The organism is Bradyrhizobium sp. CB3481 (assembly GCF_029714305.1).
In the GTDB taxonomy this organism is placed as follows: domain Bacteria; phylum Pseudomonadota; class Alphaproteobacteria; order Rhizobiales; family Xanthobacteraceae; genus Bradyrhizobium.
Genome location: NZ_CP121647.1, coordinates 1,012,501 through 1,127,528 on the forward strand (window position 1 = coordinate 1,012,501; position 115,028 = coordinate 1,127,528).

A 115,028-nucleotide genomic window follows, 5' to 3' on the forward strand; every position below is an offset into this window, starting at 1 on the left:
GAAGCAATCTGCCCCGGCCCAGGCCGTGCCACCGCCCGCCCAGCAGGAAGCCCCCGCCCTCAAGCAGATCGCGCTGACCGAGAAGCAGATCCAGGGCGTGCTAGCGGCGCAGAAGGACGTCGACGCCATCACCGACAAGATTCCAGACAACGCCAAGCCGGATCCGAAAGTCGACGCGCAGCTCGACGCCGTCGCCAAGAAGAACGGCTTTGCCAGCTACGACGAATACAACGCCGTCGTCGACAATATCAGTCTGGTGCTCGGCGGCTTCGATCCCGCGACGAAGAAGTTCGTTGGCGCCGAGGCCGTGCTCAAGGCGCAGATTGCCCAGATCCAGGCCGACAAGAAGATGTCGGCCAAGGACAAGAAGGAAGCGCTTGCCGACCTCAATGAGGCGCTGAAGTCGCCGCCGCCGGCGATCGAGAACAAGGGCAATATCGATCTCGTCGCGAAATATTACGATAAGCTCGCCGAAGCGCTCGGCGAGAGCGAGGAATAGAACTCGCGAACGTATCCCTCAACGAAGAAGCCCCGGAGAAAATCTCCGGGGCTTCTTTTCTTGTCGTCGAGCGCCTCGCCTCAGGTGCGCGTGCGCATCCGCATCATGAAGCTGTCGTAGCTCAGCTCAGCGACCTGATTCCACGCCAGCGATTCATTCCGGAATGCCGACAGGCTCGTATACATCTTGTTGAAGTGCGGATTGCTCTTGGAGAGATCTGCGTAGATGCCGTTGGCGGCATTGTAGCAGGCCTCAAGCACCTCCTGCGGGAACGGCCGCAGGATCGCGCCGGCGGCGAGCAGTCGCTTCAGCGCCGGCGGATTGACGTAGTCGTATTTGCCGGTGACCCAGGTGAACGTATCGTAGGACGCGGTCTCGATCGCGGCCTGATAGTGCTTCGGCAGGGCGTTGAACTTCTCGATGTTCATGATGTTGTGGCCCTGGCCGGTGCCTTCCCACCAGCCCGGATAGTAGTAGTACTTCGCGACCTTCACGAAGCCGAGCTTTTCATCGTCATAGGGGCCGACCCACTCGGCGGCGTCGATGGTGCCTTTCTCGAGCGCCGGATAGATGTCGCCGCCCGCGATCTGCTGCGGCACGCCGCCGACCTTGGCAATGATGGTGCCGGCGAAACCGCCGACGCGGAATTTCAATCCCTTGAAATCCTCCATCGACTTGATCTCTTTCCGGAACCAGCCGCCCATCTGGGCGCCGGTCGAACCGGTCGGCACGCCGACGCAGTTATATTCCTTCAGAAGGTCGTTGAGCATGTCCATGCCGCCGCCGAAGCGCAGCCAGGAAATGTGCGAGCGCGTGTTGAGGCCGAACGGCAGCGATGTGCCGAAGGTGAAGGCCGGGTTCTTGCCCCAGTAATAATAGAGCGCGGTGTTGCCCATCTCGACGGTGCCGTTCGAGACCGCGTCGAGCACCTGCAGGCCGGGCACGATTTCGCCGGCGGCGAAGGCCTGGATCTGGAATTTGTTGTCGGTGATTTCGGCGACGCGCTTGGCGAAATATTCGCAGCCGCCATACAGCGTATCGAGTGCTTTCGGCCAGCTCGCCGTATATCGCCACTTTATCTCGGGATTGGATTGCGCAATCGCTGGCGCGGCGACCGCACTCGCGGCGAGACCGACGCCGCCAACTTTCAAGAAATCACGACGTTTCATTGGTATGTTTCCCCTCTATTATTTGCCGGCTGACCAACGGATGACGATCTCCTGTCGTCTTCTCTGTTACCGGTGGGCGGCAGCGGGCTGTTGTTTAGGAATGTCGGCCCTGAAACCAAGGCTCTTGGTTTTCGATGCAATCAATTTCCCGGCTTTGTGGACCTGCCGGCAGGATGACGAATTAGTGATTGATAATCAAGGCTTCTGGTTCGGCCGCACTGCGAAGGTTTGCCTGAATACTGAGCGTCGTCCGACGAAAGGCTAAGACGGGAGCAATAGCCGGGCGCGGCGGAAATGCCGCATTGCAGTAATTCCGCCGCACGAGCGCGTTCACGATCGCTCTCCCGCCATATAATTTGAGCGTGCCAGCACAAGGCGATCGAAATTCAAACCACAGCATCTGAATGATGGCGCATTGTGCCATCATCGTCGTCCGGAGAAGGCCGCTTCCATCGCGCGGCGCGTCCTGATCGTCTCGTTATCGGCATCAACCTCGACGTCGCTCCAGCGCACCACCGCGCCGTGGGCGACGTCGTTCTTCAGCTTGACGCGATGGGCAAGGCCGATCGGCAGCGCGCCGGCCGCAAGGCTCTTCGCCGCGGGCATCAGCTTGCCCCACACGGTATAGCCGCCTTCGCCGTCGAGCATCTCGCCGGCGCGCAGATTGCGCTTGGCGACGGCCGGGACATCGCCGCGAAAATCTTGCGGCTGTCCGGTCGGCTCGCTGCGCAGCGCGGCCGACAGGATCGAGATATTCAACTCGAGGCCGATCAGGTGATACGGCTTGTACATCGCCGCATAACGGCCCGAAGCATCGGTTTTCAGCCCATACTGTTTGAAGCAATCGGCCGCGTAATCATTCGGCGCTTCCAGCACGACATAGACGCCCCAGCGCAAATCCCTGAACACGGGTCGGCCATCGCGCTCCAGCGAGGAGACGACCTCCGCAAGGCCTGCCTTTTCCAGCACGCCGCCCTTGTCGCGCGGCCGCATCACATGCGGCAGATCGTCGACGCCGCACGGCGGAAACGATAGGCCATCCGACGGCACGTCGAGTCCGCATGCGTTGGCAATCGCTGCCATTTCAATCGCGGATTTGGTGCCGTCCAGAAACGAATTGAACATCTGCGGGTTCATGCCGGCCGATTGCGCTTCTCCAGCTGTCAAACCGTAATGGCTCCAGACGCCGTCCGGCGTCACGTCGTGATAGGCGGGCAGGTATTTTGTGCCCTTGCCGGCGGCGACGACACGAAAGCCGGTGGCGCGCGCCCAGTCGACCATCTCGGCGGTGAGCGCCGGCTGGTCGCCATAGGCCAGCGAATAGACCACGCCGGCCTTGCGCGCTTCTTGCGCCAATAGCGGGCCGGCCAGCACGTCGGCCTCGACATTGACCATGACGACATGCTTGCCGGCCGCAATCGCCGCGCGCGCATGCTTGATGCCGACCGCGGGATTGCCGGTGGCTTCGACAACGACATCCATCGCGCCGCCGGCTATCGCCCGCGCGCCGTCGTCGGTGAAGGCGGTTCGCGCGATCAGCGCCTGGTCCCAGCCGACGGTTCGGCAGGCTTCGCGCGCACGATCGCGGTCGAGGTCGACGATGACGGATACTTCCAGTCCCGGCGTATGCGGCACCTGCGACAGGAACATCGAGCCGAACTTGCCGGCGCCGATCAGCGCGACGCGAACCGGTTTGCCGGCCACATGGCGGGCGGAGAGGAGGCGGTGAAGGTTCATGGAAGTGATCCAGTTATCGTGTCCCGGACGCGGTACAGCGTGAAACGCTGCTCCGCAGAGCCGGGACCCATGAGAGGTGCGAGTGGAGTGGGCCCCGGCTCTGCAGCGCGCCGCTTCGCGCCGCGCAGCGTCCGGGGCACGAGAAACTTACTCCGCCGCCTCGCGGTGCGCCCGCGCCAGCCGCAGCAGCGCATCATCGTCCACCGGCTCGATCGGAGTGAAATCGCGATGGGCGATGTATTCCGGTCGCGTCGGGGTGCGGATGTAGTTCGAGACCGCATTTAGCGTCAGATACACGATCTTGCGCGGGTAGGGCGTGATGTTGCCGCTCGATCCGTGCACGAGGTTGCCGTGGAACATCAGCATGCCGCCGGCCTTGCCGGTCGGCGCGACGATGCCGCCTTCCTTGACGAGGCGCGTGACGGTCTCCTCATCCAGTGTCCACAGCGGGTAGGAGGTGGTTTCCAGATCGTGCGAGGCCTTGAGGTCGCCGGCGTGCTGGCTCTTCGGCACCAGCATCAGGGGACCGTTGATTGGCATCACCTCGTCCAGGAAGATCGCGATGTTCATCGCGCGCGGCAGCGGCATGCCGTCATCGCGCTTCCAGGTGCCGTAATCCTGATGCCATTGCCAGACGTCACCGGTGAAGGCGGCCTTGGCGTTGATCTTGAACTGATGCATGTAGAGCTTTTCGCCAAAAATCTGCTCGATCGGCTCGATCATGCGCGGATGCGCGCCGAGAACGCCGAACGCCTCGTTATAGAGATGGGCGGCAAAGGCGGTGCGCGGCGCGCCGCTCTTCTCGCGCCACACCTCGGGGCGATCAGCGTCGTAGATGCTGACGGCCTCGCGTGCCAGATAATCCACCTCTTCCTGGCTGAACAGCTCGGGCAGGAACAGCCAGCCTTCGCGATTGAAGAATTCGATCTGCTGTGGCGTCAGTTTCATGGCGTTCTCTCCTGTTGATTTTTTGTTTTCTCTCCCCTCGTGGTGAGGAGCGCGCCTTCGCGCGTCTCGAACCATGAGGCCCGGGCCCATCCTTCGAGACGCCGCTTCGCGGCTCCTCAGGATGAGGACTTGCTAGTCGCTACGCCGCCCTATCAACCGCTCTCAATCTCTCCTCAGTCATGCGTCCCGCCGTCTGCGCATGCGCCAGCGCCGCGGCTTCCGCGGCTCCCGCGTTGCCGGCAAGGATCTCCGTCGCGATCTTTTCGTGCTCGCTCCACGCGCGTTCGCGGTAATCGAGCTCGGCGAGCACCGTCGCCATCGAGCGGCGCATGTGCGGCCATTGCGGCGCAATCATTTCCTCGATCGCGGGATTGCCGGCGAGCCGATAGATCGCGCTGTGAAAATCGACGTCGAGCGCGATCAGCCGCGCCAGCGGCGTGTCCTTGCGGATAGTCCGCCCCGCGTCCAGCGCCGCCTCGAGCTGCGTGCGTCCTTTTGCATCGGTCCTGACGCGCCCTGCCGCGAGCCTGGCCGCCAGCGCATCAATGGCGCCGCGCACTTCGTAGAGCTGGCGGATGCGCTCGGGATCGAGCCGGGTGACCTCAAAACCGCGGCGGCCGCTTTCGGCGACCAGCCCCTGCCGGTGCAGCAGATGCAGCGCATGGGACACCGGCTGGCGCGAGACGCCGAGCCGTTCCGCAAGTTCGTTCTGCCGGATGCGGTGACCGGGGGGCAGCGTCCGGTCCGTGATCGCCTCGAGGATCCGGGCATAGACCTGGTCGATCAGGTTCGGGAGCGGATCCAGGGGGATCATGCCGGCCATCCTATTTGGAATACGGAATTCCGAATTCGAAGTTAGCGAGCACCCTGGCTTGAGTCAAGCCTATCGGCAGGGTGGTGCCGCGCGCTAAACACACCAGGCTCGGCCGATTGCCGGACGGTCGCTTTTGTTGCTCTGTTTCCCGATCATGGCCATCACACTTGAAAATCTGTCCATGCTGCGTCCGACCATCCGCAAGCGGATTATCGGCATCGCGCTGGGCTTGATTTTCCTGATGGCGATCACGTCGGTTTTGTCGACGGTGATGACGCGAAAGATCGCCCATCAGCTCGACGAGCTCAGCTCCAAATATGTCGAGGCTTACGGCCACTTGGCGCGGATGAACGTCCGGTCGCTGGAGCAGGCGCTGGCGCTGCGCCGTATGGTGATCGCCAAGATGCAGACGCCGCCCGACGAGGCCGGCTTTGTCGAGCGGCAGAAGCTCTATGAGGCGAAGGGGGACGAGGTCGAGAAGGAGGCGCAAGCGGCCCGCGCCTTGATCAACGCGATCATCGACGACACCTCCACCGTCTCGGACAATGCCCGGCTGGGCCGGATTGACGATCAGATCGAAAACGTCAGCACCGATCTTCGCCGCTACCTGGCCGAGGAATATCAGCGTCTGTTGTCCGTGGTGGCGGCTGGCCAGTTTGCTGAAGCCCGGGCCAGCCTTGCGCGATCCGACACGCTGCGCGATCAATTCACGCAAAAGGTGGAAAACATCCGCAAGGAGATGATGGCGCAGGTCCGCAGCGATGCCGAAGCGACGATGCGCGACCAAAAGACCGCCATCGCGATTTCCGTGGTGCTGACGGTGCTGGCGTCCATCCTGGGACTGTTGTTTGCGATGTTCGTCTCTATCGGCATCACGCGGCCCGTGCGACGGCTTCTGGAAGGCACGCGGGCGGTGGAGGCCGGCAAGCTCGACGGGTCGATCGACGTCACGACGCGCGACGAAATCGGCCAGCTCACCGCCGCCTTCAACAAGATGGTCGAGCAGTTGCGCCACAAGGAGCGGCTGCGCGAGACGTTTGGGCGCTATGTCGATCCCCGCGTCGTGGAAGGACTGATCGACCCGAAGTCGTTGGCCGCTAGTAGCGGCGAGCGGCGCGTGATGACAGTGCTGTTCTGCGACATGAAAGGTTTTACCAGCCTCAGCGAGGGCATGACGCCGCAGGGCCTGGTCAAGGTGATGAACCACTATCTCTCGACGATGTCGGGGCCGATCCGCGGCCATCGCGGCATCATCGACAAATATATCGGCGACGCCATCATGGCCTATTGGGGCCCTCCCTTCACCGAAGACAGCGAGCAGGCACGCCTGGCGTGTCTTGCCGCCGTCGAGATGGCGGATCGCGGCACGGCGCTGCGCACCGAGTTGCCCGAACTGATCGGCGTGCGCACCGTGCCGAGCGATTGCGAGGTGCGCATCGGCATTGCGACGGGCGAGGTGCTGGTCGGCAGCATCGGCTCGGAATTCATGATGAGCTACACGGTGATGGGCGACGCGGTGAATCTCGCCTCACGCCTGGAGAACGCCAACAAGATCTACGGCAGCCATTCGCTGGCCTCAGAAGCGGCGATCATGGCGGCCGGCGATGCGGTCGAAGCGCGCGAGGTCGATCGTGTGATCGTGGTCGGCCAGACCCATCCCGAAACGGTGTTCGAGATCATCGGCCGCACCGGCGAGTTGACCGAGCAGCAGCTTGAGCTGCAGGCGCGGTATGCCGAAGGCCTTGCCGCCTACCGGGCACGGCGCTGGGACGATGCGCATCGGGCCTTCCTGGCGGCGCTTGAAGCCGTTCCCGGCGATGGTCCGTCGAAGGCGATGGCCGAACGGGTCGAGAATTTCAGGGCCAATCCGCCGCCCGCCGATTGGGATGGCGCCTGGCGCCTCGATCAGAAGTAGCTGGCTGCGCTTACACCGCGAGGAACGCCAGCACGATTTCACAGTATTTCTGCGGCGCTTGCACGAACATCGTGTGTGTGGTGCCCGCGATCATCTCGACGCGCGATCCGTTCACGTTAGCCGCCAGCGCATGCAGTACCTTTGGCGGTGAGCCCTTGGTGTTGGCGCCGCCGATGAACAGCGTGGGCGTCCTGATTGCTTCCGCATCTGCCTTGGAGAAGGGCGGGCGGTGGTCGCGCATCTGCCCGATCACCGTCGTGGCGTTGTCGCGGAGGAGCTGCTTGGGCATCGCGGGCAGGCGCTTCCAGGCGCCCGGTCCTTCCAGTGCATCATGGAAAACCGCCAGGCCACCGTCGATGTCGCCCTTGGCGATCAACTCTGCGGATGCTGCGATCATGCCGGCCAGCGGCGAGGGGCCAGGCTCGTAGCTGGGATCGAGCGTAGCATCTAGTTCTCCGCCGGGCTCGGCCAGGATCAGCTTGCGCAGCAAATCCGGCCGCCGCTGTGCGACGCGAAAGCAGATGTGGCCTCCGCGGGAATGGCCCATTAAATCGACCGGTCCGGTATCCAGCTTCTCAATGAAGCCGATCACGTCGTCGATGTGCTGCGCGATCGAATAGGTGTCACCGACCCCGTCCCAGTGCTCGGGGAAGAAATGCCGCAGCGACGGTGCGATCACGCGGTGTCGGCGGGTCAGCGGCCCCAGCACCGAGGACCAGATCCGGAAATCGCACAGCGAGCCATGCACGCAGATCAGGGGCGGGCCGCCATCGGCGCTCTTCCCGATATCGAGATAGGCCATGTCATAGCCGTTGACGTGAAAGGTTTGCATGGCGATCTCGTGCGGGATGAAAGGGTGGGCCATTGAACGGCGCCGGAGAGGGCCCCAGATCAGCGGAAGTTGTTCATGCCGTCAAGTTCCCCCGGGATTCGGGTGGATAGCAATAATCTCCAAGCCTAGATTTAGGCTCAAGAGGAAGCTGGGTGGCAGTGAACAGGAGATGATGGAGCCAGCCATGACCGTGCAGCATTTTGCGATATTCGATACCGCGATCGGCCGCTGCGGCGTCGTGTGGGGCGAGCGCGGCATTACCTCGGTGCAATTGCCGATGGGCGACGAGAAGAAGACCCGTACCCGCCTGCAGCAGCGCCATGGCGATCTGATCGAGGCAGAGCCGCCCGCGAAGGTGCAGGCTGCGATCGATGGAATGGTCGAGCTGCTCGCGGGCAAGCCGAACGACCTCACTGAGGTCGTGCTCGACCTCGACGATGTTCCTGAATTCAACCGCGGCGTCTACGACATCGCGCGCACCATTCCGCCGGGCAAAACCATGACCTATGGCGATATCGCCAAGAAGCTCGGTGGCGTCGAGCTGTCGCGCGACGTCGGCCAGGCGCTGGGCCGCAACCCCTGTCCGATCGTGGTGCCGTGTCACCGCGTGCTGGCGGCGGGCAACAAGCCGGGCGGCTTCTCCGCCAATGGCGGCGTGGTAACGAAGCTGAAGATGCTGGCGATCGAAGGCGCGATCGTGAACCACACGCCGAGCCTGTTCGATTGATGGCGTCGGTTCTGATGCATCAGAACCGACGCTTCTTGTTTTGACGCGTTTTCTTCATGCGAACCGGTATCCACTTCGCTCGAAAACGCTATGGGCTTACTTGCCCTTGAAATTGGGCGTGCGCTTTTCGTTGAAGGCCAGCACGCCCTCGCGGCGATCTTCCGTCGGCACCATGCGGTTATAGGCCTCGATCTCGAGCGCGAGGCCGTCGCGCAGCGATAGTTGCAGGCCGCGATGGATCGAGAGCTTCGCTTGACGGACGGAGATCGGCGCGTTGCGGGCGATGCGCGCGGCGGTCGCCAGCGCCGCGGGCAGTAATTCCGGCAGCGGGAATACCTCGTTCACAAGGCCCCATTCGCGCGCTTCCGTTGATGTGAACGGCTTGCCGGTCAGGATCAACTCCTTGGCGCGGCGTTCGCCGACCGCGCGGGGCAGGGTCTGCGTGCCGCCACCGCCCGGCATGATGCCGAGCGTGACCTCGTTCAGTGCGAAGCGCGCGCTTTCGGCGGCGTAGAGGAAATCGCAACAGCCAGCGATCTCGCAGCCGCCGCCATAGGCCGCGCCATTGACGGCGCCGATGATCGGGACCGGGCAATCGATCAGCGACCGCACCATGCGCTCGAAGATGACATGCTGGCGCGTCCACGCCTCGTCGCTCATGCCGCGCCGTTCCTTCAGGTCGCCGCCGGCACAGAACGCCTTGTCGCCGGTGCCGGTCAGCACGATGCAGCGCAGGCTTTGCGGATCGAGCGCGGTATCTTCGAAATACCGCACGAGATCGCGCCCCATCTGGGTGTTGAGCGCGTTGGAAGCGTCAGGCCGATTGAGCCGGACGACCATCACGTGCTGATCGACCGGTTCGAGCGACAGCGTCTCGAACGTGTTCATATCGCCTCGCAGGAGAAGCCGTTACCCTTGCGCCGGATCTTTCCAACTGAGGGTGAGGGGAAATGCGCGGTGCAGCACAGCGTGTCGGTGTCGCAGTAGCGCTCCAGGAAGCTGCGCCGCGTCTTCGCCGCCTGCGCCTGATCCACGTCGAACTTCACCGACATCTCCGGATAACGCGTCTGCAGCGGCGAATGCATCAGATCGCCGGAGAACACGGCGTCATCCTTAGCCCGGCCGAAGGTAAAGGCGGCGTGGCCCGGCGTATGTCCCGGGGTCGGCAGGATGCGGGTGTGGTCGCCGATCGAAAAATCGCTGCCCACGATCTCGGCCTGCTTCGCCTCGACGATCGGCAGCACGCTGTCGCCAAACGGCGGCACCGGCGTTTTGGCGTGTGTCTCGGTCCAGTAGTCGAACTCGGTCTTTTCAAACACGTAGCGCGCTTTTGGAAAAGTCGGTACCCAGCGGCCGTTGTCGAGCCGCGTATTCCAGCCGACATGATCGACATGCAGATGCGTGCACATGACGTAGTCGATATCGCCGACTGAAATCCCTGCGGCGCCCAATGCGCGCGCGTAGGTATCGTCGGTCTTCATGTTCCATTTCGGCCGCTGCGGGCGCGGTTTGTCGTTGCCGATGCAGCTATCGATCAGGATGGTGTGATGCGGCGTCTTCACCACATAGGACTGGAAGCACAGGATCAGCACGTCCTTGTCGTCGAGTGCGCCGGCCTTCTGCATCCAGGCGCGGTTTTCGGCAAGCACTTCCGGCGTCAGGCTCGGCAACATTTCCAGCGCCGGCAGGAAGGTGGTCTCCTGCTCGATGATACGATGAATGGTGAGGTCGCCGACGGTGAATTTGAGGCTCATGTTGTTTCCCGGCTGAATGAAGCGCGGCAGTCAGGCCGAGGCGCCGCAATGCTACCCTCGCGCATGCTGCCGTCTCCGTTGTTGCCTTACGCCGGCGGCGGTACCGAGATTTTCACCGACGGACGTTCCATCATCTTCTGATGGAATGCGTCGAGTTTTGGGAAGGCCTTGCGCCAGCCGCAATCGGCAAAACGGAAATCGGCATAGCCGAGCACGCAAACAAGGCCGATCTGGGCGATATTGAACGGGCCGGACAATACGTCGGGCTTGTTCTCGAACCGCGCCATGCCGGTCCAGGCACGATTCCAGTGATCGTCCGACCACGCCTTCCAGCGCAGCGGCTCCGGCCGCACCATGCCCTCGTAGCGGCACAGCAGCATGGAATCCAGCATGCCTTGCAACAGCGAGTGGTCGCTCTTTACTTTCCAGCGCTCGGGACCGGAGGTCGGGATCAGCTTGCCGCCGCCGGCGAGCTCATCGAGATATTCGACGATGACGTAAGAATCCAGAATCACATCGCCATTGTCGAGGATCAGCACCGGCAGCTTCTTCAGCGGCGTGATCTTGGAATATTCCTCGTTGGGCTGCGCCGGCGCGACGGTCGCGGGCGTGAGCTCGATCTTGTCGATCAAGCCGGTCTCGATCGCGGCGATGCGGACTTTTCGGGCGAACGGCGAGGCGGGGGAGAAGGTCAGTTTCATGTTGTCCTCGGAGGCTTCTTCTTGTTTTGTAAGGTCATGACAACCACTCAGACGTCATCATCCGCGAAAGCGGATGATCCAGTACGCCGCGGCGGTTCGGTTTCTCACGAAGGCCGCGGCGTACTGGATACCCGCCTTCGCGGGTATGACAGCTAGGCCGCGATGATTTCCTGGCGCTGCTCGCCGAGGCCGTCGATGCCGAGCGTGACCACGTCGCCGACATTGAGGAACGTCGGCGGCTTCATGCCGAGACCGACGCCGGGCGGGGTGCCCGTCGTGACGATGTCGCCGGGCAGCAGCGTCATGAACTGCGAGACATAGGAAATGCACTTCGCCATCGAGAAGATCATGGTCGAGGTGTTGCCGGTCTGGCGGCGCTGGCCGTTGACGTCGAGCCACATGCCGAGCTTCTGCACGTCAGCGATTTCGTCCTTGGTCACCAGCCACGGGCCGACCGGGCCGAACGTGTCGTGCGACTTGCCTTTGGTCCACTGGCCGCCGCGCTCCTGCTGAAAGTTGCGTTCGGAGACGTCGTTGCAGACGCAATAGCCGGCGATATGATTCAGCGCATCGGCTTCCGAGACATATTTGGCGCGGGTCCCGATGATGGCGGCGATCTCGACTTCCCAGTCGAGCTTGGTCGAGCCGCGCGGCTTTTCGACGGCGTCGTTCGGGCCCGACAGCGAGGTGTTGGCCTTGATGAAGAAGATCGGCTCGCTCGGAATCGGCGATCCCGTCTCCTTGGCGTGGTCGCTGTAGTTCAGGCCGATCGCGACGAATTTCGAGATGCCGGTGACCGGCGCGCCGAAGCGCTGCTTGCCATCGACGGCGGGAAGCTTGGAGGTATCCAGAGCGGCCAGCTTGGCCAGGGAGGCCGGCGAATAGGCCTCGCCGTCGAGGTCCTTCAGTTGGGCCGAAAGGTCGCGCAACTGGCCGGATTTATCGATCAGGCCGGGCTTTTCCGCACCCTTGGCGCCGTAACGAACGAGCTTCATTTTATCACTCCCTGCGGGGTTATCAGACTTGTTGGTGGTATACCTCGGCACGCTTATTGGAACAGCGGGGCAGGAAATTCAACTGCCGAAAGCGCAGGGTAGGTGGGCGAGGACGCGAAGCGCCGTGCCAAGCCCCGGCGCTACATGCCAAACCCTCATCCTGAGGAGGCCGCGCAGCGGCCGCTCGAAGGATGAAGGCACGTCTGTGGCCTCATGGTTCGAGACGCGCGAAGACGCGCTCCTCACCATGAGGGACGACCCTTTACCCCAGCGCGACGAACCTGAACGCGTCGCCATCGCGCCTGATATGGCCGGCGCTGAAGTGCCCGCCGATCACCAGCGTCGGCGTATCGGCAAAGCGCGAAAATAGCTCGCGGCGGGTCTTGGCCGATTGCCTGGGATCGGAATCCGCGGTCGATGACCAATCCAGATGGACCATCTGGCAGGGGTGATGGGCCGCGTCCCCCGCCAGCAGGGCTTCCTCGCCGCCGGACCTGATATGGACGCTCATATGGCCCGGGCTGTGGCCGGGGGTCGGGATCAAGGTGATTTCGTCCGCGAGCCTTTCATCGCTGGCGACGAGATCGGCCTTGCCGGCATCGGCGATCGGCTGCACGGAATCGGCGAACACGGCGCGCCGATCCGGCGCATCGCTATGGTCGCGCCAGTATTCGTATTCGGTCCTGCCGAACACGTAACGGGCATTGGCAAAGGTCGGCACCCATTTGCCGCCGACGAGCTTCGTGTTCCAGCCGACATGATCGACATGCAGGTGCGTGCACAGCACAGTGTCGATGCTATCGGGCGGGAAGCCGGCCGCCGTCAGCTTTTCCAGGAACGGATCGCTCCGGTTGTTCCAAGTCGGCACGTTGCGGCCCTGCTTGTCGTTGCCCAGGCCGGTGTCGACGATGATCCGGCGCGAGGTCGTTTCGACGACGAGCGAATGGATCGACATTTTCAGCCGGCCTTCCGCGGTTGCAAAGTGCGGAATGAGCCAGGGCAGCTTCTGGATTTCTTCATTGGTCGCGAGCGGCAGGATGAAGCGCGTGCTGCCGACGGTCTCGGTTTCCACGATCTGCGTGATCTTGACCCTGCCCACGGTCCACTGCATCGGCGCTTCCCTCGCTTCTGTTCGTTCCAACAAGGATGCGGGTTTCCGTGTTCCGGCGCAATGGATCATCTGCTGGTGTTCGGCGTTATCGCATGGCCCGTATGAGGAACATGCGATGCCAGAACTTATGATTTCACCCGAAAAGGTCGGCTTTCTGATCGAGAAGGCCCGGCAGTTCGACGTCAAGGAAGCGGCATCCGATCCGGACTCCGGATCCAACGCCAGCGATGACGACATGATCGATGTGCTCGCGGATGACGGGCGCGATCCCGTCGCGCGCGAGATCGCCGGCTTTATCGGTGCGCTGAGCGAGGACGAGCAGATCGACCTCGTCGCGCTGATGCGGCTCGGCCGCGGCGACGGAACCATCGAGGAATGGAAGGATCTGCGGCAGCAGGCCGCGGAAGGGCGCAGCGGTCCTCCCACGCGCTATCTCCTCGGCGAGCCGATGCTTGGCGATCTTCTGGCCGAAGGGCTCGACGAGTTTGGCCTCTCGTGGACGGAGGCGCGGACCACGCCGGTCCAGTGATTATCGGGCGCAGTCCACGATCACGGTGCCGAGCTTGTCGCCTTTCTCCACCGCCAGATGCGCCTGCGCGGTATCGGAAAGCGCGAACTGCCCTGCGACGTTGTGGATGCGCGGGCCGGCCGCCAGCCATTTCGTGATGTCCGTCTGTGCTGCCGCCAACAGCGGACGGGGTAGCGCGAACAGCACCAGCGCGCGTATCGCGATGCATTTTTCCATCAGCTCGCGCGCCGGGACGACCGGCGTGCGGTTGCCATTGGTGGCGTAGAACGCGATGGTCGAGTTCATCCCCATCAGCCTCATCGTGGTCTCGATATTGCCCCCGAAATCGACATCGACGACACGATCGACGCCGCGCTGAGCGGTGAAGGCCATGGCCTTCGCGACGACGTCCTCCGTCTTGTAGTTGACGACGAGGTCGGCGCCGGCGAGCCGCGCCTGTTCGCCCTTGGCGGCCGAACTCACGGTTGCAATCACCTTGGCGCCGCCCCATTTGGCGAGCTGCACCGCATAGTGCCCGACAGCGCCGGCGCCGCCGGTGACGAGCACGGTCTGCCCGACGATCGGCCCGTCGCAATAAAGACAGCACCACGCCGTCATGGCGGGAATGCCGAGCGTCGCGCCTTCGGCGAACGACAGATTGTCCGGCAGCGGCGTCACCAGATGTTCGGCAAGCGCGATATATTCGGCCGCGGTGCCGAAGGCGCGGCCGTTGCGCTGGCCGTTGAACAGCCAGACCCGCTGGCCGAGCTTCAGCCGCGTGACGCCGTCGCCGACCTGGTCGATGATCCCGGCGCCGTCGCTGTTTGGAATAACGCGCGGATATTCCATTGGCCGGTAGCCGCCGCCGCGGCGGCCGACATCGGCGGGATTGACGCCAGACGCCTCCAGCCGCACCCGCACCTCGCCGGGGCCGGCGACCGGCGTTGGCATCTCGCCATGGACCAGCACTTCGGGCGCTGGCCCCGTTCGTTCGTACCAGACCGCTTTCATTTGGGCGCTCCTTAGAGCGTGCCCGGGAAGGCGCCGCCGTCGAGCAGGATGTTCTGGCCGGTGATGAAGCCGGCCTTGGCGCCGCACAGGAAGGCGCAGGCATAGCCGAACTCGTCCGGATCGCCGAAGCGACCGGCCGGATTTTGCTTGGCGCGCTCGGCGAACACCTGGTCCGCGGTGATACCGCGCTTCTCGGCTTCGGCTTTCCCCACGCCGCGCAGGCGGTCGGTGTCGAACGGCCCCGGCAGTAGCGCATTGATGGTGACGTTGCTGATCACGGTCTTGCGCGACAGGCCAGCGATAAAACCGGTGAGGCCGGCGCGGGCGCCGTTGGAAAGCCCGAGGATGTCGATCGGCGCCTTCACCGCGGCGGAGGTGATGTTGACGATGCGGCCGAATTTTCGCGCCATCATGCCGTCCACCGTCGCTTTGATCAGCTCGATCGGCGTCAGCATGTTGGCGTCGATCGCCTTGATCCAGTCGTCGCGGGTCCAGTTGCGGAAATCGCCGGGCGGCGGGCCACCGGCATTGTTCACCAGAATGTCCGGCTCGGGGCAGGCCTTCAGCACGGCCTCACGGCCGGCTGGCGTAGTGATGTCGCCTGCCACTTCCGTGACGGTCACGCCGGGATTGGCCTTGCGGATTTCATCGGCGGTCTTTTTCAGCGCCTCCGCGCCGCGTGCGGTCAGCGTGACATGCACGCCTTCATTGGCCAGCGCGATGGCGCAGGCGCGCCCGAGGCCCTTGCTCGATGCACAGACGATGGCATGGCGGCCTTTGATCCCAAGATCCACTGTTTCTCTCCCGTTATGTCAGACGATTTTTGAAAGGTGATGCGAGCACTCTAGCCAAGTCGGACGGCCGTGATAAGGGAGCGGCTACCGCCGAAACGCATATCTGGGAAGCCACACCGATTATATGTGCCGGTCTTTCTTCAGGCGGTCGATCGCAGCTATGAGATCGGGCGGTAAGGACCTGACACCCAATTGCCCCGCGGTCGATAGCAGCGGTCGCAACCGCGAACCGGCCATAAACGCCGGCTGCTGGTTTGCCGGCAGAAGCTGGTCGAACATCAGCACAAGCGTGATCGCGATCAGGCCGACGCGCACAGCGCCAAGCACGGCGCCGCCAACGCGGTCCATCACACTGGCTTCCGGCCCGATCGCGTCGTCGAGGACCGTGCGCGCTATCTTTCCGAGCACCATGCCAACGATGATAAAGGCTCCGAAGAACAGCAGCGGATTCTGCACAAACGGCAAAGCAAGCCTATCGCCGATCTGCGGCGATAATTGCGCCACCAATCCCACGGCAATCGGCATCGCGATGAGATAGGCAAGAATCGTGATGGCACTGCGCAATAGCCCGGTACTGAAACCGGTGACCACGGCAATCGTCAGGCCGGCATAGACGACGGCGTCGAAACTGTTCATTGGAAGCATCCCACCGGGATCATGATACCGATGCTTCGTCAATGAATAGGATCGGCGATCGCTAAAATCGTCTGTATCAAGCTAGCCGGCCTGTATGCCCATCAACGTCATTGCGACCCGTTGGCTCCTCGCAATGACGGAGAAGACAGCCCTAATCAACCCGCCCGCAGCTCCGCCTTGATCATATCCGCGGCCTTTTCCCCGATCATGATCGTCGGCGCGTTGGTGTTGCCGCCGATCAGCGTCGGCATGATCGAGGCATCGACCACGCGGAGCCCCTCGACGCCGTACACTTTCAGCTTCGGATCGACCACGGCCATCGGATCATTGACGCCCATCTTCGCGGTGCCGACCGGGTGATAGACGGTGTCGACACGCGCGCGCAGCAGGCTCCTTATATCGTCATCGCTGTGCACGCCTTCGGTGAACATCTCCTTCTTCTGCAACGCGCGCAGCGCCGGTGTCTCCATCAGCCGCCGCGTGGTCTTGAAGCCCGCGACCATGGTTTCAAGATCATTCTCCTCGCCGAAGAAATTCGGATCGATCAAAGGCGGGGCATGCGGATCGGCACTTGCCAGCGCAACGCTACCGCGGCTCTTCGGCCGCAGCAGGCAGACATGGCAGGAAAAGCCGGTGCCGCGATGGCGCTTGCGGCCGTGATCGTCCGCCATCGCCATGCCGAAATGCAGTTGGATGTCGGGAATCTCGAGATCGGGCCGCGTCTTCAGGAAGCCGCCGCATTCGGCGAAGTTCGATGTCATCGGTCCCCTGCGCTCGCGGCGATATTGGCGGATCGCCCGCAAGAGGCGCGGCAGGGCTTTCAGCGAAATGCCGTTGAAGTGGGGATTGTCCGACATGTAGCCGAACACGAAATCCGGATGATCCTGCAGGTTCTGCCCGACCCCGGGCGCATGGTGCACGGCGGCGATGCCGTGCTTGGCGAGCGCGGCGCTGTCGCCGATGCCGGAGAGCATCAGGAGCTGCGGGGTCTGGAACGCACCGGCAGCGAGGATCACCTCGCGCCGGGCGCGAATCTGCCTGAGCTCCTTGCCTTGCCGGTACTCGACGCCGACCGCGCGCTTGCCGTCGAACAGGATGCGGGTGGCGTGGGCGTGGGTCTCGACGCGCAAATTGGCACGGCCATCCATATGCGGGTGGATGTAGGCGCGGGCGGCGCTGCAGCGTTCGCCATTCTTCTGCGTCAGTTGATAGATGCCTAGGCCTTCGTGATCGTCGGCGTTGAAATCCTCGCGCAGGCGAAACTGCGCCTCCTGCGCCGCCTGCAGGAAGATCTGCTGCACCGGATTGCCGGTGCGCGACTTGTTGACGGCGAGCGGGCCGTCCTTGCCGTGATACTCGCCATCGAAATCGGAATTGTTCTCGGCGCGCTTGAAATAGGGCAGCACGTCGGCGAATGACCAGCCGGTGTTGCCGAGCGCGGCCCATTGATCGTAATCGGTGCGGTGGCCGCGGATATAGACCATCGCATTGATGGCGGAGGAGCCGCCGAGCCCCTTGCCGCGCGGCTGATAGCCGATGCGGCCGTTGAGGCCGTTTTGCGGCACGGTGTTGAAGGCCCAGTTGTTGACATTGCCGGCGACCATCAGCACGAGTGCGAAAGGCGTCGTGACCACCCAATTGTCGTTCCGCCCGCCAGCGTCGAGCAGCGCCACGGACGTCTTCGGATCTTCCGACAGCCGCCCCGCCACCGTGCAGCCGCCGGAGCCGCCGCCGACAACCACGAAATCGAAAATATCCGCCACTGGCGTCCCCCTGCTTTTTGTTCTGCTGCGCCGTTCCGGCAGCTCTTTGGGACGCAAAACTCCGCTTTTGCGGCGTTTCTGGCAAGAGCGGTTCCAGGGGGCGGTTTTGACGCTGCAACCCCTCGTTTTTGCTGTCATAAAATCTGCAAAAGCGGATCATTGCCCCTTTCCAAAGCGAGGGGACGTTGATACATACCCCTCGCACCCGATGGCTTTGCCCGGGTCGCCTTCTCAGGAAGCCTCCGGACGGGATCGATCGGCGCGAAGACGCGTTGGCCGGTTTCACGCCGGTCCGGTTTTTCGAAGGCGTTGCAACGGTTTAACGCGGGGTGGAGCAGCCCGGTAGCTCGTCAGGCTCATAACCTGAAGGTCATAGGTTCAAATCCTATCCCCGCAACCAACAATACCGAAACTCCCGTAGCTGACGCTGCGGGAGTTTTCGTTTCTGGTGGACTTTCAGCGGCTCTGACGGGCCATCCCGCGCAAGATCGTATCGAAGCCGTACAGCGTCGCATGCTTGTACGGCATCGGCGAATTCTCGGTGGCGGGCAGCGAGCCGGCGCGCGGGGTATCTACCCAAGGCGTCCGGGACCATTTCCCGTAGTCGAACGTTAGTGTCTTGAGAGAACGGCCACTGGCGAAGCCGTTTCGGGGGGCGACGCACTAGCTGGAGACGATCATGCCAGAGCGAAGAACAGTGCAGAAGGCGAGGCGAGACAAACGCGCGGGCAAATCACCAACCACTCAGGCGGGCGAGTTTGTGCATGAGGAAATTCGCAAGGTCCGCCGCGGCCAGCATGGCGCGAGATCGCCACAGCAGGCGATTGCAATCGGCCTGTCCAAGGCGCGGCGTGCGGGCGTTCGGCTCCGTCCGCCAGCAAAAGGCAAGGCCAAGGCAAGAACCCGCAAGAGCGCCGAATACGCCTATGAGGCGGGCCAGGGCAAGCGAAAGACCCGACGCCGGCCGCGCGTTTCACGTGCTGTATCGCGGGCCCTCAAGCGTGAACCACGCAGCACGGTGTCGCGTGCAGCGCTGTCGAAACAAGCACGAAGCGCCGCCTCGCGTCGCTCGGCCTCGGCCCGCTCAGCGACGGCTCGCAAGGCCGCGAAGACCAAAAGCCCGGCGCAGCGCTCTGCGGCCGCCAAAAAGGCCGCCCGGACCAGAGCGCGTCGTCGGCGATAGCGCGGCAAGTTCGAGCTCGCGGACGTCGCGCGCTCGGCGCCTTGCAGTCAGGTTCGTAGGGCGTCGTGGCACTTCCTTGAAGGCCTTACGTACAAGATCATTTTTGCAGCTATCACAATGGCGAGAAGAACACGGTCACGGAAAAGCAACGTCGTCAGGACCCGGCTCCCGAGGCAGTCTCAGAATGCACAAAGGAATTACGAGCGCTACGTGGAGTTGGCTCGCGCCGAAGCGCTGAAGGGCGATCTGATCGCAGCGGAAAACTATCTTCAGCACGCCGAGCATTATTTGCGGTCGATGCACGATGAGGCGCATGGCGGGCGGCATTCGTCGCAGCAGGCAATTTCGCCCAAGCACGGGCTAAGACACAGGCCGCCAGGAGCGGCGTAGGCCCGCGCATGGACCGCGATGTCCTGGTCGGCAATCGGCGCGGTCGGAACCAATGTCGCTCGCGTGGAGTTTTTCGTTGTGAGCGGCTGTTAATGCGAACGAATTCGCAAGCCGTTTGCCCCACAAGGGGCGGCTCATTACGAGGAGCCTGGCCGTGATCAAGGATATTGTCGTCAACTTGGCGACCGGCAGCTCGCGCGATCCTGCAACAGCGTACGCGATATCCGTCGCCAGGATGTTCGACGCCCAGGTTGCAGGCGTCGCAATGTGCTATTCCTCGGTGATTTTGGCCGCCGGCATGGAGGCCGTTCCGGCCGACTTTGTCGAGTCGCTGCGCGAAGAGAGCGCCAGGGTGGCAAACGAGGCTATCGGAAGATTCAAGCAGTCGGCGGCGCAGGCTGGTTTTTCCGCCGAAGCGCAGATGGTCGAGACCAGTGTTGAAGGAAGCCAAAGGACATTTGGCCACATTGCGCGGACATTCGACCTTGCAATCGTTGCACAGACCGACCCTGAAACGACGAACGCCACGGGCCTTGACGCCGAAGCAGCGATGTTTGAATCCGGACGGCCTGTCATCGTCGTACCCAGCATCCAAAAGGACGGCATCAAGCTCGGCTGCATTGTCGTCTGCTGGGATGGAAGCCGCACCGCCGCGCGGGCGCTCGCGGACGCCATGCCGTTTCTGCAGCGCGCGAAGTCGATCGAGGTAATCAACGTAGGCGATGGCCGTCGGGAAGCCGAACAATCGCTTGCGGCCGCCGGCAGGCACCTGGCGCGCCACGGCTTGAATGCCAGCACCAAAGCTCTTGTCGCCGATAGGACCGGTGTCGCAAACGTAATCCTGTCGCACGCGGCAGATCGGTCGGCCGACCTTATCGTAATGGGCGGCTACGGCCATTCGCGGCTACGCGAGTTCATCCTCGGGGGCGTGACGCGTGGCATTCTCGACACGATGACCGTTCCGGTGTTGATGTCGCACTGAGGGCCGAACGGCATTCGCGTTATCACGTTTTGGCAGGTGTAGACACCGATGGCCGAGACCAGAACCGCCAACAAGCGACTCGATCAGCGCCGGGTCGCGCCCGAAGGGCTCTTCCGGCGACCGCGGCTGTACCTGGTTGGCGAGGCACCTGGCGCCGAAGAAGCTGAGCAGCGCCGGCCGTTTGTCGGGCCGGCGGGCTCCGCGTTGCGCAAGCTGCTCGAGCAGGCTGGGATCGACCTCAGGCAGTTGCGGTTGGCCAACGCGATTCCGTTTCGGCCGATCGAATACACGAACGAATCCAGGCTGCGCAATCGGGCACCAACGATCGAGGAAATCGATCGTTACGGTGCCGCGGTGCTGATGGACATCCGCCGCTCCAAGCCGTGCGTCGTCGTTGCGCTCGGCAGCACGGCTGCACGGCTATTCAGGGCATCGCGTTCGATTCGAGCGTCGCGCAAGGCACGGCTCCAATTTGACGGCCGTCCCCTGCAAATCACATTTCACCCCGCTTACGTCCGCCGCTTCGGCGGGGCGAACGGCGACGGTTGGCGTAAGATGGTCGCTGACCTGCGCCGAGCCTGGAAAGCTTCGGCAATGCACTCAAATGGTGCGCAAAGCAGGCAGCCCGAGGGTTCGAAAGCTGTTTAGCTGCGTTCGATTGCATCCCGGCTTGAGGCCGTCGAGCCGAGGACTATTTGTTGTTGCACCGAGTGCAGGCCAGCGACATCTGGATCGTGCCTGTTGATCGCGACCTAGTGCACGGTGCGACGCTGCGAAGTTCCCGCACCGGAACTTGGCAGGCGATCATTCAGCGTATGAAGCACGGGAAAAATCGACGGCTAACACGCTGCGATCTTAAGCTGAACGTTAATCCCTCGCGCTATCCGTCGAACGGGAACGGAGGCGCAGCGTGGCAAATCTCTTCGACGTACAAGGCTTCGGCGCATTGTCCGAATGGAACGGACAATTTTCCAGCGCCTCGGCCAAGCAGGCATTTCAATCGATTGCATCGCTCGGTTCGAATTCTATCGAGCTGACGGCGCGGATCTGGACCGAGAGTGGAACTTCCAACGCGGTCTTTGCCGAACCGAGCAAGACCGAGAGTGACGCCAGCCTGCTGGCGGGCTTTCAAGCCGCGCATGATGCAGGCCTGTCCGTGCTCTTCAAGGCGGCGCTCTCGGCATTGAATGGTACCAGGGTGTCGAGCCTGACGCCATCGGATGTCGCGGCCTTCTTCGCCTCCTACAAGGCGGAGATCGTCCATCTCGCCGCTGTCGCACAGGCTGCGGGCGTCGAGACGTTCGCGATCGGCAACGAGATGAGCAGCCTGTCCGGCGCGGCGTATCGCTCCTATTGGGTCGATCTCATCGCTGGTGTCCGCGAGGTCTATCATGGCGAACTGACCTATGCTGCAGCGACCGACGAAGCCATCCATGTCAGCTTCTGGGACCAGCTCGATACCATCGGCGTCAACACCTATCCGCCGCTAACGGCCAGCACCACGCCGACCGTGCAGGACCTGGTCGAGGCCTGGACCTCCGTTCCGTTCAATCCCTATTACGCGGCGGCATTCGACTACAAATCGCCGGTCGACTTTCTTCATTCGCTCGCGCTTCGATACGACAAGCCGCTGTTGATGACGGAGGTCGGCTATCGCAGCGTCGACGGCACCACGATCGCGCCGGGGTCGTGGACCGGCAGCGGCACGGCTGACGTGATGGAGCAGGCGGATGCTTATAATGCCTTCTTCCAGGTCTGGTCCGCCCATGGCGGCAGCTGGCTGAAGGGCGCCGAGCTCTGGCAGTGGGATCTCAGCAACAAATATTCGAGCACCGGCTATTCGGTGATGGGAAAACCGGCCGAGACAATCGTCTCGCAGTATTTCCACGGCGGCGGCCTCGTGCCCGATCTCGCCATGACGGGATCGCCGGTTGCCGACATCATTGATCTCGGCCGGGGCAACGACACCGTCAGCGCTGGTCTCGGCGATGACATCGTTCGCGGCGGCGCCGGCGACGACGTGATTGTGGGCGGGCCGGCAGTTGCCGGAAAATTGGCCGTCACGACCGTCACCTTGGTCGGCTATGGCTCGGTGGTTGGAGGCGTCGGCGCGCAGGCGCAGGTTATCGTCAACGGCAAGCCGGTATCCGGATTGCTGGAATTCAAGCCGGCGACCGACCCCTCGGGCTACCAGACCTTCACGGTGAGCTTCGCAAACCCTGAAATCATCAGCAGCATCGATATCTCGCTGGCGAACGCTACGCCGGGCCGGGCGCTCCACATCAAGGATTTTCTGATCAACGGCGTTGCCGTCGCCCCCGGCGATGCCGCCAATGCAAGCTCACCGGGCACGTTCGATCTTTACGTCCGCAACATTCACGTCGATACCGCCAATCATCAGGACTGGTTCCTTGGCGCATCGACGGACAATGATGTGATCGATGGCGGTGCGGGCAACGATCTCATCACCGGCGGCATTGGCGACGATATCATCGATGGCGGGGAGGGGATCGACACGGCCATCTTCACCAGCAATGTCCGCGACTATGACATTGCGAACGTCGATGGCCGGATCATGGTGCATGACCGAACCGCCGGACGTGACGGCAGCGACCATTTCGCGAATCTGGAGTTTCTGCGGTTTGCGGATGTCACAATCGACACCCGCGATCTGGCAGTCCGGTCCAGCGGCATGCCTCGGGCACTGGCGATCGACGATGCCGGCAAGGCCCCCGACCAATCGCTTCGCCATGACGACGGGCCGGCTCTCTCTTCGTTTGCGATCGCCAACGCAGCCGCCGAGCCGTTGGCGACCGGCGCCGGCCGCGATGCATTTATATTCCGCGAGATACCCGGGCACGGCGCGGCGAGTGATCTCAGGATCGAATCCACGATCACTGCCGACGACGCGCATCCGCCTGGTCATATCGCAGCACATGAGGCCGTCATCGACCCTGGTCATGATGCGTCTATCGTCGTCAGCTTCCTGACGTCAGATCATCTGCTCTTCACCTGACGTGCAAGAGGCGCCCGACATCGGCGCTGGCTGGGCGGCGCGGACCCGGCCGGCTGGAACGCATGCCGAGAAATCCTGAAATTTGTTCGAAACAGTATGGCTGGTTCGGGCGTTGGGTCTTCGTGTGCCTTCAGGGGGGCATCCGGCGGCAACTGCCCGCGACGTCCAAATTACCACCAGCCGAATTGTTCCACCCCGCATCGTTGCGCTGTCACCGCATCCGAAATAGCATCAATCGCGAACCGGAAGGGGCAGGGCAGAAATGACATACGAGGTCCTTCTTTGCAGCTTTCTGCCGTCGATCATTCGGTAGCGAATACGGAACCTGCGCATTGGAAAAAGTGTCTTCGCTGTCCCCGCTGTTCGTCCCCGCTGCGGAACGCGTGGTCGCGGCCATCCTGCTCCAATCGCACTTGCGATTACAGCAAGACAGGGTTCCCAATGGCCGGCACGCAGCCAGTTCTGATCGATTTCGCTGCCAGCATTTTTGAGCGTGGATTATATGAGTCCGAGAACGGCTCGGCGTTGCAGCGGGATATCGGCCGCCGTTCCCTTGGCTCGCGGCTGCATCGCCTTACCTTCGGCGGCAATCCGGTGGCGGTTTCCAACTGCGCGAAATTCATCGACCGGCTGAAACGCGAGTCGCGGCGGCCGGTCGTGCTGGTGATCGGTGGCGGAACGATCGGGCTGGGCGCGGAAGAACTTTATCGCGACGATTCCATCGAGCTGGTCGGTACGGATGTCTACGCCTCGCCGCACACCGTGCTGGTTGCCGATGCCCACCGGCTGCCGTTCGAAGACGGCGTGTTCGACGGCGTTTGGGTGCAGGCGGTGCTGGAACACGTGCTCGAGCCGGCAGCAGTCGTTGCCGAATTGCATCGGGTGCTCCGGCTGGAAGGTCTGGTCTATGCCGAGACGCCGTTCATGCAGCAGGTGCACGAACAGGCCTATGACTTCTCGCGCTTCACGCAGAGCGGCCACCGATGGCTGTTCAGGCGATTTTCCGAGATTGAGGCGGGGGCGGTCGGCGGCGCCGGGGTGGCGCTGGCGTGGTCGATCCGCTATTTCTCGCGCGCGCTCGGCGCGGGCAACAAGCTGTCGCGCCTGATCGTGCTGCCGTTCTTCTGGATCAGGTATCTCGATGTGCTCGGCCGCGGCCGGGCTGCCGCGGATGCCGCCAGCGGTTTCTTCTTCCTCGGTCGCCGTTCCGAGCAGGCAATGGACCCGCACGCCATGCCCGAATATTACAATCGGCAAAAGTAAAGGCCTGCGCGGCGCGGACTTTACGAGAGTCCCTTGATCTTCTTGCACGGTGTCGATGACGTCGACGACATCTGCGCGACATTGGCAACCGAGCGGATGGTGAGCTTCTCCTTGCGGGTGATGAAGCGCAGCACGCCATGCGGATGGGCATCACAGAACTGAGCGAGCGTGGAGGCCGTCGCCGAAACGCTGTCCTGCTTGGGGACCACGGCGATGCCGCCATCCCGCAGCATATAGGCCTCCTTCACATTGGGCATCGCCGATGCCGCGACACAGGTCTTGAACAAGTCGTTATAGGCCTGCGGCGTTAGGGATTGATCGCCGCCGGGGGTACCGAGAAGATATTCCCGGCTCTTGCGGCAGTTCTCGCTATCGGCGTGCGCGGCGCCAGTCGCGAGCGCCAGCAGCACTACGGTCATGGCTACCAGCTTCATGCTGACAGTCCGGCGGTGCGATCCGTGGCCGCCCGCCTGCCGGCATAGGCCAGACCATAGGTTGTCGCCGCGCATCGCTCCCACGAAAGCGCGCGGGCATGCGCGGCGGCGCCCGCGCCAAGGATGGCGCGCAAGCCGCGATCCAAAGCCAGTTCGGTGATTGCTTCCGAAATACTCTCCGCCGACGGCGGCACCAGAATGCCGGTCTCGTCGGCGAGCACGGCATCCGGTACACCGCCGACCTCGCTCGCGACGCTCGGCAATGCAGCGGCTCCGGCCTCGAGATAGACGAGCCCGAATCCCTCGACGCGGCCGGTCGTATCGGGCAGTCCCGTCAGGCAGAAGAAATCCGAAGCCGTATAGAGATCGCGAATCTCTTCGTTGGTTTGCGCCCCCAGAAAACGGATGTCGCAGGCCATCTGGGCGGCAGAGGATCGCAGTTCGGCGACGTAGTCGGCTTCGCCGTCGGGACCGATCACCAGCCAGGTGATGCGACTGCGCACATTGTCCGGAAGTTTCGAAAGGGCGGCGAGCGTCAGATGATGGCCTTTGCGACGCGTGATCCGCGCCACGGTGATCATCACCACACGATCCTCGGGCAGACGATGACCCAAGCGAACCTCGCGGCGTTTCCTTTTCCCCCCGAACCAAAACTCCGATACGCCGAGATTGATCGCGTTGATCCGGCCCGGGCTGACAGCGAACCGTTCGCGGAACAGCGCCTCGGTAAACCGGCTGTTGGCGACGACTTCCGTCCGCGGCCCGAACACGCCGGCGCCGCGGATCGCCAAACGTTTCAGCGGCGTCTGCGTTTCGTTGATCTCGGTGCCATGCACCGTCATCAGGACACGCGCCGGCGTCCGCCATCTCGATAGCGCGAGGGGAACGAAGAATGGCCAGTCGGCGGCGTGGACCACATCGTAATTGCGCCCGCGCACGCTGCGGCGGGCCAGCAGGATCTTGCGCGGAAGGTCGCGCATGGAATGGAGGCCGCCGGGAAACCGGATGACCTCGAAGGGCAGGGACCTGTCGGACGCTTCGGTCTGCCGGGCGTAGTCGGGCGCCATCACAGTGACCTCCGCGCCGAGCCGGCTCGCGGCCGCGGCAATTTCGCGGGCATAAGTCCCTATACCTCCCATCGCGGGAGCGAACTCGCTGGTCAACAGCAGGATGTTCAAGCCGGCGCCCTCAATAGGTCGGCGCCGCGGCGGCAAGGCCGCGCGCATCCTGAATCTCCTGATGGTAGCGATAGACCCGCGCAAGCTGCGTGCCCGGGGTGAAGTCCCTGATTGTCTCGGCAACGCGCACCGGATTCATCGTGCCCATCTCGATGCCGTCCCTGACGTCGATGAACCGCTGCACCAGCGCCTCCACCATCTCGTCGCGGCTGCCGTCGCGCGCCACCAGATAGCCGCTGACACCGGGGCGGATGACGGGTTCAAGCTGCGGCAGATGCATGGCCACAACAGGCCGTCCGACCGCCAGCGTCTCGAGCACGCAGCGCGGCATGCCTTCGAACTCGGACGTCAGGATGCCGGCATGTGCGCTCGCCAGCGTCTCCGCCATGCCCGCGGCATCCTTGAAGCCGTGGCGCACGGTGATGTCCTCGATCGCTGCAAACTCCTCGAACCGAAGCGGATCGCTGGTGCCGATGTAGTGAAACCGCACCTCGCCGTTCAATCGTTGCCGCAGCCGATCAATGGTGCGGAACATCAGTGGCGGGTCCTTGAACTCGTCGAGCCTGCCCGCGAACACGATCTGGAACGGTGAAGACTGGAGCGGCCAAACTTGAGGCTTGAAGATGTCGGTGTTGACCCAGGTCCACAGCGTATCGATCTTGTCCCTGCGGCGCGGATAGGTTTGCTGCAGGCGTTCGGTGATGAATGGATTGACGCAAAGGAATTTCTCGCTCATCGCCACCGCAAAGCGCTCGCCGGTGTTGTGGACGAATGCGTATTTCCGTAGCAGCGAGTCCATCTGCAGTTTCGGCGCGCCCTCACCGTGCAGCATCTGCACGAAGGGCAGCCCCAGGATCGCCGGCAGCCATGAGAACTCGACGCGCCGCAGATCGACGGAACAGCGCCGGGCGCGGATCAATTTTGCGATCGTGCCGAAATGGCGAAGCAGCGCCATGAAGAACTGTCCGGTCAGCGACGAGCGGATGGTGCGTGCCGCTTCGCGCGCCTGCTGGTCCGAATAGTGGAGGATTGGCAGGAAATCGAAGCCGCGGCCGCGGAATGTCAACCGGTGAAGCTGCCCGAGCTCCAGCTCGCCCGTCGAGTCGACGCCGATAAAGAGAATATCGGTGTCAACAGGATGGAAGGTGATGAAGTCGCGAATGTAGGTTTCGAGACCGCCGACCTTCTCGCCACGCGGATCAAAGGGATGGATCAGGCAGATCTGATAGCGCGGCTTGATCCGGTTGGCGTTTCGCGCCCGCAGCGCGAGGGTCAAGGTTGATGTCATGTCGCTTTCCTCATGCGTGCCTGGACGATTTGCGGAATGGTTCGTGCAACGAGACGCGGAACGGCCGTCATGCACTTGACGTAGCGGGGGCCGAGCCGGCGCGGTTCGCGCAGCATGCGCCATGCCCACTCCAGCCCTGTCTTGCGCGCCATCGACGGGGCGCGGCTCTGCGTGCCCGCGATGAAATCGAGCGCGGCGCCGATGCACAGCATGCCGGTTCCATTCAGTTCGTCGAGGCACCGTGCCGCGAACAGCTCCTGCCGCGGTGCGCCGAGCGCGACGAAACAGAGTCTGGCACCCGAGTCGCGAATGCACTCGATCGCGGTGTCGGCTTCGCTGGAATAGGGGTCAAATCCAGGTCCAGGCGCAAAGCGTCCTGCAATTTGCAATCCCTTGAATCGTTCCGACAAACGATGCGCCGTCACTTGCAGCGTGCGATCGTTCGAGCCCAACAGAAAAACGGAGAGTCCCTTCTTTCGCGCTTCCGCGCAGACCGGTTCGACCAGATCGGCGCCGGTCGTTCGCTCGATTCGCGTGCCCATAAGTCTGCTCAGCACAACGATTGGGAACCCGTCCGCTGTGACAAATCGGGCACGACGATAAGCGGCGCGAAAATTGGCGTGTTGCTGAAATTGAACGACGTGATCGAGATTGAGCGTGCAGACGCTGAAGTTGTCGCCATGTTGCGCGGCTGACACGATCGACGAGACCGCTTCCGGAAGCGAGGGAACATTGATGGCGATGCCATCGACAGTGAGGCTTGGCTGCAACTGCGGCGGCGGTTCCGACACGTCGACCTCCTTGCTGGTAATGTGAGCGCGAGACTGCGTTGCGCGGGACCAATCGATATGCCCGTTGCTTGCGACGGGAACTGCATCGTGAATTTCTCGACCGGCATTCGTCACGAAATCGAACTAATGCGACGCAACGATGGCGACGTCGCGTTGCGAATGGCGAGACATAACGACGATGCGTTCACATCATGGAGATCAGCTATGCAGGAGTGGTCGAGGCGAAATGCGCTCGCCGTCATCGCAGGCGCAAGCGTTGCGTCGTACGACAGCAAAGTGTTCGCGGCACAGCCAACGCAGAGCCCCGCCCAGAGTCTCGGCGCTATCGCAGCGAAGAATGGAATTGTGTTCGGCGCGGCGGCAGGTCCTGTCATCGACAAGGATCATGCCTATCGCGAGCTCTATCAGACGCAGACCCGCATCGTGACGACAGACATTGCAATGAAGATGGGAACCATCGCGCCGCAGCCCGGGCCGAAGCGCTTTGAGAGTGCGGATCGCCTGCTGCAATTTTGTGCAGCCAACAGGATTCCGATGCGCGGTCATTGCCTGATCTGGAACGAATGGGTTCCGCAATGGATCAAGAGTCTGAGCGGCGCCGAGCGCGAGAGATTTTTCGACTCCTACGTCGAGGAAGTGGCGGCGCGCTATGTCGGCAAGCTGCATTCATGGGATGTCGTCAACGAACCGTTCTGGCCGGGGCACAAGGCGCCCGGCGGCTACCGACTTGGCCCATGGTACGACACGTTCGGCACCGGTTATGTGCGTCGCGCCTTCGAGCGGGTGGCCTCGGTCGATCGCACGACAAAACTGGTTCTCAACGAAGCGCAGAGCGAGCGCGACGATGAGGTCGGCCTCGCCGTTCGCCGCGGCTTGCTGCAACTGGTCGACGAATTGAAGCAAGCCGGCGTGCCGCTGCATGCCGTCGGGCTGCAGAGCCACCTGCAGCCGCGCTATCCGCATGACCCCGGACGCTTCGCCGAATTCCTGCATGCGCTCGCAGGACGCGGCGTCGATATCTACCTGACGGAATTCGATGTGCGCGACGATACGTTTCCCGATGACATCGCGGCGCGCGATGCCATGATCGCGGAGACGGCCGAGAAATATCTGAACAACGCGCTGCGTGTTCCCGCGGTTAAGATGGTGATCGCCTGGGAACTGGCTGACAACTACTCCTTCTATACCGATGCGGCGAAGAAGAAGGACCCGCTGGCGCAACGGCTGCCGCGGCCGCTGCCGTTCGATTCATCGATGCAGAAGAAGCCGCTGTGGTTCGCGATGGCGCGCGCATTCGAGAACAACAGGAAGTCATAGGCGCGAGATGGTGCCATGCGCGCTCACGCCCCCGAATGCTGGGGGCGGGGGCGGAGCATCCGCAGCAGTGTTGGCGCATAGAGCACGGCGAGCGCCGCAAAATAGGCGGCGGCGCCCGCCGCGACATGGACCGCCAGAACAGGAATCGTCGCTGCCGTCGGAAACATCCGCAGCAGCGCCGACATTGCGATCGTCGCGAGCGCGATGCGGATGAGATGGCCGACCGGCAGGCGCAGGCCGAAGCGCGTGAACCCGATTGAAAAACTGACGCCGGCCGCGGCAAGCGCTGCCAGCACGGTGGCGCCGGCGACGCCGGGCAGCCCCCAGCGGGGCAGGAATAGCGCGCTCAACACCACGGTGGTTGTCGCGTCGATCGCCGCAACGGCCATCATCCAGCGCGTGCGGTTCTGCAGCAGGAAGACCTGGTCGCCGAAATGAGCGCGCAGATTGCGGATCGCGCCGGCAAGCGTTGAGAGCGGCAGGATGGCAAGCGTGACCGCCTGAAACGGCGCGGCGATCAGGAGGTGGACGATCTCCGTCCGCAGCATGACAATGCCGGCGAGGCTTGGCGCCAGGATGGCGACAAGCAGCGCGCTGTTATTGGCGAGCTGCCGCATGCCGGCCTGCTGGCCGCCATGCTCCATGCTCTTGACCGCCAGTGGAAATGCCGCCGCCGTCACCAGCATGGCCGCAACCGCTGCGGCGCGCTGGCCGAGGCCGTAACCGACCGCGAACAGGCCGGCGGCGGCAACACCTGACAATTCGTTGACGATGAAGCGCGACGCATTGAGCCCGACCCAGCCGAGCGCGCCACCGACGATCAATGGAAGACCATAGCGCAGCGCGTGGACCACGATCTCCCGGTCGACCGGCCAAAGCCGGTAGCCGTAGCGGATCGTCGGAAGCACGATCAACACGGCGACGAATTGCGCCATGGCATAACCGGCGAGCGGCCATTCGGCTGACTGGCCGAATACCCAGATCAAGGCGAGACCGGCGATGAACCCGACGGATGGGCCAAAAATCTGCTGGATCGTGTAGACCGCGATCTGCTGCTGCGCGCGGGCGCGCTCGCCGATATAGAGGTTGAGCGAGCGGGTGATCACATAGGCAACAGTGGCAAGCAGAAGGCCGGTCCTGGCGCCCGGCGCGATGACCAGAAGCAGAATGCCGATGACGGCAGCGCTTTGCAGCATGACCGAGGCCAGCAACACCGCATTTTCGGTACGATAGAAGCGCGGCGCGTCGCTGGCCTCCTGATAGCGGCCGAGGAAACGCAGCGCATATTGCGACCACCAGGCCAGGAAGCCGATCTGCAGCAGTTCATGCGTCGCGGTGATCAGCGTGATGACGCCGAGCGTGTGTTCGTCGACGACATGCGTCCATACGATCATCGCCAGCAGCTGGAACAGCGGTCCGACGAACTGCGCGGGCAGATAGAGCAGGGTGTGTTTCAGGAGCATTTTTCTAAGCCCCCAGCATGCGGCAAAGCCGGGTAGAGGCTAGTTGCCGGACTGCGAGCAACGCGGCGCCGCTGCCAAGGACGGTCAATCCGAGGGCCAGTACAAAATTGGCGGCGCCGCCAAGCTGGTGCAGCGAGGCGTGATCGCGCAGCGCCATGATGATGAAGATGTGCCAGAGATAGATGAAGTAGCTACCCGAGCCGATCCATCCGAGCAGCGGTGAACTCGGCCGGAACGCGAACAGCGTGATGCAAAACAGCGCCGCATAGCAAAAAAACGCGGTCGAATCGTAGGTCGCGGCATCGCCAAGACCAAAAATGCGGACGCTCGCATAGAGGATATAGGCTACCAGCATCGTGCCGGGGAGCGCGCGGCGGATGTTTTGATCGGTCAGGTCCGCGAACATCGCGGTCAGCGCGCCGAGCGCGGCGAATGCGAACCAGAACGGAATATCGCGCATGCGGACTTCGTCGAGCAGGTCGTCAGAGGCGCCGAGCCGCGACAGGGCGGGATCGAGATAGCTGCCGGCCAGCAGGCCGCCGCCGATCGCCAGAACCAGCAGCGCCGCGACACGTTTTCTTGAATCTGGCTGGTCAGTTCTACCTGCTGCAAAGACGAGCCAAAGACCCAGCGTGCAGCAGACATAAACGAAGACGTAATAATAGACGAAGACGTATCCGAGCGCGAAGCGGGCCAGTGTCGTGCTGAAGCGATGATCCATCGCCGGATTATGCAGCGCCATATAGACATAGGCTGCGGCGAAGGCGATCGCATAGGGGATCAAGGCCGCCTTGAGACGTTTGGTGAGCGGCACACGGCCGGATAGGGCTGTCAGATATCCCGATACGAACAGGAACACGGGCACGCATGGCCGCAGCGCCGCGTCGAGCGATTTCATCCAGACAGCATCGAGCGGCTGCGGCAGCGAATGGATTCCGATCACCATCAGGATTGCGATGCCGCGCATCGTGTCGATCGCGCTGTCGCGGCTTCTAGCCCGCGCATGCGCGACGGCTATGGGCGGCGTGTCGGCTGAAAGGCGTTCGACGACCGTCATCACCGGCTCTCCTGCCGCGAGATTGCCGGCCTGATGGCGCGGCGATCGTAGGCCTCGGTCAGATATCGCCGCAGCGGCGTCTCGAAGGTGCGCAGCGAGATGACGCTTGCGGAGGCAAGGACAATGATTGCAACCGGTGCCAGGATCAGGCGCTCATCCGGCGACAGGGAAAGCAGGCGAGAACCGAGGGTGATGACGACGGTCGCCACCGGAATATGCAGCATGTAGCAGGAATAGGTCAGCGGCGACCAGCGGTCGAAACCGAGCTTCGACAGCACGGTTTTGCGGCCTGCGCAGTCCGCCTGCACGGCGAGCAGGGCGATGAGATAGATCACGAGCAGCGCGGTCATTGTCGGCAATAGTGAGCCGAACAGGATGAACCCTGGCAGCGCTACGGCCAGCGCGCCGGGAATGGCAGGCCAGCGCGCGATCTGGGTGCGGAACAGATAGCAGGCCATGCCGAGGCTGAACGCCGGCAGTGCCCGGAAGCCGCCGCCCTGATTGATCCAGTCGGCCCAGGGTGTCGTTCCCGCAGCCCATGCCCAAAGCGAGTTGGCGAGTGCGGTGATGATCACCAGCGCGACGATCGCCTCCTTGCGGCGCTGCGCGAGCAGCGCAAGCGCCGGAAACAGCAGATAGCAGAACATCTCCGCCGACAGCGACCAGCTCGGGAAGTTGAATGTCAGGCGCTCGCCGATGAAGGCGTGGAGCAGCAGCAGTTGCGCTGGCAGGTCGGAAAGCGGGTAGCGGGCGGGATTGTCGGTCCGCGCGGCGCCGAAGTGAAGCGCGCCTGCAAGCGCAACATAAAAGGCCAGCGTGGCGAGATGCAGCGGATAGATGCGGGCAAGGCGTCGCCAGAGAAAACGGCCGATCGACGCGGCATCGTTGACGCGGTCGCAATACTGCCGGGCGATGACGAAGCCGGAGACGACAAAGAACAGATCGACGAACAGGTTGAAATGCCAGGTGCGCGCGACCATGAAGCGGCCGACCGGCATATCCTTGAAGTAATCGGAATAGTGAAGGATCACCACCGCGCCGGCGGCGATGATCCTCAAACCATCCTGGTGCCTGGTGCCATCGGTGTCATGCAAGGCGGCGGTACTCCGGGCGCGCGCTTTCGCGCACCTGAGCAAGGCGGGCGATCAGGTCAATGACGTTCTCGCGGTCGCTGCGCGCCAGATCGTTCCAGCGCGTCAGGTTGCGCTCGGCCAGCGTCACATAGCGGGCGCGCCAGCTCTCGTCCGACAGCGCGGCAGCGATACGCGCCGCCGCAGAAGCGGAATCGGCGGTATCGATATGGATGCCGGATTCGCCGAGCACCTCGCGGAAGATGGCGGCATCGGGGGCGATGATCGGAAGGCCAGCATACTGAGCCTCAAGCAGTGGAAGCCCGAGGCCTTCGTCGTGGGAGGTGCAGATGAAGAGGTCGGCGCCATCGAGCAGCTGATTGACCCGGTCGGCCGGCTGGTAGCCGTGCAGTGTAACGCCCGGTTGCCCCTCGAGGGCTTGCCAATCGTCGCCCCAGCCCGGCCTTCCGACGATGTCGAGCGTCGCATCCGGAAACCCCCGCATGCGCAGCGCGGCGAGGATTTCTGCTGCCGCGGCAAAATTCTTGCGCGGCTCGACCGTGCCGAGCGCAATCAGGCGAAGTGGCTGGGGCCGCGCGTTCCGCGCGCTGCGGTGTCCGACATCGAGGCCGAAGACGTTGCGGACCGAAGGCCGATAAAGCGTCACCTCGGCGTCGGAGCGGCAATGCGCGGCCAGCTTGCGCCTTGTGTCGCCGGAATTGGCCAGAAAGCGGGGATAGTGGCGCAGTGCCAGCTTGAACGGTCCGGCCATGTACAGCCGCGCCCGCATGTTGAGCTCGGCGCGCCGCGTGATCAGAAAGTCGTCGTGGATATAGGGCAGCACCCGCGATGCAAACGGTCGCAGCAGCGGGCTGGGCGGAAAGCCAGGACATAGCAGGATGGAGGACGACGCGGCGAGCCGCATCGGCAGGCCGAGCGTCTGCGTCGTCAGCATCTGGCGCAGCCCCTGCGCCCTCACCGGGACAACGTCGAGCGGCGCCAGCGCCGCGGCCGAAAACAGTTCGAGCGTGATGCGCTCGAGCCCGGTGACGTGACGTCCAAGATGGGTGTTGTCGACATAGATGGTCATGCGAAGGAAGATCCCGTGTTATGCCGGAACGGACCGGTAGCGGAGGGGCGAGCGGACTTGCGCGGGCGCAACAGCGCGCCGCTGCTCGCGCGGCAGCAGGACCGAAATCAGGATCACGAACTGCGCGAGCTGAATGTTCTTTGACGAAAAGCTCACCGAGCTTGCGGCGATGATGACGATCAGTACCATGATGGCCCACGCCGCGCGGTGTGAGCGGCGCAATAGTTCGACGAAGAAACAGACCAGCCCGATCGTCATCAGGATGGTGTGGACCAGGCCGAACTGCACGATGGAGGAGATCCAGAAATTTTCGATGCCGTAGTTGAGGCCGAGCTGCGACTGCAGTGCGTTCACCCGCACCGGGTTAGGGCCGAGGATCAGCTCATGCCAGTCGAAATGCGAGAGCAGGCTGAAGGTGGCAAAGCGCGCCAGCGCGCTGCCCTTGTCGGATGAGAAGCGCAGCAGCATCTTGTCGAAAATGCCGAGATCGAGGGCGGCGAAGATGATGGCGCCCGCGGCGAACAGCACGCAGATGGCGAGAATCGCCGCGGGCAGCGGCGTCCGCTTGCCCTGTATCAGGCGAAGCATCTCGAATCCCCCGACGAGTCCGATCATGGCCAGCACGGTGACCAGTGAGGTTCGGCCGCCAAAAGCCATCAGCGAGGCGAGGCAGAACGCGATCAGCGGCAGCCTCACCAGCAGCGGCGGGCAGATTGCCGGACGAAGCACCAGCGCCAGCACGTAGGCGCCGACGACGCCGGATGCCGTGAGGGGATGGCCGAGCAGCGCCGCGGAGCGCCACTCACCGACCACCACGACGTCGCCGAGCGTCAACGGGATCAGCCGGTGACCGGAAAAGTACTCATAATATCCGAGCACCACGTTGACGAGGATCGTCAGGTGAATGGCCCAGGCCAGCGGGCGCTTTTGTGCCGATGATATCTGCCACATCACCATCGCGATCAGGATCGGCAGCAGGAAAGTGTCGATGATCACCGTAAACGGACGTTCGAGCACGAACACCTGAATCAGGAGGAACAGCCAGCACAAGAGGTAGGCGAGTAGCAGCTTCGATTCGGAGAACATCCGGTTGATCTCGCCGACCGGACCACGGCTGCGCAGCAGCAGCAGGCCGAATGCGAGCAGGGTGAAGTACGTCGCCGGGTGCAGCTTCTCATAGAAGTTTCCGCCCGCAGTCAGGTAGTGGATCTTCCAGTTGGTCAGAACGGACGACGAGAGCGTGAAGGTTGCGGTAACGGCCAGCAGCATCAGGCCGGCTGCGATCCGTTCGATGAACGCGTCGGCATTCGCCGCGCGGGCGGCGAGGCGCGAAGCCGGGCGCGATACGGCCGGCGCAGAAGAGTGACGATGCACCTGCGCTATCCCGGCCGGTCCGTGCAACGGTCCACGCATTCTCACCGCGCAGCTCCGGCATTCAGGCTCGCGGTGCCGTAGGGCTTGAGATAGGCCGAGCTGCGATAATAGTCATAGAACTGCAAGCGGCTGAGATCGACGCGGGTCATCACCGTGCCCATGACTCGGTCGCTGACGGGAGACAAGAGATCCATGGCATGCGACAGCACTTCGCCCGGCGTCTGGTCCCAGGCCAGCGCGAGAATGATGCGATCCGAAAGTTCGGCGAGCGCGCGGCCATCGACCAGCGGCACCAGCGGCGGCGAATCGATCACGATCAGCTCGTAGCGGTGACGGAAGTGATCGAGCACGTCGACGATCCGCTCGGAGAACATCAGCTCGGTGATGTATTCCACCTGCTTGATTTTGGTCGAGGGCAGGATGGAAAGTCCCGTGCTCTGGTCGACGAGGATCGCGCGCTCCGGCGCGGCGTGGCCGATGGCGACTTCCAAGAGGCCGGCATCGGCGCGCGGACAGAGCGCGTGGGTTACTTGCGGGTTGCGCAGGTCGCCGTCGATGAGCAGCGTTCGGATGCCGAGCGTGGCCAGCGACTGCGCCAGGTTGATCGCCAACGTGGTCTTGCCCTCACTGTCGAGCGCGGAAGTGACCTGCACCACCTTCACCGGCCGCGACCGCATCGTTCGTTGCAGCGCCAGGCGGACGGCCCGGATCGCTTCCGCAAAGAACGTGCCGGGCTGGTCGATCGCATAGCGTGTCAACGGCGGTTGCAGCGGCGCCGGCAGCAGTTTCGTTGTTTTCGGATCATAGCGGCCAAGTTCTTTTCGGCCGCGCCGCGCGAGGCCGGCGAGCTCCCGCGCGCCGATCAAGGGGACGGCGGCAAGGGCGGGCACGCCCGCAATGGCTTCGGCGCGGTCGAGCGTCTTGATTCGGTCGTCGAGATAGTCGGCGAGGAATGCCAGCACGCTGCCCGCGCCGAGGCCGAGCATCAAGGCAAGGCCCAGTATCAGCATCGTCTTGGGCGACGACGGCCTGATCGGAACGCTGGCCTTGGTCACGATCCGCGAGTCCGGCATCTCCAGACTCTCTTGCGCGGTCGTTTCCTTGGAACGCGCCAGATAGGATTCATACTGCGTGCGGTTGGCCTCGGCCTCGCGCTGCAGTTCGCGCAGGCGCACCTGCGCCTGGCCTGAGGAGGTCGAGACGCCCTGCAGCTGGTCGAGGCTCTGCTGCAGCGATGTCTCGCGGGAGCGGGCGACGTCGTAATCGTGCTTGGTGCTCTCGAGGATTCGGCGGATTTCCTCGTTGATCAGCCTCTGGGTGTCGCGCCGCTGTGCTCGGACATTGGCGACGGAAGGATGGCGCGTGCCGTACTTGCTCGACAGTTCCGCCTCGTTCTTAGCGATGTCGGCATATTGCGTGCGGAGCTTCGTGATCATCTCCGAGGAAATCGCCGCGTTGATGCCGCCGGGATCGCCGCCAGACTTCGCGATGTCCTGAATCTGCTCGTACTTCGCCCGCGCCTCCGCGGTCTGCGCGCGGGCGGCGACCAGCTTGCCGTTGAGATCGGTGATCTGCTGGTCGTTGAGCGTGACGCCTTGCGACACCATCAGATTGTTGGCCGAGCGATAGTCCTCGACGGCCTTTTCGGAGGCAACGACGCGCGATTTCAAATCCTCGATCTGGCCGCCAAGCCAGTTCGCGGCGATGCGGGTGGCATCATTCTTGGCGCGAACCTGCTCGTCGAAATAGGCGTCGGCGATCGCGTTGGCGATGGTGGCGGCCTTTTGCGGCGATCGCGAACTGACGGCGATATCGACCAGGAAGGTGGTGCCCTGGCGCGTCACCTTCATTCGCTTTTGAAGGATATCGACGGAACGGGACTTGGCGGCTTCCTCCGGGCTGGCGCCGTCGCTTGGGCCGCTGCTGCGGAACAGGCTCTTGATCGGATCGAGCAGGCCCGGCTGTGGCGTGAACTCCTCGTCTTCCGTCAGCTTCAGCTTGCCGACGACGCGTGTCAGGATCGCGACCGACTGGATCAGCAGCGTCTGGCTTTCGATCGTCGCGTCGTCAGTGCCGAAGTTCGACAGCACCGACTGGTTGGTCTCGACGACATTGGCGCGGCGCGGATCGACCAGCACGGTCGACGTCGCCGTATATAAAGTCGTTGCGAACAGCAGATAGGTCAGCGCGAGTCCGAGCAGGACAACGGCGGGCAGCGCCACCATCTTGTAGCGGCGGCGCAGGATGCGGCCCATCTCGCGCAGATCGACGCTCGGATACTGCCAGCCTTCGGCCGGGCGGGGCGGAGGCTCATCAGGGATCACATAGGGCAGGTCAGAATTGCGCTGTAACATTCATTCCTACCAGGTGCTTGTCGAAGCTGAAGACCGGGACATCGCTTTCGCGCTTGGTGTAGCGGTAATAGGCGGATACGGCGCCGAAGCGATTGACGAGATATTTGACGCGCGTGTCCGACGTGATCACGTTGTCCTTGCGGAACTGGCCGAAGAACTTGTCGTTCTCGTATCCGCCGGCGAGCGACAAGATGATATTGCGTCGCAGCTCATAATCGAGGCCGAGCTGCACCGCGTTCGCAAGCACGCCGGTGGCGCTGGTGTCGGACGTCTGCGTGACGATCTGCTCGGCATTGAAGTGAACGTCAAGCAGGCGCGTCGGCCGCCATGTCAGCCGCGCGCGATAGGATGGGCCCTCGATCATCCCGATCGACGGATCGTCGAAACGCTGCTGCACATAGCCGGCGCCGAATTCGCCGGTAACCAGATTGCTCAAGCCGACGGTGACGCCGGTCAGCGCGCGATAGCCTTGCGAATCGAGCGTGTGGCCCGGCGTGCCCCTGATGTCGCGCTGATTGCCCTCGACGCCGCCGAACCAGCCGAGCGTGGAGGAGATGGCGTAGTCGATCCGGCTGTGCAGCGAGTAGATCTGGCCGTCGCGGGCGTCCTGGTTGATGACGGTGCCGTCCTGGGCGCGCGTCGATCCATAGTCATATGAATCGGTGCGAACGCCGATCGATGTGGTCAGGCGATTGAACTCCTTGCGCAGCGTCACGTCGCCTGACATCAGGTTATACGGCGTCGGCGAGATCGCGTTGCTGGGCGAGGAGAGCGTGCCGACACCTTCGTTCAGATGCGCGATCTGAAAGCTGCCGAGAAGCATCGTGTCCTTTGTGATATCGATCCAGCCATTGCCCTTCAGGCTGGCATTGGTCTGGTTCAGGCTGGAGAATTGGTTGTAGACCGTGGACTGCGTGTCGAGCTTGATGTCGAGCCCGTGCCGTCCCCATAGCGAATGCGCGCGCAGCGTCGGCTCGATCACCGCCGCGATATCGGAACGCTGCGTGGTGCTCGACGAAAAGACGTTGCTGTCGTAGAAAGTTCCGGCGGTCACCGACGGATTGAACATCCACGAGCCGGAACGAATGCCTATCGGCTCGTAGCCGGGCTGCTGGCGCTTCTTCACCGGCATGTCCTCGGGCGGAATCTCCTCTCGGGTCTCCGGATCGGTTCGATCCGGCAGCGAAGACGGCTCGAAGATCTTCTGTGCGTTCCAGGGCGAGGCGAACTCTCCGTTGACCCACGGAATCGCCTGCGCATTCGCCGACGATCCAAGACCCAGCAGGATCGCGGCCGCCGGTGCGGGCAACAGGCTGGCGCGGCATCGACCGGGCAGGCGTATCGAATGGAATCGCTCTTCGATTCCATGCGGCACGTTCAGCGATGCAAATTCTGACTCGGATCCCATCACCCATCCCTTGCGGGAGCGCGAAGGCGGCGAGCATCTGACAGGCGAGCTCCATCGCTCATAAAATGATCGTCGACTGCGCATAAGAAAGGCGGGCCTCATACTCGGTACGGGGGCGCAAGATCGTGAGTTGTGTGAGATTGAAGTGATGCGCACGCCTGCAACGCGCCTTGCCGGGAAAGTTTCCCGCGCTGCAGAACCTTTTTTGCATTCGCGAAATGTTGTGACGACGGCGCAACACAAACGCCATCAACTGCTAGCGCGTGCATCACCTCATCTGCAGTTCCACAGATCGCTAGAAGTAGCGCTCCGGAACCCTGATGTTGTCGCCCGGATAAACCGGAACGGGAGCATCGAGAGGGTAGGTCTCTTCCGCGCCGGCACCGGCCCGCCGCAGAAAGACCTTGTTTTCATTGGCGCGGTACGTGAAGCCGCCGGCGCTTGCGACTGCATCCAACACCGTCAATCCATGACGATACGGATACTCGCCGCTCTTCTTGACCTCGCCGAGAATGTAGTACGGACGGTACTGCGCGATCTCGACGTTGACGCGCGGATCGCGCACAATTCCTTTCGCGAGCGCGGATGCGATCGATTTCTCGAGCTGCCGCGTCGTGGCGCCTGCAGCCTTGATATGCCCGGCGAGCGGGATCGAAACCTGTCCGCTATTGCTGATCTCATACTCGCCCGTGATGTCGGGCTCGCCATAGACCTTCAGCCTGATTCGGTCGTTGGGCCCGAGGATGTAGCTCTCAGCCGATGACGCTGATTGACCCGTTTGTGCTGAAGCTTGAATCGAAAGACCGGCGCTGAGGCCGGCAATCGCAAGGATGACGAGAATTAAGTAGAGCGTCAGGCCGGCGCTGAACGACCGTTGCTGCATGGCTGCATCTCCGTGAGTGCACGTACAGCCGCCGATGTTATGGAAGCAAACACGGCAAAAAAATGTGAGACGCGAGTTCCATTTTGTTGAAAGTGAGTCGCGACGCTTCATGGTTCACAAGTCGTGTACGTACGACAGGTCGCATGCACATCATAAGAAGAGAACAGCTGATCCTTCGATCGCCACGCAAGTCAACGATCCGGTTCGCCACGCGCAGGTGTCGATATTGATTCTGTTGTGCCTGATATCAGGGTGCGGCACCGGCGTGTGGCCGTGCACGACGAAGCGTTCGTGCTGATGCATGGAGTCGAGGAACTCGTCGCGGATCCAGATCAAGTCATTGATATCCTGATGTTCGATCGAAACGCCCGGGCGGATGCCGGCGTGGACGAACAGGAAATCGCCGCAAATGAATTGATGGCGCATGCACTGCATGACCAATTCGTGTTCACGAGGAAACGCGTCAATAAAGCGACGCTGCAGGGCAGGGGCCGTGTCGGTGTCGCCATTCAGTTCGATGCCGTAAGATGCAAGCGTAGGCAGGCCGCCCAACTGCAGCCAGTACGGCAGGATCGCCGGATCCTGCAGGAACCCTTCCATCACAGCTTCGTGGTTGCCTCGCAGACACACCGCGTGATTGGCGACGAGGCGGATCGCAAGCAGATCGATCACCTCCTTGGAGTGCGGTCCGCGGTCGATGTAGTCCCCGAGATAGACTTCGACCGAATGCTTGATCGGTCGACGACGAATGTCGTCATCGATTCGTCCGGTGATCTCGCTCAAAAGATCGGCGCGGCCATGAATGTCGCCTATCGCATAGATGCGCGTGTCGGCCGGTGTTGAAGCGGCCACAGTGCACGAAGATGCCACTGATCGATGCATGATAAGGAACGTCGATCATGGAACCGCGCGACCGTCAATCGAGATATGGCGACGCGAAGCGGCTTTAGAAGAAGAGCAGGCGAATCAGAACAGCGATCGCCGCCCATGCAATCGTGTTCCCGATAATGATTCGATTTCGGAGCCTGCGGTCTGGCAGCCTCTCGTATCGCACCAGCGCGCGGCTATGCAGACGTTCTGCCATCATGGGCGCCTCCCGGAATGTTCCGCGAGCGGGCGGCTCACAAGTCGTGGCCGCCTCTATTTTTCTTCCGAGTTGTCCATCGAATGTCGCGCCTATCGTCAGCAAGCCAGGACGTATCACCCGGCTTTCGATGAGCAATCTCGTTTCACGACAACGGCGTGACAGCGATTTGTTGCCGCACATCGACGCTATGTTTGTTCAACTGTGCGTCGAGAATCCAACAATGGATTTTGTTCCGAGATTTTTGATTATGCATAGCTGCGTCGAGCGACGCGCAGCTCATTAACCAGGCATGTTACGACTAACCTTCTCCGAACAAACCGGAATATCGCGTCGCAATATCTTCTTAACGGTTCAGTTCCGCTGCGTTGCAGCCATCCCTTCCACGACCGCGCCCAATTTCGTTCAAAGTTTTGGAAAGTCTTAGCGGCTGCGAAGCGGATATTCGCTGCTGCGAAGTCGTCGCGCGCGCCGATCGGTGCGCGCAGCGCATCGCATTTGTGCTCCAACACAGAGGAGAGTCATGGCCTCGATCGTGACAGCCAACTTCGATCGGAACAGCAATGTTGCGCCGATTCGAATAGAGCGCACCCAGATATCGGTCCGTCCTGTCGAATTCGCCGGCGGCGGTACGCATGGCGCGTACCGAGGCCGCCGGCGCGTGCGTCGCGTCGCACGAAAGGAGCCGTCAGCATCGATTGCCAAACGCATTTTCGATGTCAGCGCTGCAAGCGCCGCGCTGCTGTTCTTTGCTCCGCTGCTGATCGCCATTGCGATCCTCATCAAGGCGACATCGCCAGGCCCGGTGCTGTTCTTTCAATATCGCTATGGCTACCGGAATCGCCGTTTCAAGATTTACAAGTTCCGCACTATGCGCAGCGACGCATGCGACGTTCGCGGCGTTACACAGACGGTTCAGGGCGATGCGCGTGTGACCTCGATCGGCCGGATTTTGCGCAAGACCAGCCTCGACGAAATTCCGCAACTGCTCAACGTGATCAAGGGCGACATGTCGCTGGTCGGGCCGCGGCCGCACGTCCCGGGAATGCTGGCGGCCGATCTGCCTTACGAAGACCTCGTGCCCTATTATTTTCAGCGCCACACGGCGCGGCCAGGTATCACCGGGCTGGCACAGGTCAGTGGCTGCAGGGGAAGCACGGCCGAGTTCGAGCCCGCGGTTTCGCGGATCGACTACGATCTCCACTACATCGAGCGATGGTCGCTGCGCCTCGACATCATGATCATCATCCGCACGATCCGCAAAGAGTTCTTGTCGGGCAGCGGCTTCTGATCCCTCCAGCGTCAACATCGAAGGACCATGAAATGGCGATTGTGCAGCCGCGCGGCCGTATCGTACCTGTTCTCCTGTCAGGCGGCAGCGGCTCGCGGCTGTGGCCGCTGTCGCGCGAGACCTATCCCAAGCAGTTGCTCTCACTGCTCGGCGAAAACACGCTCCTGCAACAGACCGCGCTGCGGGTTGGCGATCGCACGCTGTTCACCGAGCCGATGGTGATTGCCAATGCCGACCATCGCTTTGCCATCGGCGAGCAGTTGCACGCGGCCGGCGTTGATCGTCCGACCATCGTGCTCGAACCGTTCGGCAGGAATACCGCGCCGGCTGTCGCCGTCGCAGCCTTGCTCGCCGGCGAAAGCGACCCTGACGCCGTAATCCTGGCGATGCCGGTGGACCACTGGGTGCGCGATCATGCCGCGTTTCGCGACGCGATATCGACGGGCATCACGGCGGCGCGCTACGGCCGTTTCGTTCTGTTCGGCGTCCGGCCGTCATCGGCGGCGACCGGGTTCGGCTACATCCGGATGGGCGACGAGTTGGAGGCCGCGCCGCCGATTCGCAGCGTGGCAGGCTTTGTCGAGAAGCCCGACCTGGTGACGGTCGAACGCCTGCTCGCATGCGACGAGCACGTCTGGAACAGCGGCATCTTCCTGCTGCCGGCGCGTCAATTCATCGACGAGCTGGCGCAGCGGGCGCCGGAAGTCCTGGCTGCCTGCCGGAACGCGCTGGCCGGCGCTAGGCGCGATCTCGATTTTCTCCGGCTGGACGCAACCGCCTTCGAGGCGTGCCCGTCGATCTCGATCGATTACGCGGTCATGGAAAAGACCGGCAACGCCGTGGTCGTCCCCGCCACGTTCGACTGGAGCGACGTCGGAAGCTGGTCGGCGCTATGGTCGATGGCGGAAAAGGACTCTTCGGGCAATGTCGTGGTCGGCGATGCCGTCGTGGAGGACGCGTCGGGCTGCTATGTCCGCGGTGACGGACAGCTCGTTGCGGCGCTTGGCGTCGAGGATCTCGTCATTGCCACCTCGCCCGACGTGGTGCTGGTCACCAGCCGCAAGCGCGACCAGGACGTTGGAAAGCTGGTCGAACGCCTGAAAGCCAACGGCCATCGGTCGGCGACCCAGACCCACAGTGTCCACCGTCCGTGGGGCTACTATCAGTCGATCCATGCCGGCGATCGCTTTCAGGTCAAGCGCATCACGGTCAATCCCGGCGCCAAGCTGTCATTGCAGAAGCATTATCATCGCGCCGAGCATTGGGTCGTGGTGAACGGCACCGCAATCGTCACGCGCGATGACGAGGAGATCCTCTTGCGCGAGAATGAATCGATCTTCGTGCCGCTGGGGTGCATGCATCGCCTGGAGAATCCCGGCAAGGTCCCGCTCAATCTGATCGAGGTGCAGTCCGGCAGTTATCTCGGCGAAGACGACATCGTCCGGGTTCAGGACATCTATGACCGCGTCTGAGATGCGCCTTGGGGAGGCAGCATCCGCATCAAGGACGCAGCGCGCCGATGGTCACATTTGCGTGCGTTACAAAGGGAGGCGGCAATGAGCGCTAAGCAGCAGGTCAAGGAGCTGGTGAAGGACGCGTTCCCCTCGGTATGGCTGCAATGGCATTTCATGAGGCGCCCGAAATCGGCGGAGCGGGAACTCTCCTATCTCGACAAGATCATTCCCGATGACGCAGTTACGGTCGACGTCGGCGCGAATTGCGGCCTCTACACGCGGCGGCTGGCGCGGCTTTCCCGGCAGGTTCATGCCTTCGAGCCGTCGCAGCAAATGGCAAGGCTGCTCCGCCGAACCTCGGCTCGGAACGTGTTTATTCACGAGATCGCGCTGTCGGATCATGACGGTGATGCCGAGCTGTTCATTCCACAAGGCGAGGACGGCCTGGTCCATGGCCTGGCCTCGCTGGAGGCGCGGGTCGGTTCATCGGGCAGATCGATTTCTGCCCATGTGCCGATTGCCCGGCTCGATGCCGTGATCGACCAGGATGTCGCGTTTGTGAAGGTCGACGTCGAAGGCCATGAATTGAATGTGCTCAATGGCGCGGTCGAACTCGTCGAACGCTGCCAGCCGGTCTTCCTCGTCGAGGCGGAGGACCGCCATCGCGCCGAGGCAACGCGATCGGTGTTCGAGTTCTTTCGGGAAAAATCCTATCGCGGCTTCTTCCTGAAAAACAATGATGTGATCGCCGTGGAGCAGTTCGATTCGACCAGGCTTCAGGACGCCGATGCGCTGCGGCCGGACGGCGGCCGCAAGGACGGGCGGTTCTACGTCAACAACTTCTTTTTCTTCCCCCGCCATCTCGACGGTGAATCGCTGCTGAGCAGCTAATTCGCTGTTTCACCTTACATCCCCATCGATGCGGCTGCGGCCGCGCGGTGGGCTCTTCAGACAGGAACCGCAATGCATATAGCGATGATTGGCGCCGGCTACGTCGGGCTGGTGTCAGGGGCGTGCTTTTCCGATTTCGGCCATCAGGTGGTTTGCATCGACAGCAACGCGGAGAAGGTGGCCGGTCTCAACGATGGCGAGATGCCGATCCACGAGCCCGGCCTTGCCGAGCTGGTGGCGCGGAACGTCGCCCAGGGCCGGCTATCGTTTGCCAGCGACCTGAAATCGGCCGTCAGCGAGGCGGACGTCGTGTTCATCGCGGTCGGCACGCCATCGAGGCGCGGCGATGGCCATGCCGACCTTTCCTATGTCTATGCAGCGGCGCGCGAGATCGCGACCGCGCTGCCGGACAAAGCGGTGGTGGTGACGAAATCAACGGTGCCGGTCGGCACCGGCGACGAGGTCGAGCGCATCATCCGCGAAGAGAATCCCCAAGCTGCGGTCGCCGTCGTCTCCAATCCCGAGTTCCTGCGCGAGGGCGCAGCGATCCGTGATTTCAAGCATCCCGATCGAATCGTGATCGGAACGGACGACGCGCGCGCCCGCAGCGTGATGGCGGAAGTGTACCGGCCGCTTCACCTCAACGCCTCGCCAATCCTGTATACCGACCGCCGCACCGCGGAGCTGACCAAATACGCCGCCAACTCGTTCCTTGCCACCAAGATCGCCTTCATCAACGAAATCGCCGATCTCGCGGAGAAGGTCGGCGCCAATGTGCAGGAAGTCGCGCGCGGCATCGGCCTTGACAACCGGATCGGGCAGAAATTCCTGCATGCCGGCCCCGGCTTCGGCGGCTCCTGCTTCCCGAAGGACGCGATGGCGCTGATCAAGACGGGCCAGGACAATGAATCGCCGCTGCGGATCGTGGAGACGGTGGTCGCCGTTAACGACCAGCGCAAGCGGGCGATGGCGCGTAAGGTCGCGAATGCGTTCGGCGGCAATATCCGCGGAAAGTCGATTGCAGTGCTCGGCGTCACCTTCAAGCCCGACACCGATGACATGCGCGATGCGCCTTCCATTCCGCTTATCACTGCGCTGCAGGACATGGGCGCTGAGGTCCGGATTTTCGATCCGGTCGGCATGGAGCAGGCCAAGAGGGTATTCGAGAACGTCACCTTCTGCGAGAACGCCTATCGCTGCGCCAAGGGATGCCACGCACTCGTCATTGTTACCGAATGGGAACAGTTCCGGGCGCTGGATCTCAAGGAGCTGGCGGCCATCATGGCCTGTCCCGTCATTGTCGACCTCAGAAACATCTATTCGCAGGACGAGGTCGAGCGGAACGGCTTTCTGTATTGCGGCGTCGGCCGCCCGAAATCCGTGGCGTACTGAGATGCGCCGTCATGACATCGGCGAAAGGAGGCACGCATGATGCCGGATCAGCCCATTCTGGTAACGGGCACCGCGGGATTTATCGGATTTCACGTGGCGCAGCGGCTATTGCAGTCCGGCCACCGCGTCGTCGGGGTCGACAATCTCAATGGGTACTATGACCCGCGGCTGAAAGAAGCGAGGCTGGAGATATTGCGCAACGATCCGCGCTTCCAGTTCGAACTGCTTGACGTAGCCGATCGCGTTGCGATGCCGGCGCTGTTCGCCCGCCACCGTTTTCCGGTCGTCATCCATCTGGCGGCGCAGGCGGGTGTGCGCTACTCGCTGCAGGATCCGCATGCTTATGTCGACGCCAATCTGGTCGGCTTCACCAATATCCTGGAGGGATGCCGGCACAATGGCTGCCGTCATTTGCTGTTCGCGTCCTCCTCGTCGGTCTATGGCGCCAACAGGAAGCTGCCGTTCTCGGTGCATGACAATGTCGATCATCCGATCAGCCTTTATGCCGCGAGCAAGAAGGCCAATGAGCTGATGGCGCATTCCTACAGCCACCTCTATGGCATCCCCTGCACCGGCCTGCGGTTCTTCACGGTGTATGGCCCGTGGTACCGGCCCGATATGGCACTGTTCGTGTTTGCGAACGCGATTGTCCGCGGGGAGCCGGTCAAGCTGTTCAATGGCGGCCGGATGCTGCGCGATTTCACCTATGTCGACGACGTCACGGAAGCGCTGGTCCGCCTGATCGATCGCGCACCGCAGGGCGGCCAGCCCCAGTTGGGCGCCGCTCCGGATCCGGGATCGAGCATCGCGCCGTGGCGCATCTACAATGTCGGCAACAACAAGCCGCAAGAATTGCTGCTCGTGCTCGATATCCTCGAGCAGGCGCTGGGCCGCAAGGCGAACAAGGAAATGCTGCCGATGCAGCCCGGCGACGTGCCGACGACCTATGCCGATGTCGACGATCTCGTGCGTGACGTGGGTTTCCGTCCCTCGACGCCGATCGAGGACGGCATTCATAAGTTCGCGGCCTGGTATCGCAGCTATAACGAGGCTTGATCGTTGCGAAAATCCCGCGGCGTGGCGCCAAACCTGTCCTTGAACGTGCGCGTGGCATGGGCGGCGTCGGCAAAACCGCATTGATGCGCGAGCGCGGCGATCGATACGTTCGCCAGCGAAGCCTGTCGCAGCAGGTCTTTGAATAGTTCGACGCGCAGATGAAGGACATGACGTTCGAACGTTGTGTCGCGGTCGGCGAAGACGCGGTGAAAGGTTCGCTCCGAAATGTCAAACTCTGTGGCGAGTGCCGACGCCGATCTGATGTCACTGATATTCGTTCGCAGATAGCGATCGATCAGGTGGAACAGGTCGCCACGGCCGAGCTGGTGGCTATCGCCACCTGCGATGCGCAGTAGGGCTGACAGATAGGCGACCATATCGGGCCTGCCGCCGGTTGCCGGTGCGCCGGGAACGGAGATCGCCGCCTGCACGAAACTCGCTATCATGCGTGCCATCGTGCCCGACAGCGGCACCGGTTTTGCGCAGAGCCGTTCGGCTTGCGGGGCCACCCTTAACAGCGATGCGGCGGGGACGGTGGCGATCAGCACTTCGGCGCGTTGCTCGGGGCCGAACAGGCGGTCCTCGAATGGACGCCGTGCATCATAGAGCACGCCATAGCCGGGCTCGATCGTGCCTTCATTGCCGGCTTGCGCCATGGCGCTGCGGCCGCGGCGCTGGAAATCGAACATGAATTCGTCCGAGCCGGCGCGGCTCACCAGCCTGGCGTCGCGGGTGTAGCATTGCGGGCTGCTGTCGAAGCGGACGAGTTTGGCATCGCCGATCTCGACAAACTCGAAATGGCCGCTGACCACAGCCGATCCGATCGGCCGGGTCTCGATATTGGCGAACGAGCGGCAGATCGCTTCGGTCCAGAACGCCTGGCGCTCCGTCGGGCGGATCGGGTCGGTGGAGACGCTGATCGGCATTGCCTGCACGAGGTCGGTTGCGGTCCCGCAGCGTCGCCCAGGAGAGGTGGCTCTGGCAAGGGCCGCTGGCGCGACGTGGCAGGCTCATTCAAGACGGGGTGCCCGGGCGGCCGTAGCCTAGCCGCCAATTCCGGAGAATTCGGTCCGATATGGTACGCACAAAGCCATCTGCCGGCATCGCCGCCGGTCATCCGCTCGCCCCGCTCACGGAGGCCGAAGTCGCGCAGGCAGCCGACATTTTGAAGCGACAAAAGCAGCTCGGACCGAACGCGCGGTTTACCCATGTGCAGCTCGAGGAGCCGGCCAAGTCCGACGTTCTCAGCTGGAAGCCGGGCGAGGTCGCCACGCGCCGCGCCACCGTCACCTTGTTCGACTGCAAGACTGGCGCGACGCATATCGCGACCGTTGATCTCGACGAAGAGTTGGTCACGGAATGGCGGGAGTATTCAACCAAGGCCCATCCCTATGGCCAGCCGCCGATCACGATCGAGGAAGTCTTCAAGGTCGGCGACATCGTCAAGGCCGATGCGGACTGGCGGCGGGCGATGACGCGGCGCGGCCTCTCCGATGCGGACATCGAGCTGGTCCAGGTCGATCCATTCTCGGCCGGTTATTTCGACCGCGAAGTGGAGAAGGGCCGCCGGCTGGTCAGCGCCGTGTCCTACTGGCGCAAGGACGCGAAGGACAACGGCTATGCGCACCCGATCGAAGGCGTGGTCGCGCTGGTCGATCTGATCGAGAACAGGATCGTTCATCTCGTCGACGAGCCCGACATCATTCCGATCCCGAGAAAATCGCGCAATTACGACCGCGCATCGATCCCGCAAACCCGCAACGACGTGAAGCCGCTCGATATCGTGCAGAAGGACGGCCCGAGTTTTACGGTCGAAGGCTGGAAGGTCGCCTGGCAGAACTGGTCGTTTCGCGTCGGCTGGACCGCGCGCGAGGGCCTCGTGCTGCACCAGATATCGTTTCGCGACGGTGGTCAGGAACGGCCGATCATCTATCGGGCCAGCGTCACCGACATGATCGTTCCCTATGCCGATCCGACCGCCAACCATTTCTGGAAATGCGCCTTCGATGCCGGGGAATACGGCCTCGGCAAGCTCGCCAATGCGCTCGAGCTCGGCTGCGACTGCCTCGGCCACATCCACTATTTCGACGTGCCGGTCGCCGACGATTACGGCCAGCCCACGGTCATGAAGAATGCGATCTGCCTGCACGAGGAGGATTACGGCATCCTCTGGAAGCATTACGAATTCCGCAACGAGACCTTCGAGGTACGCCGCTCGCGCCGTCTCGTCATCTCGTTCTTCACCACGGTTGGAAATTACGACTACGGCTTCTTCTGGTACTTCTACCAGGACGGCACCATCCAGCTCGAGGTCAAGCTGACCGGCATCATCCAGACCGCGGCGGTTGCATCCAACAAAGCTTATCCGTGGGGCGGCATGGTCGCCGACAATCTCGGCGGCCCCACCCACCAGCATTTCTTCAACGCCCGCCTGCACATGATGCTGGACGGCGAGGGCAATACCGTCACCGAGCACGAGTTCCGGCCACGGCCATGGGGCACCGACAACCCCTATGGCAACGTGTTCGACACCACAACACGGGTGCTGTCGCGCGAGCGCGACGCGGTGCGCGAGGGCGACGGACGGACCGGGCGATACTGGAAGATTACCAATCCCAACCGGAAGAACAGCGTCGGCGGCCCGACGGCCTACAAGCTGATCGCGCACAGCGCGCCCGTGATGCTGGCGCAGCCGGGCTGCTACATGACCGAGCGCGGCGGCTTTGCAACCAAGCACATCTGGGTCACGCGCTATGCCGCCGACGAGCGCTATGCCAGCGGAGAATTTCCGAACCAGCATGCCGGCGGCGACGGCCTGCCGAAATATGTCGCGAAAAACCGTTCGATCGACAACGAGGATATCGTCGTCTGGCATAGTTTCGGGGCGACGCATGTCTGCCGTCCCGAGGATTTCCCGGTGATGCCGGTCGAATATGTTGGCTTCACGTTGAAGCCGAACGGCTTCTTTGCCGAGAACCCCGCGATGGACCTGCCGCCTGATCGGAATAGCGCCAGCCGCGACAACCGCGACGAAGGTTCGTGCTGCGGCTGACGATATGCGTTCGCTTCTTCAACTCATCCAGCAAGGAGACTGACCATGAATCGCAGGAAGCTCCTCAGGATTGCCGGTGCCGGTATCGCTTCGACAGCCGTCGCGGCGCCCGCTATTGCCCAATCAGCTCCGACTTTGCGCTGGCGTCTTGCCACCTCGTTTCCAAAGTCGCTGGATACGCTGTACGGCGCCTGCGAGATGTTCGCGAAAGCCATCGGCGAACTCTCCGACCAGAAATTCCAGATCGGGGTATTTGGCCCGGGCGAGATCGTGCCGGCATTCCAGATCTTCGATGCGGTGGCGAACAACACCGTGGAGATGGGGAACAGCGCCTCCTACTACTACATCGGCAAGGACCTGGCGTTTGCCTTCGGCACGGCCGTTCCGTTTGGTCTCAATACACGGCAGATGAATGCCTGGCTCACCTATGGCGGCGGCCTCGATATGCTCAATGAACTCTATGCCACGTTTGGCGTTGTCGGCTTCCCGTTCGGCAATACCACCGCGCAGATGGGCGGCTGGTTCCGCAAGGAGATCAAGACGCTCGATGATCTCAAGGGACTGAAATTCCGCGTCGGCGGCGTGGCGGGGCAGGTGCTAAGCCGTCTCGGTGTCGTGCCGCAACAGATTCCGCCCGGCGATATCTATCCGGCGCTGGAGAAGGGCACGATCGATGCCGCCGAGTGGATCGGTCCCTATGATGACGAGAAGCTCGGCTTTCTCAAGGTCGCGCCCTATTACTATTATCCCGGCTGGTGGGAAGGCTGCGCCAACGGCTTCCTCTACATCAACAGCGCGAAATGGGCCGAGCTGCCAAAGCTGTATCAGAACATGGTGACGATTGCCGCGGGCCAGGTCGCGGCCGACCTCACTGCCAAGTATGACGCCCGCAACGCCGCCGCCATCAAGCGGCTGGTTGCCGGCGGCGCGCTGCTCAGGCCGTTCTCGAACGACATTCTCGATGCCTCGTTCAAGGCGACCAATGAGCTGTTCGCCGAGGTTTCGGCCAAGAATGCGAAGTTCAAGGCGCTGTATGATTCGGTGATCGCCTTCCGCAATGAGCAGTATCAGTGGCATCAGGTCTGCGAGGCCACCTACGACAATTACATGATCAGGCGTATCCGCGCCTGACGGCCGGCATATCGGGAGCTTGGAAAGTGGACATCCGCACCGGCCGGCCGGTCACGCAGGCGACAAACGGCATGGTGACGTCGCCGCATTCGCTGGCCTCCGCCGCCGGCCTCGACGTGCTGCGCGCCGGCGGCTCCGCGATCGATGCCGCGATCGCAACCAGCGCCGTTCTGGCCGTGGTCTACCCGCACATGACCGGGCTCGGCGGCGATGCGTTCTGGCTGATTCACGATGGCGCCAGCGGCGAAATCCGCACCCTCAATGGCGGCGGCAAGGCAGCCGAAGCCGCAACCATTTCCGCACTCGAAGCGCGCGGGCTGAATGAGATTCCGCTTCGCGGAACCGTGCCGGCAACGTTGACCGTGCCGGGCGCAGTGGCTAGCTGGATCGAAGCGCACGCCGTCCATGGCCGCCTGCCGCTCGGCCGCGTTCTGGAAAGCGCTATTGCTTACGCGCGCGACGGTTTTCCGGTCACCGGCCGCCTTGCGGGTTTCATCGAGATGATGCGCGACGACCTCTTGCGGGATCGGGAAGCCGCCGTGCTGTTCTTTCCACAAGGCACGGCCGCACCGACCGGCGCGAGACTTTCCAACGCAAATCTAGCGCGCACGCTGCAATCGATCGCCGATCATGGCTGGGAAGGATTTTATGGTGGTCCGGTCGCCGCCGGCATGGCGCGCTTCTCGGAACAAAATGGCGGCCTGTTCCGGCTCGGCGATTTCGGCCGGCAAAAGGCTGTCTGGGGCGAGCCGCTCGTCGGCCACTACCGCGACGTCACGGTCTTCAACACGCCGCCGCCGACGCAGGGCTTTACCGTGCTGGAGATGCTTAACCTTCTCGAGCCCCACGAACTGCATCGCAAGGATTTCCTCGGGCCCGACCATGTGCATCTAATGGTGCAAGCCAAGCAGATCGCCTATCACGACCGCGACCAGATGCTCGCCGATCCCGCCTTTGCCGAGGTGCCGGTCGAGCGGTTGATCTCGAAGGAATATGCGGCCGCGCGCGGCCGGCTGATCGACGGGCGATCGGCATTGAGGTGGGATATGGTGCCCTCCCACGGCAGCCTGTCCGGCGACACGGTCTATGTCGCCGCCGTTGATCGCGATGGCAATGCGGCCTCGCTGATCCAGAGCCTGTACGGGGCGTTCGGCTCCTGCGTGGTGGTGGGAAACACAGGCGTCATCCTGCAAAATCGCGGCGCGTACTTCTCGCTGGACCGCAGCCACCCCAATCGTCTCGAGCCCGGCAAGATCCCGCTGCATACGTTGATCGCCTCGATGGCCAAGTGCGACGGAAAGCTTTGGAGCGTGCTCGGCTGCATGGGCGCCGACGGCCAGCCGCAGATCCAGCTGCAACTCTACTCGGTGATGATCGATTTCGGGCTCGACATCCAGGAAGCGCTCGAGATGCCGCGGTTCCTGTCCGGCCGCTTCGCGCTCGGCGAGGCGCGCGACACGCTGCATATCGAAAGCCGCTTCTCCGAGGCCACGATCGACACACTCGCGCAGCGTGGTCACATCATCAATCGCTGGGAAGCCTGGAACGAAATGGCCGGGCACGCGCATGGCATCACGATCGATCCACGGAACGGCACCTTGAGCGGCGGTTCCGACCCGCGCAGCGATGGCGCGGCGATCGGTTATTAGCACAGGGCTGTCATTGGCCCGCTCCTTTGTTTTGCGCTACCACTCCCTGTGAGTGGAGTGACGCCGATGCCGTTTTGGACCTGCGAACAATGTGGCGCCCAGTTTCCCGAAAGTGCCGGGCCGCCGCCGGCGTGCCCGGTCTGCGAGGACGAGCGGCAGTTTGTGAACTGGAAGGGCCAGAGATGGCTGACACGCGAAGAGCTGGCGAAGGGGCACAAGCTCGCCTGGCGCGATGATCTCGGCATTCCCGGCATCGCTGTCAAGCCGGGTTTTGCCATCGGGCAGCGCGCGCTGCTGGTGCCGGAGGCCGGCGGCTGCGTGATGTGGGACTGCGTGCCGCTCGCGACACCTGAAGCCATCGACTACGTCCGCTCGCTAGGCGGACTGAAGGCGATCGCTGTTTCGCATCCGCATTATTATGGCGCAGTCGCCGACTGGAGCGAGGCGTTCGGCGGCGTACCGGTCTATCTGCATGGTGATGACAGCGCTTTCGTCACGCGGCCGCATCGAAGCATCGTGCCGTGGACCGGCGATATCAATCGAATCTCCGACGACATCCTGCTAGTGCGGACCGGCGGACATTTCGCCGGTGCTACCGTCCTGCATTGGCGTGCCGGCGCGCAAGGCAAGGGCGCCTTGCTCACCGGCGACATCGCGATGGTCGCGATGGATCGCCGCTCGCTGTCCTTCATGTACAGTTATCCGAACTACATTCCGCTCAACGCGACCGCGGTGCGCCGCATCGCGGCCGCGATGGAGCCGCTGGCGTTCGACCGCATCTATGGCGCGTGGTGGGGCCGCAACATCGAAGGCGGCGCCAAGGCGGCATTCGAAATGTCCGTGAAGCGATATATCGCCGCCATCTCCGGCTGAACGAGCAACGATTGCTTCCCCTAGCGATTCCCCGCGCCAGCCGCGGCTGCGCCGCGCGGCATCGGCGCCGGCTTCTGCGACGGCTGCAGCGGAATGGTGCTTTTGGGTTCGTTGAGCCAGCCGGTCAGGCGCGACATCAGGCCCGGCTGCTCGACGGTCCGCGCTTCCTGCACGAACGGGTCGGTATAGCACTGGGCACCCGCGGCCTTGGCGATCCGCGCTACCGCGTCCGTCATCGCCGGCGCGCCGGCGGTATAGACCACGTCGTTGGGCGTGAGCTTTGGCAGATGATCGGTCGGCCGGCCGCCGCTGCGGACGGCGTGCGAGACCTGCTGCGGCTCCGACACCATCGGGATCAGAGTGACATTGGGGAATAGCGCCAGGCGGCAGAGCGCCGTGTGCATGTAGAGCGAGCGCAGGCTCCGCGCCTGCACGATGAACACCATTTCGCGTTTCGGCTGCTCCATGATGGCGGCGACGGCGACCGACCACATCGGGGCAAACCCGGTGCCGCTCGCGACCAGAACGATACGGCCCTCATGATCCTGCCGGAAAAACGCACGGCCGTACGGCCCCATCAGCTTGACGCGGTGTCCGGGGCGGATGTCGTGGCCGAGCGACGAGGAGACCAACCCGCCGGAGACCTTGCGGATGTGAAAGTGCAGGAGGTGGTCGTGCGGCGATCCTTCCAGTGGAAAGGTCGGGCTGTAGGACCTTGCCGGGAAGCCTTGAAACTGCAGCTTGCAGTATTGGCCGGGAAGGTAGTCGAGCGGCTTCGGCAGTTCGATGTCGACGCCGACAACGTCGGGCGCGAGCTGGACCGTCTGCGCCACTTCCGCTGTCAGTGCCACCGGCTCGGGAGCCGCCTCGATCGAAATCTCGAGATCGGAGACGATTCGCGCCTGGCAGGCATGGATCATCTCGTCGCCCGGGCTGTGGCCGCCATACACCTGACCGTCGACCAGGCGCACGCGGCAGGCACCGCAAATGCCGGAGCGGCAGTCATGCGGGAGATCAACGCCGTTCATCAGCGCCCAATCGAGCAGCAGCTCGCCGCGGTTCGCCAGGAACGGCTCGTCGTTGATCGTGACCTTGCAAATCTTCGTCATTTATTCCACCTCGATACGAATAGGCCGGACGTGCCGTGTATGTCTGATCTGGCTGTGGTCGAATGCGGCGACCCGCATGTGGACGCCGCTTCGGATCGGCACGTCAAACTCGCTTGTGGTGTCGAGCCGGCGCTTCACCTCCAGCGCCCACAGGCCGGAGGCCCAGCGGGCGGCGGATCGAACGTCGGCGCGGTCGCCCGAGAATTCGCCGCTCAGGATGACGCCGGGGATCACCGTCCCGACCGGGATGCGCCCATCCAGCTCGGTCGAATAAGGAACAGAGTCCTGCTCGGTCATGAACCAGCGGGCGCCGTCGCTTTCGCCATGATCGGGATCGAGATCGATGTCGCCCAATGCGTCGGATGTGGCTGCCACGACCTTCGGCAGGCGCAGCGGGGCGACCAGGCGGCTGCGGCGCGGACCGCCGGTAAGGTCGGCTTCGACCGTGAAATTGTCGCGGTAGTTCGCCGTTCCCGGATCGGGCGCGAAGCCGCCCTTGTAGGGCACGACGTTCGCCGCCTGCATCGGCGTCGGATTGAGCGGCGGTCCGAAATGGGCGTCATCCATCCAACCGGCTGCACTGCTCGTCGCCTTCCACTGCCAGACATCGGCGTAGCCCGAGGCCGTGTAGTGCAGTCCGCGTCCGCTCATGGTGGCCGGCGCGCCGGCAACCGGCTGCGGCCCGGGATGGAAGGTGCGTCCGCCCGCCAGCGTGACGTCGGAGGTGGTCAACAGCACCGAGAACTTATCTTCGTTGTACTGATGTTCGTCGCCGACCTGAAAGCCGGAGTGCAGCAGGTGCCATCCGTCGGTCTGCTTGATCAGCGGCAGGTGCTTCAGCGAGCGCGTCGAGTCTTCCCAGGTAAAAAGGAAATAGGCGTAGGTGCCGTCATGCACCGCGCGGATTTCGATTCGGGTTTCGCCTTTGCCGTCAAAATTTCCGCCTTCGCCGGTCAGCAGCGAGAATGGCCTGACGTTTCGCCAGGCCCGATCGGAGGTGTCGCCATCGAGGATCGGGGCATCCGCGGGATTGATGCGGCGAACTTGCACGCTGTCTACCGCGAGCCGGTCGGTCGCCACCAGCAGCGAAGCGCCGGTGATCGCAGCGGCGGCGGCCACCACGAAGGCGTTGGCCTGCAGGGTCGGGTTTCGCGAGCGCGCCGGCCCGGCTTTGGGTTGCGGCGGCCGACCTGCGTCCGGCGCTCTGTCGCGGCGCGCATCGGCGCGCGGCTGCAGCGGGTGGGACGAGACCTCGGGCGGCGCGTCGGTCTCGCGCTCCGGCAGGCGCGCCGATTTCTCGGCAAGCAGGCCCAGCAGCTCGACCGCATCGAGCCGCGGCGGCGGCGCGGGCAGGGGCGCCGGACGGAAAATGCGCAGCAGCTGCGCAACGCCGCCGCTCTTGTACTGCGTCAGGACGTGAAGGACGACGAAGGCGAGAATCACCCAGGTCCCGACCCAGTGCAGCATCGCGACGTCATAGCCGGAGTAGAAGCCGAAATAGAGCAGGCCGCCGCTGACCAGCAGGCCGGACATCGTGATGAAGAAGATCCAGTACATCAGGGCGATCACGGCGCTGAGCCTGGACTGCCCGCGTCTGAACAGGCCGCGCAAGCGAACCCTGTCGAGCTGAACGCGGCGCCCAAGTCCGGAGCGGAGCATGTAGACGATGTAGCCGATCGCGACGGCGACGAGCACGATCGCCGCCTGCATATGCGCGATCCATACGCTGTCGCGCGGCAGTACGGCATCGAACCAGTTGATCCAGGTGCGGTCGGGCGTTTCGGTCGCAATGCGTAAACCGGTAACGAGCGCAACGGCGAATGCCGCGACGAACGTCCAGTGTAAAATAATGGTTCCATAGTCCGTCTTACGCTGCCGCACGCATACGCCCCGCTACTTCTCTTCCGAAGCAGCAACCGCGCCGATCCCATCAACCGCCGATGTCGCTGCCGTATCGATGATGGTCTCTTGGGCCGTAGCCGAGACTCTCGTTGAGATCGTCCTTTGGCGGGCACAGAGTGACCTTTACGCCCGCCGCGTGAGCCGGATCGGCGAACGCGCTTCTTGGATGTTCCGGCCTCCAGCGTCCCGAAAGCATCGGGAGCGCCGGAGGCCGTGCCGCGCGCCGCTATCCCCACATGTGATGCAAATGCGCCACCTCGGGCGCCGGTGAATGGTCGTCGACATTCGCCGGCGCCGTGATGTCGGCGGTCGCGAACGCCGCCGGCTCGGCGGCGGTCGGTGTTTCGGCTGTCGGCGGCGCGGCGGGCGTCCCCAGCACCTCGGCGACCGTCACGCCGTCCGTATTGTAGGTGCCTCCGGTCACCGGGACGCTGTGGCCGCCGATATCGGTGGCATTGCCATGCATCTGGTCCGCCGCCGCGGTGACCAGCGCCGCGTTACCCGTCTGCAATCCCTTGATCATCGCGGCGATCTCGCCGCCGAGCGTGCCGTCGAGTTCGCCAGCGGCCTTCTCGAACGCCCTGAGATCGTCGATCAGCGCGGCGATCGCCTTGCCGTCCTGGCTGCCCACCAGGTCGGTGGCCTGCTTCCCAAGCGCGTTGGACTGCGCGATGAAATTGGCGACGAGCGCCGTCTCGACGGGACTGTCGAGGTGGTTCGGCCCTGGACCGGCGGCATCCGGCAACGCCGGAGTGCTGCTGATGCCGCCTGGCGTCACCATATCGGCCAGCTTGGTGTCGGCTTGAATGACCTCGATGATGTCGTGGATGTTGTCGCTGCTGGCCTGTGCTGCGGTGGGGCTTGCCTCGGGGTCGTTGATATAGGCGAGCTCGAGTTGCAGTTGCTGGACGATCTGGTCGGCATGGGCGCCGGTCAGCCCATCAAACAGCTTTGGGTCGGCTTTCATCAGCGCCTGGATGTCCGAGATCACTGTGTTGATGTCGTCGGTGATCTGCGTGCGGTTGTCGTCAGTCACCCCGCCAAGGATCTGGCTGGCGACATCGTCGAACAGTGCACCGATCTCCGCAAGGCTGTGCGGCGTTGCCGGTGCGGTGGGCGCAGGCGCATCGGGTGTGGGATTCGCCAGCGCCGTATCGGTGCTGACGGCATTTATGATGCTGGTGGCGCGCAGCGTTTGCTGGGCGCCGGCGGCGCTAACCAACGCTCCTGCCACGCCCGTGGTGGCGTTGGCAGCTGAAATCGCGCTGGTGATATCGGACAGGATCGCCTGGACATGGCCGAGTGCGGCGGCGCCGGAAAACTGGCCGGCATGGAGTTCGGCCAGGAGATTGTTCTGGACCATCGCGAGATCATTGGTGCGAGGCGCAGGGCTGACGGCGCCCGGATCGGCGACGCCTTGCGGCGAAGCATCCATCGCCGGCGGGGCCGTGCCGATGGAAGTGGCGCCGAGATCGGAAAAACCCGAACCGATCGGTCGTGCCGCCGGTTGGTTAGGAAGCTGCGTTTCCTCCGGCAACGTCGGCGACGGTGAGGCCGGTGCGACGGGCGGACTGGCGACGTCACCGATCGGGAGATCGGTATCGGCGTCGGGCTGATCTCCGGAAGGGAAGCGAGCCATTGTTGATCCCCTGTTATTTCCTTGGAGTTCTTGATGTATGGGCGCGGCCATCCGCCGGGGAGCAGGATGCGCGCAAGGTGAAGGATCATCGAGCTTCGTGGCGTCTTTCGGCCGACACCGCGACCATTGAGCGCCGAAGCAAGGTTATAGACGGACGAATCCGTGACGCACGCGGCGCTAAAAAATGACGAATGAGGCATACGCGAATACCGGTTTCTTTGTGCACTTTTTAACAATCTGAGGCGCTGATGGATTCCGTTTCTTCAGCGTCGCGGTAACGCGATACAACGCGGCGTTTGCCATCGTTCGACCCACGAGCGAACGTGAACAATCGGCATTCGTCGCATTCTCGCCGAAAAATGGTCCGCATCGCGCGTCAAGGAGACCGTCAGGGAGATCCGCCCGTCGCGCGGGTCGAAGGGCAATTCAATGCGTATGGCTCAAGGCCAGCCACAGGCGCGAGCAGTGCAGGTGTCGCGGGCAATTTCCGGCCTGCGTTCGACGCTGGCCGCCGACGATCCGGTCGCGACCGCGCTCCGCGCGAGCGCGCGCCGCATGATCGGCGTCGCCGTATTCAGCGGCGTCATCAACATCCTGATGCTGTCGGGATCGATCTATATGTTGCAGGTATACGATCGGGTGATTCCGAGCCGCAACCTCGCGACCCTGTTCGGTCTGTCCCTGATGGTGCTGATCGCCTATGTGGTGCAGGGATATTTCGACGCGATGCGGTCGCGGATGCTGTGCCGGATCGCCACACTGTTCGACGCCAGCCTGCAGGCCTCGATCCATTGGGCGCTCGCCATCCTGCCGCTGCGCGGCGTCAAGCCGGTCCTGATGCAGCAGCCGCTGCGCGATCTCGATCAGGTGCGCACCTTTATGTCGGGCATGGGGCCGACGGCATTCCTCGACATGCCCTGGATCCCGGTCTTTCTGCTCGGCCTGTTCCTGTTTCACCCGGCGATCGGCTTCACGGCGCTGCTCGGCACGCTGGCGATCATCTCCATGACCCTGCTGAACGAGCGGATCTCGCGCGGTGCGGCCAAGGCGGCGATGGACATGAACGCGCAGCGCCAGGTGCTGGCGGATGCAACGCAGCGTAATGCGGAAATCGTGCGCGCCCTCGGCATGACCGACCGATTGACGGCACGCTGGTCGGAGGCCAACGAACGCTATCTGCAGGAAAATATCCGCTCGACCGACGTCCACGCCAATCTCGGCTCGGCCGCCAAGGTGCTGCGTTACGTCCTGCAATCGGGCATGCTCGGCATGGGCGCCTATCTCGTCATCGCCGACAAGGCCTCGGGCGGCATCATGATCGCATCCTCGATCCTGATGGGGCGTGCGCTGGCGCCGGTTGAAATCGCGCTCGGCACCTGGAAGCAACTCTCCGCGGCACGCCAGGGCCTCGCCCGCCTGCGTGACATCTGCAAGGCGACTGCGCCGCCGCCGACACCGCCGGTGATGCTGCCGCGTCCGACCCGCGAATTGTCCGTGCAGAATCTCGCCGTCGCCGCGCCCGGCCGCGATATGCCGATCGTCGCCGGCGTCACGTTCTCGCTCAAGGCCGGCTCGGGGCTGGCGCTGCTCGGGGCGAGCGCGTCGGGCAAGACGTCGCTGTCGAAGGCGTTGGTTGGAATCTGGCCGGCGCATCGCGGCGCGGTGCGGCTCGACGGCGCCGCGCTCGATCAATGGCGCAACGAGGATCTCGGCCGGCACATCGGTTATCTGCCGCAGGATGTCGGCTTGTTCGATGGGACCGTGGCCGAGAACATCTGCCGCTTCGAGGAGAACCCGAGTTCGGACGCCATCCTCAGGGCGGCGCAGATCGCCGGCGTCCATGACATCATCCTGCGGCTGCCGGAGGGCTATGCGACCCGGATCGGCGCCGGCGGCATATCGTTGTCGGCCGGGCAGAAGCAGCGCGTCGGCCTGGCCCGCGCCGTCTACGGCGATCCGTTCCTGCTTGTGCTCGACGAGCCCAACGCCAACCTCGATGCCGACGGCGAAAATGCCCTGACGCGCGCTATCGGGATCATGCGCCAGAACAAGTCGATCGTCGTCGTGATCTCGCATCGCCCCAGCGCGCTCTCCGCGCTCGACATGACGATGGTGCTTTATGAGGGCAAGGCGATCGCGTTCGGGCCGAGCGAGGAAGTCTTCGCGCGCGTCCGCAAGGCCGGTGGCAGCGGCAAGGGGCCGCCGACGCCCGCCCCGACGCCGGCACAGCAGCCCGCACCGCAGGCCAAGGCCGAACCGCGCGCGTCACTTGCCGAAAGTGTTTCGTCATGAAGAGTTTCGACGACGCCCATTCCGACGAACGCGTGCGGAGCCGGTTCGGAGGAACCGATGAAGACGCCGCCGCGCCGCAGGGCCAGGCACTGATTCTCGAGTTGCAGCGATTGCGACAGGCGTTCGAGCAGGACAATCTGCCCGAGCAGCGGCAGCCGCTTCGTCGCCCGCCGCAGGACGACCGCGCCGCCGCGCGGCGTCCGCGTCCCGGCCGCCCGAAGCGGGGCAAGAAAGGCAAGATGGGGCGGGTGCTCAACGCGTGGCTCGGTCCCTTCGGTTCGTCCCAGCCCGACGATGTCGATATCGAGCCGCCGGCGCCGCGCGCTCGCCGCGCGCACGAGCCGCAATTCCGACCCGCGCCGCCGCCGCCATCGTCCGGCCGCGCGCGGGGGCCGGTCGATCATGCATGGCGGAACGAGCGGCAAGCGCGCGGTCCGATCATCGCGCCCGACGACCCCTCGCTCCTGAACATCCCGAGGTCGCGACCGGAAGTGTTGCAGATCGACGAGCGGCGGGAGCCGCCGCGCATCGAGGCGCCCCAATTGGCGCCGCCGGCTCCGGCCGGTGTAGTGTCCGACCGTTCGGTGGCAACGATCGTCCGCAACGGCGTGACCGCCGGGGTGGCCTTCCTCGCGAATCGCAATGCCGCGGTGGATGCGGCTGCGCCCGGCGAGAGCATCACGCAGCGGGCGGGGCGCGCCTACGAACATGAATTGCGCACCGGCCTGCGGGCGCTGCTGATCGTCGGCGGACTGGCGGGCGGCTGGATGGCGTTCGTGCCGCTGTCGGGCGCCGTTGTGGTGCCGGGCAATCTGGTGGTGCAGTCCAACGTCAAGGCGATCCAGCATCCGACCGGCGGTGTGGTCGCGAAAATCCCGGTCCATAACGGCATGCGCGTCAATGCCGGCGATCTCCTGTTGCGGCTGGATTCGACGCAGGCCCAGGCCAGCCTGCAGGTCGTCAGCAAGCAGCTCGATGAAGTCCGCGCCAAGATCGCGCGGCTGGTCGCCGAGCGCGACGGACAGCCGAAGCCGGCGATACCGCCCGAACTGTCGACCCGGCTGGAAGATCCCAACGTCAAGACGCTGCTGGCCTCCGAGGCAGCGCTGTTCAGGGCGCGGGTGACCGCGCGCGAGAGCCAGAAGGAGTTGCTGCAGAGCAAGGTGTCGCAGCTCGGCGAGGAGATCATCGGTCTCGACGCGCAGGTCGTGTCCAAGGGCAAGCAGCTCGAGCTCATTACCGGCGAACTCACCGGTGTTCAGGATCTTTTCGACAAGCGTCTGGTGCCGCTGGCGCGGCTGACGACCCTGCAGCGCGAGAGCGCCAGAATCGAGGGCGAGCGCGGCCAGTTGCTTTCCACGATCGCCGAGACCAAGGCCAAGGTTGACGAGGCCAAGCTTCAGATGGTCCGGCTCGACCAGGACGTCCGCACCGAGGTGGTCAAGGAGCTCGGCGAAGCGCAGGGCAAGGAGGCCGAGCTGTCGGAGCGCGCGGTCGCCGCGCGTGACGTGCTCGAGCGCATCGAGATGCGCGCGCCGACCTCGGGCGTGATCCATCAGCTCGCGGCCCACACCATCGGCGGCGTCGTTCGCGCCGGCGATACCATCATGGAGGTGGTGCCTGACTCCGACGACCTGCAGATCGAGGCGCGCTTGCAGCCGAACGATATCGATCAGGTGCGCAAGGGCCAGCAGGCGTTCGTCCGCTTCTCGGCCTTCAACCAGCGGGTCACGCCGCAGTTGATCGGGCAGGTGTCGTTCGTTTCGCCCGACACCACAAAAGACCAGCAGAGCGGCATGTCCTATTTCACCGTCAGGATCATGCTGCCGGAGGAGGAGCGCCGGCTTCTGGCCGGGCTACAGCTCGTCTCCGGCATGCCGGCGGAAGTGTTCATGCAGACCGGCAGCCGGACCATGCTGAGCTATCTGTTCAAGCCGATCATGGATCAGTTCCAACGCGCCTTTGTCGAGCGGTAGCCTGCAAGCCCGTCATGCCCGGGCTTGACCCGGGCATCCACGTCCTGGTCTTAGCACGGCAGGACGTGGATGGCCCGGGACAAGCCCGGCCATGGCGACGCGGGACCTTGAACGGAGCGTTCCCGCAATCTTGCCACTTCAGATGGCGGCGCTATATCAGGGCTTTCCGCCCTGCCTTGCGTTGATTGCGAGACCCGTATGACCACGACCACCACCCCTGAATCCCAGCCGTTCCAGGCCGAGGTTGCCGAGCTTCTGAACCTGATGGTGCATTCGGTCTACTCGGAGACCGACATTTTCCTGCGCGAGCTGATTTCGAACGCGTCGGACGCCTGCGACAAGCTGCGCTATGAGGCGATCTCGGCGCCGGAATTGATCGCCGACGGCGCCCCGCCAAAAATCCGCATCGTGCCCGACAAGAAGGCCAACACGCTCGCCGTCGTCGACAGCGGCATCGGCATGGACCGCCAGGAGCTGATCGACAATCTCGGCACCATCGCGCGCTCCGGCACCAAGTCGTTTCTCTCCCGCCTCACCGAAGCCAAGGACGGTGCCAACCTGATCGGGCAGTTCGGCGTCGGCTTCTATGCCGCGTTCATGGTCGCCGAGCGCATCGTGGTCACCAGCCGCCGCGCCGGCTCCGATCAGGCCTTCGTCTGGTCGTCCTCCGGCGGCAGCGGATTTGAAATTGCGCCGGCGAGCGAGGAGGACGCGACGCGCGTCACCCGCGGCACCGAGATCGTGCTGCACCTGAAGAAGGAGGCGGCGAAATATCTCGAGACCCATGAGATCGAGCGCATCGTCCGCGCCTGGTCCGACAACATCCAATTCCCGATCGAACTGGTGCCGGAGGAAGGCGAGCCGCGCCAGATCAATTCGGCCTCAGCACTCTGGCAGCGGCCGAAATCCGAGCTCAAGCCGGAAGACTACAAGCAGGCCTACCAGCAGCTCGCCGGCGCGTTCGACGAACCCGCGATGACGCTGCATTACCGCGCCGAGGGCCGGCAGTCCTATGCGGTGCTGCTGTTCGCGCCGTCAACAAAGCCGTTCGACCTGTTCGACCAGGCGCGAAAGGGCAAGGTGAAGCTCTATGTTCGCCGCGTCTTCATTGCCGACGACGCCGATCTGTTGCCGGCTTACCTGCGCTTCATCCGCGGCGTGATCGACAGCGAGGACCTGCCGCTCAATATCTCCCGCGAGATGCTGCAAAACAATCCGCAGCTCGCGCAAATCCGAAAAGCCGTCACCGGCCGCGTGATCTCGGAGCTGGAAACGCTCGGCGAGAAAGAGCCGGACGCGTTCGCCAAGGTCTGGGACGCGTTCGGCGCCGTGATCAAGGAAGGCCTCTGGGAGGATTTCGAGCGGCGCGAGAAGCTGCTCGCGCTGTCGCACTTTACAACGACGAAGGGCGAGAATCGCTCGCTCAAGCAATATGTCGACGACATCAGGCCGAACCAGACTGATATCTACTATCTCACCGGCGAGAGCATCGAGCGGCTGAAGGCGAATCCGAAATTGGAATCCGCCACCGCCCGCGGCATCGAGGTGTTGCTGCTCACCGATCCGGTCGATGCGTTCTGGACCTCGGCACCGCTTGATTTCGGCGGCAAACCGCTGAAGTCGCTGAGTCAGGGCGACATCGATTTCGGCCTGATCCCGCTGCTGGATGAAACGGCCGAGGACAAGAAGGACGCGCCTGGCGCCGATGAAGCCACCACGATCGCCTTGATCAAGGATGCACTCGGCGAGCGCGTCTCCGACGTGCGCGCCTCGCAGCGCCTGACCTCGAGCGCCTCGTGCTTGGTCGCCGGCGGCGGCGCACAGGACCGCATGCTCGAGCGTCTGCTCGCGATGCAGAACAAGGGCCCGACCACCAAGCCGATCCTGGAAATCAATCTGCGCCATCCGCTGGTCGCGGCGATTGCCGGCGACAAGGACGCGGCAAAGGACCTGTCGTTCCTGCTGCTGGAGCAGGCGCAAATCCTCGACGGCGAATTGCCGGAAGATCCGGCCGCGTTTGCCAGCCGGCTCAATCAGCTGGTGCTGCGGGGGCTCGCGAAGGGGTAGGACGTTTCGCCGCGCGCTGAACCGGATTCCAAATCCGTCCGTATCTGCCACAACGAAGCGGGGTAGCCCAGATCGCTATGACGACGCCCGACGGCACCGACATCTTCTACGGCGCGATCCCGGTCTTTCGCGGCTTCGGCAGCCTGATGGATCCGGCGATGTATGCGCCGCTGCCGGATGACTGGACTGTCGGCGTCGCCGACATCGTGGAATCGACCAAGGCGATCGCGAACCAGCGCTACAAGGCGGTCAACATGGCTGGCGCTGCCGTGATTGCGGCCGTCACCAATGCGCTGGACGGGCGCGAATTCCCGTTCGTGTTCGGCGGCGATGGTGCGAGCTTTGCGGTGGCGCCCGCCGATCTGGTGCGCGCCCGTGAGGCGCTGGCGGCGACGGCTGCATGGGTCCGGCAAGATCTTGATCTGGTGATGCGGGTGGCGCTGGTGCCGGTGAAGGACATCCGCGCACAGGGCCTGGACGTGCGCGTTGCCCGCTTCGGCCCCTCGGCCAATCTGTCTTACGCGATGTTTTCCGGTGGTGGCCTCGGCTGGGCGGATGCCGCGATGAAGCGCGGCGCGTTCGCGGTGCCGGCGGCGCCGCCGGGCTCACAGCCGGATCTCTCCGGCCTCTCGTGCCGCTTTGAGGAAATGCCCGCAACGCGCGGGCTCATACTTTCCGTGCTGGTGGTGCCCACCAAGGACGCCGATCCGCGTGCCTTCCGCAAGGTGATCGAGGACATCATCAGCCTGGTCGAAGACTCGCCGGATGCCGGGCGGCCGGTGCCGGCGGGCGGCCCGCCGCTGCGCTGGCCGCCGGCGGGTGTCGAGTATGAAGCGCGCGCCGCGCGCGGCGGCCCGCTCCTGAAGCGGCGCACCGTGGTGCTCGCGGTGACGCTGTGGGCCTATGTCGTGATGCGCTTCGGCATCAAGGTCGGCAATTTCGTGCCGAAGAACTACGTGCAGCAGGTGGTGGAGAATTCCGACTTCCGCAAATATGACGACGGCCTGCGGATGATCCTCGATTGCACGACGGAGCTGGAAGGCGCGCTCACTGCGCTTCTGGCCACGGCGGCGTCGGAGAAAATCGTGCGCTACGGCCTGCACCGGCAGGACGCCGCCATGATGACCTGCTTCACGCCGTCAGTGATGCGTAGCGATCACGTCCATTTCATCGACGGCGCCCGCGGGGGATACGCGTCCGCCGCGACGGCGCTGAAGGAGATGGCGGCGTAGGCCGTCCCGATGTTAACCCCTCATGGTGAAGAGGCGCGAACGGGGTCCGCGCGAAGCGCGGCCCCGTTGGCGCCGTCTCGAACCATGTGGCCCGGCTGCTGCCATTCATCCTTCGAGACGACCGCTGCGCGGTCTCCTCAGGATGAGGTCTTACATCAAGGTGAGCTTCACCTTCCCACGCGCGTCCAGGTCTCGCCGCCGCAGAGCGCGCCGACGCAGCCTTCGACGCGCAGCGTATCCGGCCCCGCCACCGAGATGCTGCTCGCATAGGTGCCGCCGTCGTCGGCGTTGTAGATCTGGCCCGACCATTTGTTGGCGGCGACCGGCTGCATGCCGCTGAATAGCGGCAGCCCGAGCATTGGCCGCTTCTTCATCGCAGGATTCGGATTCTTGTCATCGACCTGCGGCTTGCCGGTGGCCTGATCGATCGGCTCCTTCAGGCTGACGATCACGCCGCAGATGCCGCCGCCGCACTTGCTGATCTTCACCCGCGCGTCGCCGGCCTGGGTCTGCCAGACTCCGCTCGGCTCGGCGGCACCTTGCGCGAAAGCGGATGTTGCGGCCAGAAATGCCGCGGTGACAGCGATGACGAGAGTTTTTGTGCAAGCCATGAATCATTCCCCGAAAAAAGCAGGCTTGCATAGCAACAAATCAGATTTGTGCAACGTACGATTGCGTGTGTGTGGCGTGAGCTGTGGGTTATTTGCCCCAGTCTGCGAGGCGAATCGACAGCGCCGTGCCGAGGCCATAAACGACCATGGCGCCGCCCACCAGCGCGAACAGGGTCCAGGCCGGTGCGCCGATCGAGGCCAGCAGCCAGCCACCGCCGCCGACGATCAATAGTCGCGCGGTGCCGGCCATCACGGGACCGCCGACCTTTGCCGCGCCTTGCGACGAGAAATAGAGGCAGGCGCCCATTCCAAAAAAGGCGAACGCCGGGCCTGCCCAGACGAGATAGGTCGAAGCAGCAGTGGTGACGCCGGGATCGCTGGTAAACATCGAGACCCAGAGCGAGGGCATGACTGCGACAATAAGTCCGATCGCGCCCACCGTGATGGCGGCCGCAGCGCCCGCGGTCCACGCCACCTGCCGCGCGCGCGTCACTAGGCCGGCGCCCATCGCCATCCCGACCATCGGCACGGAGGCGACGCCGAACGCGAAAGCGATCGGCGTCAGCAGAAATTCCAGCCGCGAGCCCATGCCGTAACCGGCCAGCGTCGCAGTGCCATAGCCGGCGAGAATTTTGGTGAAGATCAGCACGGTGAGCACCGTCTGCAGCGGCGACAGACAGGACACCGCGCCGACCTTGAGGATATCGAAAAACAGGTCACGCTCGAACTTGAAGCCCTTGAAGTTCAGCGTCAGGCGGCTGTTGCCGCTGAGCAGATACCAGGCGAGGAAGATCGCCCCGAGCGTGAAGGCCGTGAACTGGCCGGCGGCAACGCCGCCCATGCCTAGCTGGGGCAGGCCGAGCAGGCCGAGGCCGAGCGCGCCGCCAACCGCGACCTGAACGAGTGCCGTGCCGATCAGCGTCACCGAAGGAATCCGCATGTCGCCGGTGCCGCGCACTACCGAGGCCAGCGTGTTGACCAGCCATATTGAAATCGCACCGGAGAACAGCACGTGCGAATATTGCATCGCTTCGTCGAGCACGCCGCCGCGTCCGCCAAGCAGCGTATAGAACGCGCGGCCGAACACCAGCATCGTCACCGTGAAGAACAGCCCCGCGCAGGCGCCGATCATCGCCGCATGCAACGCCAGCGTCGCTGCGCGGTCGCGATTTCCCGCGCCGAGCGCGCGGCTGATGGCGGAGGAAACGCCGCCGCCCATCGCGCCCGCCGACATCATCTGGGTAAGCATGACGAACGGAAACACCAGCGCGACGCCGGCGAGCGGCTCGGTGCCGAGCCGGCCGATATAGGAGGTCTCGGCGACCGCCACCAGCGTGGTGCCGACCATGGCGATCGCATTGGGGAGCGCGAGTTTCAACAGCGTCGGCAGGATCGGGGAGGTGAGGATCGCGCTGGTCGGCGCTGAGGGAACCGCGGCGGGACGCATGTCGATCGGGGCATCAATGGTCATGCGTCACCGGTGACCCAAATCAATAGATTATGGATGACATATTATTTAGCGGTTATGCTCCAAGCCACCTGCGGCGAATGCAGGGGTCACCATGGCAGGCCGCATAGGTCGATTATTCCATCGCGCGGCTTGCGCGTGAAATCGAATATGTAGGGGGCCATGACTTCGAAGCGAATTCTTCCCTCCGGCTGTTCGGCATAGACTTCGCCCTCAAAACGGTGCCAGCCGCGCGCCTGGTAGAACGCCTCGTTGTGCGGCTCGCAGAACAGGATCGCAAACCTGACGGCTTCGTGATCGCGCAGCATCCTGATGGCGGCGTTCAGCGCCAGCGTGGCGTAGCCGCGGCCGCGGCAATCCTCACGGGTCGAGACGCCGCCGATGCCGCCGATCTGCACCTTGCGCCCGTCCCAGGTGCCGGTCCGGAAATAGACGCCGACATGGCAGGCAAGCCCGGGTGTCGGCGAATCCTCCGGCGCGTCGATCAGCACACGCAGATCCGCGTTCGCCCATTTGACGCGGCCCCAGGGCAATTTCTCCAGGACATGGCGAGGCCAGACCGCCTGCATCAGCGGCTCGGCCCGTCGCCATGAGGAGTCCCCGTTCAGAACGTCGATTTCGATGCTCATTTCACTGCCACACTGTGTCAAATCCCGGTGTTCGGGCCCCCGTCATACGCTGGACGCGGAGAAGCCTTACCTGAGAACCCCTCCGTTTTGCCAAATTGCGGTGTTTAAGCGCAATGGAACCTTCTATAAGAGTTTCCCGTTAGACTACTCTCCCATCAGTTCGGACATCACCCCATGACCTTCACGCTGCCCAATCTACCCTATTCCCACGACGCCCTTGCGCCCCACATGTCCAAGGAGACGCTGGAATATCACCACGACAAGCATCACCAGGCTTACGTGACCAACGGAAACAACGCGATCAAGGGGACTGAATTTGAAGGCAAGTCCCTGGAGGAGATCGTCAAGGCTTCGTTCGGCAAGAACCCGGCCGTGTTCAACAATGCCGGCCAGCACTACAACCATCTGCATTTCTGGAACTGGATGAAGCCGAACGGCGGCGGCAGCAAGCTGCCCGGCCGTCTGGAAAAGAAGATCACCGAGGATCTCGGCGGTCTCGAAAAATTCAAGGCCGATTTCGCCGCCGCCGGCGTCGGCCAGTTCGGCTCCGGCTGGTGCTGGCTGTCGGTCAAGAACGGCAAGCTGGAAATCTCCAAGACCGCGAACGGCGAAAGCCCGCTGGTCCATGGCGCGACGCCGATCCTCGGCTGCGACGTCTGGGAGCACTCCTACTATATCGACTACCGCAACCGCCGTCCCGATTATCTCAAGGCGTTCTGCGATCATTTGATCAACTGGGACTATGTCGACGAGCTGTTCGGCAAGGCCGGCGGTTAAGTTTTAGCAGCGTCATTCCGGGGCGGCGCGAAGCGACGAACCCGGAATCTCGAGACTCCGGGTTCGCTGCTTTCGCATCGCCCAGGAATGACTCTGAGCAAGTTAGAAGGGGCGGTGGCTGCGGCTACCGCTCTTTTTCGTTGGCACGTGTGTCCTCCGCTCCTTGCACAGATCGCCCACCTACGGCACAAGCACTCTGCCGGGTGACTTTCGCTGACGTGGAAAACTGCTGCAATGAGCTATCTACTGGTCTTTGTCGGGGGCGGCCTCGGCGCGTCGCTGCGCCATCTGATCAACATCACCTGCGCGCGCTGCATGGGCACTGGGTTTCCCTGGGGCACTTTCATCATTAATATTACAGGCTCGACCGTGATGGGGCTGATCGCGGGCTATCTTGCCTTCAAGGGCGAGGCGTCGCAGCCTTGGCGGATTTTCCTGATGACCGGCGTCCTCGGCGGCTATACCACGTTCTCGGCCTACTCGCTCGATGCGGCGCTGCTCTACGAGCGCGGCGAGCTGATGCTTGCGGCGCTTTACGTGATCGGCTCCGTCGCGCTCTCGATCGCCGGCCTGTTCGGCGGCCTCGCGCTGGTCCGCCAGTTCGCCTGAGCCACGGCCCGTACGAACACGGGTCTGCGTGACGTCCTCGCATAGGCATGCCTGACAAGCGCATGGGTATCGTGCGAGCTTCCGTTTGCTTCGTCACAAGGGCCGGACTAAGCAGGATGCAATCGCATCGCCCGCAACCCCATCGCCTTGTCCGACCCTCCGCAAAAAGATCCGGCGCCCGCCGACGACACCGAGCCAAAACCCAGGCGGGCCCGCAAGCCGGTCGGCTGGTCGATGATCTTCATCGGTGTGCTTGTCGTGGTCAGCGCCGCGCTGGTGTGGCGGCGCGACGGGATCGACGGCGTGCTCAAGATTCTCTCGCATGATCTCCTGCTGTTCGGTGAAATCATCCCGCGCGTGCTCGCTGGCTGCCTGCTTGGCGGCTTCATCGCGGAAATTCTGCCGCACGACAAAGTCTCGCGCTCGCTCGGTCCGGAATCCGGCCTGAAGGGCCTTTTGATCGGCACGGCATTCGGCGCGATTCTGCCCGGTGGTCCCTTCACTGCCTATCCAGTGGCGGCGGCGCTTTTGACCGTTGGCGCCGATTTCGGCGCTACCATCGCCATGGTGGTGAGCTGGACGCTGATCGGCTACGGCCGCGCGGTCGCCTGGGAATTGCCGATCCTCGGCACCGACTTCACGCTGTGGCGCATCGTGATCTCGCTGCCGATCCCGGTGCTGGCCGGCGCGCTCGGCCGGCTCGTGTTTGTCCGGATGTACCCGAAGGGCGAGCCCGAATGACGGCATCGGCCCTGATCATCGACGTCACGCTGTGGGGTTCGGTCGCACTCCTCGGATTCATGGCGTGGCGGCGCGGCCGCGTCGTGCTGGTGTCGTCGGTGCGCGAAGGCTCGATGGACTTCATCAACATCGTGCCGCGCATTGCGCTCGGTGTGATCGGCTCGGGCTACATCGCCGCCGTCATCCCACCGGAGGTGATCACCGGCTGGCTCGGCCCCGACAGTGGCTGGCTCGGCGTCCTGACCGCAGTAATCGCCGGCGCGGCCACGCCGGGCGGCCCGGTGGTCGGTTTTTCGATCGGCGCGGTGGCGCTCAAGGTCGGCGGCGGATCGCCGCAGGTAATCGCCTATGTCGTCGCCTGGGCGCTGTTCGCCTTCCAGCGCATGATCCTCTGGGAAATCCCGTTCATGCCGGCGAAATTCGTCTGGTTTCGCGCCGCGGTCTCGCTGCCGTTTCCGTTTCTCGCGGCAGCGATCGCGATGGCGATCGGCAAACCGTGAGGTCAGGCGCGGCTGGCCACAAGGCTTCCAATGAGACGCTGAAATCACTATGTTTACAGGATGACCCGCTTGTTCGAACAGGCTGTTGAGGCCGTCTCCGCCCTGCCCGAGGAGGCGCAGGATGATCTTGCGCGAATTCTGCTGCAGCTCGCGGGCGTGGATCAGCCGCCCTATGAACTGACGCCGGAGGAGGCCGCCGACCTCGATGCTTCGCTGGCGGAAGCCGCGCAGGGGGAGTTCGCGACGGATGATGAAGTCCGCGCGGTATGGGCGAAGCATGGGCTGTGAAGGTCCGTTACACACGCCGGGCGCTGCGCCAGCTTGCCGAAATTCTCGACTACATTGACGCACGTTCGCCGCAAGGCGCAGACAACGTCAAGCGGCGGCTCAACGCCGTGATCGATCTGCTCGCACAACATCCGAATTCCGGACGCCTTACCCGCAGGGAAGGCATCCGCAAGGCGGTGGCAAGGCCGTATCCGAAGGCCGTATCCGTATGTGATTTTCTATCGGCCCGATGCAAGCGGCATTGTCGTCCACGGGATCAGGCATGCCGCACGCAGACCGCTTTAGCAGCGTCGATTTATGAACTTCGTCTAGTTCGGGTTCAGTTGGACCGCAGGTCTGCCGCCGACCATCGTCTTCGCCGCAATCCAGCTCGCAAGCAGGGCCAGCCACGCCGCGCACATTACGGCCAGCGGGTGGGACGGCAGACCCGTCGCGGGCCACAATTCCCAAAGCCAGTAGGCTTGCGCGATCCCAGGCAGCAGGAAGGTCGCGACCAGGCCTTGGATACTGGTGCCGACGGGAGCCATCATCAGCATGCTTAGATGGAGCACGGGCGTGAGCAGGAACAGTAGGGCCTGGGAAATGGCGCGGATCGATTGCCAGTTCAGGCCCTGCAGGGAATGCGCGAACGTGTAGGCGCCGACGAAGACGATGAGGCCGGCGAGAAAGCCGTCGGGCCTATAGTGGTAAACGGCCAGGGCGCCGATGCCGATGGCCAGAAAATCGACCAGCCACGCGCGCAGGCTGTAGCTGCGCTCGGGATCGGCAGGACGGTTCGTTAGGGTGGCCGCTTGGGTCATCGCGCTAATTGGTCGCCCCATCCGGTGGCCGCGTTCAAGCCCGTCCGGCGCCAGGTCCGCGGTGTTGCCGGCACATGGACTCCCGTAATGTTATATTATAACGTCTTTCCATGCCGCATTTGCATACCCATGACCACGCCCATTACGCCCATTCCCATGGTCCGGCGACGCCCCATCCGGCGCAGGCGGCGCCCTGGTCGATCCTGCGGATGACGGTCGCCGCCCGCCTCGCTGCGGCCCTGGCGGTCTCGGCCGCGCTGTGGGCCGTCGTGCTGGTCGCGATGAGGTGAGCATGGCGGCGCAGCTCAATCTCCACAACGTCACGCTGGGCTATGACCGCCATCCGGCGGTGCATCATCTCACCGGCGAGGTGGCCGCTGGCGCGCTGCTGGCGGTGATCGGGCCGAACGGCGCCGGCAAGTCGACGCTGTTTCGCGGGCTCGCCGGAATCCTGAAGCCGCTCTCCGGATCGATCGATCTCGGCGGCCTCGATGTCAGAGACATCGCCTATCTGCCGCAGAGCGTCGATATCGACCGCAGCTTTCCGATCTCGGTGTTCGATTTCGTCGGCACCGGCCTGTGGCGATCCATCGGGTTTTTCGGCGGCATGGGAAAGCCGGCGCAGGGCAAGATCACAAGAGCGCTCGCCGCCGTCGGCCTCAACGGGTTTGAAAGCCGTTCGATCGGCACACTGTCGGGCGGCCAGACCCAGCGCATGCTGTTTGCGCGTGTGCTGCTGCAGGATGCGCGCCTGATTGTGCTCGATGAACCCTTCAACGCCATCGACACCAAGACCTCGGCCGATCTGCTGGCGCTGGTGAAGCGCTGGCACGGCGAGGGCCGTACTGTATTGGCGGCGCTGCACGACATGGAGCTGGTGCGCGACCATTTTCCCGAAACCTTGCTGCTCGCGCGCGGGCCGGTGGCGTGGGGCCCGACCGCCGAGGTGCTTAACGCCGAAAACCTGATGGTCGCCTTGCGGATGTGCGAGGCGTTCGACGACAGCGCCGCCGCCTGCGCCGACGATTTGCCGTCGCGGGCCGCCTGATGCTGTACGACGCGCTGATCGCGCCCTTCACCGAATTCGAGTTCATGCGCCGCGCGCTCGCCGCCGTGGTCGCGCTCGCGCTTGGCGCCGCGCCGATCGGCGTTTTCTTGATGCTGCGGCGGATGAGCCTCGTCGGCGACGCCATGGCGCATGCGATCCTGCCGGGCGCGGCGATCGGCTTCCTCGTCTCCGGCCTCAATCTGTTCGCGATGACGACCGGCGGGCTGATCGCGGGCTTCACGGTCGCGCTGCTTGCCGGCCTGGTCGCGCGCAATACCGAGCTGAAGGAGGATGCCTCGCTCGCGACCTTCTACTTGGTTTCGCTCGCGCTTGGCGTCACCATCGTTTCCGTCAAGGGCACCAATATCGATCTTCTGCACGTGCTGTTCGGCAACATTCTGGCCATGGACGACCAGACGCTGCTCGTGATCGCCTTCAATGCGACGATCACGCTGCTGGTGATGGCGATCATCTACCGTCCCCTGGTGATCGAATGCGTCGACCCGGTATTCCTGCGCACGGTCAGCCGCGCCGGCGCGCCTGCGCATCTGGCATTCCTGGCCCTCGTCGTGATCAATCTCGTCAACGGCTTTCACGCGCTCGGCACCTTGCTCGGCGTCGGCCTGATGATCCTCCCCGCCGGCATCGCGCGGTTCTGGTCGCGCGACATCACCGGCATGATCTGCATCGCGGTCGCCAGCGCGATCGTGTCAGGCTATGCCGGGCTGGTGCTGTCGTTCCAGACCACGATCCCTTCAGGCCCCGCGATCATCCTGATTGCTGCCGGGCTCTACGTGGTGTCGCTGCTGTTCGGATCCGTCAGCGGCCTTATCCGGCAGATGTTCCCCGGCCGGCATTTGGAGGCATAGCGATGATCCGGCTTTGGCTCGTCGCTCTCGCGATGTTCATCGCTACTGGGTCCGCGCGAGGGTCAGAGCGGCTCAACGTCGTCGCCAGCTTCTCGATCCTCGGCGATTTCGTCCGCAATGTCGGCGGCGATCGGGTCAGCGTCACGACACTGGTAGGACCCGACAGCGACGCGCATGTCTATACGCCGACGCCGGCTGACGCCAAGAAGATCGCCGATGCCAGGCTGATCTTCGTCAACGGTCTCGGTTTCGAAGGCTGGCTGCCGCGGCTGGTGCAATCCGCCGGCAGCAAGGCGAAGATTGTCACCGCGAGCGATGGCATCTCTCCCCTCCGGTTGGGGTCGGCCGCCGATCCCCATGCCTGGCAGTCGGTCACCAATGCGAAGGTCTATGTCGCCAATATCAGCCTCGCGCTCTCGGCCGCCGATCCAGCCTCTGCCGAGGAGTTCATGAAGAATACGCAGGCCTATATTGAACAGCTCGATGCGCTCGACCGCGAGGTCCGCGACGCCATCGCAAAGCTGCCGGAGGGCCGGCGCAAAGTGATCTCGACCCACAACGCCTTTGGCTATTTCGCCGCTAGTTATGGTATCGAGTTCATCGCGCCGCTCGGCGTCTCCACCGAATCCGAACCGAGTGCGCGGGACATCGCCAAAATCATCACTCAGATCAAGGCGGCCAAAATACCGGCGGTGTTCCTCGAAAATATCACCGACCCCCGCCTGATGGGCCGGATCTCGGCCGAGACCGGCGCCAGGATCGGCGGAACACTCTATTCGGACAGTCTAACGGGCGAAAAGGGCGATTCTCCCACTTACATTGCGATGGTCAGGCACAATATAAAGGCCCTGACCGGCGCGCTGAGCCCATAGGGCAGGGGCCTCCCTGCCTGCCGGCGCGTCCCAAATTTTCCGCTCCGGAGCGATTATGTCTGAACTTTCGTCCCAAAAAATTCCAGTGACCGTGCTGACGGGCTATCTCGGCGCCGGCAAGACCACGCTGCTCAACCGCATCCTGTCGGAAAACCACGGCAAGAAATACGCCGTCATCGTCAATGAATTCGGCGAGATCGGCATCGACAACGACCTCATCATCGGCGCCGATGAGGAAGTGTTCGAGATGAACAATGGCTGCGTCTGCTGCACCGTACGCGGCGATCTCGTCCGCATCATGGATGGGTTGATGAAGCGCAAGGGCAAGTTCGACGCCATCATCGTCGAGACCACGGGGCTCGCCGATCCGGCCCCCGTGGCGCAGACCTTCTTCGTCGACGAGGACGTGCAGAGGAACGCGCGGCTCGACGCCGTCGTGACGGTGGCCGATGCGAAGTGGCTGAGCGACCGCCTGAAGGATGCGCCGGAAGCCAAGAACCAGATCGCGTTTGCCGACGTCATCGTGCTCAACAAGACCGATCTCGTCTCCAAGCCGGAGCTCGCCGAGGTCGAGGCCCGCATCCGCGGCATCAACCCTTACGCAAAGCTGCACCGCACCGAGCGCTGCAAGGTGGCGCTGGCTGACGTACTGGAGCGCGGCGCGTTCGACCTCGACCGCATCCTGGAGATCGAGCCGGAATTCCTCGATGCCGGCGACGACCATCATCACCACGATCATGATCATCATCATGACCACGACCACCACCATGATCACAGCCACAGCCATGGCGGGTTGAAGCACTATCACGACGAGGACATGCAGTCGCTCTCGCTGCGCTCGGACAAGCCGCTCGATCCCACAATCTTCATGCCCTGGCTGCAAAACCTCGTCGCCACAGAGGGCCAAAAGATTCTGCGTTCGAAGGGCATCCTCGCTTTCGCCGACGACGACGATCGCTACGTCTTCCAGGGCGTGCACATGATGCTGGAAGGCGATCATCAGCGGAAGTGGAAGGAAGGCGAGCCGCGCGAAAGCCGTGTCGTCTTCATCGGCCGCGAGTTGCCGGAAAAGACGATCCGCGAAGGTTTTGAAGCCTGTATCGTTATGTGAGGCGAAGAAGATCGAACTCATGTCTTCCGAACAGCTCTCAATAGCATCTATGACCGACCGCGTGAAACCCGTCGCGGTCGGCGCGCCGGTCGCCGCGGTGCACTTTCTCGGCGATGTCGCCGCCTTCGTCTGCGCGGAGGAGAAGGTCGCGCTCGCCGGCGTTGATGGCGAAGTCTCGCGCACCGACGTGCATGGCGGTGCCATCCTCTGTACGGCGTCCGATGGCAAGCGAGTAGTCACCGGCGGCGATGACGGCAAGGTCGTCGCGTTGAATGCCAAGGGCGAAACGTCCGTGCTCGCGACCGACGCCAAGCGGCGCTGGATCGACAACGTTGCGCTGCATTCCGACGGCACCGTGGCATGGTCGGCTGGCAAGACCGCATTCATCCGCAGCGCAAAGGGCGAGGAGAAGAGTTTTGATGCGCCTTCGACCGTGGGCGGACTGGCGTTTGCGCCGAAGGGCCTGCGCGTCGCAGTGGCCCATTACAACGGCGTGACGCTTTGGTTTCCCAACATGGCGGCGAAGCCGGAATTCCTGGAATGGGCCGGCTCGCATCTTTCCGTGACCTTCAGTCCGGATAACAAGTTCCTCGTCACCGCCATGCATGAGCCGGCGCTGCACGGCTGGCGGCTCGCCGACAACAGACACATGCGGATGAGCGGCTATCCCGGCCGCGTCCGCTCGATGTCGTGGAGCGCCGGCGGCAAGGGGCTCGCCACCTCGGGCGCGGACACCGTGATCATCTGGCCGTTCAACAGCAAGGATGGTCCGATGGGTAAGCAGCCCGCGATGCTGGCGCCGTTGCAAGCGCGCGTCTCCTCAGTCGCCTGTCATCCGAAGCAGGAGTTCATGGCGGCCGGGTATAGCGACGGCACCATCCTGATCGTGCGTTATGAGGATGGCGCGGAAATTCTGGTGCGCCGCAATGGCAGCGAGCCAGTCTCCGCGCTCGGCTGGAACGCGAAAGGCACGCTGCTGGCTTTCGGCACCGAGGATGGCGACGCCGGGATGATGGAATTCTAGGCATAGGGCGTCATGAATCCCTCATGGTGAGGAGGCGCGTTAGCGCCGTCTCGAACCATGAGGCCCAGACGGGCCTGCATCCTTCGAGACGCGGCGAAGACGCCGCTCCTCAGGATGAGGGGCTTGAGCAGGTTCCGCGCGGAACCATGCGTCCGGCCGGCCGTTGATCCGCGAAATGATTTCGTGGGTGAACGATATGCCTGCCGATGAACGCCAACGCCAATACCGACGGGATATGCTGGCCGCGTCCACATTGATCGCAGCCGGTCTTGTCGTATCCGTGCTTTCGCTGACCGAAATCATGGCAGGCGATTCCGTGCACATCGCGCAGGCGACGCCGCCGACACAATCGACGCCCGGCGCGGAAACCAAACCGTCCGGGCCGCCGCCCGAGCCACCCACGACCGGCCAGCGCCCTTCGGATACCCCGCCGCAGCCGGCCCGGCCTGATCCGGACGCGCAGAAACAGGGCGCTCAGCCCGCGCTGCCGCCCGCACCGGCGGAGAAGACCGCGCCGCCGATCCGGGAGAAATGATCCCACTTTTGCGATGCCGATTGTGCAATCGCAAAATCGTGGGCCGCGAAAAGTCGCGGCCATGCGTAATGGTGCGCCGTTGCGGCCATATCGCCCCGTTCGTCCGCATCAATTGGTAGCAGACGGTCAGGACGCTGCCCCCGAACGCCTTGTGTTGATCCCCAACAAGCGGTTAGGCTTGCGGCAACAACAGCCGGCAGGTCGAACAATGGCCGGCACGCCAGGGAGTGACGCATGCGTGAGTTAACGCCTGAGACGATCACGGACGCCGTGCTCGAACAGATGGCGACGACGCCGGACCCGCGCCTGAAGGAGATCATGGCAGCGGCGGTCAAGCATCTCCACGCCTTCGCCCGCGAGGTCAATCTGACGCCCGCAGAATGGATCAAGGGCATCGAATTCATGACCGCCGCGGGCAAGATGTGTTCGCCGGAGCGGCAGGAGTTCATCTTGCTGTCGGATACGCTCGGCCTCTCGGCGCTGGTCAACGGCCTGCATGATGCGACCGCGCTGGAGGAGGCGACCCATACCAGCCTGCTCGGCCCGTTCTACCGCGAAGCGACGCCGACGCTCGCGGCCGGCAGCTCGATCGCCAAGAATCCAAAGCCCGGCACCGAATGCGTGCTGTATGGCCGCGTCACCGATGCTGCCGGCAAGCCGGTGGCGAATGCCACGGTCTCGATCTGGCAGACTGGTGCCGATGGTCTCTACGACATTCAGGCCAGCGCCACTTCGGTCGACTACCGCGGCGTGTTCGCGACCGACGCCAATGGCGTCTACGTCCTGAAGACCGTCAAGCCGCTCGGCTATTCCATCCCGATGGACGGTCCGGTCGGCGCCATGGTGAAGGCGCAGGCCCGGCACGGCATGCGGCCGGCGCACATCCACTTCCTGGTCGGCGCCACCGGCTATCGCGAACTGGTCACCGCGCTTTATCTGCGCGACGATCCGCATCTGGCTGACGATGTCGTGTTCGGCTCGTCGGGCGATCTCGCCGTCGATGTTGTCGCCAACGATCCGGATTGTCCGATCAAGGGCATGCCGAGCATCCGCTTCGACATGCGGCTGTCGCGCGAAAGCGCCGCCGACAAGGTAAGCGGCCGCGTTGGCGCTGATCCATCGGCGATTATCAAGCAGGCGGCCAAGAGCGAAACCGTGGGGGCTGGATAGTTCTCGCTTGACCTAACCATTGGCGGGCGACTGGACGAAGATCCGGCGGGAGCCGAAACGACACAACGAAAATGAGGGGGAGCAATGAAACGCAGAACATTCCTGGGCGGCGCGATGGCTGTCGCTGTGGTTGGGCACGGTTCGAACGCCCTGGCCCAGCAGCCGCCGATCAAGATCGGCATGTCGATGCCGCAAACCGGCGGCCTCGCCGGCGGCGGCAAGGCATCGCTGCTCGGCATCGAGATCTGGCGCGACGACATCAACGCCAAGGGCGGCCTGCTCGGCCGCAAGGTCGAGCTCGTCGTCTATGACGACAAGTCGAGCGCGTCGGAGACGCCGGCGATCTACGCCAAGCTGGTCGATGTCGACAAGGTCGATCTCTTGTTCGCGCCCTATGCGACGGTGCCGACCGCGCCGATCATGCCGTTCGTCAAGCAGCGCGGCCTGCTCTTGATGGGCAATTTCTCGTTCCAGGTGAACAGCAAGGTCGGCCACGACATGTGGTTCAACAATGCGCCCTGGGGGCCGGCGGACAGCTGGGCGGCCTCGTTCCTCGACCTTGCGCAGAAGGCCGGCGGCAAGAACATGGCGTTGCTCACGGCGGACCAGGAGTTCGCGCAGAATCTCGCGGTGACTGCGCGCGACGTCGCCAAGCAGCGCAACATCCCTGTTGTCTTCGACCAGGTCTATCCGCCGAGCACCGTCGAATTCGCGTCCATCATTCGCGCGCTCAACGCCGCCAAACCCGACATCGTCTATGTCGCGTCCTATCCGCCGGATTCGGCCGGCATCCTGCGCGCGGTGAACGAAATCGGCGTCAGTGACAACGTCAAGATTTTCGGCGGCGGCATGGTCGGCCTGCAATTTGCTGCCGTGATGTCGAACCTCGGCTCGCTGCTCAATGGCGTGGTGAACTACAACACCTGGCTGCCGGAAAAGAGCATGTATTTCGACGGCACCAAGGACTTCTTCGACAAGTATACCAAGCGCGCCATCGAGGCGAAGGTTGATCCGCTCGGATATTATCTGGCGCCGTTCGGCTACGCGATGGGCCAGATGATCGAGGCGGCGGTCAATTCCACCAAGTCGCTCGATCAGAAGGGCATCGCCAAATACCTGCGCGAAAATGAGCACAAAACTATCGTCGGCCCGATCGCGTTTTCTGCGGACGGCGAGCGCAAGGAAACCGCGACGCTGCAAGCGCAGTTCCGGGGCGTCAAGGACAAGGACATCGATCAGTTCCGCTCCTCCGGCAAGCAGGTGATCCTGTTCCCGGACAAGCTGAAGACCGGTGAACTCATCAGTCCCTTCGAGGCGGCCCGAAAGTAGGTCTCGTGGCTTTTTCGGCTTCGAGCGCAAGGGGGAACTGACGTGTTTTCGATGGACCTGCTGCTCGGGGCCGTGCTGCTCGGGGTGCTGCTCGGCTGCTTCTATGCAGCCGTCAGCGTCGGGCTGTCGGTCTCGTTCGGGCTGCTCGACGTGCCCCACGTCGCTCACCCGGCCTTCCTGGTGCTGGCGTCCTACGGCGTCTATCAGCTCAATGAAAGCTACGACATCGATCCGCTGCTGGCGGGGCTCGCAATCACGCCGCTGTTCTTCCTGTTCGGTCTCATCGCCTACCGCGTCTATTACGAGACCTTCGAGCGGCGTGGCAGCGATGCCGCCGTCCGCGGCATCGCGTTCTTCTTCGGCATAGCCTTCATCATCGAAGTGCTGATCATCCTGCAGTTCGGCGTCGACCAGCGCTCGGTCAGCGCAACATATATCGGCAAATCCTGGCGCTTCGGCGAGTTCCGGATACCGATCCGGCAACTGGTCGCGTTCGCGGTGGCGCTGACGCTGACCGCACTGCTGGCGATCTATCTGTCGAAGACCTTCATGGGCCGCGCGATCCGCGCCGTCGCGCAGGACGAGGAGGCGCTGCGGCTGATGGGCGCCAATCCGGTCCGCATCAAGCAGTTCGCCTTCGGCATCGCCACTGCCGTGCTTGGCATTGCCGGCGCGCTCCTCATCATCGTGGCGCCGGTCGAGCCGACGCTCGACCGCGCCTATATCGGACGCACCTTCTGCGTCGTCGTCATGGCCGGGCTCGGCAGCATCAGCGGCACGCTGATCGCCGCCGTCATCCTCGGCGTCGCCGAATCGATCGTGCTTACGATGTTCGGTGCGTCCTGGGCCCCCGCGATCTCGTTTGCAATGCTGCTCGCCGTGCTCGCCGTCCGCCCGCAAGGTCTGCTCGGCCGATGAAAAAGCCCCGCCACAGCATCGCATTCTGGGCCGGCGTCGCCGTCTTTCTCGTCGCCGTGCTGGCGATGACGCAAGTAGTCCGCAACGAATATCCGTTCTTTGCCGGTTACGTCATCCTGCAGTTCATCGCGCTCGCGGTGGCCTGGAGCATCCTCGGCGGCTACGCCGGCTACGTCAATTTCGGCACCAACGCCTTTTTCGGCGTCGGCGTCTATACCGCGGTCGCCCTGGTCAAGGCGACCGGCGCGCCGCTGGTGGTGCAGATCGCCGCCGCCGCGGTGGTCGGCATGATGCTCGGTTTCGGCGTCGGCCTTTTGACCTTGCGGATGCGCGGCATCTTCTTCTCAATCGCGACGATTGCGCTTGCCATCATCATCGAGACCGTCGTGATGAACTGGCGGTTCGTCGGCGGCGCGGCCGGCATCCAGATCCAGCGACCGCCGGTGATGGCGCCGTTCGACAGCTATGTGAAGATGCTGTTCTTCGTGCAGGCCGTTCTGGCGGTGACAGCCGTTGCGATCGCGCGCTACATCCAGAATTCGAAGATCGGCCGCGGCCTGCAGGCGCTGCGCGACGATGAACTCGCCGCCGAATGCACGGGCGTGCCGACGCTCAAGCTGAAGCTCGTCGCCTGCATGATCTCGGGCGGGCTGATTTCCGCCGCCGGCGCGCCGGCCGCGATGTACCTGCAATACGCTGATCCGTCCTCGGCGTTCAATCTGAGCTACTCGGTTTCGGCGCTGGCGATGGCGCTGATCGGCGGCACCGCGCATTGGATCGGTCCGGTGCTCGGGGCCATCCTGCTCGGCTCGACCCAGCAGCTTCTTGCCGTCACCATCTCCTCGGAGGTCAATGTGCTGGTGCTCGGCATCATGCTGGTGCTGTTCGTGGTCGGCGCGCCCAAGGGCATCATCGGGCTGCTCCGGCCGCGCTATCGCCTGCGCGCGGGAGGCAAACCATGACGACACCTGCCGCAACCGACGCGCCGCTCCTGCAGGTCGGGACGCTGACAAAAACCTTCGGCGGCTTCACCGCGCTCGACAATATCAGCGTCGACATCAAAAAGGGCGAGCGCTTCGGCCTGATCGGCCCGAACGGCTCCGGCAAGACGACGCTGATCAACTGCATTTCCGGCGCGCTGCGCCCGCAGACGGGCAGCGTGGTGTTCTGCGGCGAGGACGTCACCCAGCTGCCGCCGCATTTGCGCGCACGCCGCGGCATCGCGCGCAGCTTCCAGATCCCGCGTCCCTTCCGGAGCATGACCGTGCTGGAGAACCTCATGGTCGGGCTCGACTTTGCCGGCGTCGGTTCGGGCCAGATCGAGGAAGAGGCCGCGATGTCGATCCTGACGCGGATGGGGCTTGCCGCGAAGGCCGATGCGCCCAGCGACACGCTGAGCCAGGTCGAGTTGCGCAAGATGGAGCTCGCCCGCGCCATGGCGGTGCGGCCAAAACTCCTGATCTCGGACGAGGCGATGGCCGGGCTGTCCTCATCAGAGGTCGACGAGGTGCTCGACCTGCTGATCAGCCTCGGCCAAGAAGACATCACCATCATCATGATCGAGCACATCATGCAGGCGGTGATGCGCTTCTCGGAACGGGTGATGTGCCTCGATGCCGGCAAGATCATCGCGCTCGGTGCGCCTAGCGAGGTGATGGCCAACAAGCGGGTGCAGGAGGCCTATCTTGGCACTTAGCCTTGCCATTGAGAAGCTCGATGCGGGTTACGGCGCGGTCAAGGCGCTGCGCGGCGTCACGCTGCATGTGGAGGCCGGCGAGACCGTTGCTTTGCTCGGCACCAATGGCAATGGCAAGAGCACGCTGATGAAATGCGTGATGGGCCTGGTGCGACCGGACAGCGGCCGGCTCTCGCTCATCATCGACGGCGTGGCGCATGACCTGACAAAACTGTCGCCCGAGGCGATCGTCGATCTCGGCGTCGCGCTGGTGCCGGAGGGACGGCGGCTGTTTCCCAAGCTGACGGTGACGGAAAACCTGATGCTGGGCGCCTTCCGCAAGGCCGCGAGGGCCACGATCGACGGCAACCTCGCGCTCGTCTTCGATACTTTCCCGGTGCTGAAGGAGCGGCGCCACCAGCTCGCCGGCACCATGTCCGGCGGCCAGCAGCAGATGCTGGCGATCGCCCGTGCGCTGATGTCCTCGCCGCGCCTCCTGCTGATCGACGAGCCGTCGGTCGGCCTCTCGCCGCTATTGGTGTCGCAGACCATCGCCAAGATCGGCGAGCTCAAGCAGCGTGTCGGCCTGACCGTGCTGATGGCAGAGCAGAATTTCAACCAGGCGATCCGGATCGCCGACCGCGGCTACATCATCGTCCACGGCGAGATCGCGGTATCCGCGCAGTCGGTCGACGAGCTCAAGGCCAACGACATCGTCAAGCGGCTCTATCTCGGCGGCGTCGTTTGAGGGCTATGACGGCATCGTGACGTTCTGCCGATTCTTCAGCCTCGCTTGCTGCCATCATCTGCCGCATAATCCAATGGCATCAATGCAGATGATAGATGGGGCAGGCGATGAAGATCGATGACGTCAGGCGAACCGCCTATTCGATGCCGCTGACCAACCCGTCGTTTCCGCGGGGACCGTACCGGTTCTTCAACCGCGAATATTTCATCGTCACCTATCGCACCGATCCCGAGGCGCTGGCCGCCGTGGTGCCCGAGCCGCTCGAAGTCGCGGACGCCGTCGTCAAGTACGAATTCATCCGTATGCCCGACTCGACCGGCTTCGGCGATTACACCGAGACCGGGCAGGTCATCCCGGTCCGTTTCAAGGGCGAGGAGGGCGTCTACGTTCATTCGATGTATCTGGACGACGAAGGGCCGATCGCGGGCGGCCGCGAGCTCTGGGGCTTTCCCAAGAAGCTGGCGTCGCCGAAGATCGCCGTCGAGAGTGACGTACTGGTTGGCACGCTACATTACGGCTCGGTGCTCTGTGCCTCCGCCACCATGGGCTACAAGCATCGTCCGGTCGATCATGATGCGGTGCTCAAGGGCATGAAGGCGCCGAACTTCATGCTCAAGATCATCCCGCACGTCGACGGCAGTCCGTGGATTTGCGAGCTGGTGCGCTATTATCTCGAGGACATCAATCTGAAGGAGGCCTGGACCGGCCCTGCGGCGCTCGGCCTATTCCCGCATGCGCTCGCCGACGTCGCCCGCCTGCCGGTGCGCGAGGTGGTCTCTGCGCTGCATTTCAAGGCCGATCTGACACTGGGGCTCGGGACGGTCGCGTTCGATTATATGGCGCGGTGAGGGACGAACCGGGGGCGCGCGATCACTGCGCGCCCCTGAGCGTGCAGGCCGTCGAGCAGGTCACTACCACGCCGCGCTCACAGGCGATGCAGACCGCGACGCACTGCTTCATGTCCTTGGGATTGTACTGGCTGTAGAGCTTCCGCGCGCAATTGTCGATCGAGCCGGTCACCTCGGCATTGCTGCCGTTCTCGGGCGTGCATGCGGCCAAGGCCGCAGCTGCCAGCACGCTGATAATGACGACGCGCATTTCGGTCGCTCCAACCGGAGCCGTCGCGCGAACAAGCGGCGACGGCCATAGGCCCTCGCAAAAATTGATCCTTCAGGATTGCGCGATCGAGTTAATCGAGTGTTACGGGAAATCGGAGTTCCCGTGGGTAGTTCTACGCCCAGGGCGGGGGCGGCAAGCGATGTGCGCTGCAGCAGGGACCGGTGAAGCCTGCCGGGCATGCGGCAGCGACGCCGTTACTTCTTCAGGTTCATGAAAGGTTCGAACGCTTCCTTGCCGGACCCGAAATGCTCGTAGATCGAAGCGGATTTGTTCATCAGCTCAAAAGCCCGTTCCTGGTCCGCGCCCTGGCGCTTGTCCTTGAAGGTGGTAATCAGCATGATCGCGGTCATGTAGTTGCCGAACGCGGCTTGCTCGGCCCCGAGCAGGTTCTTGAGCCGCGCATCGCGGGTAAAGAAGTCGGACATCGTCGTCTTGATGCCTTCGTCGCCTGCCGAAAGCGATTGCGTCGACCAGAAGGCTGAGGCGAGCGTCAGCAGGCGGCGAAATTTTTGCGGGTCCACCTTGCACTGGTACTTTTCGCAGGCCGCTTTCGTCATCACGTCGTCACGGCCCTTGGGCGTGAGCGTATTGCCGAACTTGCTCATCATGTACGCCATGCGCAAGGCGTCGCTGACCATCGCGTCGTCGGCGCCCGCGTAATTGTCGAGGATGCGCTGGATGAAGACGGTGTTGCCCGATGCCATGTAGGCGCCGATCAAGGTGTCGTTGTCGCCGGGGATTTCCGAAGGCCTCACCGCCTCCAGCACCGGGACACGCGCCGCTTGCAGTTTATCCAGCAGCGCGGTGAGCTGGCTGGCGGCGGCATACTTTTTCGCTTCCTCCGCAAGGCCAGCGCGATACAGGCTGTAGACGTAGACTTGTCGGACGTTGTTGGAGGGCTCGTTCTTGAGCAGGCGTTCCCGCTCGTCCGGAGAAGCCCTGAACAGTTCGGCCAGGAAGCCGACAAGGTTGTCCGGCGCAGATCGCGCCACCATCTGCCGGAACTGCGCCAGCGTCTCATCGACACAGGCTGGCGACTTACTGCGGTAATAGCTCGCCATGCAATTGTTCTCGGCGGCGAGGGCAGGGCCGGAACAGAGCCACAGCATCGCGAGCGCGACGGCTGCGCCGATATTTTTCGTCATCGTGGAGTGGGGTTGTTTTCGCATTGTCACCGGCGCAGCTGTCAGGGCGCAATGTTGTGGTTGCGCACCCTAACAGCCTCATCTCGGCTTCGACAATGGCGGCCGCACCGCCTGTGCCGTGCTGGCGCGCTCAGCGCACTAGGATGTTCCTGAACTGCCAGGGATCGGATGTGTCGATGTCTTCCGGGAACAGGCCGGGACGGTCGGTCAGCGGCGTCCAGTCGGTGTAAAAACCCTTCACCGGGCCGAGATACGGCAACTGGATTTCCAGCAGACGTTCGAAATCCATTTCGTCGGCTTCGACGATGCCTTCGTTCGGGTTTTCCAGCGCCCACACCATGCCGCCGAGCACGGCGGAGGTCACCTGCAGGCCGGTGGCGTTCTGATAGGGCGCGAGCTTGCGGGTCTCTTCGATCGAGAGCTGCGAGCCGTACCAGTAGGCGTTGTTGTCATGGCCGAACAGCAGCACGCCGAGTTCGTCGATGCCGTCGACGATCTCGTTCTCATCGAGGATGTGGTGTTTTTCCTGCATCTTCGCGGCGCGGCCGAACATTTCGTGCAGCGACAGCACAGCATCGTCAGCCGGATGATAGGCATAGTGGCAGGTCGGCCGATAGATCGCCGTGCCCGATGCGTCACGCACCGTGAAGTAATCGGAGATCGAGATCGACTCGTTGTGGGTGACGAGGAAGCCGTACTGCGCGCCGCGGGTCGGGCACCAGGTGCGCACGCGCGTATTGGCGCCGGGCTGCATCAGATAGATGGCTGCGCCGCAGCCAGCTTCGTGGGTATGCGCATTCTCCGGCATCCATTTTTCATGGGTACCCCAGCCGAGCTCGGACGGCTGCACACCTTCCGACAGAAAGCCTTCCACCGACCAGGTGTTGACGAAGACATCAGGCTCTTTCGGCTTCTTGGAGCGCTGGGTGTCGCGTTCGGCGATGTGAATGCCCTTGACGCCGGCCTGCCGCATCAGGTCCGCCCATTCGGCCCTGGTCTTCGGCTTGGGGGCATTGAGCTTCAGATCGGCGGCGACATTGAGCAGCGCCTGCTTGACGAAAAAGGAGACCATGCCGGGATTGGCGCCACAGCAGGAGACGGCCGTCGTCGAGCCGGCGGGGCGCGCCTTCTTGGCGGCCAGCGTCACTTCGCGAAGGGCGTAGTTGGAACGCGCTTCCGGGCCCTTCGAAGCATCGAAATAGAAGCCGAGCCAGGGCTCGTTAACGGTGTCGATATAAAGAGCGCCAAGTTCGTTGCAGAGCTCCATGATGTCGGTGGAGCCGGTATCGACCGAGAGGTTGACGCAAAAGCCCTGGCCGCCGCCTTCGGTGAGCAGCGGGATCAGCAACTCGCGATAATTGTCCCGGGTCACGCCCTTCTGGATGAAGCGTACATTGTGCTTCTCGCAATGCGCCTTGCGGCCCTCGTCCTTGGGATCGATCACGGTGACGCGCGACTTGTCGTAGTCGAGATGCCGCTCGATCAGGGGCAGCGTGCCTTTGCCGATGGAGCCGAAGCCGACCATGACGATGGGACCGGTTATCTTCGCGTAGATCTGCGCGGCGGGGCTCATGGGATGGTTTCTCCGGAACGTACTGGTAGACGAATGGTGAGGGGTGAATCAGGCAGTGCGGTGCTTCGCGGTCACTTCGATTTCGATCTTCATCTCGGGCTTGTAGAGCCCCGCAACGACCAGCAGCGTTGCAGCCGGGCGGATGTCGCCGAGGACCTCGCCGCAGACGGCGAAGTGGGCATCCGCGTCCTTTGGATCGGTGATGTAGTAGGTCGCGCGGACGATGTCGGCCATCGCGAAACCGCCTTCCTTCAGTGCGGCTTCGATGGTCTTGAAGCAGTTCCGTGACTGGCTCGTGACGTCAGCCGGCATCGTCATGGTGGCGTAATCGTAGCCGGTGGTGCCGGCGACGAAGGCGAAATCGCCGTCGATAACGGCGCGGCTGTAGCCGGCGGCCTTTTCAAACGGCGAACCGGTGGAGACGAGATGTCGGGACATCAGGACCTCGGATTTCAGGAGCTGGCTGGTTTTGGCGGGGTTTAAGAGATTTTTCCCGGCGCGCGCAACCCCTCGCAGCGTCAGCGGAACGGTTCTCAGACCGCGTCGGACGGCGGCGCAGCGCCACCCCAGCGGCGCGCCACAATGTCCCTGACGACCATGACCGAGATCATGATCAGCAGGGCCATGGTGATGGCGCCGCGCCAGCGCGGGCGCGTGGCTGGAAGGTTCTCCGGCATGGCCTCAGGCCACGCGCGGGACGAGCAACGCCTTCGTCTTCCGGCTCCGGGCAGCCCTTGGTTTGAGCAGCGGCTTTCCGGTCGCGGCAATCATGCCCCAGGCGCCATCCAGCGCGCCCTCAGCGAGCTCGAGGCCGAGCAGGCGCTCGCGCTCGAACGCGCCCGGCAGCGACAATTGGCCGGTCTTCGCGGCCGAGAAGCCGAAGCGGGCGTAATAGGGCGCGTCGCCCAGCAGGATGACCGCGCGATGGCCCCGCGCCCTCGCCGCCGCGAGCGCGTGGGCCATCAGCGCGGCCCCGGCCCCGTGCTGGCGGGAGGAAGCCTCAACCGCCAGCGGGCCAAGCATGAGCGCCGGGACGCCCCCGGCGCTGACGTGCCACAACCGCAACGTACCGACCAGCCGTCCCGCCGCCACGGCCGAAAAGGCGAGGCCTTCGGCGGGTGCACGTCCGTCGCGCAGGCGCTGGCAGGTGCGCATATGGCGGTTTGCGCCAAAGCAGGCATCCAGCAGCGTCTCGCGCGCCGCGACGTCCGAGGCCCGCTCAGCACGGATCGCGAACCGGGCGGCGTCGGAGACTAGGGTGGTGGTCTTCCGCAAAGCAGTCATGGCACGTCAGTCCCCGCTCGCAACGGCCCGCAGGCCGCGCCAAGCGTTGTCTTCAAATCGCAGATGACGGGGAGGGAGCCGGCGCACCGGCTCCCGTTAGTTAAGGCCTCAAATGAGGCCGCTTCAGATGTGGTAGGTCCGCAGCGGCGGGATGCCGTTGAACGCTACCGACGAGTAGGTCGACGTATAGGCTCCGGTGCCTTCGATCAGCAGCTTGTCGCCAATCTCGAGCGTCACCGGAAGCGGATACGGCAGCTTCTCGTACAGCACGTCGGCGCTGTCGCAGGTCGGCCCGGCGAGCACGCACGGCGTCATCTCCGCGCCGTCATGCGGCGTACGGATGGCGTAACGGATCGACTCGTCCATCGTCTCGGCGAGACCGCCGAACTTGCCGATGTCGAGATACACCCAGCGCACCTCATCCTCGTCGCTCTTCCTGGAGATCAGGACGACTTCGGTCTCGATGATCCCGGCATTTCCGACCATGCCGCGGCCCGGCTCGATGATCGTCTCCGGGATCTGGTTGCCGAAATGCTTGCGTAAGCTACGGAAGATCGACCGGCCGTACTGCACGACCGGCGGAACGTCCTTGAGGTACCGGGTCGGGAAGCCGCCGCCCATGTTGACCATGGACAGGCTGATCCCGCGCTCGGCGCAGTCGCGGAACACCGTCGAGGCCATCGCCAGCGCGCGGTCCCACGCCTTCACCTTGCGCTGCTGCGAGCCGACATGGAACGAGATGCCGACCGGCTCCAGGCCCAGACGCTTGGCGAGGTCGAGCACCTCGACCGCCATCTCCGGGTCGCAGCCGAACTTGCGCGACAGCGGCCACTCGGCGCCGGCGCAGTCATAGAGGATGCGGCAGAACACCTTGGCGCCGGGGGCGGCGCGGGCGATCTTCTCGACCTCGGCGGCGCAGTCGACCGCGAACAGGCGAATGCCGAGCGCGAAGGCGCGCGCGATGTCGCGCTCCTTCTTGATCGTATTGCCAAAGGAGATGCGGTCCGGCGTCGCACCGGCGGCCAGCGCCATCTCGATCTCGGCAACCGTCGCGGTGTCGAAGCAGGAGCCCATCGAGGCGAGCAGCTGCAGCACTTCGGGCGCCGGGTTCGCCTTCACGGCGTAGAACACGCGGCTGTCCGGCAGCGCCTTGGCAAAGGTCTGGTAGTTGTCGCGCACGACTTCGAGGTCGACGACGAGGCACGGCTCGGTGTCGAGGCCCTCGCTGCGGCGGTTGCGCAGGAATTCCTGAATACGTTCGGTCATAGCACCCTCCAAACGGCCTTTGCGACAAGGACCCGTTCAAATGTGAGCTCGGACATGAGTGCTTTGGCGTTGCCGCACGATGGAGACGCGACTAGGCCTCGAACTCGAGATCCGAAGTTGTGCTGCCGTGGATTGGTTGGGAATTTCCCGCCCGCACACCTGGCAATGAAGGACAAGCCTTTTCAGTAGCCCGCGCCGGCGTTGGAATGCCGGTAGAGACCAAAAAAGCCCGATCCGTCGTTGCTTTAAGTCGCGTCCCCCGTTGAGAGCGGGGTGCGCCGGTTCGCCTCCGGCTGCCAGTCACGGTTGCAAAGGATGCAGAGACCTTCAACGGCATCTCTTGAGAGAGATGCTGGCCACTCAAACGAGAGCGACCCTCGGTTCTTCATCCCTTGGCGGCTGTCCGGCCTCTTGTCCGGATACCTACCGACTGACACACGACCACAGGCACGTGCGAAATTGGGCAAAACGGGAAATAAGTGTTTTGACTCGGCTTCGCAAGAATTTTTTTAGGCTGGGGACAAATTTCCCGCATGCGTGATTACGAAAGCGTTCGCACCGCGCGTCGCCGATAAACAAACATGAATGGACGTTAAGATTTCTCGATCGGCGCTGAGCGCGTCGGCGCCTGCGCAGCAAGCGATTCTCGCGCGCGTCAGCCGCGCCGGAAGAACGGCTCGATGCGCTGCGCGTTGCGGATGAACGCGACCATGATCAGCACGCCGATGCCGAACAGCACGGCCTGCAGGATATGCGCCGAGGTATCGTTGAGGCCGAACAGGATCGCCAGCGCCCAGCCGCCGGCAAACGCCGCGCCAAACACTTCGGCGCCGATCAGAATGGCCGCGGAGATGACGGTGATGACGCTCGGCCAGTAGATCGCGGATGAGGGCTTCGAAGCGGGCTGTGGGTTCATGAAAAAAGGTCCTGTTCTGGTGGCGCAATCTCTCCGAAAAGCCCCCATCTATCAAGCACAAAAGGCCCAAAAATGCCGCATCGCGTGCTATAGATTGCCGCATCAATTTTGGGCCAAAACGGGATTTGTGATGTCGGAAATAGTGCAAACGGCCGAGCTCTCGGAAGCCAGGGCGAACCCGCTGTTGAGGCCGTGGGAAACGCCATTCGAGACACCGCCTTTCGCCGAGATCGAGCCGGAACACTTCCTGCCGGCCTTCGAGCAGGCCTTTGCCGACCACGCCGCCGAGATCGCGGCGATCACCCACGACCCGTCGGCGCCGGACTTCGCCAACACCATCACGGCGCTGGAGCGCTCGGGCAAGCTGCTCTCCAAGGTCGCGGCGGTGTTCTACGACCTCGTCTCGGCCCATTCCAATCCGGCGATCCTCGAGATCGACAAGGAAGTGTCGCTGCGGATGGCGCGGCACTGGAACCCGATCATGATGAACGCGGTGCTGTTCGGCCGCATTGCTCTGCTGCACGAAAATCGCGCCGCGCTCGACCTCACGGGCGAGCAGAAGCGCCTGCTGGAGCGCACCTACACCAACTTCCACCGCGCCGGCGCCGGCCTCGACGAGGCCGCCAAGAAGCGCCGCGCCGAGATCAACGAGCGTCTGGCGCAGCTCGGCACCTCCTTCAGCCATCATCTGCTCGGCGACGAGCAGGAGTGGTTCATGGAGCTCGGCGAGGACGACCGCGCCGGCCTTCCCGACGCCTTCATCGCCGCGGCCAAGGCGGCGGCGGAGGAGCGCGGCATGGCCGGCAAGGCAATCGTGACGCTGTCGCGCTCCTCGGTCGAGCCGTTTCTGAAGAGCTCGTCCCGCCGCGACCTGCGCGAGAAGGTCTACAAGGCCTTCACCGCCCGCGGCGACAATGGCAACGCGAACGACAACAACGCCACCATCGTGGAGATCCTGGCGCTCCGCGAGGAGGCCGCCAAGATCATGGGCTTTCCGACCTATGCCGCCTACCGCCTGGAGGATTCCATGGCCAAGACGCCGGAGGCCGTGCGTGGCCTCCTGGAGCGGGTCTGGACGCCGGCCCGCGCGCGGGCTCTGGCCGACCGCGACGCGTTGCAGGCGTTGATCGCGGAAGAGGGCGGCAATTTTGACCTCGCCCCGTGGGACTGGCGCTACTACGCCGAAAAGCTCCGGCAGCGTCGCGCGGATTTCGATGACGCCGCGATCAAGCCTTATCTCGTGCTCGACCACATGATCGAGGCCGCCTTCGACTGCGCCACCCGCCTGTTCGGCGTCACCTTCGAAGAGCGCAAGGACGTTCCGGTCTGGCACCCGGATGTGCGGGTCTGGGAAGTCAAGGGTCCCGACGGCAGCCACAAGGCGCTGTTCTACGGCGACTACTTCGCCAGGCCCTCAAAACGCTCCGGCGCCTGGATGACCTCGCTGCGCGACCAGCAGAAGCTCGACGGCGAGGTCGCCCCGCTGGTTATCAATGTCTGCAACTTCTCCAAGGGGGCGGATGGGCAGCCGTCGCTGCTGTCGCCTGATGACGCCAGAACCCTTTTCCACGAGTTCGGCCATGGACTGCACGGCATGCTGTCCAACGTCACCTATCCCTCGCTGTCGGGCACGTCGGTGTTCACCGATTTTGTCGAGCTGCCCTCGCAGCTCTATGAGCACTGGCAGGAGCAGCCGCAGGTGCTGCGGCAGTTCGCCAAACATTACCAGACCGGCGAGCCGCTGCCGGATGACCTGCTGCAGCGCTTCCTCGCCGCACGAAAATTCAACCAGGGTTTTGCCACCGTGGAGTTCGTGTCCTCGGCGCTGATCGATCTCGAATTCCACACCCAGCCGGCCGCGGCCAGCCGCGACGTCGCGGCGTTCGAGAAGGCGGAGCTGGAGAAGATCGGCATGCCCGCGGAAATCGCGTTGCGGCACCGGCCCACCCAGTTCGGCCACATTTTCTCCGGCGACCACTATGCATCAGGCTATTATAGCTACATGTGGTCGGAGGTGATGGACGCCGACGCGTTCGGCGCCTTCGAGGAGGCTGGCGACATCTTCGATCCGGCGGTGGCAAAACGCCTGCACGACGACATCTACTCATCGGGCGGCTCGCGCGATCCCGAGGACGCCTATGTCGCCTTCCGCGGCCGCGAGCCGGAGGCCGACGCACTCTTGCGCCGGCGGGGCCTGCTTGAAACAACGCCGGCGGCTTGACCAGCCGGCGCCTCCACGCGTCGTCCCCGCGAACGCGGGGACCCATAACTCCGGTGTTCGTTGTGAGGGAAATGCCTTTGCCACACTGCCAAAAAGCTACAGCACGGCGTATGGGTCCCCGCGTGCCGCCTTCGCTAAAGCTTCGGCGAGCCCAATCGCCAAACCCCGGCGAAGCCTTGGCGAAGACGGGTCGCGGGGACGACGTGCGGCGAGCGCTGTTCGGATTGCTGGGCCTGATCGTCGTGTGGTTGGTCGGCACAGCCTCAGCCGAGGCCCACCCGCACGTCTGGATCACCGCGCGGAGCGAGGTGGTCTACGGCACCGACGGCGCGATGACGGGGGTGCGTCATGCCTGGACATTCGACGACATGTTCACGACTTACGCGCTGCAGGGTCTCACGACCAAGACCAAGGGCGTCTACACCCGCGAGGAACTGGCGCCGCTGGCACAGACCAATGTCGAATCGCTGAAGGAGTTCAATTTCTTCACCTTCGCCAAGGCCGACGGCAAGAAGGCAAAATTCAACGAGCCGACCGACTACTATCTCGAATACAAGGACAGCACGCTGACGCTGCATTTCGTGCTGCCGCTGAAGGCGCCGGTGGCGTCGAAGCAGCTCGCGCTGGAAGTGTTCGACCCTTCCTACTTCATCGACTTCAAGTTCGAGGACAAGGATCCGATCAAGCTGGTCGGCGCGCCGGCCGCGTGCCAGATGGAGTTTCAGCGGCCCAATGATGGGACTGCCAACGCCCAGCGGCTCAATGAGAACAATTTCATGAACGGCGACAATTCCAACTATGGCGCGATGTTCGCCAACAAGATCACGGTGAACTGCCCGTGAGGTCGATACCTGCAGGCCTTGCGCGAGGCATCGCACTCACGGCCGCGTCATTCGCGGCCGTCGTCGTTTTCGACGCTGCCATGAATACGCTGATGGCACAGAACCCGTTCGGCGGCTCGCGCCCGCCGGCCGAGCCGCAGGTCGGTGGCATCATCGGCTGGATTCTCGCCAAGCAATCCGAATTCTACCGCGAGATGTCCGCGACCATCCGCGCCGCCAAGTCGGACGGCAGCGCGGTCTGGACGCTGCTCGGGATTTCCTTTGCCTACGGCATCTTCCACGCCGCCGGCCCCGGCCATGGCAAGGCGGTGATCTCGTCCTATCTGGTCGCCAACGAAGAAACCGCGCGGCGCGGCATCGTGCTGTCGTTCGCCTCGGCGCTGCTGCAGGCGCTGGTGGCGGTCGCCATCGTCGCGGTGTTCGCCTGGCTGCTTTCCTCGACGGCGAAAACGATGTGTTCGGCGGAAAAGGCGATCGAGATCGCAAGTTATGGCCTGATCGCGGCGTTCGGTGCCCGGCTGGTCTGGACCAAGGGCGCCGGTTTCATGCGCGCGCTGCAGGCGAAGCCGGCGATGGCGGCGGCGCATCAACATGACCATCCTCATGATCACAGCCGCGATCATGACCATCACCACCACGATCATCACCACGGCCACGCGCATTCTCATGATCACGGCCATTCGCACGGCCACGACCACGTCCATGATGAACATTGCGGCCATTCGCATGGGCCGACACCGGACCAACTCGCCGGCCCCGGCGGCTGGCGCCGCGGCCTCGGCACGATCTTCGCGGTCGGCATGCGGCCTTGCTCGGGCGCTATCCTGGTGCTGGTGTTTTCGCTGGCGCAGGGCCTGTTCCTGGCCGGCATCGCCGCGACCTTCGTGATGGGCCTCGGCACCGCGATCACGGTCGCTGCCATCGCCATCATCGCCGTCTCGGCGAAGGGACTCGCGAAGCGCCTGAGCGCAGGCCGCGAAGGCGGCGGCACGCTCGTCATGCGCGGCATCGAATTCGGCGCCGCTGGCCTGGTGCTGCTGTTCGGTCTCGGCCTGTTGTTCGGCTACCTCGCCGCCGAACGCGCAACGTGTTTGTAGTTTTAGAACGTAGGGCGGATTAGCGAAGCGTAATCCGCCAATTCCCCGGGGCGCATTGGCGGATTACGCCTTGCGGCTAATCCGCCCTACGCATTCTCCGTCCGATCGGCTATGCAATCAGCGAACGCCGTAACGCCGAGTATCTCATGTCACGCGAGCAATTCTGGTTCTTCCACCCGTTCCGGGTGCGCTATTCCGAGATCGACGGCCAGGGCGTTGTCTTCAACGCGCATTATCTGACCTATTTCGACACCACCATCACGGAATATTTTCGCGCGCTCGGCTACGATCAATACGCCGACGCCAGGCAATCCGGCGTCGATTTCCACGTCGTGAAATCCGTGATCGAATACAAGGCGCCGGTCCGCTTCGACTGGGAGCTCGACGTCGGCGCGCGCGTGGCGCGGATCGGCAATTCGAGCATGACGTTCGAGCTCGCGATTTTCCTGAAGGGCGGGAGTGAGGCGTTGGTGACCGGCGAGATCGTCTGGGTGAATACCGACCAGCAGACCCATCGCCCGGTCCCGATATCGAAGGAGATACGGGATTTGATCGCGACGCGGGAGCGGCATTTGGTTGCGTGAGATTTGCGTCGCGAGACTCTATCGCTGTCATTGCGAGCGAAGCGAAGCAATCCATCCATCCCAGCGCTGAGGCATGGATTGCTTCGTCGCTTTGCTCCTCGCAATGACGCGGACCGACCGCGGCGCAGATGTCGTAACGCTATCGACCGTCGCGCGCGCCATGAGCGCAGCAGCGCAGCGCGATGTACCCGAACAACTATAGCCTCGGCGAGCGGCTCAGGCTATCCGTCGAAGAGAACTTATGCCTGAAGAACAGATCAAGCTTCACAGGTTCGCCGGTATCTCGCCAGAACAGTCTTTGACCGAGGCTGGCCGCCACCGCTAGGCGATGGTGGCCGCCGATTAGAGTATGGTCATCCGTTGCTTTGGCGATGACCTCGCCGGCTTCGTCAACGATGGTTTTCATGCGCCGCCTCCAATGCAACGCGCCGTCCGGCGCAGCCGCGATGGTACGCAAGCTATCCAACCTCGTGCCGGCTCCGTCGTTCCAACCTATGACGATCGAGGCTTGGTATGCGACATGCGCCACATCGCGCGATGTCCTTGTGTACGATGTGATGCATAATTTATCGCGGTGTGGTGAGTTCAAATATCTTCACACCGGCCGGTCCCCAGCCTTCGCGGCGGTAGCCCCAAACGACCCGGCGCTTCCATGGCAACGTGCCCTATGACCCCTTGCAAGGGTTCCTTCACCTTGATGCTGGGAACACCCGAACTGACTCTAGCCGCGGCTCGCATTGCGTTGAAAAGTCAGACCGCTGCTGCTGGGGGCCAAACGGAGATATCCGATGGGTGTGGCAGGCTTGCGCTTCGCGCATGTGAAAAGAACTCTCCGCGTCCGGGCGGCCCTTGTCGGGCTGCTGGAAGAGTTGCCGTTTATCTGCCCGGTGGTGGTCGCGATCGGCTCGCTGATCATGATCGTAATCCAGCTCTGCAAGGATTGGCCGCAGTGATACGGCCCGACCACCAACGCGCCCGCTCGATCATCTACCAAATTATCTCGATGTGAGCCGTGCCCGCCATTCCATCACCGATCGAGCCTCTTGATGGTGGGCACGCAGAGCCTGTCATCGGGCGCGCATTCGCGCGACCCGCTCGCAATGACGGTGAGAGAGCCGCATGAGCCCAACTCTACCCTACGCCGGCAGATATACCTTGATCGCCGGCATGAAGAAGATCGCGATGTTGATCGCAAATCCCAGGCTCCACAAGATCGAGCGCAGCGTCGGGCGGTCGCCGAGATAGGTGAAGACATAGGCAATCCGCACGATTACGAAGAGAATGGCGAGCTCGTCGATCAGGTGCTGCGGGCCCTGTCGAAACTCCGCCAGCAGCACGGCGGCCGCAAAGAACGGAAAGGCCTCGATGCCGTTCTGGTGCGCGCCGAGCGCGCGGGCGCGGATCGGGTCGGCGTAGAACGCGGAATCACGGGGTCTGGAATTGTCGAACCCGCGCCAGGCGGCCCATTTGACCGATCCGATCGTCAAAAGATACAGCAGCACCGTCCCGAAAACGCACCATTCGGCGATCGTCATGGGTTCCTCCCCCGGGCGTACTCGCACGCGTCCCCCGCGGCAATATTGCGAGCGTAGCGAACCGGCGGTTGTCTTGACAAGGATGGGGCAACGCGCGAAGCCATCGAGATCATGACCACGGTCATCCCCTTTGGAAATGCGAAGCCGGCGGCGGCGTCCCAGCCGCAGCGCATCGGCGTGCTGCTGGTCAATCTCGGTACGCCCGACACCGCCGACGCCGCCGGCGTGCGCGTCTACCTGAAGGAATTCCTCTCCGATCCCCGTGTGATCGAGGATCAGGGCCTGGTCTGGAAGCTGATCCTCAACGGCATCATTTTGCGCGTACGCCCGGGCCGCAAGGCGCGCGACTACCAGAAGATATGGAATGCCGAAAAGAACGAGTCACCGCTGAAAACCATCACGCGCTCGCAGGCCGAAAAGCTCACTGAAGCGATCGCCGACCACGACCATGTCGTGGTCGACTGGGCGATGCGCTACGGAAATCCGTCGATCCGCGCGCGTATCGATGCGCTGACCGCGCAGGGCTGCGATCGCCTCTTGGTGGTACCGCTCTATCCGCAATATTCCGCGGCGACCTCGGCGACCGTTTGCGACGAGGTGTTTCGGGTGCTGGCGGAAAAGCGCGCGCAGCCGACCCTGCGGGTGACGCCGCCCTACTATGACGACCCCGACTACATCGAAGCGCTCGCGGTCTCGATCAATGCGCACCTCAAGACATTGCCGTTCCAGCCCGAACTGATCGTCGCCTCGTTTCACGGCATGCCGCAGAAATATGTCGATCAGGGCGATCCCTATTATGTTCAGTGCGTTGCAACAACGGACGCGCTGCGCAAGCGCGTGGGGCTTGATGCCTCAAAGCTGCTGCTTACATTTCAATCACGTTTCGGCAATGACGAGTGGCTGCAGCCCTATACGGACAAGACCATCGAAAAGCTCGCGAAAGATGGCGTGAAGCGCATTGTCGTCGTCACCCCCGGCTTCGCCGCCGATTGCCTGGAGACGCTGGAAGAAATCGCGCAGGAGAATGCCGAGATCTTCAAGCACAATGGCGGCGAGCATTTTTCCGCGATTCCCTGCCTCAATGACAGCGAGGCTGGCATGGACGTGATCCGCCAGCTCGTGCTGCGCGAGCTTCAGGGCTGGATATAGCCCACCTAAAAACTTGCCGACATGTTGCCGCCGTTCGGGCGTGAGAACATCTGGTGGCCGCCCAACCGTTCCCTAGCTATATACCATAACAGAACAGCCGGCCTGAACCGGCGCCGCGGTGACGCTGACTCATGGTGAGAGGCGGCGTCCGGCAACGCATCACCTTGCCGCTCTGGAGGACTTTATGACTGGTTTCGATATTTTCGCGATCGCCTTCGTCCTGCTCGTCGTCGTCACGCTGTTCGCCGGGGTCAAGACGGTGCCGCAGGGCTATGACTGGACCATCGAGCGGTTCGGCAAATACACGCGGACGCTGTCGCCGGGGTTGAACCTGATCGTGCCCTATTTCGACCGTGTCGGCCGCAAGATGAACATGATGGAGCAGGTGATCAACATCCCCGAGCAGGAGGTGATCACCAAGGACAACGCCACCGTGACGGTGGACGGCGTCGCGTTCTTCCAGGTCTTTGACGCGGCGAAGGCGAGCTACGAGGTCGCCAATCTCGAGCAGGCGATCATCGTGCTGACCATGACCAACATCCGCTCGGTGATGGGCTCGATGGACCTCGACCAGGTGCTGTCGCATCGTGACGAGATCAATGAGCGGCTCTTGCGCGTGGTCGACGCCGCCGTCTCGCCCTGGGGCCTCAAGGTCAACCGCATCGAGATCAAGGATATCGTGCCGCCGGCCGATCTGGTCGAGGCGATGGGACGGCAGATGAAAGCCGAGCGCGTCAAGCGCGCCGACATCCTGCAGGCCGAGGGCCAGCGCCAGTCGGAAATCCTGCGTGCCGAAGGCGCCAAGCAGGGCCAGATCTTGCAGGCCGAAGGTCGCCGCGAAGCCGCGTTCCGCGACGCCGAGGCGCGCGAACGCCTGGCGGAGGCCGAAGCCAAGGCGACGCAGATGGTCTCTGAATCCATCGCCAAGGGCGACATTGCCGCGCTGAACTATTTTATCGCCGACAAATACATCAAGGCGTTCGGAAGTTTCGCGGAATCGCCGAACCAGAAGATCCTGATGATCCCGGTGGAGGCGACCAGCGTGCTGTCCTCGCTTGCCGGCATCGGCGAGATCGCCAAGGCGGCGTTCGGCGAGAGTTCGGCTTCGGCAACGGCCGCCGCGCGGCGGACCGGCTCGGTGCCGAGCACCGGCCCGACGCCGCCGCCGATCACGCCGCAGCCGTGAGGCCCGGTTAGCAAGATCACTTTGCTTGATGAGGTTCGTGTCATGGCCGATATGTTTTCCACCCTCGGCACCTGGAACTGGCTGATCTTCGGCTTCATCCTGATGGCGCTGGAATTGCTCGCGCCGGGTGTCTTCATCTTCTGGCTCGGGCTCGCGGCGCTGCTGGTCGGGCTTGTCTCGTTTGCCATGAACCCGTCCTGGCAGACGCAGCTTTTGATGTTCGCGATATTCGCGATCGCGGCAGTACCGGCCTGGCGCTACTTCGCGCGCAGCGCCGGAAGCAGCAGCCAGAGCCCGTTTCTCAACAACCGGACCAAGGCGCTGATCGGCCGCGAATTCACTTTGGACAAGCCGATCATCGACGGGACGGGCACGGTGCGGATCGACGACACGATCTGGCGCGTCGCCGGCCCCGACGCACCCGCCGGCAGCCGCGTCAAGGTGGTGCAGGCCGATGGCGCCAGCCTGACGGTGGCGATGGCTTGATGAACTCCCTCGCCCCGTTCTTCACGGGGTCGAGACAAGCGAAGCTTGCTCTTAGAGGGCAGGGGTGAGGGGCTCTCGCCGCGAATTCGGTGCGAGTTGATCGAACGTGACGAGGAAGAGGTCAGCTTCGCCTGCTCCAGCGCTCGGCAAAGCGATGCAGCGGCAGGAAGCTCTCCATCAGCTCCCGGCCGAGCGATGTCAGGCAATAGCCGTCGCCGGAAAGCAGCTCGACGAGGCCGGCCTCGCGCAGCTCCGAAAGGCGGGCCTGCATCACCGTCGGCGAGGCGTCGTCGCAGGCGGTGCGCAGCGCCCGCGAGGTCAGCGGGCCCTCGCGCAGCTCCCACACGATCCGCAAGGTCCAGCGGCGGCCGAGCAGGTCGAGCAGGGCCATGATCGGCCGCCCGGTCCGGGAGCCGCGGACGGCGCGTGGTTTGGTGGTGGCGGCCGGTTTCGGCATGGGAGACCCTCTTGCGTATCGCTACAAATAATGTAGCGTTGTGCTACGTTATTTGTAGCACAGGAGTTGGCCGTGTCCCAGACCTTGCCGCGCATCGCGCCGCTCGATCCGCCTTATGCACCTGATATTGCCGCGCAGTTCGACCGCATCATGCGCGGGGCGCCGCCGCTGATGCTGTTCCGCGTCGTCGCCGGCAGCGCCCGCGCCTGGGAGAAATTCACCGCCGGCGGCCTGCTCGACCGCGGGCCGCTGTCGTTACGCGAGCGCGAGATCGTCATCGACCGCACCTGCGCGCGGACGGGCTGCGAATATGAATGGGGCGTGCATGTCACGACATTCGCCGGGGCTGCGCGCCTGACGGAAGAGCAGGTCCGCGCCACCGTGACTGGCGCCGCCGATGCGGAATGCTGGTCAGCGGCCGAACAGGCCCTGATTGCCGCCGTCGATGCACTGCACGAGCGCGCCACGCTCGGTGATGCCGAGTTCGCCGCACTCGCGGCGCATTATGACGAGGCGCAGATATTCGAGATCATTCTGCTGTGCGGATTCTATCGCACGGTGTCGTATCTCGCGAATGGCCTGGCGCTGCCGCTGGAGGAGAAGGGCGCGCGATTTCCGCAGTGACGGAGTGGTAGGGTGGGCAAAGCGCAGCGTGCCCACCATCAAGCTGCGCATTCGGTGACAGATGGTGGGCACGGCGCAAGCGCGCCTTTGCCCACCCTACGGCACTGCGAAATTTCCAGTAAAGGCCTAACCCCGTCATTGCGAGCGAAGCGAAGCAATCCATTTCGCGGCATAACGGATAGGTGGATTGCTTCGTCGCGTTGTTCCTCGCAATGACGGGGGAGAGACCGCCCTACGCCACGCCCGCGCGCAAAAAGTCGTGCAGATGCACGATGCCGACCGGCTTGCTGCCGTCGGTCACGATCAAGGTCGTGATCTTCGAGGAATTGAGAATCTCCAGCGCCTCGCCGGCCATCACGTCGCGTGCGATCGTCTTCGGATTTTTGGTCATCACCTCGTCGACAGTCGCCGCCATCAGGTCGGGATGATCCATGTGGCGGCGCAAATCGCCGTCGGTGACGATGCCGGCGAGATGGCCGCGCGCATCGACGATGCCGACGCAGCCGAATCCCTTGGACGTCATCTCCACCAGCGCCTCGGACATTTTGGTGCCGAGCGGCTTCAGCGGAATCGATTCGCCGGAATGCATGAGGTCGCGGGCATATTTCAAGAGCGCGCCGAGCTTGCCGCCCGGATGCAGCACGCTGAAGTCGGTCGAGGTGAAGCCGCGGCCTTCGAGCAGCGCGATCGAAAGGGCATCGCCGAGCGCCAGCATCATCAGCGAGGAGGTGGTCGGCGCCAGGTTGTGCGGACAGGCCTCGCGCGCCTTCGGCAGCGTCAGGGCGATGTCGGCCGCCTTGGCGAGCGAGGATTCCCGATCCGCCGTCATCGCGATTACGGCAATCCGGAAGCGCTTGGCATACGTGATCAGGTTCTTCATCTCCGGCTGCTCGCCGGACCAGGACAGCGCCAGGATGACGTCCTCGGCCGTGATCATGCCGAGGTCGCCATGGCTCGCCTCGGCGGCATGGACGAAGAAAGCCGGCGTGCCGGTCGAGGCAAAGGTCGCGGCGATCTTGCGGCCGATATGGCCTGATTTGCCGAGCCCGGTGACGATCAGCCGTCCCTTGGCGTTCCGGATCAGGTCGGCGGCAGCGGTGAAGGGGGCGCGGAGGTCGGACTGCAGCGCTGCCGTCAGCGCGGCGATCCCGCTGCCCTCGGCGTCAAGCGTGCGCAGGGCCGACTGTACGGCGGATTGAGCGGGATCGGTGCCGGATGAATCTGTCATCAGCGGATGCGGATTGGCCATGTCTGTTCCAAGGGAGAAGGGCGCTACGCGCCAAAGCCGTCCATAGCATGGCTGCACCAGCGATGCGACGCGAGCGGACGCCCGCAACGGCTCATTAACCATAATTGTTTTAACTCCATTAACGACATGTTCCGGCCGAGGGTGCGGAGCATGCCAGCTAAGTGACTGTTTTGGTTGGAGTATATTTTTGGTGATGGCGAGGCCAGCAACGGCCCGGAACAGCCGCGCGCGCGTCCTGTGCGCCGTCTTGCCGTGCCTTGCGCTAATGGCCGTATCGGGAACCGTGGCGCAGGCGCAGACCGTCACCCCAGACCTGTTCAGCTCCCGCCGCACCGGCCAGACGGCGCCGCCGGATTCGCCGCTGCGCCGGACTGCGGCGGAAGTGAACGACCCGCTCACCAGCCCAAAACTCCCGGAGAACGAGCAGCCCGCGCCGCGGCGCGCCGGGCCGATCCCGAAATACGGCCTGCCGGCCGCGACCGGCGCTGCCGACACCGGCTACGACTCGCTCAACCGCAAGCGCAAGCAGCCAAAATATTATCCGGCGCAGCCAAGGCCGAAGCCGCCGATCGGGCCAGGCAGCCCGCCCCGGCCGGCGATCGCATCGAATACGTCACTGCGGCTTTCGATTCCGCCGTCGGAGTCGGCGCACAAGACGCCGATCCCGCCGGCGATGGCGGGCACAATCGTGGGACAGCCGCCGCGCAAGCGCCTCAAGGTCGACGACGATCCGTTCGGCGCGGTCGGCGACTATGCCGGCAGCTTCCTGATCAAATCCGCCGTCGAAGTCTCCGCCGGTTACGATACCAATCCCGGACGTCTGGCTGCGGAGCAAGGCAGGCCGGTCTACGTGGTCGCGCCGGAGTTTCTGGCGGTCTCCGACTGGGAACGCCACGCTTTGGTCGCCGACCTCCGCGGCTCCTTCACCGGCTACACCAGCAATCTGACGCCGAACGCGGACGGCACGCCGCTGTCGGCGCCGCTCGATATCGACCGGCCGAATTTCATCGGCCATGTCGATGGGCGCCTCGACGTCAGTCGCGATACGCGGCTGACTGCGCAGGGGCGCCTGTTCCTCTCGACCGACAATCCCGGCAGCCCGAACGTGCAGGCGGGCCTCGCCAGATATCCTGTTTACACCACGGTGGGCAGCACGATCGGCGTCGACCAGAGCTTCAACCGCCTGCAGGTGTCCGCCGGCGCTACCGTTGACCGCACCGACTACACCAACTCGAAGCTGACAGACGGCACCTCCAGCACCAACGACGACCGCAACTTCACCCAGTACGGCGGCGTCGGCCGCGTCAGCTATGATCTGAAGCCCGGCATCAAGCCGTTCGTGGAAGTGCAGGGTGATAGCCGCGTGCATGACCTCAGGCTCGACCGCGCCGGCTTTGCGCGCGACTCCGCGGGCGGCTACGCCAAGGGCGGCACCAGTTTCGAATTCTCGCGGCTGCTGACCGGCGAAATCGCCGTCGGCTACGCCATGCGCGACTATGTCGATGTCAGGCTCAATCGCCTTGAAGGCCTGCTCGTCTCGTCCTCGCTGGTGTGGACCGCGACGCCGCTGACCACGGCCAAATTCTATTCCGACACCACGATCACCGAGACCACGCTGCCGGGCACCTCGGGCGTGCTGACGCACATCTACACCGTCGAGGTCGACCACGACTTCCGCCGCTGGCTGACGACGATCGGAAAATTCACCTGGGGCACGCTCGACTACCAGGGCAATCCGCGGCGCGACAAGATCTTCACGGTGTCGGGCGAAGCCATCTACAAGATGAACCGCAACCTCTGGCTCCGCGGCACGCTGCGCCGCGACTGGCTGGAGTCGAATTTGCCGGGGAATAGCTCGGCGTCGACGGTGATGATGCTAGGGGTGCGGGTACAGAATTGAGGAGCCACAAGGAAGCTGTCATGCCCCGCGCAGGCGGGGCATCCAGTACGCTGCGGCTTATCGACTCAAAGTAAAGGCCTCTGGAATACTGGATCGCCCGCCTTCGCGGGCGATGACAGTCGTGTAGGAGGAGACAGCTTCACCGCGGCAGCGTCGTCGTCCCCATCAGATATTGATCGATCGCCCGCGCGCACAGGCGGCCCTCGCGGATCGCCCAGACAACCAGCGACTGGCCGCGGCGCATGTCGCCGGCGGAGAACACGTTGGGCAGCGAGGTATGGTAGTCGTGCGTGTTGGCGCGGACATTGCCGCGCTGGTCGAGGTCGACGCCGAGCGTCTTCAGCATGCCCTCGTGCACGGGATGCACAAAACCCATGGCGAGCAGCACGAGCTGGGCATCGAGCTCGAACTCGGTGCCGGGCAGCGGCTTGAACTTGTCGTCGACCTTGACGCAATGCAGCTTCTGCACCTTGCCGTCGACGCCGGAAAATTTTTGCGTCAGCACGGCGAATTCGCGGGCGGCGCCTTCGGCCTGGCTCGACGAGATCCGCATCTTCAGAGGCCAGTTCGGCCAGGTGATGCCTTTGTTTTCATGTTCGGGCGGGGCCGGCATGATCTCGAGCTGGGTCACGGACTTCGCGCCCTGCCGGAACGAGGTGCCGATGCAGTCCGAACCGGTGTCGCCGCCGCCGATCACGACGACGTGCTTGCCGCCCGCCAAAATATCCTTGGCGTCGCCGAGCGGCTCGGAGGAAACCCGGCGGTTCTGCTGCGGCAGAAAATCCATCGCAAAGTGGATGCCGTCGAGCTCGCGGCCGGGGATCGGCAGGTCGCGGCCGGCTTCGGCGCCGCCGGTCAACGCCACCGCGTCGTACTGGTTGAGCAGCTCGCGCGGATCGATCGCGCCTTGCGAGGTGCCGCCGACATGGACGCCGTAATGGAACGTGACGCCCTCGGCCTCCATCTGCGCCACGCGGCGATCGATGACGTGCTTTTCCATCTTGAAGTCGGGAATGCCGTAGCGAAGCAATCCGCCGGCCTTGGCGAATTTCTCGTAGACATGGACGTCATGCCCGGCACGCGCGAGCTGCTGCGCGGCGGCAAGGCCGGCAGGGCCGGAGCCGACGATCGCGACCTTCTTGCCGGTCTTTGCCGCAGGGATTTCGGGCTTCAGCCAGCCATTGTCCCAGGCGCGATCGACGATGGCGCATTCGATGGTCTTGATGGTGACCGGGTTGTCGTCGATGTTGAGCGTGCAGGAGGCCTCGCACGGCGCCGGGCAGATGCGGCCGGTGAATTCGGGGAAATTGTTGGTCGAGTGCAGGTTGCGCGAGGCCTCTTCCCAGTTGCCCTGATAGACGAGGTCGTTGAAGTCGGGGATCTGGTTGTTGACCGGACAGCCGGGCGTTCCCGGCGCCACCGAGCCGGTGCCGTGGCAATAGGGGATGCCGCAGTTCATGCAGCGCGCGGCCTGGTCGCGGGTGTCCTTCTCGCTCAGGGGAATGACGAATTCGCGATAATGCTTCAAACGATCGGCGACCGGCGCATACTTGCGTTCATTGCGGTCGATCTCGAGAAAACCTGTGATCTTGCCCATTAAACCTGATGCCCCTGCATCTTGCGTTCGTTTGTTTCGTCCTGCCTCCGTCATTGCGCGGAGCGCTGGCGACGAAGCAATCCATGGTTCGGCTTGGGGAGCGATGGATTGCTTCGCTGCGCTCGCAATGACGGGCTTGTTGTGATCAAGCCCCGATCGCGATTTTCGGCTCGGCGTCGGCGTTCGCCTTCATTTCCTTCAGCGCGCGGCGGTATTCCACCGGCATCACCTTGCGGAATTTCGGCAGCCAGGCCTTCCAGTTCGCGAGGATCTCGGCGGCCTTCTTCGAGCCGGTCAGCTTGGCGTGGCGCGTGATCAGGATGTGCAGCCGCTCGATATCGGACTCCAGCAGATTGGCGAACACATCGACCCGGCCATGCGCCTCGAGATCGCCGGAGTGATTGTAGGTGCCGGCGTTGATCAGCTCTTCCGACAGCACCGGCTCGAGTTCGACCATCGAGAGGTTGCAGAGCTTTTCGAAATCGCCGGCCTCGTCCAGCACGTAGGCGATGCCGCCCGACATGCCGGCCGCGAAGTTGCGGCCGGTCTTGCCGAGCACGACGACGATGCCGCCGGTCATGTATTCGCAGCAATGATCGCCGGCGCCTTCGACCACCGCGACCGCACCGGAGTTACGCACAGCAAAGCGCTCGCCGGCGATGCCGCGGAAATAGCATTCGCCCTCGATCGCACCGTACATCACCGTGTTACCGACGATGATGGATTCTTCCGGCACGATGCCGGAATTCCGGGGCGGCTTGACGATGATGCGACCGCCGGACAGGCCCTTGCCGACATAGTCGTTGCCTTCGCCTTCGAGATCGAAGGTGACGCCGCGCGCCAGCCACGCGCCGAATGCCTGGCCCGCGGTGCCCTTCAGGCCGACATGAATGGTGTCATGCGGCAGTCCGGCATGGCCGTAGATTTTTGCGACCGCGCCCGACAGCATCGCGCCCGCGGAGCGGTCGGTGTTGTTGATCTCTTCCTCGATTTTGACCGGCGCGCCGCGGTCGAGCGCGGCCTGCGCCTTCTCGATCAGGCGGCGGTCCAGCACCTTCTCCAGATGATGGTTCTGCGGCTCGGCATGATAGATCTTCTGGCCCTTCTCTTCCTTCTGCCGCACGAACAGCTTTGAGAAATCGAGGCCCTTGGCTTTCCAGTGCGCCACCAACTTGGACTGGTCGAGCATCTGGGTCTGGCCGACCATCTCGTCGAACTTCTTGTAGCCGAGCGAAGCCATGATCTCGCGGACTTCCTCGGCGACGAAGAAGAAGTAATTGATGACGTGCTCGGGCTGGCCGGTGAAGCGCTTGCGCAGCACCGGATCCTGGGTCGCGACGCCGACCGGGCAGGTGTTGAGATGGCACTTGCGCATCATGATGCAGCCGGCCGCGATCAAGGGCGCGGTGGCGAAGCCGAACTCGTCGGCGCCCAAGAGCGCGCCGATCACGACGTCGCGCCCGGTGCGGAAGCCGCCGTCGACCTGCACCACGATGCGGCTGCGCAGCCGCTCGCGGACCAGCGTCTGGTGGGTTTCGGCAAGGCCGATTTCCCAGGGGCTGCCGGCATGCTTGATCGAGGTGAGGGGAGACGCGCCGGTACCGCCCTCGAAGCCCGCGATGGTGACATGGTCGGCGCGCGCCTTGGCAACGCCCGCGGCCACGGTGCCGACGCCGATTTCGGAGACCAGCTTGACCGAGACCTGGCCGTCCGGATTGACGTTCTTGAGGTCGTAGATCAGCTGCGCCAGATCCTCGATCGAATAGATGTCGTGATGCGGCGGCGGCGAGATCAGGCCGACGCCGGGCGTCGAATGCCGCACGCGGGCGATGGTCGCGTCGACCTTGTGGCCGGGCAACTGGCCGCCTTCGCCGGGCTTGGCGCCCTGCGCCATCTTGATCTGCATCATGTCGGAGTTGACGAGGTATTCCGTCGTCACGCCGAAGCGGCCCGAGGCGACCTGCTTGATCGCCGAACGCATCGAATCGCCGTTCGCCATCGGCTTGAAGCGATCGGCCTCTTCGCCGCCTTCGCCGGTGTTCGACTTGCCGCCGATCCGGTTCATGGCGATCGCGAGCGTGGTGTGCGCCTCGCGCGAGATCGAGCCGAAGCTCATCGCGCCGGTGGCGAAGCGCTTGACGATTTCGGAGGCAGGCTCGACCTGGTCGAGCTTCACCGGCTTGCGCTTCTCGTCGTCGGCGGTCTTGATCCGGAACAGGCCGCGCAGCGTCAGCAGCCGCTCGGACTGCTCGTTGAGGATCTTTGCGAACGCGCGGTAGCGCTCCTGCGAATTGCCGCGCACGGCATGCTGCAGCGTGGAGACGGACTCGGCCGTCCAGGCATGGTCCTCGCCGCGGGTGCGGTAAGCATATTCACCGCCGACGTCGAGCGCGGTCTTGTAGACCTGTGCTTCGCCGAACGCGTCGGCATGGCGGCGCGCGGTTTCCTCGGCGATTTCGGCGAGGCCCACGCCCTCGATACGGGTGTGGGTGCCGGCGAAATACTTGGCGACGAAATCGGCCTTCAGCCCGACGGCGTCGAAGATCTGCGCGCCGCAATAGGACTGATAGGTCGAGATGCCCATCTTGGACATCACCTTGAGCAGGCCCTTGCCGATCGACTTGATGTAGCGCTTGACGATTTCATAATCGTCGAGCGCGCCCGGCAGGCGGTCCTTCATCGCGATGATGGTTTCGAACGCCAGGTAGGGATTGATCGCTTCGGCGCCGTAGCCGGCCAGGCACGCAAAATGATGCACCTCGCGCGGCTCGCCTGATTCGACGACGATGCCCACCGAGGTGCGCAGGCCGGTGCGGATCAAATGGTGATGCACGGCGGCGCAGGCGAGCAGCGAGGGGATCGGAATCCGGTCGGTGCCGGCCATGCGGTCTGACAGGATGATGATGTTGACGCCTTCGCGCACCGCTCCTTCCGCGCGTGCGCAGAGTTCGTCGAGCACCTGCTCCATCCCCGCCGCGCCGAAGCCGGCATGGAAGGTGGTGTCGAGCGTGCGCGACTTGAAATGGGTGTCGGCAACATCCGAGATCGAACGGATCTTTTCCAGGTCCGCATCGGTCAGGATCGGCTGGCGCACTTCGAGCCGCTTGGTCGAAGCCATGCCCTGCAGGTCGAACAGGTTCGGCCGCGGCCCGATGATCGAGACGAGGCTCATCACCAGCTCCTCGCGGATCGGATCGATCGGCGGGTTGGTGACCTGCGCGAAGTTCTGCTTGAAGTAGGTGAAAAGCGGCTTCGGCCGGTCCGACAGCGCCGAGATCGGCGTGTCGTTGCCCATCGAGCCGGCGGCTTCCTCGCCGGTCGCCGCCATCGGCGTCATCAGGATGTTGATGTCTTCCTGCGAATAGCCGAATGCCTGCTGCCGGTCGAGCAGCGGCAGATTCGAGCGCATGCCCTTGACGGGCGCATCAGGCAATTCCTCCAGCACGAGCTGGGTGCGATGCAGCCAGTCGCTGTAGGGATGGCTCTTGGCCAGATCAGCCTTGATCTCGTCGTCCGGGATCAGCCGTCCCTGATCGAGGTCGACCAGCAGCATCTTGCCGGGCTGCAGCCGCCACTTGGTAACGATCTGGTCCTCGGGAATCTTGAGCACGCCCATTTCGGACGCCATCACGATGCGGTCGTCCTTGGTGACGAGATAGCGCGCCGGACGCAAGCCATTGCGGTCGAGCGTCGCGCCGATCTGGCGGCCGTCGGTGAAGGCGATGGCGGCGGGGCCGTCCCACGGCTCCATCAGCGCGGCGTGATATTCGTAGAAGGCGCGGCGCTGCTCGTCCATCAACGGATTGCCGGCCCACGCTTCCGGAATCATCATCATGACCGCGTGCGGCAGCGAATAGCCGCCCTGCACCAGGAATTCCAGCGCGTTGTCAAAGCAGGCGGTGTCGCTCTGGCCTTCATAGGAGATCGGCCAGAGACGGCTGATGTCCTTGCCGTAGAGCTCCGAATGTACGGACGCCTGGCGCGCCGCCATCCAGTTGACGTTGCCGCGCAGCGTGTTGATCTCGCCGTTGTGGGCGATCATCCGGTACGGATGCGCCAGCGACCAGGTCGGGAAGGTGTTGGTCGAGAAGCGCTGATGCACCAGCGCCAGCGCGCTCTCGAAATCCTTCTCATGCAGGTCGGGATAGTACTTGCCGAGCTGGTCGGCGAGGAACATGCCCTTGTAGATCAAGGTGCGGCACGACAGCGAGACCGGGTAATAGCCGGCCATGCCGCGGTCGCGGCGCTGATAGATCGCCTGCGAGATCGACTTGCGCAAGATGTAGAGCCGGCGCTCGAACTCTTCGTCGGTCTTCGCCGTGCCGTTGCGGCCGATGAACACCTGCATGTGGTAGGGCTCGGTCGGCTTGACGGTGACGCCGAGCGAGGCGTTGTCGGACGGCACGTCGCGCCAGCCGAGCAGCAGGAGGCCTTCTTCCTTGATCTGGTCGGCGATGATGCTCTGGATCACCTTTCGCCACGCCGTCTCCTTCGGCATGAACAGCGCGCCGATCGCGTAGTGGCCCGGCTCCGGCAGCTCGAAGCCGATCTCGGCGGCCTTGCGGACAAAGAAGGCGTGCGGGATCTGCACCAGAATGCCGGCGCCGTCGCCGGCGCGCGGATCGGCGCCGACGGCACCGCGATGCTCGAGGTTGCAGAGAATGTTGAGCGCGTCGGAGACGATCTGGTGCGACTTCCGGCCCTTGATATTGGCGATGAAGCCGACGCCGCAGGAATCCTTCTCCAGGCTGAGGTCATACAGGCCCTCGGCCGGCGGGCGCCAATCATGCTCGCGGCGAGAATCCTCAGGCAGCGTGTCGGCCGGTTTCGAAGCCGCGGTCGCCGACAGGGTTTCTGCCACGATGTTTTCGCGCTCGAATTCCGACCCGCTCATTTCATTCCTCTCAAAAAAGGCTAAAGGGCCTCACCGCATCGTCGGCGCACCTTGGACGCTTGCGGCACCCACCGGGCCACCGCTCGTCCGCCGCGAGCCGCAATTTCTTAAATTCAGGCTTTCCCGTTCAACGTCCCTGAGGAACGGCCTTGCCTGCACTGCCCTGGAGCTCGTGGCGCCACGGTTTCGTTGCAATCCCTGTGCCGGGACAGCTCCGCAATTGAGACAGTGATACTGTCCTAACTTCGACCATGCCAAATTTTTCTCTATCACACAAGCGCGTGAAAGTCCTCGCCCGCATGCGGATTCGGGCCTCGCAGCCGGGGAAAAGCTGCCGGGCAGGGCCTTGCGGCAGCAGCGTGCCCCGATCTGGCCCAAGGACCGCCGGATTTCCTAACGAAATTCGCCGCGGGTCAACGGGCGAGAGAGCGAAATGCTCCCGCCAGGGCCCGGCGGCTGCGGGGCTTACAGGAGCTTTCGATAATGAAGTTGTTCACGGGATCTTTGGCGGCGGGACTGGTCCTTTTGGCGGGCAGCGCGCAGGCGCAGGTAGCTGGGCGCTACACGGCGGCGTCGGATTTCGATGCGCCATACGCGGTGGCTCCGCCGGTGGTCCATGGGCCGCGCTACGCCCCGGGTCCGGATTACGTACCCGGCCCGCAATACGGCTACGCCCCCGGTCCCGGCCTGTTGCCGTCAACGGAAGTCTATTCCGTGCTGCGCGACAACGGCTTCTCGCCGCTCGGCATCCCGCGGCTGCGTGGCTTCGTCTATACGATCTCGGCGATCGACAGGGGCGGCGAGGACGGCCGGCTGGTGATCGACGCCCGCAACGGCCGGATCATCCGCTTCGTGCCCTACCGTACGGGCGACAATTTCTTCGAAGACCAGAGCGCGCTGCGCCCGCCGCCGGCCGCTCCAGTGCCGCCAGCCGGCACGCAGGCTCACGTCCAGCCCGCGACACCGGCGGCCCCTGTCCAGGCCGCACCGCGGCCGTCAAAGCCGGCCGCGCAGGTGGCGAGCCGAACAGTGCCGATGCCGAAGGCCAGCCCGGTCGCTGCCAAGCCTGCGCCGGCGCCGGTCCAGCAGGCCGCGGTGCCCGCACCGAAGCCGACCGAGACACAGGCCGCGGCTGCACCGGCTGCGACCGGGACCATTCCGGACAAGTCCGCGCCGCAGATCGCGCCGACCAAGGATATGCCGAACGTGCAGGGGTTGGAGTAAAGCTTCCATCGTCGCCCCTGCGAAGGCAGGGGCCCATACCGCGTGATCTATCAATCAGAGCGATATGACAGACGCCTCTCGCAAAACCACAGCCGGTGGTTATGGGTCGACAGCAATATCAGAACCGCCTCGGTCTTCCGGGGCGTTTTCTTTGCTCCAGCTATTCGTGCTGGCCCGTGGCAGCCAGGATGAGATCGGCGACCTTGTCGGGCTGCGACACCAGCGACAGGTGGCCGGCATCCAGCTCGACCGTCGTTGCGTTCATCCGCTTGGCAAGAAAGCGTTCGAGATCGGGATTGATCGTGTCGTCCTGCTTCGACACGGCATACCAGCTCGGCTTGCTGCGCCAGGCGGCGGCGGTGGTGCGGCCGGCGAACAGCGAGGCTGCGGTCGGCTCCTGCACGGCGTAGAGCACTTCCGCGGTCTTCCGGTCGACGCCATTGGCGAAATATTTCAGGAATGCATCCTCGGACAGTTTGGTGAAGCCGTCATGCTCCTGAACGCCGGCGCGCGCCGGGCCCGTCGGAAACTTCTGTGAGAGCGCGACGAAATCCTCGCCCGCGTCGGGGGCGCGCGCCGCGATATAGACCAGCCCCGTGACCTTCGGGTCGTTGCCGACTTCGCTGATGACAGTGCCGCCCCAGGAATGCGCCACCAGCACGGTCGGACCATCCTGCTGCGCCAGCGCGCGGCGCGTGGCGGCGACCGAGTCTTCCAGCGAGGTCAGCGGATTCTGGACCGCGGTGACGTGAAGCCCGGCCGCCTGCAGCCGCGGAATAACTTTTGACCAGCTGGATCCGTCGGCCCAGGCGCCGTGCACCAGCACGACGTTCTTGATCTTTTCAGGCGCGGCAGCGAGCGCCGGCGCGGTTTGCGCGCCGAGCGATCCGGCAAGAAGGGCGGCAACGACTGTCAGTGTTCGCAAGGTTTTCATCGATCTGCTCCGTATCTGGTTGTCCCGGCTCGTTGGCAATTTCGATGGGAGCAGCAGCATCGTTACGGTCGTCACGCCGACGTGATGCACCTTTACGACGAGAATGCGGACCAGATGGCGCGCAAAAAAACGCCCCGGTTTCCCGGGGCGTTTTCGCATTCAGCCAATATCTGCTGAACGGCTGGCCGCCGTTACGCGGCGACGGAAGCGTCGACCACCTGCGGGGCCTGCGCGCCCGAGCTGATCGGAATGCTGCGCGGCTTCTTGGCCTCGGGGATCTCGCGGACGAGATCGACATGGAGCAGGCCGTTCTCGAGCGAAGCGTTCTTCACCTGCACGAAATCGGCAAGCTGGAAGACGCGCTCGAAGGCGCGCGCGGCGATGCCGCGGTAGAGCACTTCGGATTTGTCCTTGCCGTTCTCATTGGCGGTCTTCTCGCCCTTGATCGTCAGCGTATTTTCCTTCGCGACGATCGAAAGCTCGCCTTGCGAGAAGCCGGATACCGCAACGCTGATGCGGTAGGCGTTCTCGCCGGTGCGCTCGATATTGTAGGGCGGATAACCGGGGCTGCCGTCGGAGGTCACCTGGTCGAGCAGATTGAAGAAGCGGTCGAAGCCGACGGTGGAACGATAAAACGGGGTGAGATCATAGGTACGCATAGATAGTCCTCCATTGAGCGACTGTTTCAATTACCCGCCCGCCATCGGGCCGGGCCGTAGTCCGTGCAGCCTCAGTTTTTCGGAGCCTTCCGTTTCGGGTCCGAAACACTGGTAGCGGCCTGCACAGAAATGATATGGGAGGGGTGAAATGGCGTTCAAGAGGGGCGAAACGGGCCCCTTTTTGCGCCCCCGCCTTGATTTCCAGCCTTTTTCACCTATTCGGTTCCCGTCATGACGCTCGTCTCGATCCCCGCCAACCCGGTTCCGGAGGACGTCGTCTCGGGTACCATCAAGACGCCCGATGGGGCGGAACTGCGGTTCGCGCGCTGGGCGCCGCCGGCCGGGCGCAAGGGCACGGTCTGCGTCTTCACCGGGCGCAGCGAGCCGATCGAGAAATATTTCGAGACAGTGCGCGACCTGCGCGACCGCGGCTTTGCGGTGGCGATGATCGACTGGCGCGGGCAGGGTCATTCCTCGCGCCGGCTGCGCGATCCGCGCAAGGGTTATGTCCGCGACTTCTCCGATTACGAGGTCGACGTCGAAACCTTCGTGCAGCAGGTGGTGCTGCCGGATTGCCCGCCGCCCTTTTTCGCGCTGGCGCATTCGATGGGCGGCGCCGTGATGCTGAGGATCGCGCATGCCGGAAAGCGCTGGTTCGACCGCATGGTGCTGTCGGCGCCGATGATCGACCTGCCGGGGCGCACGACTGCATTTCCGGCGCGGGCACTGCTGCGCGTGATGCGGCTGATGGGGCAGGGCGGCCGCTACGTGCCCGGCGGCGGCGATAAGTTGACCGGCACGGAATCCTTCATCAACAATC

105 protein-coding genes, 1 tRNA gene and 1 pseudogene (2 of these 107 only partly in view) are annotated in these 115,028 nt (G+C 63.7%); 56 read left to right on the forward strand and 51 right to left on the reverse strand.

The genetic code is table 11. From position 1 onward, the window contains the following. Positions 1–499, forward strand: the 3' portion of a protein-coding gene (locus tag QA643_RS04830) for a hypothetical protein (RefSeq protein ID WP_283032062.1). 113 nt of this gene lie to the left of the window's left edge; 499 of the gene's 612 nt are visible here — the last part of the coding sequence; its start codon lies beyond the left edge, outside the window; it ends in the stop codon at positions 497–499. Between the two features lie 80 nt (positions 500–579). On the opposite strand, the gene QA643_RS04835 is transcribed toward QA643_RS04830, so the two are convergent. The 4 genes from QA643_RS04835 to QA643_RS04850 form a co-directional block, all read right to left on the reverse strand. Next, positions 580–1,668 (reverse strand): twin-arginine translocation signal domain-containing protein, encoded by a 1,089-nt coding sequence (locus QA643_RS04835; RefSeq protein ID WP_283032063.1) that lies wholly within the window; start codon positions 1,666–1,668, stop codon positions 580–582. A gap of 423 nt (positions 1,669–2,091) precedes the next feature. Further along, on the reverse strand, positions 2,092–3,405 hold the full coding sequence (locus tag QA643_RS04840; RefSeq protein ID WP_283032064.1) for a Gfo/Idh/MocA family oxidoreductase: 1,314 nt from the start codon (positions 3,403–3,405) through the stop codon (positions 2,092–2,094). Positions 3,406–3,552: 147 nt separating this feature from the next. Then, entirely contained in the window at positions 3,553–4,353 is an 801-nt protein-coding gene (locus QA643_RS04845; protein WP_283032065.1) for a phytanoyl-CoA dioxygenase family protein, read from the reverse strand. Positions 4,354–4,492: 139 nt separating this feature from the next. Continuing rightward, on the reverse strand, positions 4,493–5,167 hold the full coding sequence (locus QA643_RS04850) for a GntR family transcriptional regulator (protein WP_283032066.1): 675 nt from the start codon (positions 5,165–5,167) through the stop codon (positions 4,493–4,495). Between the two features lie 181 nt (positions 5,168–5,348). Here QA643_RS04850 and QA643_RS04855 point away from each other — a divergent pair, with 181 nt between their 5' ends. Next, positions 5,349–7,082, forward strand: coding sequence for an adenylate/guanylate cyclase domain-containing protein (locus QA643_RS04855; RefSeq protein ID WP_283032067.1), 1,734 nt, complete (start codon positions 5,349–5,351; stop codon positions 7,080–7,082). A gap of 10 nt (positions 7,083–7,092) precedes the next feature. Here QA643_RS04855 and QA643_RS04860 read toward each other — a convergent pair whose 3' ends face one another. Beyond that, a complete protein-coding gene (locus QA643_RS04860) occupies positions 7,093–7,914 on the reverse strand; it encodes an alpha/beta hydrolase (protein ID WP_283032068.1) in 822 nt (273 codons plus the stop codon). Positions 7,915–8,098: 184 nt separating this feature from the next. Between QA643_RS04860 and QA643_RS04865 the strand changes: the two genes are divergently transcribed. Continuing rightward, complete coding sequence (locus QA643_RS04865) at positions 8,099–8,641, forward strand: methylated-DNA--[protein]-cysteine S-methyltransferase (RefSeq protein ID WP_283032069.1); 543 nt, start codon at positions 8,099–8,101, stop codon at positions 8,639–8,641. Positions 8,642–8,737: 96 nt separating this feature from the next. On the opposite strand, the gene QA643_RS04870 is transcribed toward QA643_RS04865, so the two are convergent. The 5 genes from QA643_RS04870 to QA643_RS04890 all read right to left on the reverse strand — a co-directional run bounded on the left by QA643_RS04870 (position 8,738) and on the right by QA643_RS04890 (position 13,202). Beyond that, positions 8,738–9,529: an enoyl-CoA hydratase-related protein gene (locus QA643_RS04870; RefSeq protein WP_283032070.1), complete on the reverse strand. Its 792-nt coding sequence runs from the start codon at positions 9,527–9,529 to the stop codon at positions 8,738–8,740. Next, positions 9,526–10,395 (reverse strand): MBL fold metallo-hydrolase, encoded by an 870-nt coding sequence (locus QA643_RS04875; protein WP_283032071.1) that lies wholly within the window; start codon positions 10,393–10,395, stop codon positions 9,526–9,528. The genes QA643_RS04870 and QA643_RS04875 overlap by 4 nt, the downstream gene beginning before the upstream one ends. A gap of 86 nt (positions 10,396–10,481) precedes the next feature. Further along, positions 10,482–11,096 carry a glutathione S-transferase family protein gene (locus QA643_RS04880; protein ID WP_283032072.1) on the reverse strand — a complete coding sequence of 205 codons (615 nt, stop codon included), beginning with the start codon at positions 11,094–11,096 and terminating at the stop codon, positions 10,482–10,484. Positions 11,097–11,248: 152 nt separating this feature from the next. Continuing rightward, positions 11,249–12,091, reverse strand: coding sequence for a fumarylacetoacetate hydrolase family protein (locus tag QA643_RS04885; protein ID WP_283032073.1), 843 nt, complete (start codon positions 12,089–12,091; stop codon positions 11,249–11,251). A 262-nt stretch (positions 12,092–12,353) separates the two neighbouring features. Next, positions 12,354–13,202, reverse strand: a complete 849-nt coding sequence (locus QA643_RS04890) for an MBL fold metallo-hydrolase (RefSeq protein WP_283032074.1) — start codon at positions 13,200–13,202, stop codon at positions 12,354–12,356. 115 nt (positions 13,203–13,317) lie between these two features. Between QA643_RS04890 and QA643_RS04895 the strand changes: the two genes are divergently transcribed. Continuing rightward, positions 13,318–13,731, forward strand: coding sequence for a DUF3775 domain-containing protein (locus QA643_RS04895; protein WP_283032075.1), 414 nt, complete (start codon positions 13,318–13,320; stop codon positions 13,729–13,731). On the opposite strand, the gene QA643_RS04900 is transcribed toward QA643_RS04895, so the two are convergent. The 4 genes from QA643_RS04900 to QA643_RS04915 form a co-directional block, all read right to left on the reverse strand. Then, positions 13,732–14,721: an NADPH:quinone reductase gene (locus tag QA643_RS04900; protein ID WP_283032076.1), complete on the reverse strand. Its 990-nt coding sequence runs from the start codon at positions 14,719–14,721 to the stop codon at positions 13,732–13,734. Positions 14,722–14,732: 11 nt separating this feature from the next. Continuing rightward, the gene (locus QA643_RS04905) at positions 14,733–15,515 is read right to left on the reverse strand and encodes an SDR family oxidoreductase (protein ID WP_283032077.1); all 783 of its coding nucleotides are present in this window, start codon (positions 15,513–15,515) and stop codon (positions 14,733–14,735) included. Positions 15,516–15,635: 120 nt separating this feature from the next. After that, entirely contained in the window at positions 15,636–16,151 is a 516-nt protein-coding gene (locus tag QA643_RS04910; RefSeq protein ID WP_283032078.1) for a CvpA family protein, read from the reverse strand. A 155-nt stretch (positions 16,152–16,306) separates the two neighbouring features. Then, positions 16,307–17,914, reverse strand: a complete 1,608-nt coding sequence (locus QA643_RS04915) for a choline dehydrogenase (protein WP_283032079.1) — start codon at positions 17,912–17,914, stop codon at positions 16,307–16,309. Between the two features lie 323 nt (positions 17,915–18,237). On the opposite strand from QA643_RS04915, the gene QA643_RS04920 reads away from it, so the two are divergent. The 6 genes from QA643_RS04920 (at position 18,238) to QA643_RS04945 (ending at position 24,748) form a co-directional block, all read left to right on the forward strand. Continuing rightward, positions 18,238–18,314: transfer RNA gene (locus tag QA643_RS04920), tRNA-Met, on the forward strand. A 900-nt stretch (positions 18,315–19,214) separates the two neighbouring features. Beyond that, complete coding sequence (locus tag QA643_RS04925; protein ID WP_283032080.1) at positions 19,215–19,487, forward strand: DUF4167 domain-containing protein; 273 nt, start codon at positions 19,215–19,217, stop codon at positions 19,485–19,487. A 154-nt stretch (positions 19,488–19,641) separates the two neighbouring features. Next, positions 19,642–20,469 (forward strand): universal stress protein, encoded by an 828-nt coding sequence (locus QA643_RS04930; RefSeq protein ID WP_283032081.1) that lies wholly within the window; start codon positions 19,642–19,644, stop codon positions 20,467–20,469. A gap of 48 nt (positions 20,470–20,517) precedes the next feature. Continuing rightward, a complete protein-coding gene (locus QA643_RS04935) occupies positions 20,518–21,117 on the forward strand; it encodes a uracil-DNA glycosylase (protein WP_283032082.1) in 600 nt (199 codons plus the stop codon). Between the two features lie 262 nt (positions 21,118–21,379). Next, positions 21,380–23,485 (forward strand): calcium-binding protein, encoded by a 2,106-nt coding sequence (locus QA643_RS04940; RefSeq protein WP_283032083.1) that lies wholly within the window; start codon positions 21,380–21,382, stop codon positions 23,483–23,485. A 441-nt stretch (positions 23,486–23,926) separates the two neighbouring features. After that, positions 23,927–24,748: a class I SAM-dependent methyltransferase gene (locus QA643_RS04945; RefSeq protein ID WP_283032084.1), complete on the forward strand. Its 822-nt coding sequence runs from the start codon at positions 23,927–23,929 to the stop codon at positions 24,746–24,748. Between the two features lie 20 nt (positions 24,749–24,768). On the opposite strand, the gene QA643_RS04950 is transcribed toward QA643_RS04945, so the two are convergent. Genes QA643_RS04950 through QA643_RS04965 form a run of 4 tightly spaced genes read right to left on the reverse strand, consistent with a single transcriptional unit; the run spans position 24,769 to position 28,553 of the window. Next, a complete protein-coding gene (locus tag QA643_RS04950) occupies positions 24,769–25,182 on the reverse strand; it encodes a hypothetical protein (RefSeq protein WP_283032085.1) in 414 nt (137 codons plus the stop codon). Continuing rightward, positions 25,179–26,408 (reverse strand): glycosyltransferase family 4 protein, encoded by a 1,230-nt coding sequence (locus QA643_RS04955; RefSeq protein ID WP_283032086.1) that lies wholly within the window; start codon positions 26,406–26,408, stop codon positions 25,179–25,181. The genes QA643_RS04950 and QA643_RS04955 overlap by 4 nt, the downstream gene beginning before the upstream one ends. Next, positions 26,371–27,648 (reverse strand): glycosyltransferase, encoded by a 1,278-nt coding sequence (locus QA643_RS04960; RefSeq protein ID WP_283032087.1) that lies wholly within the window; start codon positions 27,646–27,648, stop codon positions 26,371–26,373. Before QA643_RS04960 ends, QA643_RS04955 begins: the two co-directional genes overlap by 38 nt. Further along, positions 27,645–28,553: a WecB/TagA/CpsF family glycosyltransferase gene (locus QA643_RS04965; RefSeq protein ID WP_283032088.1), complete on the reverse strand. Its 909-nt coding sequence runs from the start codon at positions 28,551–28,553 to the stop codon at positions 27,645–27,647. The genes QA643_RS04960 and QA643_RS04965 overlap by 4 nt, the downstream gene beginning before the upstream one ends. Before the next feature lie 90 nt (positions 28,554–28,643). Between QA643_RS04965 and QA643_RS04970 the strand changes: the two genes are divergently transcribed. After that, positions 28,644–29,756: an endo-1,4-beta-xylanase gene (locus QA643_RS04970; RefSeq protein ID WP_283032089.1), complete on the forward strand. Its 1,113-nt coding sequence runs from the start codon at positions 28,644–28,646 to the stop codon at positions 29,754–29,756. A gap of 23 nt (positions 29,757–29,779) precedes the next feature. Here the strand turns inward: QA643_RS04970 and QA643_RS04975 are convergent, their stop codons facing one another. The 9 genes from QA643_RS04975 to QA643_RS05015 all read right to left on the reverse strand — a co-directional run bounded on the left by QA643_RS04975 (position 29,780) and on the right by QA643_RS05015 (position 41,307). After that, a complete protein-coding gene (locus tag QA643_RS04975) occupies positions 29,780–31,219 on the reverse strand; it encodes a polysaccharide biosynthesis C-terminal domain-containing protein (RefSeq protein WP_283032090.1) in 1,440 nt (479 codons plus the stop codon). A 4-nt stretch (positions 31,220–31,223) separates the two neighbouring features. After that, positions 31,224–32,276 carry an acyltransferase gene (locus QA643_RS04980; RefSeq protein WP_283032091.1) on the reverse strand — a complete coding sequence of 351 codons (1,053 nt, stop codon included), beginning with the start codon at positions 32,274–32,276 and terminating at the stop codon, positions 31,224–31,226. Next, positions 32,276–33,370 (reverse strand): acyltransferase, encoded by a 1,095-nt coding sequence (locus tag QA643_RS04985; RefSeq protein WP_283032092.1) that lies wholly within the window; start codon positions 33,368–33,370, stop codon positions 32,276–32,278. The genes QA643_RS04980 and QA643_RS04985 overlap by 1 nt, the downstream gene beginning before the upstream one ends. Continuing rightward, on the reverse strand, positions 33,363–34,436 hold the full coding sequence (locus QA643_RS04990) for a glycosyltransferase (RefSeq protein WP_283032093.1): 1,074 nt from the start codon (positions 34,434–34,436) through the stop codon (positions 33,363–33,365). Before QA643_RS04990 ends, QA643_RS04985 begins: the two co-directional genes overlap by 8 nt. A gap of 18 nt (positions 34,437–34,454) precedes the next feature. Next, complete coding sequence (locus tag QA643_RS04995; RefSeq protein ID WP_283032094.1) at positions 34,455–35,810, reverse strand: VpsF family polysaccharide biosynthesis protein; 1,356 nt, start codon at positions 35,808–35,810, stop codon at positions 34,455–34,457. A 41-nt stretch (positions 35,811–35,851) separates the two neighbouring features. Then, a complete protein-coding gene (locus QA643_RS05000; RefSeq protein WP_283032095.1) occupies positions 35,852–38,164 on the reverse strand; it encodes an AAA family ATPase in 2,313 nt (770 codons plus the stop codon). Continuing rightward, positions 38,145–39,572, reverse strand: coding sequence for an outer membrane beta-barrel protein (locus QA643_RS05005; RefSeq protein WP_283032096.1), 1,428 nt, complete (start codon positions 39,570–39,572; stop codon positions 38,145–38,147). The genes QA643_RS05000 and QA643_RS05005 overlap by 20 nt, the downstream gene beginning before the upstream one ends. Positions 39,573–39,867: 295 nt before the next feature. Continuing rightward, on the reverse strand, positions 39,868–40,566 hold the full coding sequence (locus QA643_RS05010; RefSeq protein ID WP_283032097.1) for a polysaccharide biosynthesis/export family protein: 699 nt from the start codon (positions 40,564–40,566) through the stop codon (positions 39,868–39,870). A gap of 39 nt (positions 40,567–40,605) precedes the next feature. Then, the gene (locus QA643_RS05015; protein WP_283032098.1) at positions 40,606–41,307 is read right to left on the reverse strand and encodes a metallophosphoesterase family protein; all 702 of its coding nucleotides are present in this window, start codon (positions 41,305–41,307) and stop codon (positions 40,606–40,608) included. Between the two features lie 755 nt (positions 41,308–42,062). On the opposite strand from QA643_RS05015, the gene QA643_RS05020 reads away from it, so the two are divergent. The 5 genes from QA643_RS05020 (at position 42,063) to QA643_RS05040 (ending at position 47,623) form a co-directional block, all read left to right on the forward strand. Further along, entirely contained in the window at positions 42,063–42,830 is a 768-nt protein-coding gene (locus QA643_RS05020; protein ID WP_283032099.1) for a sugar transferase, read from the forward strand. 32 nt (positions 42,831–42,862) lie between these two features. Beyond that, entirely contained in the window at positions 42,863–44,302 is a 1,440-nt protein-coding gene (locus QA643_RS05025) for a mannose-1-phosphate guanylyltransferase/mannose-6-phosphate isomerase (protein ID WP_283032100.1), read from the forward strand. Between the two features lie 84 nt (positions 44,303–44,386). Beyond that, positions 44,387–45,175, forward strand: coding sequence for an FkbM family methyltransferase (locus QA643_RS05030; RefSeq protein WP_283032101.1), 789 nt, complete (start codon positions 44,387–44,389; stop codon positions 45,173–45,175). Between the two features lie 72 nt (positions 45,176–45,247). Then, positions 45,248–46,567 carry a UDP-glucose/GDP-mannose dehydrogenase family protein gene (locus tag QA643_RS05035; RefSeq protein ID WP_283032102.1) on the forward strand — a complete coding sequence of 440 codons (1,320 nt, stop codon included), beginning with the start codon at positions 45,248–45,250 and terminating at the stop codon, positions 46,565–46,567. A 39-nt stretch (positions 46,568–46,606) separates the two neighbouring features. Beyond that, positions 46,607–47,623: an NAD-dependent epimerase gene (locus tag QA643_RS05040; protein ID WP_283034714.1), complete on the forward strand. Its 1,017-nt coding sequence runs from the start codon at positions 46,607–46,609 to the stop codon at positions 47,621–47,623. On the opposite strand, the gene QA643_RS05045 is transcribed toward QA643_RS05040, so the two are convergent. Next, positions 47,608–48,549, reverse strand: a complete 942-nt coding sequence (locus QA643_RS05045) for a helix-turn-helix domain-containing protein (protein WP_283032103.1) — start codon at positions 48,547–48,549, stop codon at positions 47,608–47,610. The genes QA643_RS05040 and QA643_RS05045 overlap by 16 nt on opposite strands. A 149-nt stretch (positions 48,550–48,698) precedes the next feature. Here QA643_RS05045 and QA643_RS05050 point away from each other — a divergent pair, with 149 nt between their 5' ends. The 4 genes from QA643_RS05050 to QA643_RS05065 all read left to right on the forward strand — a co-directional run bounded on the left by QA643_RS05050 (position 48,699) and on the right by QA643_RS05065 (position 54,328). Continuing rightward, positions 48,699–50,675 (forward strand): primary-amine oxidase, encoded by a 1,977-nt coding sequence (locus tag QA643_RS05050; protein WP_283032104.1) that lies wholly within the window; start codon positions 48,699–48,701, stop codon positions 50,673–50,675. 45 nt (positions 50,676–50,720) lie between these two features. Next, complete coding sequence (locus QA643_RS05055) at positions 50,721–51,806, forward strand: TRAP transporter substrate-binding protein (RefSeq protein ID WP_283032105.1); 1,086 nt, start codon at positions 50,721–50,723, stop codon at positions 51,804–51,806. 26 nt (positions 51,807–51,832) lie between these two features. Beyond that, on the forward strand, positions 51,833–53,455 hold the full coding sequence (gene ggt, locus QA643_RS05060) for a gamma-glutamyltransferase (RefSeq protein WP_283032106.1): 1,623 nt from the start codon (positions 51,833–51,835) through the stop codon (positions 53,453–53,455). Positions 53,456–53,521: 66 nt separating this feature from the next. Then, the gene (locus tag QA643_RS05065) at positions 53,522–54,328 is read left to right on the forward strand and encodes an MBL fold metallo-hydrolase (RefSeq protein ID WP_283032107.1); all 807 of its coding nucleotides are present in this window, start codon (positions 53,522–53,524) and stop codon (positions 54,326–54,328) included. Between the two features lie 20 nt (positions 54,329–54,348). On the opposite strand, the gene QA643_RS05070 is transcribed toward QA643_RS05065, so the two are convergent. The 3 genes from QA643_RS05070 to QA643_RS05080 form a co-directional block, all read right to left on the reverse strand. Next, on the reverse strand, positions 54,349–55,437 hold the full coding sequence (locus QA643_RS05070) for a 2Fe-2S iron-sulfur cluster-binding protein (RefSeq protein ID WP_283032108.1): 1,089 nt from the start codon (positions 55,435–55,437) through the stop codon (positions 54,349–54,351). Continuing rightward, the gene (locus tag QA643_RS05075; RefSeq protein ID WP_283032109.1) at positions 55,438–57,318 is read right to left on the reverse strand and encodes an ethylbenzene dehydrogenase-related protein; all 1,881 of its coding nucleotides are present in this window, start codon (positions 57,316–57,318) and stop codon (positions 55,438–55,440) included. Between the two features lie 247 nt (positions 57,319–57,565). Next, positions 57,566–58,978, reverse strand: coding sequence for a hypothetical protein (locus QA643_RS05080; RefSeq protein WP_283032110.1), 1,413 nt, complete (start codon positions 58,976–58,978; stop codon positions 57,566–57,568). A 555-nt stretch (positions 58,979–59,533) separates the two neighbouring features. Between QA643_RS05080 and QA643_RS05085 the strand changes: the two genes are divergently transcribed. From QA643_RS05085 to QA643_RS05100, 4 genes are all read left to right on the forward strand, one after another. Beyond that, complete coding sequence (locus tag QA643_RS05085) at positions 59,534–61,270, forward strand: type I secretion system permease/ATPase (protein ID WP_283034715.1); 1,737 nt, start codon at positions 59,534–59,536, stop codon at positions 61,268–61,270. Then, positions 61,267–63,246, forward strand: a complete 1,980-nt coding sequence (locus QA643_RS05090; RefSeq protein WP_283032111.1) for an HlyD family type I secretion periplasmic adaptor subunit — start codon at positions 61,267–61,269, stop codon at positions 63,244–63,246. The genes QA643_RS05085 and QA643_RS05090 overlap by 4 nt, the downstream gene beginning before the upstream one ends. A 198-nt stretch (positions 63,247–63,444) precedes the next feature. Then, complete coding sequence (gene htpG, locus QA643_RS05095) at positions 63,445–65,313, forward strand: molecular chaperone HtpG (RefSeq protein WP_283032112.1); 1,869 nt, start codon at positions 63,445–63,447, stop codon at positions 65,311–65,313. A gap of 77 nt (positions 65,314–65,390) precedes the next feature. Next, positions 65,391–66,545 carry a DUF3095 domain-containing protein gene (locus QA643_RS05100; protein ID WP_283032113.1) on the forward strand — a complete coding sequence of 385 codons (1,155 nt, stop codon included), beginning with the start codon at positions 65,391–65,393 and terminating at the stop codon, positions 66,543–66,545. Positions 66,546–66,712: 167 nt separating this feature from the next. Here QA643_RS05100 and QA643_RS05105 read toward each other — a convergent pair whose 3' ends face one another. From QA643_RS05105 to QA643_RS05115, 3 genes are all read right to left on the reverse strand, one after another. Beyond that, a complete protein-coding gene (locus tag QA643_RS05105; protein ID WP_283032114.1) occupies positions 66,713–67,156 on the reverse strand; it encodes a DUF2147 domain-containing protein in 444 nt (147 codons plus the stop codon). An 88-nt stretch (positions 67,157–67,244) separates the two neighbouring features. Then, positions 67,245–68,627: an MATE family efflux transporter gene (locus tag QA643_RS05110; RefSeq protein ID WP_283032115.1), complete on the reverse strand. Its 1,383-nt coding sequence runs from the start codon at positions 68,625–68,627 to the stop codon at positions 67,245–67,247. Between the two features lie 86 nt (positions 68,628–68,713). After that, positions 68,714–69,253, reverse strand: a complete 540-nt coding sequence (locus tag QA643_RS05115) for a GNAT family N-acetyltransferase (RefSeq protein WP_283032116.1) — start codon at positions 69,251–69,253, stop codon at positions 68,714–68,716. Positions 69,254–69,427: 174 nt separating this feature from the next. On the opposite strand from QA643_RS05115, the gene QA643_RS05120 reads away from it, so the two are divergent. From QA643_RS05120 to QA643_RS05145, 6 genes and pseudogenes are all read left to right on the forward strand, one after another. Then, on the forward strand, positions 69,428–70,030 hold the full coding sequence (locus QA643_RS05120; RefSeq protein WP_283032117.1) for a superoxide dismutase: 603 nt from the start codon (positions 69,428–69,430) through the stop codon (positions 70,028–70,030). A 234-nt stretch (positions 70,031–70,264) separates the two neighbouring features. Next, complete coding sequence (crcB, locus tag QA643_RS05125; protein ID WP_283032118.1) at positions 70,265–70,639, forward strand: fluoride efflux transporter CrcB; 375 nt, start codon at positions 70,265–70,267, stop codon at positions 70,637–70,639. Positions 70,640–70,786: 147 nt separating this feature from the next. Continuing rightward, complete coding sequence (locus tag QA643_RS05130) at positions 70,787–71,380, forward strand: permease (protein WP_283032119.1); 594 nt, start codon at positions 70,787–70,789, stop codon at positions 71,378–71,380. Then, entirely contained in the window at positions 71,377–71,880 is a 504-nt protein-coding gene (locus QA643_RS05135) for a hypothetical protein (protein WP_283032120.1), read from the forward strand. Before QA643_RS05130 ends, QA643_RS05135 begins: the two co-directional genes overlap by 4 nt. Before the next feature lie 60 nt (positions 71,881–71,940). Next, positions 71,941–72,168, forward strand: coding sequence for a hypothetical protein (locus QA643_RS05140; RefSeq protein ID WP_283032121.1), 228 nt, complete (start codon positions 71,941–71,943; stop codon positions 72,166–72,168). Further along, positions 72,147–72,296 (forward strand): annotated as a pseudogene (locus tag QA643_RS05145) (type II toxin-antitoxin system RelE/ParE family toxin); the annotation flags it as partial. The gene QA643_RS05140 and the pseudogene QA643_RS05145, both read left to right, overlap by 22 nt. A gap of 180 nt (positions 72,297–72,476) precedes the next feature. Here QA643_RS05145 and QA643_RS05150 read toward each other — a convergent pair. After that, positions 72,477–72,968 carry a hypothetical protein gene (locus QA643_RS05150; RefSeq protein ID WP_283035113.1) on the reverse strand — a complete coding sequence of 164 codons (492 nt, stop codon included), beginning with the start codon at positions 72,966–72,968 and terminating at the stop codon, positions 72,477–72,479. A 110-nt stretch (positions 72,969–73,078) separates the two neighbouring features. Between QA643_RS05150 and QA643_RS05155 the strand changes: the two genes are divergently transcribed. The 14 genes from QA643_RS05155 (at position 73,079) to QA643_RS05220 (ending at position 85,115) form a co-directional block, all read left to right on the forward strand. After that, entirely contained in the window at positions 73,079–73,258 is a 180-nt protein-coding gene (locus QA643_RS05155; RefSeq protein ID WP_283032122.1) for a hypothetical protein, read from the forward strand. Positions 73,259–73,260: 2 nt separating this feature from the next. Further along, positions 73,261–74,016: an ABC transporter ATP-binding protein gene (locus tag QA643_RS05160; RefSeq protein WP_283032123.1), complete on the forward strand. Its 756-nt coding sequence runs from the start codon at positions 73,261–73,263 to the stop codon at positions 74,014–74,016. Continuing rightward, on the forward strand, positions 74,016–74,885 hold the full coding sequence (locus QA643_RS05165; RefSeq protein ID WP_283032124.1) for a metal ABC transporter permease: 870 nt from the start codon (positions 74,016–74,018) through the stop codon (positions 74,883–74,885). The genes QA643_RS05160 and QA643_RS05165 overlap by 1 nt, the downstream gene beginning before the upstream one ends. Positions 74,886–74,887: 2 nt before the next feature. Then, a complete protein-coding gene (locus tag QA643_RS05170; protein ID WP_283032125.1) occupies positions 74,888–75,757 on the forward strand; it encodes a metal ABC transporter substrate-binding protein in 870 nt (289 codons plus the stop codon). A gap of 55 nt (positions 75,758–75,812) precedes the next feature. Beyond that, positions 75,813–76,868, forward strand: coding sequence for a GTP-binding protein (locus QA643_RS05175; protein ID WP_283032126.1), 1,056 nt, complete (start codon positions 75,813–75,815; stop codon positions 76,866–76,868). A 19-nt stretch (positions 76,869–76,887) separates the two neighbouring features. Continuing rightward, positions 76,888–77,892 carry a WD40 repeat domain-containing protein gene (locus tag QA643_RS05180; RefSeq protein WP_283032127.1) on the forward strand — a complete coding sequence of 335 codons (1,005 nt, stop codon included), beginning with the start codon at positions 76,888–76,890 and terminating at the stop codon, positions 77,890–77,892. 196 nt (positions 77,893–78,088) lie between these two features. Next, positions 78,089–78,427 (forward strand): hypothetical protein, encoded by a 339-nt coding sequence (locus QA643_RS05185; protein ID WP_283032128.1) that lies wholly within the window; start codon positions 78,089–78,091, stop codon positions 78,425–78,427. Positions 78,428–78,661: 234 nt separating this feature from the next. Then, positions 78,662–79,597 carry a dioxygenase gene (locus tag QA643_RS05190; RefSeq protein ID WP_283032129.1) on the forward strand — a complete coding sequence of 312 codons (936 nt, stop codon included), beginning with the start codon at positions 78,662–78,664 and terminating at the stop codon, positions 79,595–79,597. An 84-nt stretch (positions 79,598–79,681) separates the two neighbouring features. Beyond that, the gene (locus QA643_RS05195; protein ID WP_283032130.1) at positions 79,682–80,926 is read left to right on the forward strand and encodes an amino acid ABC transporter substrate-binding protein; all 1,245 of its coding nucleotides are present in this window, start codon (positions 79,682–79,684) and stop codon (positions 80,924–80,926) included. Between the two features lie 51 nt (positions 80,927–80,977). Beyond that, a complete protein-coding gene (locus QA643_RS05200) occupies positions 80,978–81,844 on the forward strand; it encodes a branched-chain amino acid ABC transporter permease (RefSeq protein WP_283034716.1) in 867 nt (288 codons plus the stop codon). Beyond that, positions 81,841–82,806, forward strand: a complete 966-nt coding sequence (locus QA643_RS05205; protein ID WP_283032131.1) for a branched-chain amino acid ABC transporter permease — start codon at positions 81,841–81,843, stop codon at positions 82,804–82,806. The genes QA643_RS05200 and QA643_RS05205 overlap by 4 nt, the downstream gene beginning before the upstream one ends. After that, on the forward strand, positions 82,803–83,540 hold the full coding sequence (locus QA643_RS05210) for an ABC transporter ATP-binding protein (protein WP_283032132.1): 738 nt from the start codon (positions 82,803–82,805) through the stop codon (positions 83,538–83,540). The genes QA643_RS05205 and QA643_RS05210 overlap by 4 nt, the downstream gene beginning before the upstream one ends. Further along, positions 83,530–84,267, forward strand: a complete 738-nt coding sequence (locus QA643_RS05215; RefSeq protein ID WP_283032133.1) for an ABC transporter ATP-binding protein — start codon at positions 83,530–83,532, stop codon at positions 84,265–84,267. Before QA643_RS05210 ends, QA643_RS05215 begins: the two co-directional genes overlap by 11 nt. Before the next feature lie 107 nt (positions 84,268–84,374). After that, entirely contained in the window at positions 84,375–85,115 is a 741-nt protein-coding gene (locus QA643_RS05220) for an acetoacetate decarboxylase (RefSeq protein WP_283034717.1), read from the forward strand. Positions 85,116–85,137: 22 nt separating this feature from the next. Here QA643_RS05220 and QA643_RS05225 read toward each other — a convergent pair whose 3' ends face one another. The 8 genes from QA643_RS05225 to QA643_RS05260 form a co-directional block, all read right to left on the reverse strand. After that, positions 85,138–85,365 carry a hypothetical protein gene (locus QA643_RS05225; RefSeq protein WP_283032134.1) on the reverse strand — a complete coding sequence of 76 codons (228 nt, stop codon included), beginning with the start codon at positions 85,363–85,365 and terminating at the stop codon, positions 85,138–85,140. 215 nt (positions 85,366–85,580) lie between these two features. Then, the gene (locus tag QA643_RS05230; protein WP_283032135.1) at positions 85,581–86,555 is read right to left on the reverse strand and encodes a hypothetical protein; all 975 of its coding nucleotides are present in this window, start codon (positions 86,553–86,555) and stop codon (positions 85,581–85,583) included. 106 nt (positions 86,556–86,661) lie between these two features. Further along, a complete protein-coding gene (locus tag QA643_RS05235; protein ID WP_283032136.1) occupies positions 86,662–88,104 on the reverse strand; it encodes a homospermidine synthase in 1,443 nt (480 codons plus the stop codon). A gap of 48 nt (positions 88,105–88,152) precedes the next feature. After that, positions 88,153–88,542, reverse strand: a complete 390-nt coding sequence (locus QA643_RS05240) for a RidA family protein (RefSeq protein WP_283032137.1) — start codon at positions 88,540–88,542, stop codon at positions 88,153–88,155. A gap of 95 nt (positions 88,543–88,637) precedes the next feature. Further along, positions 88,638–88,781 carry a hypothetical protein gene (locus tag QA643_RS05245; RefSeq protein WP_283032138.1) on the reverse strand — a complete coding sequence of 48 codons (144 nt, stop codon included), beginning with the start codon at positions 88,779–88,781 and terminating at the stop codon, positions 88,638–88,640. A gap of 4 nt (positions 88,782–88,785) precedes the next feature. Next, on the reverse strand, positions 88,786–89,388 hold the full coding sequence (locus tag QA643_RS05250; RefSeq protein WP_283032139.1) for an N-acetyltransferase: 603 nt from the start codon (positions 89,386–89,388) through the stop codon (positions 88,786–88,788). 123 nt (positions 89,389–89,511) lie between these two features. Beyond that, positions 89,512–90,654, reverse strand: coding sequence for a type III PLP-dependent enzyme (locus QA643_RS05255; RefSeq protein WP_283032140.1), 1,143 nt, complete (start codon positions 90,652–90,654; stop codon positions 89,512–89,514). 655 nt (positions 90,655–91,309) lie between these two features. Then, entirely contained in the window at positions 91,310–91,570 is a 261-nt protein-coding gene (locus tag QA643_RS05260) for a hypothetical protein (protein WP_283032141.1), read from the reverse strand. A 130-nt stretch (positions 91,571–91,700) separates the two neighbouring features. On the opposite strand from QA643_RS05260, the gene QA643_RS05265 reads away from it, so the two are divergent. The 4 genes from QA643_RS05265 (at position 91,701) to QA643_RS05280 (ending at position 96,314) form a co-directional block, all read left to right on the forward strand. Beyond that, a complete protein-coding gene (locus QA643_RS05265; protein WP_283032142.1) occupies positions 91,701–93,791 on the forward strand; it encodes a M3 family metallopeptidase in 2,091 nt (696 codons plus the stop codon). A gap of 203 nt (positions 93,792–93,994) precedes the next feature. Next, positions 93,995–94,633 (forward strand): DUF1007 family protein, encoded by a 639-nt coding sequence (locus tag QA643_RS05270; protein WP_283034718.1) that lies wholly within the window; start codon positions 93,995–93,997, stop codon positions 94,631–94,633. Then, complete coding sequence (locus QA643_RS05275) at positions 94,624–95,730, forward strand: nickel/cobalt transporter (protein ID WP_283034719.1); 1,107 nt, start codon at positions 94,624–94,626, stop codon at positions 95,728–95,730. Before QA643_RS05270 ends, QA643_RS05275 begins: the two co-directional genes overlap by 10 nt. 146 nt (positions 95,731–95,876) lie before the next feature. Continuing rightward, positions 95,877–96,314, forward strand: a complete 438-nt coding sequence (locus QA643_RS05280; RefSeq protein ID WP_283032143.1) for a thioesterase family protein — start codon at positions 95,877–95,879, stop codon at positions 96,312–96,314. Positions 96,315–96,510: 196 nt separating this feature from the next. On the opposite strand, the gene QA643_RS05285 is transcribed toward QA643_RS05280, so the two are convergent. Beyond that, positions 96,511–96,720, reverse strand: coding sequence for a hypothetical protein (locus tag QA643_RS05285; RefSeq protein WP_283032144.1), 210 nt, complete (start codon positions 96,718–96,720; stop codon positions 96,511–96,513). A gap of 382 nt (positions 96,721–97,102) precedes the next feature. Between QA643_RS05285 and QA643_RS05290 the strand changes: the two genes are divergently transcribed. After that, positions 97,103–97,267 (forward strand): hypothetical protein, encoded by a 165-nt coding sequence (locus QA643_RS05290; RefSeq protein WP_283032145.1) that lies wholly within the window; start codon positions 97,103–97,105, stop codon positions 97,265–97,267. Positions 97,268–97,450: 183 nt separating this feature from the next. Here QA643_RS05290 and QA643_RS05295 read toward each other — a convergent pair whose 3' ends face one another. After that, positions 97,451–97,849: an MAPEG family protein gene (locus QA643_RS05295; RefSeq protein WP_283032146.1), complete on the reverse strand. Its 399-nt coding sequence runs from the start codon at positions 97,847–97,849 to the stop codon at positions 97,451–97,453. A 111-nt stretch (positions 97,850–97,960) separates the two neighbouring features. On the opposite strand from QA643_RS05295, the gene hemH reads away from it, so the two are divergent. The 3 genes from hemH (at position 97,961) to QA643_RS05310 (ending at position 100,670) form a co-directional block, all read left to right on the forward strand. After that, positions 97,961–98,998, forward strand: a complete 1,038-nt coding sequence (gene hemH / locus QA643_RS05300) for a ferrochelatase (RefSeq protein ID WP_283032147.1) — start codon at positions 97,961–97,963, stop codon at positions 98,996–98,998. A gap of 184 nt (positions 98,999–99,182) precedes the next feature. Next, the gene (locus QA643_RS05305; RefSeq protein WP_283032148.1) at positions 99,183–100,184 is read left to right on the forward strand and encodes an SPFH domain-containing protein; all 1,002 of its coding nucleotides are present in this window, start codon (positions 99,183–99,185) and stop codon (positions 100,182–100,184) included. Between the two features lie 42 nt (positions 100,185–100,226). Further along, entirely contained in the window at positions 100,227–100,670 is a 444-nt protein-coding gene (locus tag QA643_RS05310; RefSeq protein WP_283032149.1) for an NfeD family protein, read from the forward strand. A 121-nt stretch (positions 100,671–100,791) separates the two neighbouring features. Here QA643_RS05310 and QA643_RS05315 read toward each other — a convergent pair whose 3' ends face one another. Then, positions 100,792–101,127: a helix-turn-helix domain-containing protein gene (locus QA643_RS05315; protein WP_283032150.1), complete on the reverse strand. Its 336-nt coding sequence runs from the start codon at positions 101,125–101,127 to the stop codon at positions 100,792–100,794. 72 nt (positions 101,128–101,199) lie between these two features. Between QA643_RS05315 and QA643_RS05320 the strand changes: the two genes are divergently transcribed. After that, the gene (locus QA643_RS05320) at positions 101,200–101,751 is read left to right on the forward strand and encodes a carboxymuconolactone decarboxylase family protein (RefSeq protein ID WP_283032151.1); all 552 of its coding nucleotides are present in this window, start codon (positions 101,200–101,202) and stop codon (positions 101,749–101,751) included. A gap of 232 nt (positions 101,752–101,983) precedes the next feature. Here QA643_RS05320 and QA643_RS05325 read toward each other — a convergent pair whose 3' ends face one another. Then, positions 101,984–103,000, reverse strand: a complete 1,017-nt coding sequence (locus tag QA643_RS05325) for a KpsF/GutQ family sugar-phosphate isomerase (protein ID WP_283032152.1) — start codon at positions 102,998–103,000, stop codon at positions 101,984–101,986. Positions 103,001–103,193: 193 nt separating this feature from the next. Between QA643_RS05325 and QA643_RS05330 the strand changes: the two genes are divergently transcribed. Beyond that, on the forward strand, positions 103,194–104,900 hold the full coding sequence (locus QA643_RS05330) for an outer membrane beta-barrel protein (RefSeq protein WP_283032153.1): 1,707 nt from the start codon (positions 103,194–103,196) through the stop codon (positions 104,898–104,900). 139 nt (positions 104,901–105,039) lie between these two features. Here the strand turns inward: QA643_RS05330 and QA643_RS05335 are convergent, their stop codons facing one another. Both QA643_RS05335 and gltB read right to left on the reverse strand, forming a co-directional pair. Further along, entirely contained in the window at positions 105,040–106,497 is a 1,458-nt protein-coding gene (locus tag QA643_RS05335) for a glutamate synthase subunit beta (RefSeq protein WP_283032154.1), read from the reverse strand. A 145-nt stretch (positions 106,498–106,642) separates the two neighbouring features. Then, positions 106,643–111,391 carry a glutamate synthase large subunit gene (gltB, locus tag QA643_RS05340; protein WP_283032155.1) on the reverse strand — a complete coding sequence of 1,583 codons (4,749 nt, stop codon included), beginning with the start codon at positions 111,389–111,391 and terminating at the stop codon, positions 106,643–106,645. A gap of 483 nt (positions 111,392–111,874) precedes the next feature. Between gltB and QA643_RS05345 the strand changes: the two genes are divergently transcribed. Continuing rightward, positions 111,875–112,615, forward strand: coding sequence for a hypothetical protein (locus QA643_RS05345; protein WP_283032156.1), 741 nt, complete (start codon positions 111,875–111,877; stop codon positions 112,613–112,615). 160 nt (positions 112,616–112,775) lie between these two features. Here the strand turns inward: QA643_RS05345 and QA643_RS05350 are convergent, their stop codons facing one another. Both QA643_RS05350 and QA643_RS05355 read right to left on the reverse strand, forming a co-directional pair. Further along, entirely contained in the window at positions 112,776–113,549 is a 774-nt protein-coding gene (locus tag QA643_RS05350; RefSeq protein WP_283032157.1) for an alpha/beta hydrolase, read from the reverse strand. 191 nt (positions 113,550–113,740) lie between these two features. After that, the gene (locus QA643_RS05355) at positions 113,741–114,208 is read right to left on the reverse strand and encodes an Hsp20 family protein (protein ID WP_283032158.1); all 468 of its coding nucleotides are present in this window, start codon (positions 114,206–114,208) and stop codon (positions 113,741–113,743) included. Between the two features lie 231 nt (positions 114,209–114,439). Between QA643_RS05355 and QA643_RS05360 the strand changes: the two genes are divergently transcribed. Further along, on the forward strand, positions 114,440–115,028 hold the 5' portion of the coding sequence (locus QA643_RS05360; protein ID WP_283032159.1) for an alpha/beta hydrolase. Its footprint extends 359 nt past the window's final position; the window shows 589 of its 948 coding nt (coding positions 1–589); its start codon is at positions 114,440–114,442; its stop codon lies off the right edge, out of view.

Coding starts and splice junctions, on each gene's coding strand:
- QA643_RS04835 (WP_283032063.1), bottom strand. CDS start 1,668: ATGAAACGTCGTGATTTCTTGAAAGTTGGCGGCGTCGGTCTCGCCGCG.
- QA643_RS04840 (WP_283032064.1), bottom strand. CDS start 3,405: ATGAACCTTCACCGCCTCCTCTCCGCCCGCCATGTGGCCGGCAAACCG.
- QA643_RS04845 (WP_283032065.1), bottom strand. CDS start 4,353: ATGAAACTGACGCCACAGCAGATCGAATTCTTCAATCGCGAAGGCTGG.
- QA643_RS04850 (WP_283032066.1), bottom strand. CDS start 5,167: ATGATCCCCCTGGATCCGCTCCCGAACCTGATCGACCAGGTCTATGCC.
- QA643_RS04855 (WP_283032067.1), top strand. CDS start 5,349: ATGCTGCGTCCGACCATCCGCAAGCGGATTATCGGCATCGCGCTGGGC.
- QA643_RS04860 (WP_283032068.1), bottom strand. CDS start 7,914: ATGCAAACCTTTCACGTCAACGGCTATGACATGGCCTATCTCGATATC.
- QA643_RS04865 (WP_283032069.1), top strand. CDS start 8,099: ATGACCGTGCAGCATTTTGCGATATTCGATACCGCGATCGGCCGCTGC.
- QA643_RS04870 (WP_283032070.1), bottom strand. CDS start 9,529: ATGAACACGTTCGAGACGCTGTCGCTCGAACCGGTCGATCAGCACGTG.
- QA643_RS04875 (WP_283032071.1), bottom strand. CDS start 10,395: ATGAGCCTCAAATTCACCGTCGGCGACCTCACCATTCATCGTATCATC.
- QA643_RS04880 (WP_283032072.1), bottom strand. CDS start 11,096: ATGAAACTGACCTTCTCCCCCGCCTCGCCGTTCGCCCGAAAAGTCCGC.
- QA643_RS04885 (WP_283032073.1), bottom strand. CDS start 12,091: ATGAAGCTCGTTCGTTACGGCGCCAAGGGTGCGGAAAAGCCCGGCCTG.
- QA643_RS04890 (WP_283032074.1), bottom strand. CDS start 13,202: ATGCAGTGGACCGTGGGCAGGGTCAAGATCACGCAGATCGTGGAAACC.
- QA643_RS04895 (WP_283032075.1), top strand. CDS start 13,318: ATGCCAGAACTTATGATTTCACCCGAAAAGGTCGGCTTTCTGATCGAG.
- QA643_RS04900 (WP_283032076.1), bottom strand. CDS start 14,721: ATGAAAGCGGTCTGGTACGAACGAACGGGGCCAGCGCCCGAAGTGCTG.
- QA643_RS04910 (WP_283032078.1), bottom strand. CDS start 16,151: ATGAACAGTTTCGACGCCGTCGTCTATGCCGGCCTGACGATTGCCGTG.
- QA643_RS04925 (WP_283032080.1), top strand. CDS start 19,215: ATGGCGAGAAGAACACGGTCACGGAAAAGCAACGTCGTCAGGACCCGG.
- QA643_RS04935 (WP_283032082.1), top strand. CDS start 20,518: ATGGCCGAGACCAGAACCGCCAACAAGCGACTCGATCAGCGCCGGGTC.
- QA643_RS04945 (WP_283032084.1), top strand. CDS start 23,927: ATGGCCGGCACGCAGCCAGTTCTGATCGATTTCGCTGCCAGCATTTTT.
- QA643_RS04950 (WP_283032085.1), bottom strand. CDS start 25,182: ATGAAGCTGGTAGCCATGACCGTAGTGCTGCTGGCGCTCGCGACTGGC.
- QA643_RS04955 (WP_283032086.1), bottom strand. CDS start 26,408: ATGCGCGCGGCCTTGCCGCCGCGGCGCCGACCTATTGAGGGCGCCGGC.
- QA643_RS04960 (WP_283032087.1), bottom strand. CDS start 27,648: ATGACATCAACCTTGACCCTCGCGCTGCGGGCGCGAAACGCCAACCGG.
- QA643_RS04970 (WP_283032089.1), top strand. CDS start 28,644: ATGCAGGAGTGGTCGAGGCGAAATGCGCTCGCCGTCATCGCAGGCGCA.
- QA643_RS04975 (WP_283032090.1), bottom strand. CDS start 31,219: ATGCTCCTGAAACACACCCTGCTCTATCTGCCCGCGCAGTTCGTCGGA.
- QA643_RS04980 (WP_283032091.1), bottom strand. CDS start 32,276: ATGACGGTCGTCGAACGCCTTTCAGCCGACACGCCGCCCATAGCCGTC.
- QA643_RS04990 (WP_283032093.1), bottom strand. CDS start 34,436: ATGACCATCTATGTCGACAACACCCATCTTGGACGTCACGTCACCGGG.
- QA643_RS05000 (WP_283032095.1), bottom strand. CDS start 38,164: ATGTTACAGCGCAATTCTGACCTGCCCTATGTGATCCCTGATGAGCCT.
- QA643_RS05005 (WP_283032096.1), bottom strand. CDS start 39,572: ATGGGATCCGAGTCAGAATTTGCATCGCTGAACGTGCCGCATGGAATC.
- QA643_RS05010 (WP_283032097.1), bottom strand. CDS start 40,566: ATGAAGCGTCGCGACTCACTTTCAACAAAATGGAACTCGCGTCTCACA.
- QA643_RS05020 (WP_283032099.1), top strand. CDS start 42,063: ATGGCCTCGATCGTGACAGCCAACTTCGATCGGAACAGCAATGTTGCG.
- QA643_RS05025 (WP_283032100.1), top strand. CDS start 42,863: ATGGCGATTGTGCAGCCGCGCGGCCGTATCGTACCTGTTCTCCTGTCA.
- QA643_RS05030 (WP_283032101.1), top strand. CDS start 44,387: ATGAGCGCTAAGCAGCAGGTCAAGGAGCTGGTGAAGGACGCGTTCCCC.
- QA643_RS05035 (WP_283032102.1), top strand. CDS start 45,248: ATGCATATAGCGATGATTGGCGCCGGCTACGTCGGGCTGGTGTCAGGG.
- QA643_RS05040 (WP_283034714.1), top strand. CDS start 46,607: ATGCCGGATCAGCCCATTCTGGTAACGGGCACCGCGGGATTTATCGGA.
- QA643_RS05045 (WP_283032103.1), bottom strand. CDS start 48,549: ATGCCGATCAGCGTCTCCACCGACCCGATCCGCCCGACGGAGCGCCAG.
- QA643_RS05050 (WP_283032104.1), top strand. CDS start 48,699: ATGGTACGCACAAAGCCATCTGCCGGCATCGCCGCCGGTCATCCGCTC.
- QA643_RS05055 (WP_283032105.1), top strand. CDS start 50,721: ATGAATCGCAGGAAGCTCCTCAGGATTGCCGGTGCCGGTATCGCTTCG.
- QA643_RS05065 (WP_283032107.1), top strand. CDS start 53,522: ATGCCGTTTTGGACCTGCGAACAATGTGGCGCCCAGTTTCCCGAAAGT.
- QA643_RS05070 (WP_283032108.1), bottom strand. CDS start 55,437: ATGACGAAGATTTGCAAGGTCACGATCAACGACGAGCCGTTCCTGGCG.
- QA643_RS05080 (WP_283032110.1), bottom strand. CDS start 58,978: ATGGCTCGCTTCCCTTCCGGAGATCAGCCCGACGCCGATACCGATCTC.
- QA643_RS05085 (WP_283034715.1), top strand. CDS start 59,534: ATGATCGGCGTCGCCGTATTCAGCGGCGTCATCAACATCCTGATGCTG.
- QA643_RS05090 (WP_283032111.1), top strand. CDS start 61,267: ATGAAGAGTTTCGACGACGCCCATTCCGACGAACGCGTGCGGAGCCGG.
- htpG (WP_283032112.1), top strand. CDS start 63,445: ATGACCACGACCACCACCCCTGAATCCCAGCCGTTCCAGGCCGAGGTT.
- QA643_RS05100 (WP_283032113.1), top strand. CDS start 65,391: ATGACGACGCCCGACGGCACCGACATCTTCTACGGCGCGATCCCGGTC.
- QA643_RS05105 (WP_283032114.1), bottom strand. CDS start 67,156: ATGGCTTGCACAAAAACTCTCGTCATCGCTGTCACCGCGGCATTTCTG.
- QA643_RS05110 (WP_283032115.1), bottom strand. CDS start 68,627: ATGACCATTGATGCCCCGATCGACATGCGTCCCGCCGCGGTTCCCTCA.
- QA643_RS05115 (WP_283032116.1), bottom strand. CDS start 69,253: ATGAGCATCGAAATCGACGTTCTGAACGGGGACTCCTCATGGCGACGG.
- QA643_RS05120 (WP_283032117.1), top strand. CDS start 69,428: ATGACCTTCACGCTGCCCAATCTACCCTATTCCCACGACGCCCTTGCG.
- crcB (WP_283032118.1), top strand. CDS start 70,265: ATGAGCTATCTACTGGTCTTTGTCGGGGGCGGCCTCGGCGCGTCGCTG.
- QA643_RS05135 (WP_283032120.1), top strand. CDS start 71,377: ATGACGGCATCGGCCCTGATCATCGACGTCACGCTGTGGGGTTCGGTC.
- QA643_RS05140 (WP_283032121.1), top strand. CDS start 71,941: ATGACCCGCTTGTTCGAACAGGCTGTTGAGGCCGTCTCCGCCCTGCCC.
- QA643_RS05150 (WP_283035113.1), bottom strand. CDS start 72,968: ATGACCCAAGCGGCCACCCTAACGAACCGTCCTGCCGATCCCGAGCGC.
- QA643_RS05155 (WP_283032122.1), top strand. CDS start 73,079: ATGCCGCATTTGCATACCCATGACCACGCCCATTACGCCCATTCCCAT.
- QA643_RS05160 (WP_283032123.1), top strand. CDS start 73,261: ATGGCGGCGCAGCTCAATCTCCACAACGTCACGCTGGGCTATGACCGC.
- QA643_RS05165 (WP_283032124.1), top strand. CDS start 74,016: ATGCTGTACGACGCGCTGATCGCGCCCTTCACCGAATTCGAGTTCATG.
- QA643_RS05170 (WP_283032125.1), top strand. CDS start 74,888: ATGATCCGGCTTTGGCTCGTCGCTCTCGCGATGTTCATCGCTACTGGG.
- QA643_RS05175 (WP_283032126.1), top strand. CDS start 75,813: ATGTCTGAACTTTCGTCCCAAAAAATTCCAGTGACCGTGCTGACGGGC.
- QA643_RS05180 (WP_283032127.1), top strand. CDS start 76,888: ATGTCTTCCGAACAGCTCTCAATAGCATCTATGACCGACCGCGTGAAA.
- QA643_RS05185 (WP_283032128.1), top strand. CDS start 78,089: ATGCCTGCCGATGAACGCCAACGCCAATACCGACGGGATATGCTGGCC.
- QA643_RS05190 (WP_283032129.1), top strand. CDS start 78,662: ATGCGTGAGTTAACGCCTGAGACGATCACGGACGCCGTGCTCGAACAG.
- QA643_RS05195 (WP_283032130.1), top strand. CDS start 79,682: ATGAAACGCAGAACATTCCTGGGCGGCGCGATGGCTGTCGCTGTGGTT.
- QA643_RS05200 (WP_283034716.1), top strand. CDS start 80,978: ATGGACCTGCTGCTCGGGGCCGTGCTGCTCGGGGTGCTGCTCGGCTGC.
- QA643_RS05205 (WP_283032131.1), top strand. CDS start 81,841: ATGAAAAAGCCCCGCCACAGCATCGCATTCTGGGCCGGCGTCGCCGTC.
- QA643_RS05210 (WP_283032132.1), top strand. CDS start 82,803: ATGACGACACCTGCCGCAACCGACGCGCCGCTCCTGCAGGTCGGGACG.
- QA643_RS05220 (WP_283034717.1), top strand. CDS start 84,375: ATGAAGATCGATGACGTCAGGCGAACCGCCTATTCGATGCCGCTGACC.
- QA643_RS05225 (WP_283032134.1), bottom strand. CDS start 85,365: ATGCGCGTCGTCATTATCAGCGTGCTGGCAGCTGCGGCCTTGGCCGCA.
- QA643_RS05230 (WP_283032135.1), bottom strand. CDS start 86,555: ATGCGAAAACAACCCCACTCCACGATGACGAAAAATATCGGCGCAGCC.
- QA643_RS05235 (WP_283032136.1), bottom strand. CDS start 88,104: ATGAGCCCCGCCGCGCAGATCTACGCGAAGATAACCGGTCCCATCGTC.
- QA643_RS05240 (WP_283032137.1), bottom strand. CDS start 88,542: ATGTCCCGACATCTCGTCTCCACCGGTTCGCCGTTTGAAAAGGCCGCC.
- QA643_RS05245 (WP_283032138.1), bottom strand. CDS start 88,781: ATGCCGGAGAACCTTCCAGCCACGCGCCCGCGCTGGCGCGGCGCCATC.
- QA643_RS05250 (WP_283032139.1), bottom strand. CDS start 89,388: ATGACTGCTTTGCGGAAGACCACCACCCTAGTCTCCGACGCCGCCCGG.
- QA643_RS05255 (WP_283032140.1), bottom strand. CDS start 90,654: ATGACCGAACGTATTCAGGAATTCCTGCGCAACCGCCGCAGCGAGGGC.
- QA643_RS05260 (WP_283032141.1), bottom strand. CDS start 91,570: ATGAACCCACAGCCCGCTTCGAAGCCCTCATCCGCGATCTACTGGCCG.
- QA643_RS05265 (WP_283032142.1), top strand. CDS start 91,701: ATGTCGGAAATAGTGCAAACGGCCGAGCTCTCGGAAGCCAGGGCGAAC.
- QA643_RS05280 (WP_283032143.1), top strand. CDS start 95,877: ATGTCACGCGAGCAATTCTGGTTCTTCCACCCGTTCCGGGTGCGCTAT.
- QA643_RS05285 (WP_283032144.1), bottom strand. CDS start 96,720: ATGAAAACCATCGTTGACGAAGCCGGCGAGGTCATCGCCAAAGCAACG.
- QA643_RS05290 (WP_283032145.1), top strand. CDS start 97,103: ATGGGTGTGGCAGGCTTGCGCTTCGCGCATGTGAAAAGAACTCTCCGC.
- QA643_RS05295 (WP_283032146.1), bottom strand. CDS start 97,849: ATGACGATCGCCGAATGGTGCGTTTTCGGGACGGTGCTGCTGTATCTT.
- hemH (WP_283032147.1), top strand. CDS start 97,961: ATGACCACGGTCATCCCCTTTGGAAATGCGAAGCCGGCGGCGGCGTCC.
- QA643_RS05305 (WP_283032148.1), top strand. CDS start 99,183: ATGACTGGTTTCGATATTTTCGCGATCGCCTTCGTCCTGCTCGTCGTC.
- QA643_RS05310 (WP_283032149.1), top strand. CDS start 100,227: ATGGCCGATATGTTTTCCACCCTCGGCACCTGGAACTGGCTGATCTTC.
- QA643_RS05315 (WP_283032150.1), bottom strand. CDS start 101,127: ATGCCGAAACCGGCCGCCACCACCAAACCACGCGCCGTCCGCGGCTCC.
- QA643_RS05325 (WP_283032152.1), bottom strand. CDS start 103,000: ATGGCCAATCCGCATCCGCTGATGACAGATTCATCCGGCACCGATCCC.
- QA643_RS05330 (WP_283032153.1), top strand. CDS start 103,194: ATGGCGAGGCCAGCAACGGCCCGGAACAGCCGCGCGCGCGTCCTGTGC.
- QA643_RS05335 (WP_283032154.1), bottom strand. CDS start 106,497: ATGGGCAAGATCACAGGTTTTCTCGAGATCGACCGCAATGAACGCAAG.
- gltB (WP_283032155.1), bottom strand. CDS start 111,391: ATGAGCGGGTCGGAATTCGAGCGCGAAAACATCGTGGCAGAAACCCTG.
- QA643_RS05345 (WP_283032156.1), top strand. CDS start 111,875: ATGAAGTTGTTCACGGGATCTTTGGCGGCGGGACTGGTCCTTTTGGCG.
- QA643_RS05350 (WP_283032157.1), bottom strand. CDS start 113,549: ATGAAAACCTTGCGAACACTGACAGTCGTTGCCGCCCTTCTTGCCGGA.
- QA643_RS05355 (WP_283032158.1), bottom strand. CDS start 114,208: ATGCGTACCTATGATCTCACCCCGTTTTATCGTTCCACCGTCGGCTTC.